Raw genomic sequence first — 104,652 nt, 5'->3', positions numbered from 1 at the left:
GATAGAGCATTCATGGCTGTTTGGCCTCAGTGAAGTTTGGCGATTGATCTGATCACCAAACGTCATGAATGTTCCTATCTTTTTTTATCTCACTGATATCGTTATTTTATTTGTGGGGATACCTCAGGGTCAGTGTACATTTTCGTCTTCAGGGGTTTTTGAGCGATTAAATGTACTCTGACCCCATTATTTGAGGGTTATTGTGTTGCCGCCTTTTTCTTTTGATGCGTAGAGTGCCCGATCGGCGCGCTGAATAAGTGTCTCGAGTGTATCGCTTTGCTGCATGAGAGTGACGCCGAAGCTCGATGATAATGACACTTCTGAAATAACGATTGCGTTTATTCCTTCACGTACTTTCTCCACCAAATTAAGGGCGTTTTGCTCGCTGATATTAGGCAGAAGCAGTACAAATTCGTCGCCGCCGAAACGGGCAAAAACATCCGCTTTACGCACAATATCCTTCGTCACCTGACTTAAGCGGCGCAATGCATTGTCGCCGTCTACATGGCCTAATTCGTCGTTAATACGTTTAAACTTATCTAAATCAAACATAACGAAATAAAGCGAGCTTCCAGATTCACGACTCTGAGCCATTTCAAGTGCGCTGCGCTGGGCCAAATACTCCCGCGTATAAGCTTGGGTTAAGGTATCCACAAAAACACGGTCTTTGAGCAGAGCATTGTCTGCTTGTAACTGAGGAATGGCTATACCAAATAAAGCGTTGGCTGCAATAACGTTGAGTGCAAACTGATACACTTTGACGTAATCCATTAAGGCGAATATATGCACCAGCAAAACAATGCTTAGGCTGCTTATTGCAAGGCTTATAACATTGCGCTTCGTACTTTCAGTACACGCTATCCACATGTGGGTAATGGCGAGAAAAAAGATAGCAAATGCACTGTCACGAGACTGGGTAAGTTTTGCCAGTAACATGACGAATAGTATGAGGGCCAAATTGACTGCCACTTTTTTAAAGTAGCTGTGTAAATCGGATGAAGCGCAGTTAGAAAATGCCAAAAGGTCTATTTTAGAAGCCGCACTTATTTTTACTAACAAGCCAGCAAAAAGAGGTGCAAGCACTACAACACCAGCCATATCCCCTATCCAAAAGGGCAGCATTGCCTCTTTAATATCCGCTGCTGACATCTGATTAGTTAGAACAAGTGAACCAATGACAAGTTGCGTGGCAACTAACGACGAAATACAGCCGATAATTAAGAACGAGACGATTAATTGGGGTGTGGTGACGTCGGGTTTTCTCAATAGATGGCCGAGAACACTGGCTCCTGCATAGTAAGGGAGCATATGTGCAACGCCGAATAACACGCCGCCCCACATCATTTCTACGTTACTTAACGGCAGCAAGTAGTTATGACCATTCCAGACGGTAATCGCAATGGCTGCCACCATAATAGGCACCACCGCGCGCCAACCTAAAACTAAGAAGCATGCAAGGGTGTAACCTGCCGCAGGAAACCAAACACTGGCGTGTTCAGTGTATTCAACAATGCGTCCAATTTGCCATATGGCAATCCAAGACAAGATAATAAATACATCTTGATACAAGCCAGACAGTGGCTTAAACGGCCAAAAAGAACGACCTGTCTCGGCATGTTCATGAACATTCGAGGTTGGCTTATCTACCTTGGACGCTTGTTGCGACCTTGACTTCGAGATAGCAGGTTTTTCCATGAGGACACAAAAACTACGACTTCAGTTTTCAGTGTATAACGAGTGAGCGTTAAAATCTATACGCCCTAAGTGCGGCTCTCTAGACCTTTAAGAATGCGGCTTACTCAAAGGTTAACATCCCGCAAAAGAATGAGTAGTAAAGGTCTGTATTTTCGAGATAAATAGCGCCTAGACAAATTGAATAAGCTCTTCTAATGAATCAAGCTGAACGTGTGGAAGTACTGAAACGGGTTCTAATTTCAACTGCATTGGACGATTACATGCAAACCATGCCGACTGATAGCCTGCATTAATGGCACCGAACACGTCTTTAATAATATTATCGCCCACATGTAAAATGTGCGACGGCGTTACCTTTATCAGTGAGGCCGCTTCATCAAACATGTTTTGAGCAGGCTTCATAGGCCGTTCCACACTGGCGTGTAAGATCGCCGTGAAGTAACGGTCTAACCCTACTTTTTGCGCGTTTACATTGCCGTTAGTAATACCAACGAGCGGTAAGTGCTGGCTAAGTTTATCGAGGGTGTGGTGCACATTACTGACTAACGCAAAATCGCTTCTTGCGTCATAAAAACAATTAAAGCAGCCGTCTACAGCAGCACGTAATGCAGTGTCTTCTGTAGGGACTATTGATAACTGGTTTGCTGGCGTGCCAGATAGTGCAGCGCTTAATACAACGCGACGAAGCTGCCCCATATCAGAAGCCAACCGCGCGTCTTTGGCGATAGCCGCACGTTTAAGCTGTAGCCAATCAAGTGATGTTAGCTTAGCTGCCTGTTGGTGATGTTCAGCAATATGCGCTTGAAGGGCTTGCTCTGCGCGTCGAATAATAGGTTCATTATTGTAAAGGGTGTCATCGAGGTCGAAGGTCATAGCCTCGACACTATTGATAGACCTGAAAAACTGCATTGGGAAACCTTCTAGTAGCGTTATTTCTTATGTGCGCGAGGGTGAGCCGCGTCATAAACCTTAGCGAGATGCTGAAAATCCAGATGGGTATAAACTTGTGTCGTTGACAAGTTAGCATGACCTAATAGCTCTTGCACCGCACGCAAATCTCCGCTGGATTCTAATACGTGGGTAGCAAAGGAATGGCGCAGTTTGTGAGGGCTTACTTTTTGTGACAGAGACTGTTCGCTTGCCATTTTATCGAGGCGATTAGCGACTTGTCGATTGGATATGCGGGTTTTGCGCTTACTCACAAAGACCGCACTTTCGTAAGGTGATGCGTAGGCAGGGCGTACCTTTAACCACGCGTTAAGCGCTTTTTGTGCGTGTCGGCCTAACGGAAGTATTCGCTGTTTACTTCCTTTACCCATGACCTTCACCGTACCGTCCTTTAGACAGTCGGCCAAATTAAGCCCAGTCAGTTCGCTCAAGCGCAGTCCACAGCCATAGAGTAGCTCAAACATAGCCACATCACGTAACTGCATACCCTCATCGTCGTCACTGCTTCGGGGGGAGGCATTAAGAAGCTGCTGCATTTCATCTACGCTTAGTTGCTTAGGCAATGGCTTCCCTTGCTTCGGAGCTTGAATACCTTCTACAGGGTTGCTGAATAGTTGCTGATGATCGATAAGATATTGGCAGAAGGTTCTAAGTGCCGATAGGCGCAATGCTATACTGCGCGGGCTGTGCCCTGACATCTTTGCATCAGCCATTACCCGCTTTATGTCGCTTGGCGTTAGTCCCGACCACTCGTAAAGCCCAAGTAACTTTGCAACTTCGGTAAGCTGGCGCTGGTAGTTTTTGATGGTGTGAAGAGATAGCCCACGCTCCACCTGTAGATGTAGCAGAAACTTATCTAGCCATTGCTGGCAAGGCTCGCTTATCAATGCGTCCGTAGACACTACACCTAATATCCCATCATTTCAGGCAAGATGATATTAAGCACTTGCTGAAGCTGTTGAAGTAACAGGGTGTCCATATCTGGAGTGAAGTGGCTGGCGTCACTGCTGCTAATACCTAAAATACCGAGTTCACGGTTGTCACCAAGCAGCATTAGCGCTACAGACTCCGCAGGGCTTTCTCCGAAAAGAAGCTGGCGTTCGTGCTGAGATAATCGACCAAAGAAAAAGTTGGTATTTTTAAAACGTTTTTCAGTAAATAAACGTTGCTGTAGCTCAGGGATCGCGTGCGGACCTTTAAAGCTTTTAATGACCGCCGACGACAATTGTAAACGCTCTTGAAGCACATCTTCCAAAGTAAACTGAACTTCGGCAACACTTTCACAGCGCAGAAGCTGCACGTTTAAATCGGTGTAAACGCGATATATTTTTTCGTTTTGTTTAGCGATGCTCACCAGCTGATTGAGTTTAAAATTAAGCTGCCTAACTTTCTTTCGAAGCTGATCGCTTTGAATTTCTACCAGTGAAACACTGCCTTTCTGCTCGTGGGGAAGCTTAATTTTTTCAAGAAGGTCGGAGTGCTCGGCAAAGAACTCAGGGTTTTGTAACAAGAACGCGCGCACATCGGCACTCGACAATTCCGTTGTGTCGTTAAATGGCTCAATCAATTGCGTAGCGTTAGACTGCCCTGATAATTCGCTCATAGATTTATATGTCCGTCGTACACGTGCTCAGCAGGCCCTGTCATTTTTAACACGTTATCTGGGCCAGGCCAGCGTATACGTAAACTGCCTCCGGGTAAGTCTACCCGCACATCTTTTCCTAATTTACCCTGAATCTGGCCAATTGCAACCGCCGCACAAGCGCCGCTACCACAGGCCAAGGTTTCACCTGAACCTCGCTCAAATACGCGAAGTTTAATATGTGACTCATTGATTATTTGCATAAAGCCAACGTTTACGCCTTCAGGGAAGCGTTCGTGCTTTTCAACAAGCGGACCAATCTCGGCCACATTAGCAGTATCAACGTCGTCGACTTCCATCACGCAATGTGGGTTACCCATCGATGCCGATCCAATGAATAGCGTGCTTTCGCCGACTCGCAATATGTAGGTGTTTTCTTGCTTATTGGCTTTAAGTGGAATATTCGCAGGTTCGAATTCAGGTTTACCCATGTTCACAGTAACCTGACCGTCTTTCTCAAGATACAGCACCATTTTTCCAGCTTTGGTGCTTACGACAATTTTGTTGCGATTAATGAGACCTTTTTGCTTAACAAAACGTGCGAAGCAGCGCGCGCCATTGCCACACTGTTCTACTTCCGAACCATCCGCATTGAAGATACGATAGTGGAAGTCTTGCTCAGGATCGTAAGGCGGTTCCACCATCAACAGCTGGTCGAAGCCAATGCCGAAGTTTCGGTTAGCCAGTTGCTGAATTTTTTCTTTAGAGAAAAAGACGTTCTGAGTAACGTTATCAATAACCATGAAATCGTTACCCAAACCGTGCATTTTAGAAAATTGAACCTGCATTAAACGCGCATCTATCTTGTTAGTTTGTCTCTAGTTTACGGAAGTTTGTACTCACCTTGCCAGAGATCTTTTTGTTTTTCTCTTTCGCGAACCACAATTGCTTTGTCACCGTCTACCATAATCTCGGCTGGACGACAGCGGCTGTTGTAGTTTGACGCCATAACAAAACCATAGGCACCGGCGCTGCGAACTGCAAGTAAGTCTGTTGGTTCAATGGCTAATTCACGATCTTTTCCTATAAAGTCACCAGTTTCACACACTGGGCCTACTACATCGTAAATACGTGGTGTTGCCGTAGTTTCTTCTTTTACAGGAATAATTTTTTGCCAAGCTGAGTAAAGTGCAGGGCGTAATAAGTCGTTCATTGCAGCGTCGACAATGGCGAAGCTTTTTTCTTCACCTTCTTTAATGAATTCAACTTCGGTAACTAAAATACCAGCGTTTGCTGCAATAGCGCGGCCTGGCTCAAGAATAAGCTTTAGGTTTTCACGGCCTACCATTTTTTCAGCCATGGCTTGTGCATAGGCTTTAGGATGAGGTGGTTGCTCGTTGTTATAAGTAACGCCAAGACCACCGCCCACATCTAAATGTTCAATGATAATGTTACGTTCAGCTAATTCATCAATAAGCAAAAGTAGGCGCTCCAAGGCGTCTACGAATGGGCCGATTTCTGTGAGCTGTGAGCCGATATGGCAGTCCATACCAACAACATTTAAATGAGGTAGCGATGCGGCCAATTCATAGGTAGCAAGCGCTCGCTCACGGGCAATACCGAATTTATTTGCCTTCAAGCCTGTAGAAATATAAGGGTGAGTTTTGGCATCCACATCCGGGTTTATGCGCAGTGAAATAGGGGCTTTCGTGCCCATTTCGCCTGCAACCTGGTTAATTCGATGAAGCTCTGGCTCTGATTCTACGTTGAAACACATGATGCCTTGTTCTAGCGCATAGCGAATTTCATCATGCTTTTTACCAACGCCTGAAAATACTACCTTACTTGCATCGCCACCGGCCTCGATTACGCGAGCGAGTTCACCTGCTGAAACGATATCAAAGCCTGAACCTAATTTGGCTAGAACGCTTAATACACCGATGTTCGAATTCGCTTTTACCGCATAACACACAAGGTGAGGATGCTCACCAATGGCATCATTAAATGCGTGCCAGTGACGCTCTAACGTTGCACGTGAATAGATGTAAACCGGCGTTCCATGCTGGGCTGCAATATCAGAAACAGCCACTTGTTCAGCATGAAGCTGACCTTGGCTGTAGGCGAAATAATCCACTAGTTCAGCTCTCCAGAAGTAGTTACGGGTGAAGTGTTATTGGTGTCAGAGTCGGCGCCGGTTTCTGCATTTTCAGAAGACGCTGGTTCAGCAGACGTGTTTTGTGCAGGCGCCTCAGGAATGTAGAGCGCCCCTTTGTAACCACAGCCACATAATGCTGTGAGTGTTAGCAAGAAAACAACTGACTTTTTAAGCACGAAAAATCCCGCGAAGAATACGACAAATGCCGCTATCATCGCATTGCGGCGTTAAATTGCAAGAGCCAATAATCGTTCTTGTGTTTTATCGCCATATCGAACGTTTTTCCAAAGCGCATCGCACAGGCTTTGCGTATCAGAAAAGTCTTTGTTTTTAAGCCAATCGATAAGAATATTGGGGTTGTCTGGAAAGGCAATTGCTTCGTTGTCAGGAGCTTCTAGCCACTCTTCAACAATGTCGGTATCAAGTTGAAACAGGGTTTGGCATAAATCCAATTTATTTAACGTAAGCACATTCGATAGTTGCTCAAATTGGCCGTGTAAAGGTTTTATAAGCAGCTTCTTGCCCAGTTGAAGTGCCTCACTCGATAGCTCAAACCCCCCATTGGCGATTACGCCACTGGCGTGCTGTAGGGCTTTTTGAAAGTGCTTCTTAGATGTAGGGTGCCAATGAATATGTCCCACTTCTTTCGCTTCATCGATGTTCGGGTGAAAGCATTCGAAAACCTGATCGCTTAGGGGTTCCAACATTTGTTGAACATCTTCAATATCTTCAAAAGGTAAGTAAACCAGAACGTGACCATTTCCCGAAGACACAATCGGCTTTTCTGCAACGAATGGCGGAATAATCGGTTGATTGAAGTGATACCAGTGCACACCTAGTTGAATCTCTGTTGGCGCAAACACTTTCATTAGCAAGGAATCGAAAATCGTGTTGCCACTTTTAGGGACGTCGTAGGCAAATGCAGCCTGATGGCTAATCGAAATAGATGGTAGACCTTGTTGTTTAGCTGCCCACGCCGTGACGGGCTCAAAGTCATTGACCAGCAAATCGTAGTTGCTGGTATCAAAGGCTTTCACGTCTTTAATAAACTGGCTTACATTTGCATCTTTAACGGTCGCCCATTTATCAACCCGGCCTCCTTTGGTGATAAAGCTCAGGCCAGTAAAGGTTCGGTATTCTCCGAATATTTCCATGTCGAAATACTTCTCAGGGGGACGACCGGTAAACACAAAGTCAACGTTAATGTCATCGCGCTGTGCCAGAGCTGCAGCCATTATTCGCGCACGGGCGATGTGTCCGTTACCGGTGCCTTGCACACCATACAGTAATCTCATGCTACCCCAGAATAGAAATGCTCAACGTTGCTATTGTAACGCCTAGAAGCGTCCCTGCGATCACGTCTGACGGGTAATGAACACCCAGTAACACACGTGAAAGACCAATTAACGCGGCCCAGCTGTAAGCCAATACCGCAAACGACGGATAATAATGAGCCACTATGCTCGCCATCAATGTGGCTGCTGCCGTGTGGCCTGAAGGAAGAGAAAATTTATCAGAAGGCGTGACATGTGCTGTTAAATTCATTAGAAAATCGCAAGGGCGAGGGCGCTTGAACATTTTCTTAAGCAGCACATAAATGGGTAATTCCAGCGCATAAGCCATCAGCGCTGTGTAGAGGAAAAGCTCACCGTGTTCAGGCTCAAATGCCCAAAGCAGCGCACCGATAACAAGGTACAGGTAACCATCGCCGGTTTTCGACAGCCAGATAATACTTCTGCAGTCTCTTTTTTGCGTCAGTTTGTACAGGCGATAAAACAAGTCAGTATCGTATTTGGTCAAGGATTTAATCAACATCGCCTTGTCCCCTATCGGTTAATTACTGCACAGGCTAAAGTTCATCTGTGACCAGTGGGTGACGAAAAAAAGAAACTTTTTTGACAGCGAGCTTCGCTTTTACTTTTTCTTTTGTCCTGGCGAACAGATATTGGGAATGGCTGTAAAAGACAAAAAGCTAAGCAAAATATGTGCTCATTTTGGGGAGGGGAGAGCAAGTATTGATGAGTTTTAAAAAAAGTAGAAAATTCGACGAAAGGCGTTAAATCAAACGTTTGCATTGCCACATTTAATGCTATGCTAGTTTTAGAAGCGTAAGCAGCGCTTTGTTTTCACTTAATTTTAGTCTTCTCAATTTTAGTAAGGCAGAACGATGGAATACAACACATCTGAATTATGCGATTTGTTTGCTGATAGCGTAGACGTGGTAGATCCAATTTTCGCGAGCTTTGGTGGCCGGTATTCTTTCGGTGGTGAAATTACCACAATTAAATGCTTTGAAGACAGAGGCCTTATCGACCGAGTACTTGCTCAGCCCGGCGCTGGAAAAGTACTGCTTATTGATGGCGGTGGTTCTAGCCGTCGTGCACTGTTCGATGCATCCTCTGCTCAAGTTGCAATCGACAACGATTGGGAAGGGGTTGTGATATACGGCAGCGTGCGAGAAGTAGATAGCCTTGCCGAATTAGATATCGGTGTTTTGGCGGTAGCCGCCATTCCAGTAAATGCTGAGTGTGAAAGTATTGGTGAGGTAGACGTGCCCGTTAACTTTGGTGGCGTTACGTTTTTACCAGAAGATCATTTGTATGCTGATAGCACGGGCGTTATTCTCTCTCCTGAGCCGTTAGATTTAGACTAAACCTTTTGGGTTAGCCAAACGCTACTGGTAGCGAAATAAATGATTAGTTAAAAAGAAAACGGAGGCCAAAAGCCTCCATTTTTATCTTTTACTGCGCCAGCCAGGTTGAAGCGAGACTATTTATTCGCTTCTTCGAACACGCTGTTCAAATACATGGCAATGCGAATTCCCGCCATCTGCAAACGCTTTTTAGCAGTAGGCAGGTGGTTGTATAAGTAGTCATAGCTCATATTGTTTGCGTCATCAGGATAAATGGTATCGCGAATAGCGGTGCTTTCTTCAATCCACACCATAGGGTCGGTGGTGGCCCAACTGCGAATATCCTTAGCCGTAATAGCTTTTGTTAACCAAGACGTCCACTCTGAGTACGACAGGTCGCGCTGATCTAGCATTTGCGAGTCCCACACGCGATGTAAGTTAGAGTCTTGCCAGAAGAAGCGCACTTTTACATCGTTACCGCCACGATCAGTTCCGTTTCCGGCATGAAGCGGCTGATGAAGGTCGCCAATAATATGCACAATGAACTGAAGGGCCAGACGCTTTTCTTCAATGGTGGCGGTGTCGCTTTTTAACGTTTCAGTAAACTGCTTTAACGCGGTAACCGCATCACCTTGCTTTGGTGCGCCAACTTCTTCGTAGGTCTTTCCTTCAGGTACAGATACATAGTGCCAAGGGCTAGCGGTTTTCTGCCAAAATTCGCTGGGGTCAGAACGCATTTCGTCAGCGTGAGTTGAGGCTTCAGCCAACGAACCGTGTGGTAATAACTCCATTAGTGCAGCTTGTGAAAGAGGGCTAAGATATTGCTCGGCAATAGCGCCAGTCACTCGGTGACCGGTTTGCCCCCATCCGAAAGCGGGTGATGAAATACACAATGTAAATAGCGTGCTCAGCGCAACTGCGCAAATCCTGTTTGCAAACGCGAACATGGTTAATCCTCAGAATGTTTGGAAGACTGGTAGCCCCATCTTGCGACAAGAGACTGCTCAATACCTAGGTGGTCTAGTATGCGCGCCACCACAAAATCTACCAAGTCATCGATAGTTTTAGGATTGTGATAAAAGCCAGGCGCTGCAGGCATAATAGTAGCACCCATTTGCGAAAGCTTGAGCATATTTTCTAGATGAATAGAAGAAAGTGGCATTTCACGAGGCACCAAAATAAGTTGTCCACGCTCTTTTAGAACGACATCAGCTGCGCGCTCAATAAGGTTGTCGCTAGCGCCAATGCTAATGGCAGACAGGGTGCCTGTTGAACACGGGCAAACCACCATTTTTGCGGGGGCCGCTGAGCCTGAAGCTACTGGTGAAAACCACTCTTCTTTGCCAAAAACCTTGATTTGGTCTGGCTTTGCATTGCAATGCTCGGCAAAAAACGCGGCAGCGTCTTCTGGACGCCCGGGGATTTTCACATTCTCTTCAGTGGCAAATACTACTTTTGCTGCTGAAGAGATAAGTACATACACTTGGTAATCGGCGTTAATTAGCGATTTCAATAGTGTAAGCGCATAAGGCGCGCCAGATGCGCCTGTGATAGCAAGCGTGACTTGCTTGTCATGTTTCATTATATAGCCTCTGTAGATGACAAGCGTAATGCGCTTGTCTATCGGGTAACACTTGGTTTTATTCTGTCTATTTACAATTTGGACTTCATTTTTAGGGCGTCGAGTATTCGGCCATGAATGCCTTCAAAACCGCCGTTACTCATTACAAGAATATGATCGCCCGGTTGTGCTACGTTGCAAACGCCTTGAACGATCTTCTCTACATCTCTGAAGCAGTGCGTAGGCGCGTTGCTGTGCGCTACCGAATCGACTAACGACCAGTCCATGCCTTCAGGTTCATAAAGGTAAACCTCATCGGCTTTCTGCCATGAGTTTGCCAGCGTATCTTTGTGCACGCCCATTTTCATCGTGTTAGAGCGCGGCTCTAGCACAGCCAGAATACGGGCATTACCCACTTTCTTGCGCAGTCCATCAAGTGTAGTCGCAATTGCAGTAGGGTGGTGTGCAAAGTCGTCATAAAGGGTGATGTTGTTTACTTCACCCTTTACTTCCATGCGACGCTTAACATTCTTAAAAAATGATAAGGCGTCTATGGCATCAGGTAAGGTAACACCTGCATGGTGGGCGGCAGCTATGGCCATTAAAGCATTGTCCACATTGTGTTGACCAACCAAAGCCCAGGTTACCGTTCCAGCTATAACGCCGTTATGTAATACATTGAATTCACTGCCGTCTTTCTTTAACAGTTCTGCATGCCACTCTTTGCCCAACGATTGGCGAGAAGACCAGCAACCTTTCTTGAGCATATCCTCAATTGCGGGCGTATTGTTAGGTGTAAGAATAAGCCCGTTTTCTGGCACCATGCGAACCAAATGGTGGAACTGGGTTTGAATAGCCCCGAGGTCAGCAAAAATATCTGCATGGTCAAACTCAAGGTTGTTAATTACCAAGGTTTTTGGGCGATAGTGCACGAACTTAGAACGCTTATCGAAAAATGCGCTGTCGTATTCGTCAGCTTCAATGACAAAGAAGGGGCTTTCACCCACGCGAGCCGATACGCCAAAATTCTCTGGTACGCCGCCAATTAAATAACCAGGGTTAAGACCAGCGTGTTCTAAAATCCACGCGACCATACTGCTGGTGGTTGTTTTACCGTGGGTACCTGATAACCCAATTACCCAACGATCTTTTAGTAAGTTATCAAGCAACCATTGTGGGCCGCTAGTGTAAGGCAGGTTTCGGTTTAACACGTATTCAACGGCGGGGTTACCGCGCGACATCGCGTTACCAATCACTACCATATCTGGCGCTGGATCAAACTGGCTTTCGCAATAACCTTCGGTCAACTCGATGCCTAATGCTTCAAGCTGGGTGCTCATGGGTGGATAAACGTTTTTATCAGACCCTGTTACTTTGTGGCCGAGTGATTTAGCAATAGCGGCGATGCCGCCCATAAAACTTCCACAAATGCCTAAAATATGTACATGCATAGCGCATTCTCAATGAATTATCATGTTATTGGGGTACTGTATCAGAACCCCGTGGCCTATAGATAATTCAATTTAAATCATTCAATAAATGCCTTAAGCCGTTGTAATACGCTAAACACCTAAGAATCTATGATGTGCAAACTGGTATGGTGTGTGTATGACATTTTACGGGCGTGTTCCACTTACCCAAGAACACGGTTACAATCTAACCACAGGTTTAAAACCTGTGTGTGCTTCAAACAAACGCCGGTAAGGAAAGCTGAGCGACTGGTAGCACAACACCCTACACACGAAAAAAAGGCTTACATTCAATGAAACGTTTAAATTCCCAATTGCAACAAGACGGTGCACCGCTTGAGTTAATTTTACTCATTCGTACACTGCTAGCGGGCTGTAAAGAAATTTCTTTCCGCGTGAGTCAAGGCGCACTTGCTGGCGTGCTCGGTTCAACCCTTTCAGAAAACGTACAGGGCGAAACACAGAAAAAGCTCGACGTTATCTCTAACCACATTTTAAAAGACACGCTAAGGGAATCTGGCTACGTAAAAGCCATTTCTTCTGAAGAAGAAGATGACGTTGTGCCGTGTAATCCAGACGGTAATTACTTAGTAAGCTTCGACCCGCTAGATGGGTCGTCAAACACTGAAATTAACAGCCTAATCGGTACTATTTTCTCTATTACCCATGCGCCTCAGTGGATGAAACCAGATGATCCGTCTGCTTTCTTACAGCCTGGAACGCAGATGGTAGCAGCAGGCTATGTGCTGTATGGCCCGTCTACTATGCTGGCGTTGACGACGGGTCGCGGCACGCATATTTATACGCTTGATAAAACCCACGGTGGTTTCCTGCTTACTCACCCTAATATTCAAGTACCTGAGCAAACGTCAGAGTTTTCGATTAATGCGTCGAACCAGCGTCATTGGGAACCTGCAATGCAGGCATACATTGCCGACCTTCTAGCAGGTAAAGATGGCCCTAGAGGCAAAAACTTTAATATGCGCTGGGTAGCGGCAATGGTGGGTGATATTCATCGTTTGCTTTGTCGCGGTGGCATCTTTATGTATCCATTCGATAACAGGGACCCGTCTAAGCCAGGTAAATTACGCTTACTTTACGAAGCCAACCCGATGGCGTTCTTAATGGAGCAAGCAGGTGGAAAAGCAGAAACTGGCACTGGTCGAATTCTGGAAGTTATGCCTGAAGAAATTCATCAACGTGTACCGTGCATTATCGGCTCCAAAGAAGAAGTTGAGATGTGCTTGAGCTACAACGACAACGCGAAATAGCGAAAAAGCAGCAAAATTTAACGAAAAATAAAGAGATTAGTACGACATGGGTCGTAAAGCGTTTTTATTTTGCTGCTGTCACCGTATACTTAACCCAAAATTTCTTATACATCATTGAAAGGACCAAAGAATGAGCTTGAGTGCTATTTCTGCTGGTAAAAATGTACCAGACGAAGTAAATGTGATCATCGAAATTCCAGCACACGCTGACCCGGTGAAGTACGAAGTAGACAAAGACACAGGTGCACTATTTGTTGACCGTTTCATGGCAACTTGCATGCACTACCCAACTAACTACGGTTACGTGAACAACACGTTGTCTGAAGATGGCGACCCAGTTGACGTTCTAGTAATGACTCCGTTCCCACTACTTGCAGGTTCTGTCATTAAGTGTCGTCCAGTTGGCGTACTAAACATGACTGACGAGTCTGGTAAAGACGCAAAAGTACTAGCGGTACCAGTAGACAAGCTTTCTACTATCTATCGTGACGTTAAAGAAATTGCAGACGTACCTCCGCTTCTTCTTAAGCAAATTGAGCACTTCTTCGAGCACTATAAAGATCTTGAAGAAGGCAAATGGGTGAAGATTGACGGTTGGGCAGACGCTGCCGCTGCAAAAGAAGAAATTACCGCAAGCATCGCGCGTTTCGAAGCAGAATAATTCACGCTGCTTTAAATTGATGATACAAAGGGCTGGTGTAATACCAGCCCTTTTTGTATGTGGCTAAAAAGTGAAGATTGAAAACGACAAGCAAAAGCCGATACAAAAAAGCGAACAAAATACTCAACGATAGAGAGCAGTATGATCCACCATAAATTATCCATGACTTCATTGTTTGCTGTAATAATGATGGTTGTAACTTTTAACTCTTTGGCAGATGAAACTCCTACTGAAGTATATTGGGAAGACCTAGTGCCCGAGGGCTTTAATGAGCTCGCGCCACCTTCAGTTCAACACAATGGCGAGATGAGTCAGCTTCAGCCTGACGCACCGGTTGTCGATACCTTTGATGGTAAACGGGTGAAAATCCCGGGTTTTGTTGTGCCGCTAGAAGGTACGGCAGAGCTAACCACTGAGTTCTTACTTGTTCCATATTTCGGAGCCTGTATTCACGTACCACCGCCGCCGTCTAATCAAATTGTTTACGTAAAATTTGAAGAAGGTGTGCGCATAGATAATATTTACGATGCAATTTGGGTAACCGGCGAACTGTCGACTGACGGTTGGAAAGGCGATATTGCGTCTGTAGGTTACCGTTTGAAAGGCGAAGCCGTAGAAGGGTTTTAAGCATAAAACGTTTAAAAAGGATATCAGGTGTTTACAGGTTTATCAGCGTTTCCCATTACCCCCTTTAAACAAGAAGCTATTGATTACAAAGCGTTTAAAGGGCTTGTTGATAATTTGGCTTCGGCGAATGTAGATTCAATTTGCGCGATAGGTTCAACTGGGCTGTATCCTTATCTAACGCGAGAGGAAAAGTACGACGTAGCAAAGCTCGCCGTTGACCACGCAAATGGCATTCCTGTTATGGCAGGCGTTGGGGCGCTTCGTACCTATGACGTGCTAAAAAACGTTGAAGCTGTGCAGCAAGCAGGTGTTAATGCTGTGCTGTTAGCACCCGTTTCCTATCAAGTGCTTAACGAAGAAGAAGTGTTTGGCCTATATGAGGCCGTGAGTCACGAGGTATCTGTGCCTATCTGCGTTTACGAAAATCCTCGTGTGACTAATTTTACCTTCAGCGATGATTTATACCGCCGTATTGGAAAATTACCGAATATCGGAGCGATTAAAATACCCGGAACTCCATTTGCCAAAAGCGCAATGGATAATAGTTCGAGCAAGGATATCTCCCCCTCTGAAGTAAGCAGTAGCGAAGGCGCTCGTCGATTAGCATCATTGCGAGAGATAATGCCTGGACACATTGCTATAGGCGTGAGTGGTGATAGTTTTGGCGCAGCAGGATTGAGCGAAGGTTGTGACCTTTGGCTTTCCGTTATAGGGGGGATATTCCCGCGAACTGTAATGCGCATAATCGACGCCGCTCAGTCTGGTAATGCTGTTGATGCACAGGCTCAGTCACAAGCGTTAAGCGGAATATGGAGCATGTTTGCGCGCAATGGCGGCGGCTTACGTGTGGTTGCAGCCGCGGCAGAAATTCTGGGCTATTGTGAAACGCCTAGCTTGCCTGCACCCTTCTTACCTATCGACAAGAAAGAGTACAGCGAGCTGGAACGTATTATCGCGCAGTTGTCGTTAAGCTAGCCCTGCGTATATATCTGCTCAGCGCGGTTAAACAGAAGCCACGACGTTAGAATGTACTTGTCGTTACTTTTTGGAATTTGGCCGCGGTGTGTGTGAGTAAAATAGGCAGGCGCAATCACCATTCTGCCTGCTTTGGGCTTAACCGCGCGGTTTTGATAATAAAATTCCGTCTCGCCGCCTTCTTCCACATCATTTAAGTAGTACATAAACAGCAACACGCGGTGCAGCGCATCGTTATGTTGAAGTTGTGGATAGACTTCTGAATGCCAGTATGGGTAGCCACCATTGCCCGCGGTGTAGCGCTGTGCATTTACATCGCCAATCCGAAACAGGTAATTCACCAAATTAGCCAAATTGGGTTTACCCACTTCATCAAAATTTTCACCTGTTACTTTCACCGGTTCGCCGGTTTTAGGGTGGCGTACGGTTAAGCCAATAGGCCCAACAAGCGCAAAATAGTACTTTTCAATGTAGGAGACCAGCTGCTGCCCAGTGTGCTGCATCACTTGCTGAAATAAGTCTTTAAATTCCGGGTTGCGGCTTATCGACACATCCATGCTGCGCTTTTTATCTAAGTCGACGCCACCACCGGTGCGGCCTTGAGACAAATTAGGGCTGCTTTCAAAGCGTTCCATGAGTTGTTTGCACAGCTCTGGTGGTAACACATCATCAATAACTTCAATTAAATCGCTCATGGATACCTCGTACTGCGCTTTATTACTGAGTTGGTACTTCTTTAAAGTGAGATTGTAGTTCTGATTTCACTTTATCCGGGATAGGCGCAGAGCGCTGTGTTTTATAGTCAAAATGTACCATGGTGGTAATGCCTGTTGAGCACAGCTTATCGTCTTGCCATAACTCTTGAAACACGTCGAATGCACTGTTGCCTAGCCGGCTAATGTAGGTTTTAACCGTCACAGGTTTGCCATAAAAAATTTGAGCTAAAAAATCGACTTTGTAGCTGGCTAAAATTAGCGGCCAATTTTGTAAGTCTAGTTCAGGGGTAAACATTCTGAAAATAGGCTCTCTGGCTGCTTCAAACCAAGCGACTAATGCTGTGTTACTTACATGCTGTAAGGCATCTGTTTCACAAAAACGTACGTCGAATGACGTAACTAATGGTACTGAATGGCTCATATTTTTTTAGTAGGGTTCGTTGTTTATTTAGCTTTCACTCTAGCATTATGCCGCAGCTATTTCAGTCATTTATCAAACAGTAATTGATCCGGTTGGAAAACATTTTAAACACCTAACCAAAACATACACATTCAAAAATAAGTTGATTTATGCAAATGTTTGCGCAAATATTTGCATAAATGAGTTTGAAGAAAAATCACAAGGTGCCTATTTATGATCAGAAGTCCTCAGTTTGGCGCGATACTGTTGCGTGCTAGCGAGCTTATTGCAACTCAAGGCCAAGAGGTATTTGAAGCGCTTAATATTAGTCTGCCTGCAAATCGTATTTCTCTGGTACTGGCGATTCATACTCAAGGGCCTCTTTCGTCAACTGAGCTAGCAAGTCACATTGGTCTTTCACGTCAACTTATTGAAAGTCGATTGAAGCAAAGTGTTGCAGACGGCTTTTTTGTTTCTGTGCCCGATGAGCGAGATTCGCGAAAGCGCGTATACGATATTGCGTCTGCAGCGAAGGCCGAAGCGGCGCAGATAGTGGAGATAATGAAAGAATTTGAAGACGTATATGATGCGCTCTGGGAAGAAATAGAGGTAAATCTTGAGGCATCACTTAAAACTATGGAACAGGCGCTAAAAAAACAATCACTTCTTACGCGCTTAACTGAACAATTTCCCCATCACTCCAATTCATAATAGGGAACATTATGATTTATCGAATTATTTTATTGTTGTCGCTACTTCTTCCACTAAGCAGCTGCGCACAAAGCCAGGGTTTCAATACGAAAGAAAGCTGGCAAGCCTTTGTTCAAACTGTTGAAGATAACTACGCCTACTTAGATACGGCACCTACCGACTGGGAAGCTTTAAAAGCGTACTACCAACCCCTTGCAATAAACGCGACAACGCAAGAGGAGTTTGTCGACGTATTGCAGGTGGTGAAGCAGTTTTTTATCGACCCGCATTTTAACGTATCACCGCTAAACGAAGCGGACTACAGCGTCACGCCAACGGGGTCTGATATTTGGGTGGAAAAGCAAGGCGATGACTTTGTTATAACACGTATTAAAGCGGGCAGTGCTGCTGCCAATAGCCAGTTAGCCTTAGGTGACGTGATTGTGGGTATTGACGGCGAGTCTACTGAAGCCGCAATACATCGCGTTTTTGGAAACACATTGCTACCGCTTACTGACGCACATAAAACGTGGGCGGTTAATGTGGCTTTAGGTGGTCGTCGAAATCAAGAAAGACACATTGAAGTGGCGTCTGATTTTGATGATGCCAAACGCGTGCAATTAGCAGCTAGCTACGACGCTATTAATCTACTTCGAACAAAAGCTCCTCTGGTAGTTAAGCAGAAAGAGGGAATAGGGTACATACGCTTTAATAATAATCTAGGTAATTCTGAAACCGTTCGTGCGTTCAAAGAAGCCCTTGAGTCACTTGAATCAACCCAAGGGTTGGTGATTGACCTGCGCAATACGCCGAGCGGGGGAAACACTGGGGTGGCTGAGCCTATTTTGGGGCACTTTGTAAATGCCAATACCGCATATCAAGGTTACAAAATTCAAAATGCGGGTAAACCCTACCAAGAAGCAGAGCTACACATGGCCCATGTTACCCCTTCATTACCTTATTACAGTAAGCCAGTAGTGGTACTCGTTGGCCATTGGACCGGCAGTATGGGAGAAGGTATGGCTATTGGCTTTGATGCCATTGGTGCAAAGGCGGTAATCGGCACACCCATGGCTGATTTACTTGGCGGGATAAATCAATTTCAACTACCTGATTCGACCATAACTTTAGAGCTGGGTTTTGAACGTCTTTACCATGTGAACGGCTCATATCGAGAGGACTTTGTGCCCCAGGCGGTATCTTGGGACGGGCATACAGCCAGTGACTCAGAATTAAATGCTGCAATAGCTCTGTTAAAAGCAATATAGCTCAATTACATACAAAGCTAGAAAGCACTTTCGTATTTACTTACAATCCGCTTCTAACTTTTTGAGCGAACATACTATGACTGCGATTGGGATTGACTACGGTACATCAAATTCTGAGGTTGTGTATTTTGATGGAACGGCCCATCAGCACATCAAACTCGACCCGTTAGATAAGAAGGGCAATAAAATCCGTTCTTCGGTGTTCATCTATTTTGAAGATGAACTGCCGCCGCCTCCTGATGCCATGGTCGAAGCGAAAGTGGCGCAGTTACAGCGCGTTATCAGTGAGCAAATAGATAAGGCGAAGGACGGCTATTATTCGGCAAAAGATCCAAAAGAACAGGCGATGTATAGCGACCGTATCGACTCGCTGCGCGGTGATTTGCACAACAAGCCTGCATTACAGCGTAAAGCTATTGCACAATTGATGCATGCCATGTCGCTAGACGAAATCCCTTTGCTGCGCTTAGTAGAGCACGGCAAGTTTGCGTTTGGTGAAGAAGGGTTTAGGCGCTTTCTTAAAATGCCTGATAAAGGCCGTCTAATTTATTCACCTAAGAACTTTCTAGGCGCCTCGCTAGACGGTGACCAAAAACAAGCATTCATCGGTATTATTGCTAAGCAGTTGGCGTACTTTAAACAGTGTGCAGAGCAGCAGCTAGGCAAGGTTGTTAATAATGCGGTAATTGGCCGTCCAGTTAAGTTTCACGGTACCCGTGGTGAAGAAGGGAACGCGCAGGCCATTCAAATAATGACTGAAGCGGCGACGAAAGCTGGGTTTTCAGGGGTTAACTTCTTAGATGAACCCATAGCAGCGGCGTATAAAATTGAGCAAACCCTACCAAGGGATACCACTACGCTGATTGTCGATATTGGTGGGGGTACCACGGATATTTGCTGTATTAAGCTTTCTCCCGAGCGTTCCAATCAGCTTGATCGCAAAGAGGATGTTCTGTCGGTAACAGGCAGGCGTTTAGGCGGCATGGATTTCGACAAAAGCTTGGTGCTAAAGGCTATTGCCCCAGAAATGGGAATGGGCCTTAAGATGATTAACGGGCTTCCTGTTCCTCCTACGTACTTCTCTGATATGTGCGCGGTTGATAACATTCCTGCACTCACCCGCTTTTTCTCTGACGATTACGGGTTAGATATTTCTCAAACCATGTCTGTGATTAAAGAGCCAGCCCAATTAGAACGCTTGCTTATTGTTCAGGAGAACAAGTTGTCTGCCCGTGTGGTGAACTCGGCTCGATTAGCCAAGGAGCTACTGTCGAGCAAGCAGAACATCACCTTGCCGCTGCACTATATCGAAGATGATTTTGACGTGGAGATTTCGCAAGACTCGCTCAAAAAGGCGTTAAAACCTTGGCTTGATAAAGTGAAAGCGCTAGTGGTGGAATGCTTGGAAAATAGCAGTGAAAAGCCAGAAGTGGTGATGATCACAGGTGGTATGAGTTTATCGCCAATCGTGGTTGATGCGCTATATGAAAACCTACTTACCGGTTTACCTCGATTAGAGAATGACGCTTTCAACTCGGTGTGCGAAGGATTAGCTATTCAAGCGGCGAAGCACGCTTAACCTTTTCTATTCTTTTTTCGATATGAAAAACACTAAGCCTTAGCGTAGTAGCGTTTACTGCGCTAAGGCTTTTTTGATCAGTGCTTAAGGATATTGTGTTCTTTTAGATAAATCGCGATGGCCTCAGGCGACTCGAAGGCTTTTAACAGCATTTCTTGTGCGCGTGCTTTCACATCATTGTCTTCTGATGATGACAGTAGGTGATACCATGTTTTCACTAAGGCTAATGGCGGCGTTTGGTTCATTAGTTGTCGCTCCAGCAATTCTTACTGCAAAAATACACAAAAATCATCGTAACGTATGATTTGCCAATACAAGCTCTGACCAGCATGGAAAAACGTGTAAATAAACGTCATCGCGCACTTCTTACAAGCTGCTGTGTAAATTACACAGCAACAAAATAGAAAACGAGTGCGCTTTACGCTAACGGATTTACCTCGTTACCGGCTCAAGCTTGTGTGAGCATGGGTTTCAGGAATCGACCTGTATGTGAAACTTCTTGTTGTGCCACATGCTCAGGTGTTCCCTCTGCAATAATCTGGCCACCTCCGGATCCACCTTCGGGTCCAAGGTCAACAATCCAGTCTGCGGTTTTAATTACATCTAGGTTATGCTCAATAACCACAACGGTATTACCGTGATCGCGTAGTCTGTGAAGGACGGCTAATAACTGTTTAATATCGTGGAAATGCAACCCGGTGGTTGGCTCATCCAAGATATAGAGTGTTTGCCCAGTGTCTCTTTTTGACAACTCTTTCGCCAATTTCACGCGCTGTGCTTCACCACCCGATAACGTAGTGGCTGCTTGACCTAGTCGAATATAAGACAAGCCCACGTCCATAAGGGTCTGCAATTTACGTGAAATAGCCGGAATAGCATCGAAGAACTGACGGGCATCCTCCACCGTCATTTCTAATACTTCGTGAATGTTCTTATCTTTGTACTTTATCTCTAGGGTTTCACGGTTATAGCGTTTGCCCTGACACACGTCACAAGGCACATATACGTCTGGCAAAAAGTGCATTTCCACTTTAATTACGCCGTCACCCTGACACGCCTCACAGCGACCGCCTTTCACGTTAAAGCTAAAGCGGCCAGGTTTGTAACCCCGTGAACGCGACTCTTGTGTGCCAGCGAACATTTCACGAATTGGAGTGAAAATGCCAGCGTAAGTCGCTGGGTTAGAGCGCGGTGTTCTGCCGATAGGGCTTTGGTCAATATCGACCACTTTGTCTAGCTGGTCTAATCCTGTCATCGACTTATGCGGCGCTGGTTCAGAAGTAGTCGCCTTGTTCAGCTCGCGCTGCGCTATTTTGTAGAAAGTGTCATTTATCAGCGTTGATTTACCCGAGCCCGATACACCCGTCACACAGGTCATTACACCGGTAGGTATACGTAAATCAACAGACTTCAAGTTGTTACCGGTTGCGCCTAAAAGCTCTAGCCACTTGTCGTCTTTAACCGGTGTGCGTGTTGCAGGAATATCAATCTTCTCTCTACCAGATAGGTATTTTCCAGTAAGTGAGTGTTCACTGTTTTTAATGTCTTCCAGTGAGCCTTCGGCAATAATCTCACCGCCATGCACACCTGCACCTGGGCCAATATCTACAATGTAATCGGCTTCGCGAATGGCATCTTCGTCGTGCTCTACAACTAGTACGGTGTTACCCAGGTCGCGCAAGTGCGTAAGCGTGCCAAGTAAGCGTTCGTTATCCCGTTGATGAAGACCGATAGAGGGCTCATCCAGCACGTACATAACGCCCACTAGGCCTGCGCCAATTTGACTTGCCAGTCGAATGCGCTGAGCTTCACCGCCTGATAGGGTATCGGCGCTGCGCGACATAGAAAGATAGTTAAGACCTACGTTTACCAAGAAGCGCAAGCGGTCCATGATTTCTTTCAAAATCTTTTCGGCTATCTGAGCACGTTGACCTTCAAGTTTCAGTGTCTCGAAGAAGCCGTACGCGTCGGCAATCGACATGTCAGCAATGGCTGGCAGGTTGGTGTCTTGTATAAATACATTACGTGCTTCAACACGCAGACGCGTGCCGTTACAGCTGCTGCAGTGCTGCTGGCTTAAATATTTTGCTAGCTCTTCACGCACCGAATTCGACTCGGTCTCGCGATAGCGACGTTCCATATTAGGGATAATGCCCTCAAATGGATGCTTACGCTCCATCACGTCGCCACGCTCGTTTATGTACTTAAACGACAGCGACTTGCCTTTAGACCCGTAAAGCACAATGTCTTGGTGCTTTTTATCGAGCTCTTCAAATGGCGCGGTAAGGCTAAATTTATAATGGTCTGCTACTGCCTGTAGCATTTGAAAATAGTAATAGCTGCGCTTGTCCCATCCGCGAATAGCGCCGCCAGACAAACTCAATTCGGTATTGCCGACTACGCGTGCGGGGTCAAAGAACTGTCTTGTGCCTAAGCCGTCACAGGTAGGGCAGGCGCCCGCTGGGTTGTTAAATGAAAACAGGCGCGGCTCTAGTTCACTAATGCTGTAACCACAGTGTGGGCAGGCGAAATTAGCAGAAAACACAATTTCTTCTGCGTCTTTATCGTCCATATCAGCCACAACCGCGTTGCCGCCAGCAAGGCTCAGCGCCGTCTCGAACGATTCCGCTAAACGCAGCGCCATATCGTCGCGCACTTTAAAGCGGTCAACCACAACTTCGATGGTGTGCTTCTTGTGCAAATCGAGAGGTGGCGGATCGGATAGATCACACACTTCACCGTCGATACGCGCGCGAATAAAGCCTTGAGCAGAGAGGTTTTGCAGCGTCTTAACGTGCTCGCCTTTACGCTCTTTAACAATAGGTGCTAGCAGCATTAACTTACTGCCCTCAGGCATTGCTAACACTTTATCGACCATTTGGCTGACCGTTTGTGCATCTAGCGGCACATCGTGGTCTGGACAGCGTGGCGTGCCCACTCGTGCGAACATCAAACGCAGGTAGTCGTATATTTCAGTGATGGTACCCACAGTTGAACGAGGGTTATGCGATGTTGATTTCTGCTCAATGGATATTGCTGGTGATAAACCCTCAATATGATCAACATCTGGTTTTTCCATCATAGATAGAAACTGACGGGCATAAGCAGACAAAGATTCAACGTAACGACGCTGACCTTCTGCATATAGCGTGTCGAAAGCAAGAGACGATTTACCCGAGCCTGAAAGGCCGGTTATCACCACCAGTTTGTCTCGTGGCAGTGTTAAATCGATGTTTTTCAAGTTGTGGGTGCGAGCACCGCGAATTTCGATTTTATCCATTGAAGCCTAAATGAGAGAAAAAGAATCAGTATGCCATAGGTGTCAAGTAAAGTGATATGACATTCAAGTTATACTGTAAGCGGAGTAAGCAGATCACCTCACGGACATAAGCTTACGATTGGATCTCGCTTATCGACATTGCAAAGTGGTGATTTTATCCCCACTTTTAAACCCCTAGTAAGAAAAAGGGTAGTGCGAGAGGGCTAAATCTACCTCGCGAGCAGAAGAAAATACCAATTGTATTATGCTACACTTCGCGACCTTATTCTTAATGCAGCAGAAACAGGTGTTCTCTGCGCGCTTTTATGTTTTTTTGATTTTATTTATTGAGGGAAACAGACGCTTTGAACGCTTTGGAATTACGCGCTGCGCTTGCACTCGCCTCCGTTTACGTATTACGCATGATGGGGCTGTTCATGGTTATGCCCGTGTTGGCTGTAGCCGCAATGGACTACCCGGATTACTCGCCGCTGTTGGTAGGACTTGCCGTGGGTGGATATGGCCTAACCCAAGCTGCGCTGCAAATTCCTATGGGTATGATGTCTGACAAGTGGGGGCGTAAACCCGTTATTTTGCTAGGGCTTGCTGTATTTGCATTAGGAAGCTTTGTAGCAGCAAACGCCGACAGTATGGCCATGATGATTGTTGGGCGTATTCTTCAAGGCGCTGGGGCTATTGCCGGTGCGATAATGGCGCTGGCTACCGATGTAAGCCGGGAAAGTCAGCGAGCCAAAGTGTTAGCTATCATAGGCATAGCCATTGGCTTTTCATTCTATTTAGCCGTTATTTTAGGACCTCTTATTGCGAACAGCTGCGGGCTTGCAGGTGTGTTTGGTATTACTGGTATTCTGGCCATTCTTTGCATGCCGCTGGTTAAATGGGTAGTGCCAAACGGTGTGCAGCTGAGCAGTGGCGATACACTCCCACAAAAAGACCAGCTAAAGCGCTTAGTCTTCTCTTCTCAGTTATGGCGTTTAAATATCAGCGTGATGATTCTACACATGATGATAACGCTGTTGTTTGTTCAACTGCCCGTTACGCTACTGAATTTTGATATGACGCTAGACAGTCACTGGACGGTCTACTTACCCGTTTTAGGCGCGTCAATTGTAGGTCTAATTATAATGATGGGAGCAGCAAGAGGCCGTACGCCTAAATCGCTCCTTGTAACCGGCGTTGTATTCATGGGCGGCGCGTTTTTGGCGCTGAGTTTAGAGGACCATAGCTGGTGGTGGGTTACCGCGGCCGTAGTGCTTTTCTTTACCGGCTTTAATTATTTGGAAGCGAATTTCCCTGCATTGGTGTCGAGCATTGCGCCTGCGGGACAAAAAGGAACGGCCATGGGCCTCTACGCCAGTTTTCAATTTTTCGGTGCGTTTTTGGGCGGTGTAATTTCAGGTTTCGTCACCGATATTTGGTCGCAAGAGTTCGCTTATGGCATTGGTGCTGCTAGCACTCTGCTTTGGCTTTTTATTATTCTTGGTGTTAAAGAAGTGAGCCGGGTTAAGCGTGTGATGATGAATGGCGATTTTGATAGCTCAAATGTTTCCAGCATTAAAGCCGAGCTGCTGTTAGTGCCTGGTGTGTTGGAAGTGACATTAAACAGCCAAAATAACGCGGTATACCTGAAAGTTGATCGTGATTTTGATGCGGTAAAAGCGCGAGACGTGTTGTCTGCATAGTTTCTTAGGCTTATACCGCCTCTAGTTCGCTTAGCGCATTTCCGCAGTTGTGTAACAGTGAAGACTTTATACGTTTGGTGGCATCATCAATGGCGGTTTTCATTGCATCGATAGCAATCTGATTGCTCTCTTTTTCACTGACACTGGCGTTCACATTCATGCTTTGCCCTCTGAAGGTGGTGGCGGGTGAATACTCATCGGCATAGTCAGGTTTGTACTTAACATTAAGCACCACGGTGGCAACCATATTACTTCCTAAGCTTTTTATAAACGCGCGGTTTAGTACTACTTTAACGCTGTTGGCTGCTTCAATATCTGGGCTGACATTCATCGCTTCTAAGCTTTGCTGTAACAGTGAATAGAGCGTATCTTCTGTTACATTACTGCTTCCAACGAGCAAGTCTTTACTCGACCGTATGTCGATTAGTTCTGCCAAGTTAATTGGACAAGCTTTCGCTTTAGACATGGTTAGCTGATAGTCTTTTCTCTGCGACGCAGGAATTAATGATGAGTCAAGCTCGGGTGGCGTAGACTCGCAGGCAATAAGTAAGGGTAGGGCACAGCAGGCAACAATAAGTCGAGCTGGTGATGTAGCGTAAGACATGGAAAATGTTCTACTTTTCATTAAATTATTTTTGTTTTATGCAGATAAATTATGCAAGTAATATTGTCTTTAGTATAAGAAAGTTTGTATCGCTAAGAAACAGAACAACTGTTGCAAACTGTTACAGCTTGTTTAGCATAGGTGTGGGACTGTTGATTTTGCTGAGCGAGTTTTTAATCAGCGACACAACCATTACACCTATGTAACCTGAATAAAAATTTCGCCATAACCATTCAACACGGACAGTTCTTTAATGATGAGCTTAAAAAACGCGGTAATTAGTGTAGTTGCAAGTGTGTCACTTATTGGGTGCGCAATTAACGTGTCCCCTTCGGCCTTCTTTTATCAAGACACTCAGCAAAAGCCCCTTGATACTACGAAGCTACACGCGGCAATTCAAAAAGACAAAACCTCAGCGGGCATAACCCGTGTTGAAGTTAAAAATGAAGCTGGGTTAACTTTGAGAGGCGTTGCTGTTTCTTACCCTGACCCTATTGTTAACATTGTTTTCTTTGCAGACAATCGTATGCCTGTAAGCGAAAACAACAGCGTTATTCATAGACTGGGTAAGTTGCCCGCTAATATATTGTGGCTCGATTATCAGGGAGTAGGAGCCAGTGATAAAGCAAAGGACTTAAGTATTAACGCTATTAAACAAGATGCGTTAACCCAGTTTGACTATGTAGCAAGTGCGTTTGACGCCTCAATTCCCACTATCGTTCACGGCCGAGGTATAGGCAGCTATTTCGCAAGCTATGTTGCTGCAAATAGAAAGATAGACGCTTTAGTATTAGACGGCGCTTTCAATAACATCTCTGATTTAATTGCCAACATGGTGCCAGGCTTCTCTAATTCATTCACAAACATGAAGCTTCACGATGAAGTTCATAGTATGCAAATAGCCCCAATCTTGCGTCACTATGAAGGACCGCTGTGGCTAGTGGTGGGTGAGGAAGACAAAATAACGCCTTACCCGATTAGTCAGCAGCTATTAGAAGATGCATCAAGTAGCGAAAAGTATATTTCAGTCATTCCTGGTGCGACGCACAACGCAACGCTAAAAAGTGACTATGCCATACAAGAGTACAAACAGTTTTTAGCAAGATTCACTCAGTAATAGAAACCTTACTCGTTGTGGATAAGTAGTGGAAAACCTTGTTGGTAAGTCTGTTAATAGCCATATAGAACAACAGATCACGATCTTTTCATCACTTTCTGGTCGGATCACGAAATGTCAGTTAAATCAAGCGCTGTAGAGCAACTGTGCTCGATCTTAATCTTTTTTGATCGTAAAGCTGTGCAGGATCAGGCAATTTTGCTCTTTGGGGATAAAAGTTCGAGGCAAAACGATCAAGCGGGTATTTTTGTCAATAGTTTCGTGTCATGAAATTTTTAGAACACAGTTGCTCAACTATACATCGAATTACGATTAATCATCCATCAAACTGGCTTGTAAGTGATTAAATAAAATACCCGCCATAGGCGGGTATTTTTTTGGTCTATTAATTTCTGAAAGGAAAGCGAACAGCTAAACCCTAACCATTGAATCTCGTTTTACTACCGTAGGAGTATATTTAAAGGTAAGTCCATCTTCTGGTTTGCTTCCCGAAGCATACTTCAATGCAAGTTCCGCCGCTTTTGCTGCCATCATTTCTACTGGATAACGCAGAGTCGTTAATTTAGGACGACAGTACTTTGCTAACAGCACATCATCGTATCCCATCACAGAAACTTGTTCTGGAACTGAAATACCATGATCCTGCAGCATGGTCATAGCACCAGATGCCATAGCATCGTTATAAGCCAAAACAGCAGTGAATTTTGCACCAGTAGCAAGCAAGTTTTGCATTGCCAGTTCACCACCTTCCTGATCGGGCGTAGCATACTCAATCATGCTTTCAGGCAAGCTTAAATTAGCATTGTTAACTGCGTTTCTAATCCCTTCGAGGCGATGATTAGGATCGTCTATGCGATACTGACTGCTTATCACCGCGACATGTTCATGGCCTTGGTTGATGGCATATTCCGCCATAAGGCGACCACCGGTTACGTTATCAAGCCATACACAACGATTTGCTATCTCTGGTATATAGCGGTTAATTAATACAAAGCCTGGAACTTGGTTTGCAAAACCGATCAGGGTCTCGTCATCAAGTGCTTTGCTGTGCACTACCATGGCTTCTACTCGATGCTCTAGCAGTGTTTCAATAGCGCGAAGTTCAGTCTCTTTTTCAATAGAGCCGGCACTTAATAAAATTTGAACGTTATTTTTGCGGGTAATGGACTCCACACCGTGGGCTAACATAGCGAAAAATGGGTCGTGGAGCTCAGCAATGACAACGCCTAAAGATGCGCTACGTTTGGTTACAAGTGCCCGCGCATTAGCGTTGGGACGATAACCCATTTCTTCCATGATTTTTTTGACACGCTTGCGAGTATCATTGCCCACTTTAGGACCATTATTAATAACTCTTGATACGGTCGCTAATGAAACGCCAGCGGCTTGGGCGATATCTTTTATTGTTGCCATTTTCTTTCAAACTTCGTTTTATTGCGTGGAGTGTCGATTGACCTGATTGCCATAGCGTACATTATATTTACAAAAAAAGATAAAATTCTAACGCTTAGCTTAAGGTGTCTTTCACGGGGCTGAGATGCATTAGAGAGATGAAGAGCGTTAGATTACCTAAGTGGTTTTACCTTCAATGATTGTTAATCAAACCGCTGTAAAAAAGAATGGAAAACGTATAACCTCCTAGACATTCTGAAAGATTGCATTATTCATTAATGTATAAAAAATGTGTGGTAGGTTGGAACGCGTCAGTTTACTAAGCACGTCTTAAGGTAAAAATTTTGTTATGAAAATAAATGTATCTGCATTTGGTGAAGTTGAAGGCGAAGTTATAAACGCCTTTACGTTAACTAACGACAACGGCATGTCAGTTACCTTGCTTAACTACGGTGGAATTATTAAAGAAATTCACTTCCCGAATGCAGAAGGTGAATCGGTAAGTTGTGTCCAAACTTTCGAGACTCTACAAGACTATATAGATGACCCGAGCTATCGCGGTGCGATCGTAGGACGCTACGCAAACCGAATTGGACATGGCTCGTTTGCGTTAAATGGAACAGATTACACCTTAGATAAAAATGGCGGTGAACATAATCTACACGGCGGCCTAGCTGGATTTCATAAGAAGGTTTGGGCGGCAAGCGTCCAAGAGACGCCAGACAGTGTGGCTGTAACATTTACCTTAACTAGTCCTGATGGGGAAGGTGGCTTTCCCGGAACTGTTAATGTAGAGGCATGCTATTCCCTTGATCAAAACAACGAGTTATCTCTTGTGATCACCGCAAACACAGACAAAGAAACCCCGCTTAGTTTCACGCAACATGCTTACTTCACGTTGAGCAACGACCCGCAAGTGGGTAATACATTGCTACATATAGATGCTGACAAAGTAACGGACGCAGATAGCACCTTGCTGCCAACTGGAAAACTGGTCGAAGTTGCCAATACTCCCTTTGATTTCACGAAACCTACAGCAATAAAAGTAAGGGCAGAGCAATCTAATTCCCATCCATTATTTGATAGGGTGGGAGGCTACGACCACAACTATGTACTCCGTGATACGCCTGAGCATACCCCACAAGCAACCGTAAAAGCACTTGATACAGGTATTGCTATGTCGTTATTTACTAACTTGCCGGGTTTGCAGTTTTATACTGGCGGGTTGAAAACCGACGATCAGCTTGGTGCCTTGTGCTTAGAACCACAGCATTTCCCGGATGCACCCAACAAGCCCGAGTTTCCAAACTGTTTCGTAAAACCCGGGGAAACCTTCAAAGCAAGTATGCGATACAAGTTCAGCGCATAGAAATCGTTATGTAGTGACAAAAGAAAATTATTTGTTATCGATTTAACAATTAATTTTCTTTGTTACGCAATTGATAAACGTAGAAGCTTGCTATATCATTATCAGGGTAAACGTTTAACCCTATTTGATGTTGCGCATTAGAGCGTAGCAGGCTAATTCAGAGAGAGTGATTATGGGAACCCCTTTCGACCCTACCAACGATCCACATCGCCGTTACAACCCTTTGTTGGGTGAGTGGGTGTTAGTGTCGCCTCACAGAGCGAAGCGCCCTTGGCAGGGAGCCTCAGAAGAGCCAAACAACGAACAAAAGCCATCTTACGACTCTACGTGTTATTTATGTCCAACAAACACCCGCGTGAATGGTGAAGTTAACCCTGATTACAAAGGTACGTTTGTTTTTCAAAACGATTTTGCCGCCCTTAAGCAAGATACAGAACAAGCCAGTGAGAAAAAGGGGCTGTTTCAGTTCGAAACTGAGCAAGGCTGCAGTCGTGTTATTTGTTTTTCCCCTGATCACAGCAAAACGTTACCTGAGCTTTCCGATGAAGAACGCGTAGACGTAGTCAACACGTGGAAAGCACAAACCGCTGAACTTGGTGAAACCTATCGCTGGGTACAAGTTTTTGAAAACAAAGGCTCAATGATGGGGTGTTCAAATCCTCACCCTCATGGTCAAGTATGGGCGCAGCAGCATGTGCCTACCGACCCAGCGAAAAAAGTCGTGCAGCTACAGCAATACTTTGGTGAAAACGGCACGCCTATGCTGTTGGACTATGCCGAACAAGAGGTCGCGAAGCAAGAGCGAGTCGTGTGTCAAAATGATGATTGGGTTGTAGTTGTACCATACTGGGCCGCTTGGCCTTTTGAGACGCTACTGTTACCCAGATTTGACGTGCAATCTATGCACATGCTCTCGGATTCTCAGTCGCTATCTCTTGCTAAGATCATTGGCGAAATTACAGCGAAGTACGACAACTTATTTGAAACGTCTTTCCCATACTCTATGGGATGGCACAGTGCCCCATTTGATAGTGAAGCGCACCCTGAATGGACGCTACATGCGCATTTCTTCCCACCACTTCTGCGCTCAGCAAGTGTACGCAAGTTTATGGTTGGGTACGAAATGATGGCAGAGGCACAGCGAGATTTGACCCCTGAACAAGCGGCAAACAGATTAAAAGCACTATCCACAGTGCACTATAAGAAACGTGAGAATGCGAATGGATAATCAAGTACTTTCTTCTAATTTTGAAACGCACTACGGCGAGGCGCCAGCGTTAATCGCACATGCGCCGGGTCGAGTGAACATTATTGGTGAGCACACCGATTATAACGAAGGGTTCGTATTTCCGGCTGCAATCAACTTTGGAACGTGGGTTGCGGCAACAAAGCGCGCAGATAATGACATCGTGGTTACCGCGATGGATTACGAAAATCAGCAAAACCAGTTTTCGTTGTCAGACATTAACTATGACGAAGAACAAGGGTGGGCAAACTATGTTCGCGGCGTAGTGAAAGTACTTAAAGAGGCCATGCCAGATTTTGGCGGCGCTAACTTATTGGTTACGGGCAATGTGCCACAAGGTGCTGGGTTAAGCTCTTCGGCATCTTTTGAAGTGGCTATACTAAAAGCGTTAAGCGCGCTGTATAAGTTGCCCCTCGATGGCGTACAGGCTGCACTGTTAGGCCAGAAAGCAGAGAATACGTTCGTAGGCTGCTCATGCGGAATTATGGATCAGTTAATCTCTGCTATGGGTAATGAAGGCATGGCAATGCTGCTTGATTGCCAGTCGCTAGCCATTGAGCATTCACCACTACCAGACTCGCATCAAATCGTTATCATCAATTCGAATGTTAAACGTGGTTTGGTTGACAGTGAATACAACTTGCGTCGTCAGCAGTGTGAACAAGGCGCGTCGTTATTGGGTGTGTCATCGTTACGCGAAGCAACTATGGAAATGCTAGAAGGCGCTAAAGCACATATGCCAGAGGTGGTTTATCGCCGCGCGAAGCATATTGTTACCGAAAACGCTAGAACACTGGCAGCAAGCCAAGCATTAAAAGCTGGCGACATCGAAACGGTTAGTGAAGCCATGGCGCAATCTCACATCTCTATGCGTGATGACTTTGAAATTACCGTTCGCCCAATCGATTACTTGGTTGAGATCATTGGTGAAGTGCTGGGTAAATCGGGTGGTGTTCGCATGACTGGCGGTGGATTCGGCGGCTGCGTAGTGGCCCTTGTACCTACCGACAAAGTTGAAGCGGTGAAGCAAGTCGTGGCCGACAAGTACTCTGATGAAACAGGGTACAGTGCTGATATTTATGTGTGTACGGCTACACAGGGCGCGTTCGCTGTGTAAAGTTAATGAACGCTCTAAAACTACGGGTAATTGGTCAAGAGTATAACTTTTTTACTTGTCTAATCAAATCTAGTTTCCACCAAACCTTAAAGGTCAGCTTTATGAAAAAAAAGATTTAAATCTAGTTAAAAAAAGTAAACAAAATGTGATACTAATATGGGCTAGAACGGGTGTGGTTATTAGCGGCTTTGAGTTGCTATCAACAATCACTTGTTTGATTTAACGCGTTTTAAAAGACGTGATACTGGTGTGGCAAAAAACAATAGAATAATAAAAACAATTTTTCACCTGTGTACCCTGCATGACAATCGCCGCACCCAAAATAAGAACTTTGGGAAAAACTATGAAATTAGCATCAATAGATATCACGTTGTTCGTGGTATACGTCGTCGCGCTTGTCGGAATTGCGTGGTGGGTTTCTCGCGAAAAGCAGGGTCATCAAAAAGACACAAATGATTACTTTCTAGCGGGCTCAAGCTTGCCATGGTGGGCAATTGGCGCATCACTCATTGCCGCCAATATCTCAGCCGAACAAATCATCGGCATGTCGGGGTCAGGTTACCAGTTAGGGCTTGCCATTGCGTCTTATGAGTGGATGGCCGCCATTACACTGCTTATTGTTGGCAAGTTCTTCTTACCTATCTTTCTTAAGCATAAAATTTACACCATGCCTCAATTTCTTGAGCAGCGATATGATCATCGCGTGCGCAAGGTAATGGCAATATTCTGGCTAGGTGTTTATGTTTTTGTAAACCTAACGGCTGTGCTGTGGTTAGGTGCATTGGCCATCAATACCATCGCGGGTGTTGATATGGTTTACGGCATGATGTTCTTAGGCCTTTTCTCGTTAACCTATTCACTTTACGGCGGTCTGAAAGCGGTAGCACTCACCGACATTATTCAAGTCGTGCTGTTGGTTATTGGTGGTTTGTTCCTGTCGTATACGGCGTTAAACCTAATCAGCGACGGCAATGGTGCCATCCAAGGTTTTGTTGACCTTACTAACAAGCTCCCTGAGAAATTCGACATGATATTGTCAGAAGACAACCCGCACTATATGGACTTGCCGGGCATTTCTGTATTGATTGGCGGTATGTGGATCATGAACCTGTCGTATTGGGGCTTTAACCAGTACATCATTCAGCGCACGTTGGCGGCAAAGAGCGTTCAAGAAGCGCAAAAAGGTATTGCGTTTGCGGCTTTCCTAAAACTGCTAATGCCGCTAATTGTGGTATTGCCAGGGATTGCAGCAGTGCTAATTGTGCCAGGCTTAGCTAAACCGGACCAAGCATACCCAAGCCTAATGACGCTGATGCCTGTTGGCCTTAAAGGTATTATCTTCGCAGCCTTGGTGGCGGCGATTGTGTCCTCGCTAGCGTCGATGACAAATAGCGTTTCTACTATTTTTACCATGGACCTTTATAAAGATAAGCGTCCAAACGAGTCGCAGCAGCATTATGTGAAAGTGGGTCGTATCGTAAGCTTGGTCGCGCTTATCATTGCTATGGTGGTGGCCAAGCCGCTGTTGGGTAATTTTGATCAAGCATTCCAGTATATCCAGGAATTCACGGGCTTCTTTACACCAGGTATCTGCGCATTGTTCGTTTTAGGTATGTTCTGGAAGAAAACCACAGCAAACGGTGGTCTATTGGCCGCATTAGGCTCATTTGTTTTAAGCATTGTGTTTAGACAATTCTGGCCTGAACTGCCGTTTATTGACCGTGTTGGTCTTGTGTTCCTGCTTTGTGTCGCTTTAGCTGTGGTTGTTTCTCTGCTAGAGAAAAAAGGTGTCAGTGAAAACGCTGTCGACCTAAACGAAGTGCAGTTCAAAACCACAAGCGGATTTAATGTAGCATCTATCGCTGTAGTTATCCTTACAGCGGCGTTTTACATTACGTGGTGGTAGCAGACAAGGAAGGGCGTTTTTAATCGCAACGCCCTTGCTAAAATTAGCTAAAAACAACGCGAAAGTTCAGAAGACGCTGACAATAAATTTTGTTAAGTTCTAGAACGTGTTGCAGTTAGTAACGTAAACCTGTGGCGAAAAACTTCAATTTTCCCTCATAAAATACGGTATACTAACCGGCTAATATTCGATGAACTTTCGCGCTTGCTGATGTCTTATTAAGAAGAGTTATACAGCAAGCCACTAAAAACGTTACAGGAGACATCAATGGCAACGAAAGGCGTTAATAAGGTTATTCTTGTTGGAAACCTTGGCAATGATCCTGAAGTTAGATACATGCCTAACGGAAACGCCGTTGCGAACTTAAGCCTAGCAACTAGCGAAAGCTGGAAAGACCAACAGGGTCAGGTTCAAGAGCGCACTGAGTGGCACCGCCTTACAATGTACCGTCGCTTAGCAGAAATTGCCGGAGAGTACCTGAAAAAGGGCTCGCAAATTTATGTTGAAGGTAAATTGCAGACGCGTAAGTGGCAAGATCAACAAGGCCAAGATAGATACACCACTGAAATTATCGTAGACCAAATGCAAATGCTTGGTGGTCGCGGTGGTGAAGGTGGCGGCGGTAACGGTGGTTACCAACGTCCTCAAAACAACCAAGGTGGTTACAACCAGGCGCCTGCACAAGGCGGTTATAACCAAGCGCCACAGCAAGGTGGTGGCCAGCAGGGCGGCTACAACTCAAACCAAGGTGGCGGCTACAATCAAGCGCCTCAAGGTGGCAATCAAGGTCAGCCAAAGAACCCACCAATGGCTGAGCCAGATTTTGACTTCGACGATGACATTCCGTTTTAAGAAAAAACTGTTCACGTGTTGAAAATATTCTAAGAGCCGCTTTAATAGCGGCTCTTTTTTTGAGCTAAGTTCGCCCAATTATGAGATTGGTGCCCGCCATTCTTCCCCCGATTACCTTAAAATAATTTCATCATATTCCCATTGTTGTTTTCCCATAAACGCGATGAGTGAGCTTTAAGAATTACGTGTAAAAGGTTGGGTTTTTGCAGTGTCAGTAGTAGTAACCTTGGTGGCTTTTGTTTTGTTGTGTCTTAAAAGCAGTGTGTTGTTTGCGCAAACAGACGGCGAATGTGAAGGGGAAAGCTGCGCCTCCAAAAAGCCTACAGTAGTATGGTTGCGACCACCCGAGCTTGGAATTGAAGGCAGTGGTGTCAGTATCACTTCAGGGCCAATCTATGACGTCATGGCGTACCTCTCTACACACCTGCATAACTACGAACACCAATTTGAAGCTTATCCGGTTAAACGTGCATGGTCGTTGGTACAGCATCAACAATCCGCGCAAAAAGTGTATTGTTTTTATGGCGCCGCTTACCAAGAAGAACGCGCTGAGTGGGGATATTACTCCCAGCCAACCTCTATAAACTTACCGCTACTCATTGTTGCAAGAAACGCGCTTCAGCCTTCATTGAAAAATGAATTAGATACCGCGCAGCCTCAGCCAACGCAGGAATATTTTGAGTCCATTTCTTTACGCGCTCTGCTTCAGCAAAATTTGAGAACGGTACTCTACAACGATGTGAATAACGTATACGCCGATACTGTTGAGCAATGGGCTACAAAAAACAATGTGGTTCGTTTAAATGGGTTAGGCAAAGACTTAGGCATGCATACCATCGCCCTTCTGGAAAGTGGGAGAATAGATTTTGGCTATGTAGGGCACCGCGAGCTTTCAGCATTACCAGAAGAAGAACTCGATGCGCTTAATGTTTATCAAATCAGTGAACTGTCCCAGCAGCTAAGAGGAACAAAACGCTTACTGTGTTCTAAGAGTGAGCTAGGACAAGCGGTAACGAGTGATCTAGACAGCGCGCTGACTCACATTACATCTACGCCTATGACGAGCCAAACCTTAAGAGACATTAATTTTGTGGCAGATGGATATCCTTTATTTCTTAAACCGCTTTTTGATGAAAGGTGGAGTAAAGTTATGCTCAACGAATCATGTGATAGTGCGACTCATTTGGAGCTATACAAAAATCTATAGTTCAGCGTGACTCACTAATCAGGTGAGTTAAAAAGTTATCCTACGTGACGCCAACCCAATCCGCTTTTCCAGTCATCGCGCCTGAATCATGGGTGTTCCCGTACTCCATTTCCAAACTCATCACTTTAGCAAGAGGTTGGAAATGGAGGAGATACGTACGGTAACTTAGCTTATTCCATCTTCACCAGTGCAATTTCACCCACTTCAATACCACGCCAACTGTTTTTAGGTGCGCGTTTGAGTGGTGGTAATATAAATTGAAGCCCTGTGATCTGGTGAATATCCAAAGGGGATTGCTCTTCAAATGGCCCCATAGTAACTGGCATAAATATAGGATACGCTCGAGTTAATAAGGTCGCAGTGGGTTTTAGGGCCGAAACAGGAAGAATCAAGGTTTTCCATTCGTCACTTACAGTAAAATCAGTGCCGTAAGCCAGCCCATCGTTAGCAATAACGCCAAATTGCAACCTGTCGCTTTTGCCTAATGAACGAACGCGTAGTGCAATAGCATTATATTCCTCTAAGGAACGATCTATCAAAGTGGCATTCTTAGGTAGATCCGTACGAAGTAATGGACCACCAGTCTGTAGGTTATCGTCAAAGACTTTGAGCGTCACTGTTTCGCCTTCCAATATGGCCGAAGAGGCCGGCCAGCTTACAGTGTTTTGCGGAGGTACAAACGTCCCTCTCGCTTCGCTTGGATCAAAGAGAAGTACAGGACTGCCTGCAGGTTGCAATAATGTGTGAAAGTAAGCGCTATTTAGGAAATCCCAATCCTGTGGTTTGCCAGGTTGGTTATCAGGGTAGGTTACTGTGATATCACCATCTGTAACGGTAAAGGCGTATTCCAATTTACCAGACAGTTTCCACATATCGTCATTCTCTAGTGTGACGTGGTAAAGCCCTTTATCTTCTTGTTGCATTGGTAAGGTAACAAAGTCACTATGACCCTCATAACGTATATTTAAGGTAACAGTGGTGTTGGGTGTCACACTTTGTACCGCGGCAGTGAAGGTCAATGCCTCGCCAAGATTGCGCTGACGTTGGGGTTGGTGAGTCACGATGGTTTCACTTGGTTTGATTGGGGGTAAGTAATAGGCCGTGTCGATGTCACCTGAAGGCTTAGCCTCTGACGCAGATACCCAATATACCCCAGGCGCGACAGCGAAATTACCCCCTGAAGCCTGAGTTTGATAGTCGTTGCCTTCATTGATGCCAGTGACGACAAAGCGCTGGCCTAGACCAGGTAGAGAAAGGGTCATACTATTAGCTTTGACTGATAGGCGGCTCACTTCACGGTTCAGACTGGAGTTCTGATGAGGATCTTGCAAACTGATCACATCGGGAAATACCTCTAATCGCCATTGTTTGTCGCCCTGTTTATCTAAAAAGTAGGCGCCAGAGCCTGAGTAATTAACTAACTCAGATGAGCCAACCCCAGCAATGTGAGTGAGGCTATCGATATCTTTAGGGCTGCGAGTGGTGCTGTTTGTGTAATAAAACTGTTTAGTATCATCGAACACGGCCAAGTCAGCGAGGTAGTCCAGTGTTGTATGATGAAATTGGTTACTCTGGGGGTAATCTGGAGCTTGATAGTCTTGGGGTAAAGTACGAAACTCTTCACCGGCAATCATCAGACCTATTGCTTTCGCTGGCGTATACAATAAGTTTAAGTAGTGCGTATTGTAGTCTGAGTTAGTGTCTGCAATTACCGCAGGGTCGTAAGCGAACTGAGTGGCCCATTGAAACCCTGCGTCGCGAAAACTGCGCGCCATCGCTGGATAGGTCACGCTATTAGTAATATCCGCCGCGTCAAATTCGTAAATCATACGCGCTTTATCACTGCACCCGCTGATATCGCTAAATGGGTTGGTATACGTTGAAACCGCAGGCAGTACATTGGTATTCAACGCACTGTATTTTAATAAACCAGTGGGATACCACTGATACGCGATACCATCTATTGACGTGTTACATACCGCTTTGGCAAAGTCTCTCTGGTCACCTTGTTCACTAATGTTATAGAACAAAGGCTTGGTAACACCTGCGTCTTTAACAGTTTTAATTAAGGTTTCGATATACGCCGCACTCTTTTGTGGGGCTAAGCGATGTTTGGGCTCATTAAAAAGCTCAAAGGCGATAATTTCAGGGTCGCTACCAAGGAGTTGCCCAGTGTAACGGTTTTTGTGCGCCATAAACTGAGTCAGATAGCGCTGCTGGGCGGCAATAAGCGCAGGCTTTTCATTCATATCGTTTTTGCTGTAGCCCACTGCAAATCCAGGCTCAGCGGGATCTGGTTCGGGATAGCCCGTTCCCCACCATGCAATGGGAGTGATGATAGCGCGAATGCCATGCTCTTGAAGGCGCATCATCAGATAATCGAATAACTCAAGATATTCATTGTCGATGAGATTGCCTTCTTTATCGCTGATGGCTTTGTCCCATACGTGAATGCGATAGGCATTTAGCTTGAGCCGAGCCATATGGTCGACGTCTATATCGATAGCGACTTTGTGATCGATTCCACGCCGAGCGATAGCGCGATAACCATAGGCAAACGGTGCACTGTAGTTGGCACCAAACAAGTAGACTGGGTCGCCGTTGTCCCATAACAACCGACCGTTTTCTACTGTCACGGGGGTAGGGGGTAACGTGGTATTGGTCAAACTTACTGCGCTACTTGAGCCTGCTGTAGTTAAGCTCATAGTAGCCAAAACGATTGAGGTTGCGAATATTTTTGAGAACATCTTAACTTTCCTACCAGTTAGGCTTCACGATAGCCGTTAGGGTTAGACGACTGCCATCGCCAACTGTCTTTCACCATGTCTTCTAAGGTGCGGGTGGCTTGCCATCCCAACACCGCTTTGGCGTGACTTGAGTTGGCGTAACACTGTGCCACATCGCCAGGGCGACGGGGGGCAATTTGATAAGGGATAGGTCGGTTACTTGCTTTCGCGTAGGCGTCTACCATCTCTAGCACTGAAACACCACTACCTGTACCTAGATTAAAGCAATGACTACCCGGTTTACCATACAATTGCTCCAAAGCGCGAACATGCCCTTCCGCTAAGTCACATACGTGTATATAGTCGCGCACTCCAGTACCATCACTGGTGGGGTAGTCATCGCCAAATACAGCCAAATGGGAGCGCTTGCCCACGGCCACTTGTGCAATAAAAGGCATTAAATTATTTGGGATACCACTTGGGTCCTCTCCAACCCGTCCGCAAGGATGAGCGCCCACTGGGTTAAAGTAGCGCAAAATAATACCGTTAAATTGAGCGGTGGAAGTCGCAAAATCTTGTATGATTTGCTCTACCATGAGTTTACTTCTGCCGTAGGGGTTGGTCGCGCCCACGGGAAAGTCTTCCACAATAGGTACAGTTTGCGGGTCGCCGTAAACTGTCGCTGAAGAGCTAAACACTAACGTTTGTACGCCAGCCTGATGCATAGTTTCTATTAAAGTCTGGCTGGCAATAACGTTGTTTCGGTAATAAAGCATAGGTTTTTCAACAGATTCCCCCACTGCTTTTGAGCCGGCGAAGTGAATGACGCCATCTAAGGTGTGCTCTGAGAAAACACGTCTGAGCAGCTCTTCATCCCCCACGTCACCCTCATAATGAGGGATCTCTGTATCACAAATATCTTCTACCCGCCTTAGTGCTTCGGTGTGGCTGTTTGAGAAGTCGTCAATTACCACAACAGAATGGCCTGCTTCAATTAACGCGATACAGGTATGTGAGCCGATATAGCCAGCACCCCCAGTGACTAATATATGCATGGGTCTTTCCTTACTTTTCAAGTGACAATGTTGCAGGTTTTAGACCTTTGGCAGTAACCGTGATTTCGGCGTTTTTAAGTGTTTCACCGATTTCAATTAATAAAGCACCTTCTCCCCGTGATGTCGTAATGGGGCTCTGATTTAATAATCTAATATCGCCTTCAACTTCAGCATTCAACTCGATATTATTTGTGCGAACAGGATTGCCCTTAGCATCTACCATTTGTGCGTATACAAATACTTTGTCTTTCACGTAGGGAGTAGGAGCAATACCTGAGGTGTCGAGTCGTAGTGTTAACGCAGTAGCTTGCTCAGGTGTGGTGACGCTATGACGGGCGACAATTTTCTCACTAATAAGCGCTTCAGCACGCAATGTACCAGGCTCGAAGTTGTCTATTGTGAAGGTAAAGGGAGGATGCGCTAAGTGCGTACTCAAAGCGTCAGTGTCGGGGCTTTGCGTCGCAATTAAGCGATCGTTGAGGTAAAGTGCGACGCGCTCGGCATTTGAGAAAACGCGCACATTAGTGCTTGACGTTTCATCCCAATTACTTGCGATATACACCATGGGACCGCTTTCAAATTGCGGGGCCTGTTCGTCTGCATTCCTTTGACTTTGGAAAAAGTAATAGCTGAATTTAGGCTGGCGATAAATACTGGCGATACCCGAAGCTTCAATGTCATCGGCGTAGCCGCGGTTATAATCAAACATGACCCAGTAACCGTCTGCAAAGGCGGGTACGGTAAAGTTGTCATTGTGGGCTTCTTGAAGGTTCTTTGCCTGTTGCAGCAGGCGCTTTTCACCACTATTTAGTAATTGACGGCTAGTGCGTTCATCTTCCTGCAAATCTTGCCAGCTATCCTGATTTAAACCCGCGTTTTGCGCGTAATATTCCCAGTCCCCGTACTCAGATACAATGTAAGGGTCTATGGGTGTTTCGTAATGCTGCAGTCGGTGTTGGCGGGCTTGTACAAAAATATCGTAGCCGAGTTCCCATCCTGCGGAATAGGCGCCAGGGTATTCGGCATGTACTGTATCAGATAGTGCTGCGATAAATTCGTCCGGCATATCTGATTCGTTTAACGAGCACTCCCATGCAATGACGCTAGCGTGATTACGGTCTCGGCGTAGTAAATCAGCACACGCTTTTAAGGTATGAGCTTCGAACTCTTTAGTAGGGTTGTAATATTGCCAACCCAATATTGCATCCAGTAACACTAAGCCCAATTCATCCGCCGCCTTCATAAATGCTGTTGAGTGAGGGTAGTGGGACAGTCGAACGTAGTCGAAACCCGCCGATTTGATTTTTACGGCATCGCGGTAATCAGCCTGAGCAGAGGTTGCGTAGCCAACAAACGGATATTCCTGGTGGCGGTTGACACCGCGAAGAAAGGTTTTTTCACCGTTTATCAGTAGCTCATTTTTATCATTGAAGACAAACGAGCGAATACCGATGTTTCGCGATTGATGTTCTATAGTTGTATCGTCATGCGACAATACAGTGTCCAGTGTGTATAAATTGGGGTGCTGAGGAGACCATAAGGCAGGTTCAGTTACTGTAATTAACTGATTAAAATGACGCTTTTCACCTGCCGGCAGAGTGTATTGTTGGCTTACCTTGTGAACGTCACTTCCATCAAATGACAAAGTTTGGGTTAGAGTAAAAGTTTTTTCTTCACCGCTGGTGTTAGCTACATGTGTTTTAATGTTTACTTCAGATTTCACTTTCTCGACTAAAGGGAAGGTGACAAAAACACCGCCACCGGCCACTTCGTTAGCATGCATCTCATCAGTAATCATCAAGGGATTTTTTACCAGAAGATTAACATCGCGATATAAGCCACCGTAGGTATTAAAATCGAGCAATGTAAGTGGCTTCGGGCCTGTAACGTCATTGTCACGGTTATCTAAGCGCACGCGGAGGGTATTCCTTCCTGACACCAGGTAAGGGCTTAAATCGAAAGTGAATGGTAAATATCCACCTAAGTGAGTACCCACTTTCTCATCATTAAGCCAAACCTCTGTAGCATTCATTGCTCCCTCAAAACGAATAAACACCGCTTGCTCAAGCCACTCTGCTGGCACTGAAAACGATTTTTGATACCAGGCAATACCTTGCCACTGGTCATTTACCACTTCAGGCTCTAACTGGGGAGTGTGTGGAAGAGCAATAGTTTCCCATGCTTGAGTTATTTGCTCAGGCGTAATCGCCTCATCCGCCTTCTTAAATTGCCAGTCTTGATTGAAAGGAACTACTTCACTTAGAAAAGGCGATGAAGAATGCGGTGGATTAGAAGAAGACGTGAAGGGCTGGCACGCGCCTAACCACAACAGACAACAGAGTAAAAAGCTAAATCGGGAAATAGAAGTCATTGCTCTAGCCTAGATGAATTTAAAAATAGACAAGCCTAGTTGGCTTAAACGCAAAAAGGCACTGCCCTTATATGAAAGAGCAGTGCCGATACAACGCACTTACATCGCGTATTGGAAGCCTAACAAGTAACGGCGTCCCCATTCAGCGTATTGACGTGGTCGGGTAGGGTCGTTGTCAAAGTATGACGTAGACGCTTCATTCGTTAGGTTCTGACCTTGTAACATTACTTTTAAGTTTTCGGTCACTTCGTAGGCAATGCTGGCATCAACCGTGGCTTCGTCGTCTATAGTGAAAACGGCACCTGGATCCCAGCTACCTACGCTAGTGTATGCACTGCGGTAGTTATATGACACCTTCGCATCAATACCTGCTTTGTAATACCAAAGAGTTAAACTACCTACATTTTTAGATAAGCCACCCATAGTCAATGGGTTGTTTTCAGGCTCAAACTCCGTCACGTTAGTATCTGTATAGCTGTAGTTGGTATAAATGCCCAAGCCATCAAAAGGTTCTGGCAACATGTTAAACGCTTGCTGATACATCACTTCAACGCCGCGAATCTGACCACCATCACCGTTCACAGGGCCGGTAAATTGGTAACTTTCACCATTTATATTAAGTGTATCTGTAGCTGCACCAACATGACTCTTTAGGTCTTTAAAGAAGAGTGACACGGTAAGAGCAGCATCTTCAGCAAAGAAATATTCATAGCCCAGGTCAACTTGATCCGCGATGAATGGATTTAGCTGGGGGTTACCGCCAGAAGCAGTGTTAACCGTAGAAGATGTGTTAAGTTGTAAGCCTGTACGCATTTCAATGAGAGGCGGACGAGATATAGCACGTGAAAGTCCAAAGCGAATTTGCGAATCTTCCGTAATGTCAAAACGTAAGTTTAGCGCAGGCAGCACCTCACTATAGTCATGGTCAATCGATACCGCAGTTAGCTCTCCCCCGTCAGCTTGCTGAAAACCGGATGAAGTAGATTCGGTACTGATGTATCGCACACCTACATTACCCGTGTACGAGATACCGCCAATTTCACCTAACAGATTAAACTGAACATACAATGCTGTATTAGTTTCTTGAACATTCCAGCTATTAAGTATATCGGCATTAGTCTGAGTATGCTGGTTGCGGTTATCTATCCCGCCAAACGCTTCCTGCGCTACTTCTGACCAATTTCGTATGCTGTAAAGCGCAGGGACGTCATAGCCTTCACCAAGCTCGTAAGTAAAGGCGTCTACATTGGCACTACTATTGGCTACACTTTGTTGCCAGCTAACCACATCATTGTCTTTTTCTCTATCTGTCCAACGCCCGCCGAAGCTCATGGCATCAATAATTCCCCACTCGACTGGCCGAGCGAAATCAAGCTTGGCAGTGATCATTTCATCTTCTAACAGGCGGTCGTTGTCCACTTGCATGTAGTTAAGGCCGTAATCTGTAGCATCGCTTATGTCATAACCGGTGCCAATTGATAAGCGGTCAGTGGTAGTGTCCCAGCTATAGTCCATGCCATTTGCATCCGCATCAGCATCCCAATACCACGACTGAATATTTACCCAGCGCGAGGTAATTGACGCTTCTGAGTAGCCGATATCCGCGTTAACTTTCCATACATCGCCAAGCCATTCAGCATTTAAGCCTGTACTGACGAGTTCGTTTTTCTGGAACCAAGTAGAATTATTTGCAGTGTGGCTACCGCCCCACAACATTCCACCTGAAACGATTTGTTCTGAACCATCGGGTTTAGTTATGATTTGCGGCGGGTTGCTGGCATTTGAAACGTTCCAGTTATTTAAGCCGCCCCAGTTACCCCAACCGTCGAACCAGATTTGATCTTCTCGTTCTTCAATATCAAATTTGGAATAGAAGAGGTCATATTTTAGTTCTAAACTTTCATTTGGTAGCCATTGAAGTACTGTCATTGCACCAACTCGTTGGTTGTCACCTCCTTTCGTAGCCGTCTGTGCTCCCCAAGGGGCCGCTTCAGAGATGCCATTACCATTAACATCACCTTGTTCAGCCTGAACATTATTGTATTCCCACGAGGTAATATCTTTTTGTAGAGAGGGTTGGTCTTGAACGGCAACGCCAAACGCAATACCAAATGTATCTGAAATAGGGTCGATATAACTGAAATTAGCGCGATAACCTTGGGAGTCGGCTGTGGGGATATCGTCTGCTAAAGGATAATCCATCAAGTGCCCGCTGATATTTACTGACCTTTGATCTTTGGTCAACGGTTCTACGAATTGCATGTTAACCAAGCCTGAGATACCCCCTTCAATATTACTTGCTAAAGGGCTTTTAAAAACTTCAACTGAGCTAATAAGTTCCGCAGGGAATTGTTCAAAACGAACACTACGGCTTGGTTCACCGCTAACTATTTCTCGGCCATTCATGGTTGCAAGGTTTAGACGCGGCCCCATACCTCGAATAGAAATCTGACTCGCATTTCCGCGATCACGGTCTGCTGCAATACCTGGTAAACGCGCGAGGGCATCAGTGATTGTCACATCGGGGAGTTGTCCCAAGTCATCTGTGGAGATAATTTCTACCGTCGAATCAGCTAACTTCTTGTGCTGTAGTGAACGGGTTAATGTGCTACCGAAACCACGGACAGTGATAACTTCGGTTTCGTCGATATCAGCTTGTTTATCAACATCGGCCGCTTCTTGTGCTGAAGCAATGCTGATATTTAAGCATTGCGCTACCGCAAGTGCAGTCAAACCTAACTTGAATTGTGTCTTCATTCTATTACCCCCAAGGTAAATTTTTTAATAGTGTCTTGAGTCGTGTCGAGTGTGTTTTTAGCGTCCTGGTAGGCGATTGTAGGGATGGCTACCATAAACAGTAACAACTTTATAACATAGTTGGGTAAACGTTTACCATAAAAATATTGAGAGAAATTGAATGTTTTATAGACGGTAATAAATAGTAGGCTGTAAACAAAGGAGGCTGTTGAGGTAAGTTTGAACGCTGTACGCTAGATTTTTAGCGCTCTGTAATGACTTTTTGAATGAAGAGGCTTCACTTCAATACAGAGCTCTCAGGTCGTTTAGAGAACAGTGCGGTATAGGAGGAAGGAAAACGATAATGGCCTAATAAAAAACCAATATTAGGGGTTATCGCTTTCCTTTGTGCCAAATAGGAGAGCCCGATTTGGTTTTCAGGGACGCTCTAACGCGATGTCCGCTACAAATTAACTACAGCGGATACGGTCGACGGCGGCTTTCCAACCATCATAGGCTTGATCACGTTCTTGCTTGGTCAATCTTGGAGTGAAAACGCTATCACTCTTCCAACAATGGGTTAAATCGTCGATTGAATTGAAGACACCAGCCTGTAATCCTGCTAAGAAGGCAGCACCAAGAGCGGTGGTTTCCGTAATTTCAGGGCGCTCTACTTCAGCGCCCAATATGTCTGAAAGAAAGCCCATAACCCAATCATTACGCGACATACCGCCGTCTACACGAATAGTTGTGGGGCGAGCGCCATCGCTTTCCATTGCTTTTTGCAGGTCCTTAGTCTGGTAGCAAACAGACTGAAGTCCCGCAGCAACGATTTCGCTAATGCCTGTGTCGCGGGTTAAACCTAAAATTGCGCCACGAGCATCTGGATCCCAATAAGGTGCGCCTAAACCAGTAAATGCCGGGACAAGGAACACGCCGTTATCTTGTCTTGCTCGCTGTGCAAGTGCCTCCGACTCGGCGGCATCGTCGATAAGCTTCAGGCCATCTCTGAGCCATTGAACGGTTGCGCCGGCCATAAAAATACTGCCTTCAAGCGCATAAGTCGTTTTGCCGTTTAAACGATACCCAACGGTGGTGAGTAATCGGTTTTTCGATTGCAAAGGGGCGTCACCAGTGTTCAATATCATAAAACAGCCGGTACCGTAGGTGCTCTTGGCCATGCCTTTTTCAAAGCACGCTTGGCCTACTAATGCTGCTTGCTGGTCGCCTGCTACGCCTTGGATAGGAATAGCTCTGCCTATGATGTCTTCTTTCGTTACACCAAAGTCAGCCGCACAATCCATCACCTCGGGTAGCATTGAGCGTGGGATATTGAATTTATTAAGTAATTTCTCATCCCAGCATTGGTTATTGATGTCGAACAGCATTGTACGCGAGGCATTGGTGGCATCAGTTTTGTGTGACTCACCACCCGTTAAGCGCCATATAAGGAACGTGTCTACGGTTCCAAACAGCAGCTCTCCGTCCTCGGCTTGCTGTCTTGCACCTTCTACATTGTCTAATATCCAAGCTACTTTTGTGGCAGAGAAATAAGGGTCTAACAGAAGCCCTGTCGATTCAGTAATGTGTGAGACGAGCTCTTCGTCTTCACTTAAATCTCGACAAAGCTGGGCTGTGCGTCTGTCTTGCCAAACGATAGCCGGGTAGACAGGCTCACCAGTGTTTTTATTCCACACTAAGGTTGTTTCGCGCTGGTTAGTGATACCAACGGCTGCGATATCTGATGGTGTTAATGAACATTTATTGAAAACTTCTTTGAGGGTAGAGACAACGCTTTCCCAAATTTCCTCTGGATCATGCTCAACCCAGCCATCTTTCGGATATTTTTGAGAGAATTCCTGCTGTGCAATAGCGTCTATACTGCCCTTTGGAGAAAAAATGATGCTGCGAGAGCTTGTTGTACCTTGGTCAATGGCAAGGATATGTTGTCCCATAAGGTCACTCCTGAAGATAGTTTTCATAGAGTTTGCATCATTTACACAGGATTAACAATGCTATATTTTCGAAAACGAACATTGGCGTTTCGTTTTGTTATGGGAACATTGAAGTTAAGCACGTATAATTGATGTAATTTTCTAATTCTGAGGACTCGTGATGAATCAAACGCAAAGACACGGAAAAATTGTTGGGCTTATAAAGCTACATGGTTTTATGTCTATTGATGATTTGGTCAGTGCTTGCGAAGTTACGCCGCAAACAATCCGCCGAGACCTTAACCAGCTTGCCGAAAATGGTGTGGTGAGCCGCTATCATGGTGGTGCTGGCCTTAACAGAAGTTGGGAAAACACGCCATATCAGGAAAGGAAAACCCAAAACAGCGAAGTCAAAGAGAAAATTGCTGAAGCAGTGGCTGCGATGATCCCCGACGGCGCATCGTTGTTCATTAATATCGGTACGACGACGGAAATGATTGCAACTAAGTTGCTCAACCACAAAAATCTTCACGTGGTAACCAACAATATTCACGTTGCTACCATTCTTTCGGCTAAAGAGGATTTCTCCGTCATAATTGCTGCCGGTGAAGTTCGCTATCGCGATGGCGGAATCATTGGCGAGGCAACCTGCGATTTTATAAGCCAGTTCCGCATGGATTACGGCATAATCGGTATCAGTGGTATTAGTTCGGACGGTGCACTACTTGACTTTGATTTCAGAGAAGTGAAAGTGTCCCAAGCCATTTTGGAACATACTCAACACGTTATATTAGCTGCGGACTACAGTAAGTTTGAACGCCGCGCAATGGTGGAGCAGGGGCACATTTCACAGGTTGATTGCTTGGTTTGTGATAAAACGCCGCCGCCCAGCATAAGCAAGATAATCGAAGAAAATAACATCACCTTTGTCAAAGCGTGACCATCTATTTACCATAGTTTTCCACTACTCTTAAACCTGTTCTCGGTTTTGGTCGCATTCTACTTTGTGGCAGCCTTCTTTAAACATTACGCACTGTTGCCGCAAGCGCTCTTACACACCACGTATTTTTCAATGTAAATCAGTCAAATATTGTAGCGATTGGATTTGTTCATTCCTTTTAATTACGAATTTTAACTTTCTTTAATGTTCGTAAATGTTCGTTTTGTGTTGACATGTTTTCTTTTTGCTTGTCAAATAGACAACCATATGAGGATATCCATATAAATACCACTAGAGGCAATGTATGAGTCAAAGCAATCAAACTGAACAGACAGTCGACGTTTTAGTCGTTGGCGGCGGTGTTAACGGCGTAGGCGTCGCGCTTGACGCTGCGGGACGCGGGCTTTCGGTTGCTTTGTGCGAGAAAGGCGACCTCGCAGGCGCAACGTCTTCTTCTAGCAGCAAATTAATTCATGGTGGACTTAGGTATTTAGAACATTATGAATTTCGCTTAGTGAAGGAAGCGCTGGCAGAACGTGAAGTGTTGTTGAAGAAAGCGCCTCACATCATGTGGCCGCTACGTTTTCGTTTGCCTCACCAAAAGCATTTACGCCCTGCGTGGATGATACGAATTGGTTTATTCCTCTATGACTCGCTGGCTAAGCGCAATATGTTGCCGCGCTCACGTAAGCTAACGACCACCAGTGAAAGCCCGCTGGTTAGCGATATTTCAACGTGTTTTGAATACTCAGATGGTTGGGTAGATGACGCACGCTTAGTGGTACTAAATGCACTAGCTGCCCAAGATCAGGGGGCGAAGATATATACGCGTACTGAATGCGTTAAAGCTGAAAAGTTAGATAATTTGTGGAATGTGGAGCTTAAAACGTCTCAAGGGAAAACGTTTACAGTTAAGGCCAAGTCAATTGTTAATGCGGCTGGACCGTGGGCAGTATCGTTTCTAGATCGCTTGGTAAATATTCACAACCCCAATGCGATGCGCATGGTAAAGGGAAGCCACTTTGTCGTTCCCAAGCTATATAACTCTGACGAAGCGTACATTTTACAAAATAAAGACGGGCGTATTGTATTCGTGATCCCTTACGAAGGTGATTTCTCACTTGTGGGCACGACAGACGAAGACTTTAAAGGTAACCCGTCAGACGCTGCAATTTCAAACGAAGAGACTGATTACTTAATTGACGTCGTAAACAACTACTTCAAGTCCAAGATAACACGCGAAGATATAGTCCATACTTACAGTGGCGTGCGACCACTCTTAGAAGAGAAAAACGCGTCAGCACAAGAACTTACTCGGGACTATAAAGTAGAGCTTAAGGGTGAGGCTGGAAAGCCCGTATTACTTAATATCTTCGGCGGCAAGATTACAACCTATCGAAAGCTTTCAGAGCACGCGGTAGATAAACTTGTCTCATGTTTCCCGAAAGCGAAAAAAGCGTGGACCAAAGAAGTACCGCTACCAGGTGGTGCATTTGAGAGTCAAGAATCGTTAGTTGCTCAACTAACTTCCGAGTTTTCTTGGCTGGACAACGCTATCGCTGAACGCTACGCAAGACAGTATGGTTTGCTATGTTATAAGTTTCTTAAAGGTAAAGCGTCAGTCGATGCTATGGGGACTCATTTCGGGGCTGGTATGTATCAGGCAGAAGTTGATTACCTTATAGAGTGCGAGTGGGCTTGTTGTCTAGAAGACGTGATTTGGCGCAGAACAAAACATGGATTACGCTTGGACAAAGCCCAACAGGAAGTGCTGTCCTCTTATATCTCAACGAAAGTTTCTGGCGCAGTTCAATCGGATGAGTCTGTGGATGCTGTATTGGCAAGCGCCTAACCCGTGAAAAGGTACGCATTAGAAGGAGCCATCTTTGCTTGAAAAGCGATAAGATGGCTCAATCGCCATTGATTAGCTAGCCCAACAGGATAAAGTAGACGACTTAAAATGAACATGGACGTGATAAACAATACTTCCGTCAAGGAAGTCGTACTTATTAGACACGGTAAGCCTCTCTCGGCGCATAATGACAAAGTAAACTCAGCTCAATATGCTCAGTGGGTGCGTAACTATGATAAATCGATACTCGATCCAACAAGTCACCCAAAGCAGAAGACCCATATCGACGACAGCTACATTGTGGTTAGCCCGTTACTAAGGGCTAAATTGTCTGCGGCTTATTACGGCGCGACTCAAATTGATGAAGAGTTGCCCCATCTTAAAGAAATGGATATTCCTTACTACAAACTTCCGTTCACCTTGCGCAGTTGGCACTGGGTCGTCTTAAGCCGTGCATTATGGTTTATAGGATTTAAAGGTCGATTTGAAAGTTTCAAAGCTGCCAAGCAAAGGGTTAATCTTGTTTCCGAGCGTATTGAAAAACTGTGTGAGAAACACGAGCGGATAGTGCTATTCGGGCATGGTATGACTAACTATTACACCCGAAAATCACTCATAAAAAATGGCTGGCAATTAAAGCAAAAAGACGGTGATTTTTGGGGAATTACGATATTGCACAAGCCGTTGCCATAATGCTGAGTCTTCGTTTTTAACCAAAAATTCTTAAGGTTTATTTATACCTACTTCATTTTTTCTTCAAAATGTCGATAAAATAGAACAATGCCTAACAAGCGCTAACGACTTGAACAAAGGCATGGGGAATCGACAATGAATAAAACCAACAAAAAGAAACCTTCCACGTCTAATGTTTTTAAAGCGGCTATTGCAGCTATTTTTGCAATTACCCTTGGCGTTACTATCAACTTTCTTCATACCGACGAGCAAGACACCACAACAATCGCCTTTGCACTAAATCTAGATACGTTTAAGCGTCACGTCGTCTCGTCTCACTGGCAATGGCGAGTACGCCAACCCACTACTATGATAATGCTGATTCACTACAATGAGTCGGGCAAAGAAACGAACCGTACTCCGGTGCGAATGAATCACAACGGATGGCCGACCGCTGAGCTTTCTAGTGAAGGGTGTGAAAAAATATGGACGTCGCTAGTGGCGACACCACTGCGCGTGGACGGCTTTAAGATCCATGCAGACTATTACGCTGAACTTGAAGAGAACGAAAACAACTATTGGTGTCGCTTCAGCTTGAGCAGCGGCGCGTATTTCGACTATTTTCCTGCAAACGGAACAGTAACAAATTTAAGCGATTAAACTGGCCACATAAACGAACACGCACAATATAAGCCTATACTTATGTAGGTATTTGTTCTATTTAGATAATTAGTCTACTTTTGAGTTAATGCCATGTTACTCATTGGCGCCATAAGGTATTGTCGATTATAAGATAATACTCGGCATTAACGAATTAAGTAGATATATGCTTTCACGCTTATTTTCTTCGAAAAGTAACAAAACTAGCGTCACTGTAGGCGTATCGGTCTGTGCTTCTGAGCTACATATTGTGGCCATAGAGCGCAGTGGCGACGCTGTTTCACTTAATTCTGTTTCTTCAATTCCCTATGATCAGCATCAGCCTCTCAAGCAACAGCTATCGGCGGCGTTAAGCCCGTTTGCTAAGTCGACATGTAATGTTTCTATAGTGCTTTCACAGGATATGTACCACATGGTACAGGTTGATAAGCCAGAAATGGCAGAAGAGGACATTACAACGGCGTTGCCGTGGACTCTCGGAGAGCTGGTTCCCTATGAATCAAGTAACATGGTTTTAGACTATGTCGATTACCCGGTTAAAAGTCGAACTGGCGGCCAAAAGATAGATGTGTTCGCTGCCGAAAAGTCCTCACTTGCTGCCGTCGCAGCGAGCATGGCAAAAAAGAAAGACAAGCAGCTTACACATATCCACACCAAAGAAGTGTTAGCAACTGAAATGGTGCCAAATGATGACTATGCGCGACTACTCATCATCCAAGAGCCCAACAGTGAACCGTTTTTAATGATAGTACGCTCTCAGGCTATCTGGTTGGCACGTCGCTTACGTGGATTTGTAAGCAAAGTTAATGAGCAAACAGACCTGTCACAGCTAAGTGATACATTGGGATTAGAAATTCAACGCTCAATGGATTTCTATGAGTCGCAACTTAAGCAGCCGCCTTTAAAAGAAATTCTGTTTAAAACTCAATTTGATTGCGTGCCAGTGATCGAACGGCTGAAGCCGTTCCAGCCCGCTGCCATGAATGTCTTTACTCCACAGCTTAATTTAGCCGATGTAGTTGAACCTACCTGCCACTTTGCGTTAGCAAGTGCACTTGTTGCAGCGAGAGAGGTGGCATGAAAAGAACGATAAACCTCTATCAGGACTCCCTAAAACCAAAGAAAGAGCGGTTACCATTCTCGAAGGTACTTTGGCTGAATGGCGCGGCAATAGGTGTCATGTTGGTAGTGGTAATCGCGCTCAATATTACGTTGGGGGCGAAGCAGAAAAAGTTAAATGAAAAAACAAACGCGATTAGCCAATTGAATAGAGAAATTAAAACCTTAAGCGCTGCACTCGAGAAGAAACGAGACACCCAGTCGCTTCAGCAACAGCTTGAAAAGGTGAACGCCAAAATCGAAAACCGAAAACGTCTGTTGGCGTATCTCGATAGCGGAGAGTTGTCATTTGACGCAACAAAGTACGGCGAGGTGATGGACGACTTGGCTAATTTCCACAATCAGAACCTATGGCTGACGAGTATTGATATCGATACACAAACCATTCGCCTGTCAGGCCAAACCTTGGCGCCTTCATCTATACCTGTGTGGCTTAAAAAGTTGCAGCAGTCTCCGTTTTTCCAAGGTAAGTCATTTTCTTCAGTGCAGTTTGATGAAGTAGACGGCAAAGAAAACGTGAAACAATTCTTGATATCCACAGATTTTGAAGGAGACGCTGATGAATCAGTACCAGCAGCTCTCTGAGAAATTCTCCGCTCTTGAAAGCAGAGAAAAACAGCTAATTACATGGGTGAGTTTTGGTCTCATTATCTATCTATTCTTCTGGTTCGGTGTTTCGCCTGCACTTGATGACTTGTCTGCAACCGATAAAGCAGTCATCAGAAAGGAGAGCGAGCACAAAGTATTGGTCATTCAAAGAGATGCTATTCAAGAAGCGCTAACCATCGATTATACAAAGCGCACGCAGCTAGAACTCGATAAGGCCAGAAAAGACCTACTATCAATTGATGAGGCACTACTTTCACTCAATGAAGGGTTTGTCGCAGCCGATCGAATGCCCGAGCTGCTTATGACGCTTCTAAACGAAGAAGACAACGTACGCTTAGTGAATTTTAAGGTCGAGCCTACCGAAACAGTACGCTTTGGTGACGGTGAGTCTCAAAGCACACCGTTTTACCGTCATAACATGCGCTTAATTATTGAGGGAAGTTACTTTGACCTGCGTAGCTACTTAGCGCGCCTTCAAGCCGCGCCCGAAAAAGTCGTAGTAACAGATTTTGCTTACAACGTTGAAGCTTACCCAAGCGCCACGTTAGCACTGGGGTTAGCAACGGTAAGCAATAATGAAACCTTTATCTCGCTGTAAGGAGAGAGTGTGAAACGGTTAAGAATTGTGGTCACAGCTTTAGCGATAGCAACATGCTTACCTGCAGTTGCGTCTGTCGACCCGACTAGGCCTGCAATCGCCAGTGCATCAGTGTCTAGCAATGATGATGCTGTAGCAGGAGAGCTAGCACTTCAATCTATCTTTAAACGCAGTACAGGTTATAGCGCCATCATATCGGGTAAATCTTACCGCGTGGGCGACACACTTAACGAATACACCGTATCAAAAATTAACCCCAAGAACGTGGTTATCACTGACGGACGTCAGCAGAAAATACTAAGAATGTATGCATATGAAATTAAAAAATAGCCTCATTGTTAACACATTGGTTTTGTCTGCCGCGTTAGTTGTGGCAGGTTGCCAATCTTATGGTGTTGGCGAGGAAGTAAAACCTCATATTCGCGATGAACTAGCACGTTCTCAGAATACGACATCAAGTAAACCAACACCGCCCCCGCAGCTTAATCAAGAACTGCTGGCAGAGGTTGCCCGTTATCAAGCGTTACCTGCGCCAACATCACAGAAAATGTTTGCAGTTTCTGCTAACAATGTAGACGTGCGTCCGTTTTTCGACGCGTTAGTTGAAGACACACCCTACAGTGTCGCCGTTCATCCTGCTGTGTCAGGGCAAATTAGTTTAACGCTCAAAGAAGTGGCGTTAGAAGATGTGTTAACCATTATTTCGAGAATGTATCCGTTAGACGTGTTTTTGGAAGGAAAGGTAATTCAGGTTATGCCTTCTCAACTAAAGACGGAATCTATCCCGGTTAACTTTCTTATGATCAAGCGCTTCGGTGTATCTAACGTAAGCGTTATTGCCGGTGGGGTAAGTGAGCAAGACCAAAACAATGGTGGCAACAACGGTGGAATTAACGGCAATAATAATATTAGCGGGAACGCGCTAGGTGGTCAGGGTGGTTTTGGAGGCCAAGGCGGACTTGGCGGCAATAACATCCAACAGCTCAATGGCTCAAACATTCAGACTACCAGTGAAAACGACTTTTGGAGCGATTTAAAAGAGGCACTAAAAGTACTGGTCTCTCCAACAGAAGGTCGCCAAGTTGTGGTTTCACCCCAAGCAGGCTTAGTGACCGTTCGAGCATTGCCCAGCGAAATCGCAGTGGTGAAAGACTTTTTAAATCAAAGCCAAGAGAGCTTACAGCGACAGGTGGTATTAGAGGCGCGCATTATTGAAGTCACGCTAAACGACGGCTATCAGCAAGGCGTGCGCTGGGATCGTATTGCAAGCGGCTTGACGGGCGGCCTCAATTTCGGACTTAGCGGAGGCGCTGTGGCCGGTAATTATTCGGCAAGTGCACTACAACCCGTATTAGATACAAATGGCCAGCCCGTATTAGATACAAATGGGCAGGTGATTTTTAACAATGTGATTGACTCCCCCATTAATGCGGTTAACGGTATCGGTAATATTATTTCGAGCGCGATTGGCGGTGTATCGTCTTTGCGGATTGCTCGTGGCGATTTTGATGGCGTTATCAATTTGCTGCAAACCCAAGGCGACGTCCAAATGCTTAGTAACCCTCGCGTAACGGTAACTAACAATCAGAAAGCCGTTATAAAAGTAGGGCAAGACGAATACTTTGTCACCGATGTGTCGACCAGTGAAGATCAAAGCGCGACACAAACCGAAAACGAAAATGACATCGAACTTACCCCGTTTTTTTCAGGTATTGCCTTAGATGTTACCCCTCAAATTGACAGAAGCGGCTCGGTTATATTGCACGTTCACCCATCAGTAACGGAAACGGCAGAGCAGACTAAAGTCATTCAGGTGGGCGATCAGCAAATCTTGCTGCCACTGGCACAAAGTAATATCCGAGAGTCAGATACGGTAATTCGTGCCCGCGATGGAGAAATTGTCGTGATTGGCGGTTTGATGGAAACCGTTACCAGTGAGCAAGAATCAAAAACGCCTTTGTTGGGCGACATTCCATTCATTGGTAACGCGTTTAAAAACAAAGCCAAAACGCAGAGTAAGCGCGAGCTGGTGATCTTGATACGCCCATCAGTTGTGCAACCGGACACGTGGGAAAAACAACGTCTTCGCACTCAGTCATTACTTGATCAGTGGTATAGAAACTAATTATGTATCAGGGCTTTTTTCACTTCACAGATATGCCGTTTTCGCTTACCCCGAATACGGATTTCTTTTGTGCGCTTGCGCCACACAATGAAGCGTTAAAAGTCATTTTATCAGCATTAAGTATGTCTGAAGGCTTTATAAAAATAACCGGTGAAGTCGGTACAGGTAAGACATTGTTATGCCGTAAATTAATTAATCATCTGTCTGATAAATTTGTAGCCTGCTATTTACCCAATCCATACCTTTCGCCTGATGAATTACGCCAAGCATTTGCGAGAGAGTTAGGCATTGTTACGGAAGGAAATAGTGATAATCAAGGCTTGCATAATGCAATAGAGACAAAGCTATTAGCCCTTAAAAAAGAGGGACGACAAGCGGTACTAATCATTGACGAAGCGCAGTCGCTGAGTTGGGATGCTCTTGAGATGCTGCGTCTTTTTAGCAATTTGGAAACGGAAAAAAGTAAGCTGCTTCAAATTGTCTTGTTTGGACAGCCTGAACTTGATGACAATCTGGCAAACTCTAAAGTAAGACAAATCCGCCAGCGAATAAGTTTTTCCTACACTTTACGCACAATGACGTCAGCCGAAGTCGATTACTACATTGGTCACCGGTTGACGACAGCAGGTGGTAACGAGCAGTTGATATCTAGAGGGCTGCGCGCATTTATAGCGTTGGTTACTAAGGGCACGCCTCGCTTGGTTAACATAGTTTGTCATAAGATTCTTTTGCGCGCATATGGTCAGGGCAAGGCGTCGGCGACCTGGTCACATACCCTAAGCGCCGTTTTCGATACACATGACTGTAAACGCCGACTTGTCCCAAGGCAGAGTCTTGTTATTTTGTCGCTTGCTGTGGTGGCAGTAGCAAGTGTACTACATGTATACGGCGCAGGTGGCATATGAGTATTTTGAATGACACCTTAAAGTCACTGGATGAACGCAATAAAAGTGAAGACTTTGGTTTGCCGCCAACCGTTGAAGTCAGTCAACGTCCAGTTTGGCCAAAAGCGCTCATGATCATCGCCGTTTTGGTGTTTGTAGTATGGTTAGTAATTACACTTTTATCTGGTACTTCCCATCGCGAAAAAAATGAAGATGGATTAAGCACAACGGCCGTTTCAAGTGCCGCACGTGTTAACAACCCGCCTGCTGAAAGTACAATATCAGAGCGCGTTGCCGATAGCACATCAGATATAAATGCGCCGTCACAAGGAATGCAATCAACCCCGTTATCTGAAAGTGATATGGCGCTACAAAACAGTGCGTCAGATGTGGCTGAGCTGGTTTTTAATACCGTTGATGAGTCATTAGAAGATGATGAAGCTCAATACAGAAAAAGGGTTACAACTACGGCATCAGCAACCAGCACAGCTGATGATGTGAAGGCGTTAAGCGTCAATAACAGCGCAAACGCCAGTAGCCCTCAATCAGAACTGTCTGCGGCAAGCAAGGCACAACCCGCAAGCTCGAAAACAGCAGAGCCTAAACCCACAAATATCATAACCAGAGAGCCTGTAGTTGAGGTAGCACCTAAGTCACCTGAACAACAAAGTGCTGTGCATTTAGAAGCAGGACTTAAAGCGTATAACTTTGGCATTTTTGATGAAGCTCAAAAAAGCTTCACGCTAGCACTGGCAACCTTTCCGCAAAATGACGAGGCGCGCAAGCAGCTGGCTGCACTTTATTTTGGACAAAACAATAATTTACAGGCACTGCAGGTACTTTCAGAGGGCATTGTGATCTCGCCTAGCGAATTAATTTGGCGAGAGCTAATGGCCAAAATTCTGGTGCAGGAAAGTCGCTTCGAAGAAGTATTGAATTTGATGCCTGATAGCTTGGATGCTAAAGCGTTAGCCGAAGGCCGTGCCGACTATCTAATTTTAAAGGGCACCTCTGCTCAAACCATCAATAAGTCAGAGCAAGCGATATCAGCATTCAGCGCTATGACATCGCTACAGCCTAATAATGCGAAATGGTGGTTGGCACTAGGGATGAATTATGACGCATTGGCAGATGAGCGCCTGGCGATATCATCTTATTCCAGGGCACTCGCCATTGGCGGGCTTTCCTCTGCATCTGCACAATATGCAAACTCGCGTCTAACTGATTTACAGGAGCAGCCTTAATGCGACCTCGATTAAAGATGCGCCTTGGCGACTTACTCGTTCACGAAAACATTATCTCCAGTGAGCAGCTTGACAATGCGCTTGCGGCGCAGCGAACGTCAGGCCGCAAACTAGGGGATACACTTATCGATTTGGGCTTTATCGGCGAACCCCAGCTTCTTCGCTTCTTGGCACAGCAGCTAAATATTCCTTTCTTGGATATAACACAGCGCCGTATAGACCCAGAGCAAGCTCAGCTTATCCCAGAGACTTACGCGCGTCGCTACCGTGCCTTGGTGTTAGAGGCGGACGACGATGAAGTGCTGCTGGGCATGAGCGACCCAACGGACTTGGGAGGCTTAGATCAGCTGGGCCCGTTAGTCGCTCCTCGAACCATTGAGCTGGCTATCGTACAAGAGAACCAAATGCTAGAGGCATTTGATTCTGTTTACCGCCGTACCCAGGACATTGCGTCGTTTGCTGAAAAACTAGGTGAAGAGTATGCAGACGAGGCTGATTTTGAGTTGTCAGCCCTTGATGACACCACCTCGGATGCCACGGTCGTTAAGCTACTTCACTCCATATTTGAGGATGCCGTTCAAGTTAGGGCATCAGATATTCACATCGAGCCCGATGAAAAAATCCTGCGCATTCGTCAACGTGTCGACGGCGTTTTGCAAGAAAACACGCTCAACCAAGTGAAAATAGCGTCGGCGCTGGTACTACGACTCAAACTCATGTCTGGCTTGGATATATCTGAAAAGCGTATTCCACAAGACGGGCGATTTAATATTAAAGTAAAAGGACACACCTTAGATGTGCGTGTGTCGACCATGCCAGTGGCCAACGGAGAAGCGGTAGTTATGCGTTTATTAGACCAGTCTGCTGGCCTTCTAACGCTAGACCAAACCGGTATGCCCGATGCTATGGCAGAGAAATTTAGAGCTGCCATTAATCGTCCCCACGGTATGATCCTGGTAACGGGGCCTACGGGTTCCGGTAAAACTACGACTCTGTATGGGGCACTTAGCGAACTCAATAAGCCTGACCTTAAAATCATAACGGCTGAAGACCCCATTGAATACCGTCTACCGCGAATCAACCAAGTTCAGGTTAATGCCAAAATTGGGCTGGACTTTGCCGCCATTCTTCGCACTACGTTACGTCAAGACCCTGACATTATCATGGTGGGGGAAATGCGTGACCAAGAAACCGTAGAGATTGGTCTTCGAGGTGCATTAACCGGCCACTTGGTATTAAGTACGCTTCACACCAACGACTCAGTAACCAGCGCTATTCGCCTTATCGATATGGGCGCGGCGCCGTATTTGGTTGCTACTTCATTACGAGGAGTGCTTGCACAGCGTCTGGTTCGTAGGGTGTGTGAAAACTGTAAAGAAGAAAAGCCTGCAACCGCCCAAGAACAAGCGTGGGTTGGCTTCTTGAAACCTGAATTAGCCGCTGCCACCTTCTACAAAGGGCGCGGGTGCAACAGCTGCAATCACACAGGATACAAAGGCCGGATAGGCGTTTTTGAATTTCTGGAAATGAACGAGGACATGATGGAGGCCTTGCGTGAAGACGATACGCAGGGCTTCGTAGATGCGACTAAGGCGAATAAAGACTTTGTTCCTTTATCTCACATGGCGCTGGACTACGCAGCTCAGGGCAAAACTTCTTTAGATGAAGTGTTCAAAGTCGCTGAATTTGTTCCTGAAGTGGTGAATCACTAATGCCACAGTTCAAGTACGCAGGTAAGTCAACGCAAGGCGGGCCTCAAAAAGGGGTTATTGAAGCCGCGTCAGCGCAAGCCGCAGCACAAGCCTTGCTGTCACAAAACATTGTGCCTCTTACCATTGTTGAATCAAAAAGACGCAGTGCAGAAAATGAAGGAGACGGCTTCGATATCACGCGTTTGTTTCAACAAAAGGTGGGACTGGATGAAATGATCATTTTCTCTCGCCAAATGTACTCATTGCTAAAGGCCGGTATTCCCATTATTCGTGCCATTAAAGGCCTAAGCGAAAATGCATCGCACAAACGCTTTCAAGAGATTTTGAAAGATATTGCAGACCAGTTAGAGCAGGGACGAAGTCTGTCTTCTTCCATGGCTAAATATGAAAAGGTGTTTACGAGACTTACCATATCCGTGGTGGTGGTAGGTGAAAATACCGGTAAATTAGACGACGTATTCCTACAGCTTGCCCTCTATTTCGAACGCGAGCAAGAAACCCGCAAGCGCATCAAATCGGCGCTGCGCTATCCCACTTTTGTGTTAATTGCGCTAGCAATTGCCATGTTTATTTTGAATCTATTTGTTGTGCCAGTGTTCACCCAAATGTTTGAGCGCTTTGACACTGAACTTCCAATTATGACCCGCGTGTTAATTGGTACTTCCAATTTCTTTGTGAACTATTGGTGGCTGCTAATTATTGTGATTGTGGGAGGGATTTTCGCTGTTAAACAATACGTTAATTCGACTAATGGACGACTCAAATGGGACAAATTTAAACTAAAGTTGCCTGTCGTGGGCAGCATTATTGAGCGATCATTACTTTCAAGATATAGCCGAAGTTTTTCAATGATCTTACGTGCAGGCGTGCCGTTAACCGCAGGGCTTTCACTTACTGCCGACGCCGTTGACAACGCGCACATGCAAAAGCGCATTAAAGAAATGCGTCAAGGGATCGAAAAAGGCGAAAGTTTGCTTAGAGTTTCGAAAAATAGCGAACTGTTTTCTACACTTGTACTACAGATGATTGCAGTAGGTGAGGAGACGGGACGACTAGAACCATTGTTAGAAGAAAGTGCTGACTATTACGAACGTGAAGTCGACTTCGACTTGAAAAGTTTAACGGCCAAAATCGAACCTATTTTGATTGGTTTTGTTGCGGTAATGGTATTGATCCTGGCGCTTGGCATATTTACGCCAATGTGGAACATGATGTCGGCGGTGAAAGGCGGCTGATAAAGCGCTTTATAACTGGGGAAAAGCGTGGCAAGCACCAAAACGGGGTTACTTAATTTTGTTGTTATAGGCGTATTGCTTGCTGTTATTGGAACAACATACGTGTTTTACGCGACACCAATTATTGATGAAGCGGAAAAGGTTAACAAAGAGAACGCGGTTGCACAGTTTCAGCGAGTGGTGATGTTAGCCAGGGCACAATGGATAAAGACTAAGCAAGATACTGTGCTTATTTACGAAACTGAGTTTGACGCTGGTGGCAAAGTTAAACAGCACAAAGATGTAGCGGCAGAGCTATACATTAATGAAAAAGGCTGGCCCGAAGGACTTGAAAAAGAACAGGGGAATGCGTGCGAATACATGCTGACACTTGCAACCTTAAGAGAAGGTGAAGCGCTGTCAACAGTGACTGTAAGCGACCAGTATGCAAACGGTTACTTACAATGTGCATTCTTTTGGGAAAAAGAGATTTGGTTTGAATATAACGCTGGTAGCGGCGTTGTCAGGCAAAGAAACAGTTGATTAAACGGCGGCACGATTCGCCTTATCGTCATCAAGGAGATGTTATGAACACCAAGCAACAAGGCTTTACGCTAATCGAGCTGATAATTGTTGTAATCATTCTAGGGTTGCTTGCGGCCACAGCATTACCACGCTTTATTGATGTTACTGATGAAGCTCGTGAAGCAAGTGTTGAAGGCGTTGCTGGCGGTTTTGCCGCAGCGGTAGGTCTTGTAAGAGCGCAGTGGGAAGTTGAAGGCCGCCCGAGCGGAAACAATGGAAATGGGAACGGCACTGTAATCACTTACGATCAAACGCAAGTAGGGGTAGACGGCACCATTGGTTACCCAACGGGAAGCTCTACAGGCAACACACTTGTTTCTACCGTTAACGACACTGAATGCAAAAACGTCTTTGACCTAATTCTTCAGTCAGCACCAACAAACACAACGTCGACGAACGACACCGTTGTTGCTGATTTCAGATATGCCGTTCGTGAGGACGACTCAGGTGCAAATACACTTTGTGTTTACTACTTAGTTGAATCTATGGGTTTACCTAATAGCTCAGCACCGGCAGACGGAACGCCAGACGGTACAACGTACGACGGTTTCACTTACAACCCAGCCACTGGCCAGGTTACTGTTTTTTAATTAATACCTAGGAAGTTTAATTATGCAAAAAGTATCAACACAACAGGGTTTTACCCTAATCGAGTTAATCATTGTTATTGTACTGCTGGGTATTCTAGCGGTGACCGCAGCACCTAAGTTTTTGAACCTTCAAGATGATGCGCGTGATTCTGTATTGGAAGGTATTGCTGGTTCTTTAGAATCTGCTTCATCGGTTGTTTATGGTAAGGCACTTATCAATGACGTAGCCGCTTCAAGCGACGGATCAGAATCTGTAAATATTGGTAACAGCACTACGGTTTCTTTGGTGTATGGTTATCCTGATGCTGCAACTGCTGCGAATTTTACAAATATCCTCGATGCTGACATCAATAACACTGGCGGCGAATATGCGACTGAGTCTGTAGATGAAGACACTATTCTTATCTATTACACGGGCGCTTATGACGGGGCTCCAGATCCTGCAGCGGCCAATAGTGCCTGTTCTGTTGCTTACACTAATTCAACAGCTGAAGGCGCGCGACCTACTATCACAGTAAACACTTGCGTCGAATAATGTGAAGAAAACCGGTTTTACATTAGTAGAACTTATCATAACCATATTGGTTATTGGGGTGCTGGCGGTAACCGCCGCACCTCGCTTTCTTGGTAACGATACGGAAGAAGCTATCGCCCTTCGCGATCGCACACTTCAAGTCGTTCGTAACATGCAGTTTCGTGCTATGCAAAATGTGCAAGACACTAGCTGTGTGAAAATAACCGCCACAATCATTGCCCCTCCCGCTGGCCACGATTGTACAAACGCCCTTTCTACCGCTTTTGATGCCGATCAGGTAGTCGACGCATCAAGCACCGACTTTACTTTTCAAACGGCCGATGAAAATGGCGATAGCTTTTCTCAAATTCAGTTTGACGGGTTTGGCAGGCCGCGAAATATCGCGTGTTCAACGAATTGTAGAATTCAAGTAAGTACCTTTGCCATGTGTTTACAAAGCGAAGGGGCAGTTTATGCGTGCTAGGGTTGTATTGCCTGTACATAAAAAACGCGTGAACGGCTTTACCCTGTTAGAGCTGGTGATTGGCATCGTTGTATTTACGATTAGCCTAACCGTAGTACTGTCGCTTATTGTCCCGCAAGCTGAACAAACCGCAGAGCCATTTCGTCAGGTGAAAGCGGCGAAATTAGGGCAGTCTTTAATGAACGACATACTTAGTCGCTCTTATGATGAAAATAGCGACAGAAGCCCGCCATTTGAAACCTGTAATGCCAAAGGAAATTGCTCAACAACACTTGGTCCAGAAGAAGCCAACGAAGACGACTACGACGACGTGGACGATTACAACGGGTACACAGTTAACGATGTGGGCGGAAACTATAGCAGTTTCGGTTTTACCGTAACGGTAGATTACGACAGTGACCTAAACGACAGTACGCCAACAGACGGCCTAACGTTTAAACGTATTGACATCGCAGTTACGGCACCAGACGGCCAAGTTTACAATTTTAGCGCTTATCGAGGGAGCTATTAATGTCTCCACGACAAGCACAGCGACAACACGGTTTTACATCAATAGAACTTATTTTAGTGATCACTATTTTAGGTGTGATTAGCGTATCTGTAGCACAAGTGATTTCTTTAAGTGCACAAATCTATATAACCGGCGCAGAGCGTACCCGCCTTGTTTCAGATGCGCGCTTTATTATTTTGCGGCTCGAAAAAGAACTGCGTAATGTGGTGCCAAATTCTGTGTCATTCGATTCCAGTTTGGGGTGTCTTTCTTACTACCCTATTAAGGAGAGTGGTACCTATGTGGGCGACGCGTTTAATAATCCTATGCACGTAGTCGTGTTCAATAGTCAGTTGAGTAAGGACGACACTCTTGTCATATACCCAACAAACCCGCAGAGCGTGAATGATAACGGGCGAATAATAGATGCTATTGCCGACGCTGCTTCCGATCCCACTAGCGATAATCAATATGACCTCACACTCAGTGCCCCTAATACACAATCTTCACCGGGAAAACGCTTCTTCATTCCTGAAGCGCAAGTAACCGTTTGTAGAGCATCTTCCGTTCAAGGTGAACGCTTAATTAGGACGCAAGGTGCTACGTCGGGCGTCCTTGGTACTAATGTGGTTTCGTGGAGTGCGAATGTGGTCACTGCAGGGTTACGGCAAAATGGCTTAATCGAACTGCAAATGACATTACAAAGCAGTGACGATGAACAGATATCGGTTGTACACGAGGTGCATTTCCCTAATGTGCCATAGTAAAACACGCCAACAAAAAAAGTATCGTATAGGCCAACGTCCTGTCGGGTTGTCTGGTTCTCCTGCGCGCCAACAAGGCTCAACCACTATAGTAGCAATTATCATTAGTATCGTACTTTTAGGTCTTGGTATTGCGCTGTCTAATCAAATCTCATCGAATATTCGCCAGCAATCCATTGAATATTATGGCGCTCGTGCTTACTTAGCGGCGCAAAGTGGGATGGAAGTCGCTATTTCTAGGCTAATTAACGGCGATAATCCGGCGTGCACAGTCATAACACAGCCGGTAGTTATAAGTGTAGTCAACATGCAGAATTGTACGATTACGCTATCTTGTGAGGTGGAAACTGAAGTCGATGAGCCTGAAGTTGCCGCTGGTGAAATAAGGGTTTATGCGTTAGGGGCCGAAGCGCAGTGCAGTACCGGCCAGCTCGAAACCTCAAAACGCGTTCTTGTTGAAGTAAGGCAGGAAGAATAATGACATACTGTAATTCTGTTGCTCGACTCTTTTTGATTTGTGCCTTGTTTATACAAGCGTTAGCTGTGCAAGCCGTTCCTCAAATCGAAGGCAGGTTCATCGAGCTTCAAAACACCTACAATAAAGCAGAGTGGACAACCATTAGCTTTTCACAGGTATACGACGAGCCGCCAGCGGTGTTTATGCTGTCTACTAATCAGGGGGGCAACCCTGCCATTGTCAAAATTCGCAATGTAACCAGAACCGGGTTTGAAGCGCTGCCCCTTGAGCCTTCCGGAGAAGATGGTCCGCATATCACGATGGGAGGCCATTACTTAGCCATTGCTTACGGCGTTCACGAATTTCCGAATGGGGATATTGTTGAAGTAGGAAAAATGGAGCTGGATGCTACAACCATCCAAGCCTCTACTAGTTCCCCTTGGTACATTCCAATAGGTACATTAGTTCCCGGAACAGAAGATGCTCGATACGCACAGGTGCCTCTGCAAACTAACTTTGGTGAAAAACCTGTATTTTTTCACTCCATTCAAACTGTCAATAACCAAGTGGATGTAAATGGGAAAAAGCCTCCCAATGAGCATTTGCTTCCATTTTTAACTATTGCGGCTAAATACGAAGCGCCGTCATATTACATAGCACTGGAAGCATCAGAAACCGATTTTGAGCCCGTCACACGTCCCGAAACGGTTGCTTATATGGCAACAACTGAAGGGTTCGACCGCAGGTTCTTTGATGACAACGGTGTAGAGGTGGTCTGGGAGGCAGACTTTGCGGACGTGCGCATTCAGGGATGGGACGATGGTTGTTTTCAAAATAGCTTTAAAAATAAATACACACAAACGCCGCTAGTTGCCGCGAGTAAAATTAGCCGCAACGGAGGCGATGGTGGCTGGCTGCGCAGTTGTGGTGTGAGCAAAACAAAATTGGGCCTTCGCGTAGATGAAGACCGAAGTATGGACTCAGAACGTAATCATACCGAAGAAGACGCTAGTATTCTGGCTATGACATCAGAGTTTGTGTTTAGTGGTGAAATTCCTAGCTGCGACGTTGCATTCCCGGGTGCGGTGGCAGCATTTGGTGGTGCGCCTATTAACCTACCCGCTTTCAGTCGCATTATTGATGAAAATGGTGGTGTGCTTAGTGCCACACAACTAGTGGCTGGGGGAACAGCTGGGAATGCGGACTATCCAAAATGTGGAGAACCAGGCGTCGACTGTACAGTGAACAATACAGACTCACTAACCGCATCACAGGCCAGAGCTATACCAACCCTCACAGTTAATGATAGCAGTGAAGACTTAGCCCCTGGTAATTTGGCCGGCGATTATTTTTATAATCGGCTGAATGTGCTTATGGCGGCAGGAAACTATAACGTTGTTGCACCGACTAGAATCTATATTGCCGACCCCGGTACCAATCCACCGGGGCAACCAACACGCTTCGTTATGGCTAATGCTAATGTCACCATTGCAGATGGAGCCTACCTAGCGATTTATGTAGACGGTGATGTGGTTATTGACGGTTCAAACCCGAGGGCGTTGGTTATTGCCAAAGGGAAGGTGACGTTCGCTAATGTGGGTGACGAAACTATCGTCGGCCGCTTCAATGCAGGAGGAGGCGTTGAGTCTGTTTCTTCAACAACGGCAAATCTACCAGCTCCCCTCAGCGTAACAGCTAATGAAGTACCAAATAATATTCCTGGCATATGTGGACGTGAGGTTGTAGAAGTATTAAATCACTACCGGTATGAACTTGCCGACAATAAAGGTAGTAGCTGCGCGGCAAAAGAAGTAACACTGAAAGCCTGCGCAGATGTAAATTGCGACCTCATTTACTCTCAACCCTCTACGGTTAACCTATCCCCGCAAAATAGCAACAATTTCCGATGGACTGGAAGCGATATCGTGTCGTTTACTGGGCAAATCTCTTTAGCTATCGATAGCCTAAAGGGGCAAGACACAAAGCTTGCAACGTTAGGTGAGACGCCATCGTCTCAGCTGCGCTGTTTCATTGGCGGAAAAGAAGTGGGTATAGAAGGCTGCAAGATAAACTTTGAAGATGATGGCCTGGTATTTAAAAACCTTTCTGACAACAACACAACCATCGTCACCCAGCTATCAGGCAAGCCTTCTGACGAAGGTTTCAATAGTAAAAATTATGCCGTTGAGGCCTGTGGTAATTCAGAATTCTTGAAAAACAAAATTGTTGATGTCGACCTCAACTACAATTGCTCAAGCTCTAGCAACTGTTCAAACAACTTAGCCCTGACAAATAACGGTAATACTTATCAGATTGGACTATCACCACAGACATTTTCTCTGCAGTTTGATACTAATTCGCGAGCGGAATTTACGTTGCGGTATCCGGACGCGGGTGAGCTTTCGCTGTCAGGAACAATTACTGATAGAGCCGCACTAACAGGTTCATCAAACATCTTCAAAGTTCGTCCATTCGGTTTCGCAATGGATGTCTTAAATGACGCTGGCACCAGTTTCAACCCAAACGGGTATGCAATCAATCCGAATGGCTCACTGCTAAAGCGTACGGGAGAAAACTTTGTGCTAGGTCTTCGTACTGTGCAATGGGTTGATGGTGAAGACAATAATGACGATGGGATACCAGATAACTTTGCAGACTTAGCAAATAATAATACGGCCGAACATTATTCAGGTAGTGTCAACCTCACTCCTCAGCAATTGCTACCAGTAAGCGGCTCTGCAGGTTCGTTAAGTATCACAAGTGTCAATTTTGAAGACGAGGGTAAAGTTAATCAAGCCTTAAATTATGACGAAGTTGGCATCATATCCATTGTCGCTCAAGGTACCTATTTGACAGACTCTACGGTGTTGGGCCAATTAAATAATGTGGGACGATTTGCGCCATCAAACTTTTCACTAACAGGAAATGTGGTGGCGGCATGTAATACCAGTAATGCGTTCAACTACTTTGGTCAACCTATAAGTGAAGTGAGCTTCTCGCTAACCGCACTTAACCAAAATGGCAGCCGCACCACAAACTACTACGATGGTTTTGATAAGCTAACCAGTCTCGGTTTGCAGGTTGAGCATGACGGCAATTTGCTAAACCGTTTGGAAAATATCAACTCGATAGGCTGGCCTCAAAGCGGAGCGACAGGACAAATTACTTTCTCTGATAATGACATTGCATTTAGCCGCTTAGGTAGCGCAACACTGGACGGGGCATATATCGATGCCTCTGTCGTGCTGGTGGCAGACCAAGCACAAATTGAGGGCGCAAACTTCAATGGACTTTCTTGTTCCGGTCAGTGCGTTGATGATTTTGGTGATTCAATCAGCTTTGCCTACGGTCGCGCAACGTTGATAAATAACTACGGTGCAGCCGACGAAGCGCTTTTGTTACCGCTTCGCACCCAATATTGGGACGGAAATAATTGGCGAATTAATAAGTATGACAGTTGTACCGCTTATGATCACGACAACGTGAATGACGAATCTGGTGAATTGGTTTCTTCGGGGGAAGAGTCATTAAGTGAAGGAGCCTATAGAGATAGTGACGGAATACGCCTGTCATCACCAAACGGTGCTGGCAATTATCCTGTAAGTTATACGCCTGATGCTTGGCTATTGTGGGATTGGGATGGAGATGGCGAAGCTGATAATCCCCCAAACGCAACGCTCACGTATGGTGTGTATCGAGGAAACGACAATATTATTTACAAGCGCGAGCAAATCAATAATTAGCAAAGAAGGTTATCCCGCTTGACCGAAATGCTGGTTGCGTAGCACACCGTAGTGGCGCCAACATAAAGAGATGTAAATTATTAGCAAATTGTTTTTGAACCTTCTAATTTTCACAGGGTCACTATGTGGGTCTAATTTTAAAATTATTTGGAAACGCGTGTGTGGTATCCCTTCATGGGTAAAGCGCTAAAACTACTAAGCAAAAATGCAGTTATTTCGTCACTTAATTACAGCATTACTTGCCCAAAATAGCCCCCATTGTTAAAGTGTGCGAATAAATATCGACTTCACGTTAAAGCGTCGCCATCTCACCTTTGCAAATACGCGTTAACACAGAAACAGGAATACACTCTTCATGTTTAAAAAGCTTCGAGGCATGTTCTCTAACGATCTGTCCATCGACCTCGGAACAGCTAATACGCTGATTTATGTAAAAGACCAAGGTATTGTTCTAAACGAGCCTTCAGTAGTAGCTATTCGTCAAGAGCGCGCAGCAGGACCAAAAAGTGTTGCAGCAGTAGGTGCAGAAGCTAAGCGAATGCTTGGTCGTACGCCGGGTAATATACGTGCAATTCGTCCGATGAAAGACGGTGTTATTGCCGACTTTTACGTCACTGAAAAAATGCTTCAGCACTTTATTAAACAAGTGCATGACAATAATTTCTTGCGCCCAAGTCCTCGTGTATTAGTGTGTGTTCCTTGTGGTTCAACACAAGTAGAGCGCCGCGCAATTAAAGAATCTGCATTGGGTGCAGGTGCCCGCGAAGTTTATCTTATCGACGAGCCAATGGCGGCTGCTATAGGTGCGGGTTTACCTGTATCAGAAGCTACAGGTTCAATGGTGGTCGATATTGGTGGTGGTACAACAGAAGTTGCCATTATCTCACTTAACGGCGTAGTTTATTCATCATCTGTTCGCATTGGTGGTGACAAGTTTGATGAAGCTATCATCAACTACATTCGTCGTAACTTCGGTTCACTAATTGGTGAAGCAACCGCTGAACGCATCAAGCATGAAATAGGTGCTGCCTATCCAGGTGAAGAAGTGCGCGAAATTGAAGTGCGCGGTCGCAACCTAGCAGAAGGCGTACCTCGCGGGTTCACGCTAAACTCAAACGAAATTCTTGAAGCGCTTCAAGAGCCACTAACCGGCATTGTTTCAGCAGTTATGGTGGCGCTAGAACAGTCTCCGCCAGAGCTTGCTTCAGACATTTCTGAGCGCGGTATGGTACTTACCGGTGGTGGCGCGTTACTTAAAGACTTAGATAGATTGCTAATGGAAGAAACGGGCATTCCAGTTGTTATTGCTGATGATCCGCTTACTTGTGTAGCACGCGGCGGTGGTAAGGCATTCGATATGATTGACCTTCACGGTGGCGACCTGTTTAGCTACGAATAAACAGGAAAGGCAACCGTAAGGTTGCCTTATTTGTATCATGGATACTATTTTTACCCGCGGCCCTTCGTTAAATAACAGGCTTACACTGGCGCTTGTGCTGTCGGTGATTCTGATATTTGTCGACCATAAGCTAGACGGTTTCAAATCAACGCGGGTTTATCTCAACTCATTAATGAGCCCACTTCAGTATTTAGCAAACCTTCCCGGTTTAATGCTAAATGAAAGTGCCCAGCGTCTTACCTCTCAAGAGCAATTGCTGGCCGAAAACCAGAAACTTAATAATCAGCTGTTGTTAATGAGCGAAAAGCTCCAGCAGTTCGATGTCATTGCAAAAGAAAATGCACAATTAAGAGAGTTACTGCAGGCACCTATTCGGGTTTCTTCTCGAAAAATGGTTGCTGAGTTAATGGCGGTGGATAAAAACCCGTATAGCCAGCAGGTGGTTATCAACAAGGGTGCGATAGACGGCGTATATCTGTCTCAGCCAGTTATTGATGATAAGGGCATAGTGGGTCAGGTAATGGAAGTTGGGTCTACAAACAGCCGTGTATTGCTGATTGCCGATGTTACCCACGCTATTCCTGTGCGATCTCTTCGAAACGATATTCGCTTTATCGCAACCGGAAGCGGCGCACTAAACGAGCTGTATCTAGAGCATGTTCCTCATAGTGTCGATATTCAAGAAGGTGACACATTAATTTCGTCTGGCTTAGGAAAGGTCTTTCCAGAAGGTTACCCTGTGGCAAGAGTGTCACAAGTCGTCCGAGATGAAAGCCGCCCTTTTGCTCGTGTTATTGTCACACCTTTAGCAAACCTAGACAGGCTTCGACACCTATTGCTGTTATGGCACACGCCTGAGTCTGAGAATGAGTCTGATGCTAACTCAACTGACGACACTGATAAGCCAGCTGTAAACGAGGAAGAATCTTCAGATGCGTAAACGTAACCTCGTTATATGGATTAGTCTGTTAGTTGCTCTGGTACTGCAAATTGTTCCACTGCCCACTCAAGTAGATGTGTACCGCCCTGACTGGGTGCTGGTTGTATTAGCATATTGGAGCATGGCGTTGCCCCACAGAGTGAATGTGGGTGTAGCCTTCTTAACGGGCGTAGCCATGGATGTATTGGTAGGCACGACCTTAGGTATTCATAGCCTTGGGTTGAGTATTTGCGTATACGTATTAGCGGCTAACTACCAACGGTTGCGTAATTATTCTGTATGGCAGCAAGCCATTATTATCGGCCTACTATCGGCGCTATATCACTTACTTACATTTTGGGTGCAGCATCTACTGACTGATATTTATTTCCAAGTCGATTACCTGTGGCCAGTGATAACGTCAATGGTGTTGTGGCCGTGGGTATTTTGGCTGCTTCGACGCACGCGCAGACAGTTTTCAATTTCGTAACCCGAACACGTTCTCGATTAAACCAAAGGTAAGCCAATGACAAAATCGGTAGTGTTAGCGTCAGCCTCTCCACGACGCACCGCTTTGCTCAAGCAAATGAACATAGCCCATACAATACAGCCTGCCGATATTGACGAGTCGCCCCGTGACAACGAGCCACCGATGGAGCTTGTCGCAAGGCTAGCCAGTGAAAAAGCCCAAGCGGTAAAAGCACATCTTGAAGATAAGCAGGCAATGACCGAAGACAAGGTTATTCTTGCCAGCGACACGCTAATATCGTTTAACGGACAAAGTGTTGGCAAGCCAGAAGATAAAGCAGATTCTAAGCGCATCCTCACTATGCTTTCTGGTAAAACTCATGACGTCCTTACCGCTATTTGTGTGCTTGATAACGCTCAGCAACAGACTCAAGTAATTACCACATCTGTGACTTTTGCAGCATTGACGGATGAGCAAATTGACGCATACTGGGAAACAGGAGAACCTGCCGACAAAGCAGGGAGTTACGCTATTCAAGGTATTGGTGGTGAGTTTGTAGTTTCCATTAACGGCAGTGCAAGTGCCGTAATAGGCCTACCACTGTACGAAACCCGCCAATTACTTAATGCATTTGGAGTTGTGTCGTGAGTGCTGAACTGCTTATTAACGTTACCCCGTCAGAGTCACGGGTGGCGCTTATTGAAAACGGAATACTGCAAGAAATTCACGTAGAGCGTCATACCAAACGCGGTTTGGTTGGCAATATCTATCGCGGTAAAGTTAGCCGTGTATTACCGGGAATGCAGGCAGCATTTGTTGATATCGGTTTAGAAAAGGCCGCCTTCTTACATGCATCTGACATTGTCATTCACAATGAAATTGCCGAAGAAGTCTCGGCAAGCCATATTCAAAAGCAAGACATTCGCGAGTTGGTGCGAGACGGTCAAGATATTGTGGTTCAAGTAGTGAAAGATCCTATCGGTACCAAAGGCGCACGCCTTACCACAGACATTACTATCCCCAGCCGTTATCTTGTATTTATGCCTTCGGTGACTCACGTAGGCGTATCTCAACGCATTGAAGAAGAAGCAGAAAGAGAGCGCTTAAAGTCGCTGGTGCAAGAGTTTTGTGATGAAAACGGTGGCTTCATTCTGCGTACTGCGGCTGAAGGCGTGGGCAAAAACGAACTGCAGTCCGACGCAGCATTTTTGCGAAGGCTGTGGGATAAAATTCAGTCGCGTATGAAAAAGCGTAAATCGAACGTGCTTTACGAAGACTTACCGCTAGCACGACGAGTGCTACGCGACTTTGTTGGTACAGAGCTCGACAGAATTCGTATCGACTCGAAACTATCATTCAATGAACTTCACCAGTTCACCAAAGAGTACGTGCCTGAAATGAACGGCAAGCTCGAATACTACCCGGGTGATAGACCTATTTTTGATTTATACGATGTGGAAAATGAGGCGCAGCGAGCCTTGGAACGCCGTGTCGATTTAAAATCTGGCGGCTACTTGATCATTGATCAGACCGAAGCGATGACCACAATCGACATTAATACGGGCGCTTTTGTTGGCCACCGGAACTTAGAAGAAACGATTTTTAACACCAATATTGAGGCGACGCAGGCAATTGCCCGTCAGTTAAGATTGCGCAACTTGGGTGGGATGATCCTTATCGACTTCATCGATATGATTGAACCAGACCACAAACGACGTGTCTTACACTCATTAGAGGTGGCGACGAACAAGGACAGAGCCAAGATAAATATTCACGGTTTTACTGCGCTAGGGCTAATTGAAATGACCCGTAAGCGCACCCGTGAAAGCATTGAGCATATATTGTGCGGAGAATGCCCGGTGTGTAAAGGGCGAGGCACGGTAAAAACCATTGAAACCATTTGCTTTGAAATTATGCGTGAAATTGTACGGGTGAATCGCGCCTACGACGCAGACAAGTTTGTGGTTTACGCTTCACCAAAAGTGGCGGAAGCCTTAATGGGTGAAGAGTCTCATATGCTGGCAGAACTGGAAGTATTTGTGTCTAAACAAATCAAGGTTCAAACAGAAACATTGTACAATCAGGATAAGTACGACGTCGTCATGATGTAATGCATTAACGTATACAAAGGCAAAATGTGACAAATTTTTCGTCGGTAGCCGCTTATCTACTTAAGAAGTTTTGGCTGCTACTCGCCGTATTGCTTGTACTTTTCGCGCTTGTTTTAAGCGCTGCACGCTATGTTCTGCCGCATATTGAGCACAACAAACACCTGTTGGAAAATTATATTAATGAGCAGTATGGCGTAAACCTATCCATCCAAAGTGTGCATGCTGTTTGGCAGCGCAATGGTCCAAGTATTGTGCTCAATTCGGTGTCGTTGGCTAAAAACGATGCTTCCCCTGTTGCATTGGATATCAGGCAAATCTACGTCGAGCTAGATTTTTGGGAATCGCTACGCCACCAACTTATCTCATCTACCCGTTTTGAGCTGCGTGGTCTTAAGCTTGATATTGACGCCGATCGCCTTTCTGGAGGCGACAAGAATAACTTCCCTGTAGTAAATGCGCTAGAGCGTCTGTTTTTAGAGCAGCTTCAAAGCTTTTCGTTAGAAGACGGGGTGGTATCTGTCACTCATCTTAATGAAACCAATTCATTTGATATTGAAAGTTTATCGTGGAACAACCATGAAGAGCGACACCAAGGTTTAGGTCAGCTCAAGGTTGCAGATTTAGCGGCTAACTCGGCGTCGTTTATCATTGATATCACGGGCACGCGGGAAGACTTTGACGGCGTGTTTTACGCCAAAGCAGAAGAGCTCGATATTTCTCCGTGGGTTAGCGATCTCATCAAAACCAAGCGTCCACTAGCGCAAAGCCGCGCAAACTTTGAAGTATGGACTAACTTTTCTCAAAGTGAAGTCACTAGCGTACAAGCCGAGCTTAGTGAAAGCCTTTTAGAGTGGGGAAGTGGCCGCGCGAAAACGGTAACAGGTATCAGCGGAGGTAGTCTTCAGGCGTTGCCTAACGATGAGAGCAGACAGGGAGGCTGGAATGTCCGAGTGGATCAATTGGTGCTTAATTCGAGCAACGAGACCCTTACAACAGACCTAATTGGCAGTATAAGTGCAAATGGTGATGCGCTGATAAACACCGTAAAGCCAGTGCAAATTAACCCCTTTCTGCTGCTGTTACCGCTTTTCATGGATGATACCAGTGAAGAAGAAATACGCGGGCTTAATCCAAAAGGCGAGTTGGCCACGTTGCAGGTTCAATGGCACAACGGCCAGCCTTCTTTAGCGGCTAAAGTGCTAGATTTGCAGTGGGACAAAACAGATAAGGTACCAGGTCTTTCGTCGCTAGATGCAGACTTTTTCTGGTATAAAAATAATGGCGCTATCTACTTAGAGAGTGCGGATAGCTTACTAAGTGCCAACGGCGTAATTAAGAAAGACGTCAATATAAACCTGTTTAAATCTCAGTTTTATATTTACCCAGAGCAGATAGATAGCGAAGACAAGCAGTGGGTAGTAAAAGGCAGCGATATGCTGTTCGATAGTGATGCCGTTACTCTTCGCCCGCAGTTTAAACTGAATACGTCGACAGGGTTTATGTCGCTTTATGTGGATGTAAGCCCATTGGCGTTAAATGAGGTGAGCAGTTTATTTCCCTCTTCTTTAATGGGGACCAATACCGATAAATACCTTACTCGCGCGTTTACAGGAGAAGGTGAAATCGCAAATGCGCGCGTGCTGTGGCACGGTCGCACGAGTGACTTCCCGTTTGACGACAACACGGGCATTTTTCAGGCGTATGTCGATATTGAGCAGGGGGATTTTCTTTTTGCGCCAGACTGGCCGGCACTTAATAACTTAGACCTATCTTTGTATTTTGTGAATAATGCATTAGTGATGGAGAGTCCTAGTGCGACGCTTGCTGGTATGAAAATCAGTGATATGTCGGCTGCCATTCCAAGCTTCAGTCCAGATGCTCGCCTGATTATTTATGCCAATGGTACTGGCACTGGTAATGCGCTAACCGCGTTAATGATGGATTCGTCCCTCAAAAAATCTTTAGGCAAAGTACTTAACGAAGACGTGCAAATTGGCGGGCCTCTATCTGCCGATATAAAGCTTGATATCCCGTTTAAAGGCAAAGATGTGGTGGCATCGGGAACGGCGCACTTGTCGGATAACCCCGTTTTTGTCGCGACCACAAATATGCTATTTGATAAGGCATCGGGAGAGGTGTCATTTGTTAATGGCGATATAGACGCAAGTGGGCTTCAGGCGCAGTTTCTTAAACAGCCGGTGAACTTGTCGCTATCCGGTAGACAGGGCGACACATACGACCTAAATGTAGAGTTAGGTGGGCGATGGCATGTACACCCGCTGGCTAACTATGTGAATACAGACCTCACCGAATACATCGACGGCGAAAGTGATTGGAACACTACAGTTCAACTGTCGCTTTCAAACAGTGGGTTTAACTATACTGCCAATTTAACTGCAGATTTAACGGCGACACAAAGTGTATTGCCTGCTCCCTTCGATACGCCAGCGGGCAGCAGTTTACCGCTGCTTATTACCAGTAAAGGCGATAGCAAAGCATCAAATGTGGAGGCGTCACTTGGTGATAACATTCGTTTTGATGGCGTACTACCGCACAAAGAAATGCAGTTTTCACGTGCGCACTTGGCACTTGGCGAAAGCGATATAGCCAACATTGGTACAGGTTTTAGTATCAGTGCGAATCTAGCTCAAGCTGATGTGCAAGAATGGTTTACCACTATAAATATGTTACTTTCCGGTAAAGGGAAAGACACCAGCACCGCCGTTGCAAAAACAAATGCTCAATCGAGTATCCAATCAAACGAAAGCAAAAAAGCGAATTTGTTTGGTACTCCCTCGCGGATATTCGCCAAAGCCGACAAGCTAAATTTTGCTGGCCACAGTATTAATGATGCGCAGCTCAGTGCAACAGAACGCAATAAAGATTGGATCCTAGACTTAGCGTCGCCTCAGGCAAGAGCCACTATTCGTATTAATAGTGATTTAGACGAGCAGGGCATTGAGATAAATGCCGACTATTTATCACTGGAGAAGCCTGTTGAAACCGGGGGGGCGACAAAAACCGGTTCAGAGAGCGGCGTTGAGTTAGCTACGAATAGTGCTATGCCAAGTGAGGAAGGCGAGTCGCCCTACAATATTGACCCAAATACGCTACCGCCCATTTATTTTTATTGTCAGTCCTGTGGCGTGCACGGCATCGATTTAGGTGAAATAACCTTAGACATCGCGAAGGAAGAGAATGGTTTAGCCATTCGCCAGCTTCTAGTGAAGTCTGATGAAACTAACGTTACCGCGACGGGTTATTGGAAGCACATGGGAGGCGAGATTCAAAGCGCGTTAAACGGAACATTAACGTCTCCCGACGTTGGGCAGATGCTAAAAGAGTACGGTGTTGAATCAGGTATAAAAGATTCTAGCGCAAACGTCGCGTTTGATATCACTTGGCCAAATGCGCCAATGGATTTCGGGTTTGAACAGCTAAACGGTAAAGTTGAGTGGTCGCTCTCAGATGGGTATCTAACTGAGTTGAGTGATAAGGGGTCACGTATCTTTACCCTGTTTAGCTTGAACTCGTTAGTGCGGAAGCTCAGCCTCGACTTTCGAGACGTTTTTGCTAAGGGGTTTTTCTACGACGATATGGGCGGCACGTTAAGTATTGTTGATGGCAAAGCGTATACCGACGATACTGAAATTGACGGCGGCGCTGGTGAAATAGAGATCACGGGTTTCACCGACCTCAATACCGGTGGATTAAATTACAACGTATCGTTCGCACCGAACGTAACCGGGAACTTACCGTTTTTAGTGTATTTCTTGGCTACCCCGCCTACTGCGCTCGCTGCTCTTGCCATAGACCAGGTGCTAACCTCTGCGAAAGTTATTTCGAATGTGAACTATCGCGTTACAGGCACCATAAAAGATCCTAAGTTCGACGAAGTTGAGCGCAACAGCAAAGACATCAGCTTACCTGCGCAGAATGCGCCTGTACCAGCCAACCCGCAAGACAGGCCATTAACGGAAGATGACGTACGCAGGCTTAAAATGGAGGTGATCGATGGTTAATTTAGTTGCATTACAAATGACATCTGCGCCAAGCGTGAAAGAAAATCTCGACACCGTTGCAAACGAAATGGCATCGGCAAAGATTGAGAAAGACAGTTTAGTTGTGCTTCCAGAGTGTTTTGCTTATTTCGGCGGTAAAGATAAAGGGCAACTTGCTGTGGCAGAAACAAAGGGCGAAGGTGAGATTCAGCGACGTTTGTCAGCGCTTGCTGCACAATATCAGTGCTATCTGGTTTCGGGTACGTTTCCAGTGAAAACCAATAGCCCAGAGAAGTTTTCCGCAGCCTGCATGCTGTTTGGCCCCAATGGTGATGTGTTGGCAGACTACCGAAAAATTCACATGTTCGATGTATCAGTTAACGACAACACGGGCAGCTATCGTGAATCGGCGACAACCGAAGCGGGCAGCAAGGTGGTTACTGTTGAAACGCCAATAGGCAACATTGGTCTTGCGGTGTGCTATGATGTACGCTTCCCAGGGTTATTTACTGCAATGGGCGATATCGATATTTTGGTGTTGCCAGCGGCCTTTACCCAGCGCACCGGAGAAGCGCATTGGCATGCGTTGTTGCAAGCCAGAGCCATTGAAAAGCAGTGCTTTGTGGTAGCTGCGAATCAAAGTGGCGTGCATGCAAATGGCCGTGAAACATACGGTCACAGTCTTGTACTGTCGCCTTGGGGGGAGACCCTTGCCGAACGCAAAACCGACGTAGGGTTAGTTTTGGCAAAAGTAGATATTGCAGAAAGAGAAACCATTAAACAGAATATGCCGGTTGCCGAACATAACCGATTCAGGAGTCACTTTGTCTAAATCTGTTGAGCGTCATTTATTATCTGACTCAGGGCTAGATATCTCTAAGCTAGAGCGTGCTTTAGCGACTATTCATCGTCACGATACCGACTATGCCGATTTATATTTTCAGTCAAGCCAGCACGAAAGCTGGGTGTTGGAAGACGGCATTATTAAAGAAGGCAGCTATAACATAGAGCGCGGCGTAGGCGTGCGTGCAATTAGCGGCGAGAAAACAGGGTTCGCTTATTCAGATGAAATAAGCGAAGAAGCGTTGACCAAAGCGTGTAAAGCGGCTCGTGGCATTGCGCCAAGCGGCGGATCACAACAAGTTGCTTCGCTTGGGCAAAAACCAGTGCAAGCGCGATACAGCGAAAATAACCCTATTCTTGCGATGCAAGACGCTGAGAAAATTTCGCTTTTAAAAGCAGTAGATGCCTATATCCGCAAACAAGAGCCGTCTGCCAATCAGGTAGTGGTGAGCTTAAGCGGTGTGTATGAAGAAATTTTAGTTGCTGGCAGTGACGGTACTTTAGCCACTGATATTCGCCCGCTGGTGCGCTTGAACTGCTCGGTATTGCTAGAACAAGGCGATAGACGTGAACGTGGTTCAGCGGGGGCTGGTGGTCGCTATGCCTACTCGTTCTTTAAGCAAGACGAAAACGGAAAACCGTATTACGAAACCTTGGCAGAAGATGCCCTTCACATGGCACGCGTAAACATGCAGGCAGTGGCGTCACCGGCAGGCGCTATGCCTGTAGTATTAGGTAACGGTTGGCCTGGTGTATTACTTCACGAAGCGGTTGGGCACGGTCTTGAAGGCGACTTTAACCGTAAGGGTGCATCAACATTTAGTGGCCGTATTGGTCAGCGCGTTGCTGCAAAAGGCGTGACGGTTGTTGACGATGGCACATTAAACGACCGTCGTGGCTCGTTGTCGGTAGACGATGAAGGCACACCAACAGCGCACAACGTGCTTATTGAAGATGGTATCTTGAAAGGTTATATGCAGGATAAACATAACGCCAAGCTTATGGGCGTTGCGCCTACCGGTAACGGTCGTCGTGAATCCTATGCACACTTGCCTATGCCCCGCATGACGAATACTTATATGTTGGAAGGCCAACACGATCCGCAAGAAATTATCGCGTCTATCGACAAAGGTATTTACGCGCCGAACTTTGCTGGCGGACAAGTAGACATTACGTCAGGAAAATTTGTATTTTCTAGCGCGGAAGCTTACTTAATTGAAAACGGTAAAATTACTGCGCCAGTAAAAGGGGCTACCTTAATTGGTAACGGTCCAGAGGTTATGCAAAAAATCTCAATGATTGGAAATGACACTGCCCTAGATAAGGGCGTGGGTGTATGTGGTAAAGACGGTCAAAGCGTACCGGTGGGTGTAGGTCAGCCTACGCTTAAAATTGACGAGTTGACGGTGGGTGGTACGGCTTAATTCAGCTCAAACCTGTATACTGGAAAATTAAAAAAAGGTTGGGCCTAGGCTCCAACCTTTTTTGTGTGCGAACTGGGATAAGTCGTGGCTAACTTTCAAATCCTTTTTCATTCAACCACTCGATAGCATCTTCCTCGTTGGTAAAAATACCTAGCTCAAGGCCTGCATTGTCGTAAATTCTCTGAAATTGCGCTCTTACGATGGGCTGCACCGTGGTATCGCCGATAACTAGCGCGCCAAGCGCCATTCCGTGCTTCGCACGCCACTCTATTGAACGCTGCAGTTCTGTCTCACCTGCTTTAGTGAGAAGGGCAGAACCATGCAAAAAACCTAAAAATGCCCAGTGCTTCCCACCAAAACTGTTAATCACATCCATCATATCCCGCGCATAGCGTTCAATGGCTGAACCATCGGCAATACCTTCAGCCGACACGCCAACAATGCTACCAAGCACAGCAATTTGATACTGACCGTACTTGCTTTTCAGTGTTGCGTTAGGGTTAGAAAATATTTTCACACTATCCCCCTTTGGCTGGTGAACGAAACTGTGATGTTGAGATTACTTTAATTGCAGACCGTTAATCCTCATGAATAACGTCTTTCAAATACTGAAACAGCTCTCTGAATGCTTTAGGCGGCGCATTTTTTTCACGCTCTTTTTTAACTTGGCGATGAAATTGGCGCAGCTTTTGGCGGTCCAGTTCAGGATGCGCTTCAATCAGCTTTTGAATAGCGGGGTCGCCCTGTTCAATCACGGCTTCACGGGCTTTTTCTAGTGCATGAAAGGCCGCATTGCTCGCCTGATGCTGATGTGTAATTTTAGCCAACGCCTCTTCAATAGGGGCGGTATCTCTATGACGTAAAGCTTTGCCGATAAACTGAAGTTGACGGCGGTAACCGTCTTTTTTCTTATTCACTTTGCGGGCAATAGCTACGGCGTCAGCAAGCTCTTCATCCATTGGAATCGTCGCTATGTGAGCATCGGTCAGGTTAACCAAGGTTTCACCTAGCTTGTGAAGTTCTTTAGCTTGACGCTTCAGCTCAGTTTTACTGATTAATTCTTCCTCTTCGAACTCATCTGCTTGCGCATCTTCGAAGTAAGGATCTTCAGGAGAATTGTATTTCTGATCACTCATTTCAAACTCATTAGTGTTACACTTTAGCTAAATTGTAACTATCACAGTCGAATTAAGACAGCGAAACTTACTATGCAAATTGAGCAGCAGTTAGCCGACATTCAAAATGTCGTAGATGATGTACTGAAATTAGCCCTTTCTAAAGGCGCAACACAAGCCGAAGCCAGCATGTCTAAAGTGCAGGGCATCGCCGTATCTTCACGTATGCAAGAAGTTGAAAACGTTGAATTTACCAACGACGGCGGCTTAGGTATCAGCGTATATGTAGGCAAGCGAAAGGGGAGTGCGTCTACCGCAGATCTGAGCAAAGCGGCGCTAACACTCGCGGTAGAAAAAGCCGTAGATATTGCTCGCTATACCAGTGAAGACCCTTGTACAGGTTTGGCCGATGCCGACCTTATTGCTACCGAGTTCCCTGATTTAGACCTGTATCACCCTGAAGAATTAGATACTGAAAAGGCCATTAAAACTGCTATTGAAGCCGAAACGGCGGCAATGAATTACGACTCGCGCATTACAAATTCAGATGGCGCGTCGTATAACGCAAATCTAGGTATGCGCGTTTACGGCAACACCCATGGAATTAACGCCGGTTATCCTAGCAGCCGTTATTCACTAAGCTGTATGGTTATTGGCGCACAAGATAACGATATGCAGCGCGATTACGCTTACACAGTAAGTCGTAAAGCGTCTTTGCTGCAATCAGCAAGTGCAGTGGGTATTGATGCCGCTAAAGCTACTGTAGACCGTTTGGGGGCTCGTAAAATCAACACGGCAAACGTGCCTGTGCTTTTACACCGTGACATTGCATCTAGTTTATTTGGCCATTACGTTGGAGCTATCAGCGGCGGCAGCCTTTATCGTCGCTCTAGCTTCTTGCTAGATAGCTTGGGTAAACAAGTTTTCCCAGAATGGCTTAATATTGAAGAGCGTCCGTTTATTAAAGGCGGTCTGGCAAGCTCAAGCTTCGATAACGAAGGCGTGGCATGTTCTGACATGACCATTGTCGATGCGGGTAAATTGGCTACATACCTTTATACTACCTACTCGTCGCGTAAGCTAAACACCCGCTCGAATGGCCACGCCGGTGGTATTCATAACTGGCTAGTAGGTGATACGGGTCACAGCGACGCCGACCTGCTTAAAGAAATGGGCACAGGTTTGTTCGTAACCGAACTGATGGGGCAGGGCGTTAACGGTGTGACGGGCGATTACTCGCGCGGCGCAGCGGGGTACTGGGTTGAAAATGGCATCATCCAATACCCAGTTCACGAGGTAACTATTGCTGGCAATCTGAAAGATATGTTTAAAGGCATTGTGGCAATTGGCGCTGAAAAAGATGTGCGAGGTAGTGTACAGACCGGTTCGGTGCTTATTGACCAAATGAAGATAGCAGGCAGCTAGTTTACGCTTTCTCGAAACGCTGAAGGAGACAGCCCGGTCGACTTCTTAAAGCGTTTCGAGAACGTAAATACATTTGCGTAGCCTACATAACTGGCGATATAAGATACGGGCCACTGCGTGCTTAGTAATAAGCTTTTGGCTCGTGTCATACGCAAATGGATAACGTGCTGTTTGGGGCTGCGCCCAAACACTTGTAAGCACAGCCTGTGAAGGTGAGGGGCAGAGTAATGCGCTTTCTCACTTAAGCTTTCCATATCCCAATCAAACTGAAGCTGTTTTTCAACCGCAGAAAAGAGGCTGTGTAGTCTGCTTACTTGGCGTCGTTCTTTCTCATCGTGAGTATGTACGTCACTCAAAGGCGCATCAATAATACGGTACAGGTAGCGAGACACAACTTGCATCGCCGAATTTCGATTCTCGACGTCACGCTCTAAATACAAAAGCTCCATTGCATGATGCAGTCCTTCCAGCATGGCATTATCCACTATCACAGCACCTAGCTTATTAAATGGTGTCCAGCGTTCGGAGTCTGCCAAGTTTACCCAAATTATATCCCATTGCTCACTGACTATTGTGACTTCGAAACTTTGTCCAGCGGGTAAAATAATTAGCTGTCCTTCATCTAATTGCATCTCGCCTGACGGGACACGAAACTTTCCTTGTCCATGAATGCTGTAAAACAAGGTGTGGTTAGGAGGCGAAACGCGACCAACCGTATAGTCACCTGATAAGTTAGAGCATCCTGCTAGTTCAATCTCCAGGTCGCTGATTTCAGGCGCATTACTACTATCAATAAAGCGTTCAAAGCAGTTAGGGCCTATGTCTACAATGTCTCTAAAGCTAAGTTGCATAAATGTGAAATGATAGTTTTGGATAAATATATGAAAGATTAGAGCATAAAGGATTTAATGAAAGTTAGCTATATTGCGCTTAACCAAAAAGTAAAGGATATGACATGCTTAATGTTGCGCAAGTAGTGGCTCAAAACGATTGGCAAAACCCGGTTGTATTTCAGAGGAATCGCATCAATGCCCACAGTCCACATCACGGATACAAAACGCTAAAAGACGCATTGCACAATACCAATGCGCAAAAACGTAGTTTAAACGGTCAGTGGGATTTCCGTTTATTTGAGGCACCAGCAAACGTACCTGAAAGCCTGCTTTCTAAAACATTAAGTGATGATGAATCTGCTAATTGGCAGCCTATTGCGGTACCTTCTAATTGGCAGCTGCAAGGTCACGACAAACCGATTTACTGCAACGTGAAATATCCCTTCGCGGTGAACCCTCCAGTGGTACCTAGCGAGAATCCAACGGGTTGCTACCGAACAACGTTCAACGTTACCAAGGATGAGTTAAAACAGCGCAATCATATCGTCTTTGAAGGGGTAAATAGCGCGTTTCACTTGTGGTGCAACGGCGAGTATGTAGGCTATTCCCAAGACAGCCGACTACCGGCTGAATTCGATTTGTCTGGCTATTTGGTAGAAGGTGAAAACCGACTAGCGGTAATGGTTATCCGATGGTCAGACGGCAGCTACTTAGAAGATCAGGACATGTGGTGGCTTAGCGGTATCTTCCGCGACGTAAATCTAGTCACCAAACCTCAGCATCACATTCAGGACGTGTTTGTTACGCCAAGCCTTGACGCATGCTATCGCGACGCAACAGTAACCGTACGTACCGCCATCAATGCGCCTTCTACTTACAAAGTGGGCATCCAGCTTTTTGATGGCGATAACGCTGTCACCGAGCAAGTCATTACCGGCACTAACAATAAACGTATTGATGAAAAGGGCGGTTGGGATGACGTGGTTTTTCAAACGCTTCATGTGAATGAACCTAATCACTGGACTGCTGAAACACCGAGTCTGTACCGCATCGTAGTCTCGCTTATTGATGAGAATGGCAATGCCGTTGATGTTGAGGCCTATCACGTTGGCTTTAGAAACATTGAAATGAAAAACGGCCAGTTACTGGTAAATGGTAAAGCCGTGCTAATTCGTGGGGTTAACCGTCACGAACACCATCAAACGAAAGGGCATGCCATTAATGAAGATGACATGCTAGAAGACATCAAGTTGTTGAAGCAAAACAACTTCAATGCCGTGCGTACCGCTCATTATCCAAATCACCCTCGTTGGTATGAGCTTTGTGATGAATACGGGCTTTATGTGGTAGATGAAGCCAACATCGAAACCCACGGTATGTTCCCGATGGGAAGGCTTTCTCGCGACCCGCTATGGGCCGGCGCCTACATGGCGCGCTTCACCCAAATGGTCGAGCGCGACAAAAACCACCCCAGCATCATTATTTGGTCGTTAGGGAATGAGTCTGGTCACGGCCCTACCCATGATGCAATGTATGGCTGGGCAAAGTCATTTGACCCATCGCGCCCTGTACAGTACGAAGGCGGCGGCGCTGATACTTCGGCTACCGACATTATTGCGCCAATGTACGCACGGGTTGATACCGACATTAAAGACGATGCAGTGCCTAAGTGGGCCATTAAAAAATGGTTGTCGATGCCGGGGGAAAACCGCCCCGTTATTCTATGCGAATATGCGCATGCTATGGGTAATAGCTTGGGTAGCTTTGATGAATACTGGAAAGCGTTTAAGGCTTATCCTCGCCTTCAAGGTGGCTTTATTTGGGACTGGGTTGATCAAGGGTTAGTAAAGCACACTAATAGCGGCGAAGCATATTGGGCTTACGGCGGAGACTTCGGCGATACTGAAAACGACAGACAATTCTGTATAAACGGTCTGTTATTTCCAGACAGAACGCCACATCCGCACTTATTAGAAGCTAAATATTGTCAGCAGCACTTAAGCTTTTCGTTGGTTGAGAAAGACAACAAGTTTGAGCTTACAGTAAGCAGCGATTACTTATTTAGACGCACAGACAACGAGTTATTACGTTGGCAAGTGTTAGAAAATGGACAACCGATTGCTGAGGCGAAGGGCGAATGCGAAATCGACATAGCGCCACAACAAGCACAAATGCTCAGTCTTAGCCCAGATATTACGTTTAAAGCAGGCGCTGACTACCACTTAAATATTGATGTGGTACTAGCGAATGACTGCTCGTGGGCTAAAGCTGGGCATGTTATGGACACCGCCCAGTTAGCGCTAGTCAACAAGCGTGGAATAGTATCGTTTTCTCTTAATGATAACGACACAACAAGCGGCACAAGTGAGCTATCAATTGAAGCTCAGGATGGGATGTTGCTGGTACATGCGCAAAATAACGTATTTAGCTTTAATAGTGAGAGCGGGCTATTAACCTCGTGGCTTCAAGGCGCGGAGGAAACACTTGCCGCGCCGCTAGAAGATAACTTCTTCAGAGCGCCACTAGATAACGACATTGGGGTAAGCGAAGTTGATAATCCAGACCCAAATGCGTGGGAGTCTCGCTGGCGTCGTGCTGGAATTGGCAAGTGGACACGCACTTGCACGGGTGTAAACGTTGAGCAGGGCGCGCAAGACGTGCGTATAACATCGTTATTTGATTATCACCATTCAGGAAAGCTGGTAGCGGCAACAAAGTGGGTTTACACCATAAATGTAAAGGCCAAGCTATCGGTAGACGTTGAAGTGCTTTTGGATGATGGTTTACCGCCTATGCCGCGTATTGGTATGCAAACGGCGGTACCTGTAGCCGATAAGCCAACGTCGATTACCTGGCAAGGACTAGGGCCATTTGAGAACTATCCTGACAGAAAAGCGGCAGCGCGTTATGGTCGCTACACCTTACCTATAAAAGAGATGCAAACGTGCTACATATTCCCAACGGACAATGGCTTGCGCTGTGGCTGTACACAACTTGAAGTTAGCGGCCTGAAAGCAAAAGGACAGTTCTATTTTAACGTGAGCGAATATGGTCAATCCCAGCTAGACGAGGCAAAACACACCTGTGATTTAACACCTCAAGATTGTGTGTTTGTGTACATTGATCATGCTCACATGGGCGTAGGCGGCGATGATTCATGGAGCCCAAGTACACATAAAGCATTCTTGTTGGAAGAGAAGCAATACCGCTACTCAGTTTGCTTTAGCGCCGCTGACAGCTAATCCTCAGTGTGAAGTCGATCATTTAGCACTCGATATCTCAAATGACAATTCGCGGCATAGCTTAGTTATGCCGTCATTGGGATAAAGTGTTTACATATAAAAAAGCCGCTACACAGTAGCGGCTTTTCATTAATTCAAAACTCGTTCAGGCAACGTCTTAGCCGTCAACCTGACCGCAGAAACGGTAACCTTCACCGTGAATGGTTACAATCAATTCTTCATCTGAAGGATCTGATTCGAAGTGCTTACGAATACGGCGAATCGTTACGTCAACCGTACGGTCATTCGGACGAAGTTCACGCCCCGTCATTTCCATAATTAGCTGCTCACGGGTAAGGATCTTACCTGGATTGCTTAGGAAAAGGTGAAGAGCGCGGAATTCACTGCGTGGTAGACGGAATTCTTTCCCGCTAGGCGAAATCAATGAACGGCTATCACCGTCAAGCGTCCAACCGTTGAAGCTTACACGGCTTGGTAAATCGTCGTCTTCTGAAGAGTTTGTAGTACGAGACAGTAAGTTGCGCGCGCGAATAGTCAATTCACGAGGGTTGAATGGCTTAGTCAGATAATCGTCTGCGCCAATTTCAAGACCTAGAATACGGTCAACGTCGTTATCACGACCCGTTAGGAAGATAAGCCCAACGTTTTTACGGTCACGTACTTCACGTGCCAAAATAAGGCCATTTTTACCCGGTAGGTTAATGTCCATGATAACCAAATTGATAGCGTGATTCTCGAAGAAATCATGCATTTGATCACCGTTCTCGGCCTCAAACACATTATACCCTTCCGCTTCAAACAAACTCTTAAGCGTGGTACGGGTTACCACCTCATCTTCAACAATTAACACATTTGGCGTCTGCATGGTGTTCTACACTCTTTCTAAAATACGATTTAAGCAACTAACTGGTTAAATTTTAATATTCATGTACTTGATTGCAAGCAACTTGTGAATATTCTTACTGTTAAGGTATTGGGGTTAGCCAATAAAAATCAAGAAAAGTTCATACTTTATACAACTATTCTGACGTTTTCGCATTAACAACGGGGAAGATAATTACAAATTCTACGCCGTTGCCTTCCTCACTGGTAATCGATATTGAACCATTAAGGGCTTGCGTTACTAAGTTGTATACCAAGTGCATTCCCAATCCGGAACCACCTTGCCCACGCTTCGTGGTGACAAAGGGGTCAAATATCCGTTTGCGAATTTCTGGGGAAATGCCTTTTCCGTTATCGGTATAAACAAGCTTGAGCTTATTGCTACTCACCATTTCGGCACGAATATCAATTGTGCCTTCATCCATGGTTTCAAACCCATGAATAACCGAATTCATGATTAAATTAATCAAGATTTGATTTATTGGGCCAGCCTTCGTTTCAACGCTAAGGGTAGGGTCGCAATCTACGTTGATGTTGTGTTTTAATTTTTTGAGTCGAGGCTGCAATGACAATAGTATCTCATTAACTAGCTGTACAACGCAAAAACTTCGACTAGATTCTGAGGTTTGATCTACAGCAACCTGCTTAAAACTGCTAATAAGTTCGGCAGCTCTGTTCAAATTGCGGTAAATAATGTTGAGGTTTTCGTTACTTTCATCCAAAAAGCGTTTCATTGCACTGGCTTTCAGCGTTTTATTTTCAAAGTCTTTTTGAATAACCGCTAACCTGTCTAACATCATTGTCGACGCAGTAACGCCTAGACCTATCGGAGTATTTACCTCGTGCGCAACGCCCGCAACCATATCACCGAGCGAGGCCATCTTTTCATTCTGTACAATTTGACGCTGAAATTGATGTAGCTTTTCTAGCGTTTGAATAAGTTCCTGGTTTGCATCCTTAAGGGCAGTGGTTCGGTGACTTACCATATCTTCTAGGCTGGCATTGAGCTTTCTATGTTGCTCCTCCGCCTGTCGTTGCTTTTGCATGTACTCTTGCATGCGAAACAGCATCACATTCACGGCGTCAGCCAAGATATCGAGTTCTCTAATGGTGGAGCCGCTGGCACGGGCTGAGTAATCACGTTGTCGTGAAGTACGCTGCAAGAAGTTGGCAATGTCCTCAACGGGACCAGTTACAATACGCTGCATACGCACTGCAAAGTAAAAGCTAATAGCCAATAGCGCCAAGGCTACTGCCAAATTAAGCCAAATCGACTTTCCAACAAGCTCGTTAAAATTCTCTGAGGAAATTCGTAAATATATCCAGCCCAACTGAATGTTCGTCTCAGTGTCGAAGACTTTTGCACTTAATTCAAGGTATTGACCATTGTCGGCCAATTGAGGTGTCATAAACATGGACGCCAGTTGATTTTCCTTGCCTCCTAACAATAACTGGCCTTCCTTGTTATAAGAGGCGAAAATCTGGGGCTCTAGGTTACCGCTTTGCGCTTTGTAAACATGGGCATTTAAAACATGGTCGGCGGCAGCAAGGTTACTTAGGGCAAGTTCAATGCGCTCTGGCGTTTCGTCATAAAGATACATAGCTGAACTGCTTGCGACCAACTTGGCTAACATGAGTGCGTTAGACTCAAGTTCATGACGGTAGGTTTTAATTTGCGTGTAGACGGCAAGACTGGATAACACTGCAAGCGAAAACGTAGTAATTGACATTACCACCCAAATGAAAAGGCTTTTAATCGTAAGCTTGACTACTTTATCCGTCATATCCGTTTTGCGTATTGTCCATTCGCGTCTTCCATATATTCATAGTGGCGCAAAAATGCGCAAAAAGGAAGACGCCCATAAACAATAATTAATGTACGCAAAGCCCTTTAGTTGAGGGTTGAAACGTATAGTTGCTGGTAATTCTTCGCCGCTGCTTCCCATGTGAATCGCGTTCGCATTCCACGTTGCTGCATCGCCCTGAATTTTCCGGCATCTTCGTAGAACGCCAGCAGAGCTCGACGAATGCAAGATAGCAGTGCATATGGCGTAGGATCATCAAACACAAAACCCGTACCTTCGCTATCGTTGCTGTAATCGATAACCGTGTCTTTAAGTCCTCCTACAGAGCGAACGATAGGTATGGTCCCATAAGCTAAACTGTACATTTGGTTTAATCCGCACGGCTCAAACTGAGAAGGCATTAGGAAAAAATCAGCGCCGGCTTCTACCAGATGGGCATGCTCGGAACTAAAACCGTTTATAAACGCGAATTGGTCAGGGTGTTGTTGAGCGAATTCGCCAAGGTCCATACATACTTTAGGATCGCCCGTGCCCACTATTACTATTTGAATATTGTGCTTAATAAGGTCATCCAAGATTGGCAGTATGTAACCGAAGCCTTTTTGTTCAGTCAGCCGGCACACCATTCCAATAAGTGGTACGTTGCCATTCTCAGGTAATCCTGACTTCTCTTGTAATGCTCGTTTACATGTAGTCTTCGGATGAAGATTCTCTACACCGTAGTTCTCAGGGAGAAATGTATCTGTCTCGGGATTCCACTGAGTGTAGTCACATCCATTTAGAATACCGCTTAAATCGGCTTGACGATTTACAAGCCGCTCGTGCAGGCCGTGACTGCCCAAGTCTGTGAGTAACTCGCTTGCATAATTAGGGCTTACCGTTGTCACTTTCGTGGCAAACTCAATTCCACTCTGAAGCATATTGATGTAACCGCCGTGCACTTGCGCCAGAATGTTAGGATGATGGCGAAGAAAGGGAATGCACTCAAGCTTATGCACGCCTTGAAAAGCGGCATTATGAATAGTAAATATGGTTTTAGTACCGTCAAAATACCCAGATTTGTCGTGGGTAAGCAAAAACGGCAGCATGGCCGCATGCCAGTCGTGGCAGTGAATAATGTCAGGCTTTTTATCGATAGCTTTCAGCGTTTGGAGTACAGCGCCACTGAAAAAGCTAAAGCGCTCACCATTGTCTTCATAGGCCTCAAATGCGTTGGCGTATAGCCCTTCACGCATAAAGTATTCAGATGAGTCTACAAAGTAAATAGGAATACCGTGCCATTGCATGTAGCGAATATCAAAATGGTACACCTGACCTTCAGTAAACAGGGTTTGTTGCTCGGTTATCGTGGGCAGTTCAAATTGCTCTGCCAGTACTTGGTAATAAGGCATAACAATTGTAACGCTTTCGCCCAAACCATCTAGTGCGAGAGGCAGTGCTTTACCAACATCTGCAAGACCGCCGGTTTTTACCAACTCTTCAACTTCTGAAATAGCAAATACAATATTCACAGGTGATCTCCCAGAGCGTAACGTGCAGTGCACTTGTAATGCTTAAATATAGTGTACGGAAAAAGCGCCAAATGCCATTGTGTAGAGTACGCAATGGCATGAGCAACAGATAGAAAAGCTAAATTAGCACAAGCTAATGGTTTTTTTAATTATAAAGCCGCTTGATAAACAGAAAATTGCGACGTTTGTGCTGTGGTATAGACCGTTTGGAAGTGCTCAGCGAGTAAACCCGGGTAAGGTAAGAATCGGTTTGCCACCATTTGCATAGTGCCGCCGCGACTTAAGCTTGCCTTGGCATCTGAAATAAAGCGTTTAGTGATGGTGTAGTCAGTTTTAATACCCGTGTGAAACGGAGGGTTGGTGACGATGTGCTGTACTTTTTGGGTAAAACCGTGCAAACCGTCGGCGGCATATAAGGTCGCCGCTAACCCATTTTCCGCTAAGGTTAAGGCGCTACAGTAAACTGCAAGCGCGCTGACATCGGTAAGGTGCAGCTTCAAATGTGGATATTTCAGCATTATATAGCTGGCTATTACGCCAGCGCCGCATGCGAAATCCAATATTTCACCACTCAGTGAGGTAGAGAGTTTTTCTAGTAACAACTCTGTTCCTGCATCTAATTCTTTGTGGCTGAATACGCCAGGCATAGAGGCTACTTGCCAAGCCGTGCCTTCAACGTGATACGTATTCATATCAAGCCATGCATCGGGTTCAAAGGCAAGATGTGGCTCTTCAACCAAAACGGTGATAAGGCTGCAATGGCGGGCTGAGTCAACTTTTTGGGTTGGACCGTATTGCTCCATCAACTTAGCCGCACTCTTAATACCGCCTTTGTTTTCACCCACCACGTGAATGCGACCATTTTGACCCACCATACTTGCCGCCATTCGCAATAGCATTTGAAAATGGGTTTTCGCTTTGGGTAAGAAAACCATCACGTCAGTGTGGGATTTTTCTAAGGTCACGAAAGGCGTAAAGATATGGGTATGGTTGCCGACCTTTTGTGTCACCTCAAAACCTGTGCGTGTAATATCTCGACTATCAAACGAAACCGAAGGTACGACTCTTACGCACTCTGAAAAAATATCGAAATACTGGTGAATTACCGTGACTTCTTGCGATTTAAGACCGTCTAAGAAATACGCATCAGAAGGGTTGATAAATGCCCACTGACCTTCGTCGAAAAGCGCGATATTACGTTCTAACAGTTGGCTTTGAGGAGATAAAATCATTACTTAGTACGCTCGAAAATTAAATCCCAAACGCCATGACCTAATTTTTGGCCGCGGGTTTCAAACTTGGTAATAGGGCGATAGTCCGGACGAGGTACATAGTCACCATCAGTGGCTGTATTGGTGTAACCGTCGGCATTGCTCATAACGTCTAACATGTGCTCAGCATATTGCTCCCAATCCGTCGCCATATGAAAACAACCGCCAATAGCTAATTTGGTGCGAACCAGCTCAACAAATTCAGGTTGAACAATACGGCGTTTGTGGTGACGCTTCTTGTGCCAAGGGTCTGGGAAAAATAGCTGTAGGCGAGACAACGAACCGTCTGGGATCATATTTTTAAGCACTTCTACCGCATCATGGTCCATTACACGCAAGTTCTCGACGCCTTGTTCGCTTGCTTCAGCTAAGCATGCGCCAACGCCTGGACGGTGAACTTCAATGCCGAGAAAGTCTTTCTCAGGAGCATTTGCGGCCATTTCCACCAATGACTTGCCCATACCAAAGCCAATTTCTACAACAACAGGCGCACTTCGGCCAAAAATTTCTGAAAGCGATAACGGTGCTTCAGCGTAGTCAATACCCTTGGTTGGCCAATGATCTTCTAACGCTTTTTCTTGTGCTTTGGTAAGTCTACCTTCGCGTTTCACGAAGCTTTTTACCTTGCTTACGTATACTCCAGCGGCTTCTGCTTCCGCCTGACTTTTGAATTGCCTCATTTGCAATGCCTTTCTTACCCAATTTTATGGTGGCGCATTATCCACTTACCCACGGCTTATGCAACGCTATCGTGGCAAAAATGCTGTAATTTTATACGCCAATTTGTTTAGCAATAATAGACGCTACGGCGTCAGTTTTCTCAAGTACTACCATATGCCCGGCGTCACTAATGGAGTGGAACGTCGCTTTGGGTAGTACATTTTTTAGCTGCTTAATTGTTTCTGCTGGTGCGATGGCGTCTTGCTGGGCAGTAATAAACGTTACTGACGCGTTGATCTTTGCGAGCGCTTTAACGGTACTTTCTCGTGGTGTGGTTGCTAGCGTGTGGTTGAGTAACGTCGTTTTACCTAAATCCTGCGCCATCGATTTTACAACGCCAGCCACGTTTTCATCCGCTAAGCGGGAAGGGTGTATAAATCGCGAGAGATAAGCGTCGTTGTCGGGCTTAAAGTTACCTTGCTTAAGCATAGTAGTAAGCTGCTTGCGCTTTGCAATTTCTTCTTTTGATAACCCTTCTGGGTTGTAACCGATTAAGGTTATCGAAGCAATATTGGCAGGATTGCGCTGTGCTACTAATGCAGCTATAAACCCGCCCATCGAATAACCCACAAGGTGCACTTTTTCGTTATCAAGAATGCGATCTTCACTTAATGCCAGCATTTCTTCTAGCGATGCTGCCCATTGAAGCGGTACATAACGACGTTGTGCAATATTTAGTTCGCGCCAAAGCGGTAGAAATACGCGCTCGTCGCAGAGCGTACCGGGAAAAAATAAAACAGGGTTCTGCACAGACACGTGTGTTCCTTAACAATAAACTGGCTAGTTACATGCTACCATAGCGCGCTTTTTAATGAATGGTCGCTAAGTAGAAAACGACCAAGCGGTAGTAACTGCCCATACAGACGATTATGACAGAACAACAATATACAGGGAGCTTTGCAGAGCGAGTGCTCGCATGGTTTGATAAACACGGGCGAAAGCATTTGCCTTGGCAACAAGACGTTACGCCATACAAAGTGTGGGTGTCTGAAATAATGCTGCAGCAAACCCAAGTCACTACGGTAATTCCCTATTTTAAACGCTTTATGGCGTCTTTTCCTACCGTGCACGACTTGGCTAAGGCATCTCAAGACGACGTGCTTCATCATTGGACTGGGCTTGGCTACTACGCAAGAGCAAGGAATCTTCACAAAGCTGCGAATATGCTGGTAGATAATTACAATGGCGAGTTTCCCTATAGTCTGGAAGAAGTCATGGATTTGCCCGGCATAGGGCGCTCAACCGCAGGGGCGATACTTTCGCTATCTCGCAATATGCGCTTTCCTATATTAGATGGCAATGTGAAGCGTGTGCTGGCACGATACTATGCAATTGGCGGGTGGCCGGGACAGAAAAAGGTAGAGAATCTGCTTTGGGAAGTGGCCGAGAAAAACACGCCCTCCAATTCAGAAGGCGGACGTTGTGCCAACTATACGCAGGTGATGATGGACTTGGGCGCGATGATCTGTACGCGAAGCAAGCCAAAGTGTGATGAGTGCCCGCTTCAAGCCGACTGTATTGCCTACGCCCAAGGCGCGCAAACCGACTACCCGGGTAAAAAACCAAAAAAGACGCTGCCCGAGAAATCCACCTTTATGATGGTGGCACAGTTCAACAGCCAAGTATATCTAGAGCAGCGCCCTTCAACAGGGCTGTGGGGTGGCCTATATGGTTTTATTGAGGTGTCTTCAATAGAAGAGGGGATAGAGCAGTTGGCCAAGCGAGGTATCAGTGTTGACGAAACCCGAACGCTTGAAGGGTTCCGTCATACATTTAGCCATTTTCATTTAGATATCACCCCGGTGGTGGCCGTGGTAAACTCTGCTCCAACAAAGCGCGTAGCCGAAATGGCATTTCGTTGGTTTTCGTTGAACGAGCCTATTGAAGTTGGTTTAGCGGCACCTACAACCAAGATTATTCAGCAGTTAATGCGTTAGGCGTTCTAAGCCCAACGTAATATTTATTGCTAAGCAGATAGCGAACGAAAGGAAATAACATGGCAAGAACGGTATTTTGTCGCAAGCTTCAAAAAGAAGCTGACGGCTTAGATTTCCAACTTTATCCAGGTGAGCTGGGTAAACGTATTTTCGACAACATTTCTAAAGAAGCATGGGCTGAATGGCAGAAAAAGCAAACCATGCTAATTAACGAACATAAGTTGAATATGATGGAACCGAATGCCCGTAAGTTTTTGGAAGAAAAAATGTCGGCATACTTGTTTGATGACGTAGAGCCTACGATTGAAGGCTACGTTCCGCCTGAAAAATAAGCAAAAAAGCCTTTTTTGAGCAAACAATGCGCAAACAGTAATAAAAGCGCAAAAAAAGCGAGAAAAACGGTTGACTTGTGAAGGCGAAAACCGTTTAATACGCACCCACAGCAGGACAGGCAGTAAACGCCTAGAACGCTAACAAGTTTCAGCCTCGATAGCTCAGTTGGTAGAGCAGCGGATTGAAAATCCGCGTGTCCCTGGTTCGATCCCGGGTCGAGGCACCATTATTTAGAAAGCCCTGCATGAAAATGCGGGGCTTTTTTGATCTCGGCGGTTGAAAAACACAGGCACACGCTAACGTGCCCCTGCGGCTGCGCCGCGCGTTGTAATCCCGGAGCGAGGCACCATTATTCAGAAAGCCCTGCATGAAAATGCGGGGCTTTTTGTTTTAGCAGTCTAACTTTATTTTACTGTGAGTAAGTTTGAAGTTTCGGTAATTGAATATGTGTATAAAATCTTCAGAGAATTTATACAAAGTAGATTTAGGGTCTTTGATATTGTTATTAGGATAATATCCTTTCCCAAAGAATTTGCTTAATATAATTTTGACAGTCTTATGTAGGCGGCCGAGAATGGAAAGGATGATCTGCGTGGACTATTCCAATGTTGTCAAAGTTCGTTTCAATAGATATCGAAAGAGGTAACTTGTTAGCTAAGTTAAAATATTTATTCTTAAGCTCATTGTCTAAGTATTGCCACCATTTACCTTCATTCTGATACCAAAGCTCAGATTGGTATAGCTTGCTCAAATTGATTTCTAATATTAGTTTTTCATGATTCCCTAATACAGAAAAGAATCATTTCTCATCTAATAAATTCAAACACCTCTCAGAATTTAGGTTTCTGTCAATAAGGTCGCCGACATCAAAAACTCTATCTGTCAGAGCGCGAGTTCCTCAAGCATTTATTTGTCAGCCTCCTCAATTTTTTGTGTAAGTCCGGGTACCTCCTGTTATAACGTTAATGGAACTGGACAAAGAGAAAGCATTGTGGCAACTACTTAGAGCGTTCAAGTTCTATCGCAGTATCTGAATTACGGATTTAGTGGCGCGGCTAAAAATTTGCATGGTTGTAGGCTATTTCTCTCATCATGACTATTTCTAAAACTCTGCCGATGAATGGGCTATTCTGATTACAAATTAGTCTCGACTGTTTACCAATTCGAAAAAATCCATTATTCTCCGTATAGGTTATGTTCAATGCTTAAAAAATGTCTAAATCCCTATCAAAATTAATACTAGTATTTACAGTGCTATCTGCCCTCGTTGGGCAAGCTATGGCTATAGATACTATGAGTTTTGAAATGGCTATTGACAACAAACACTACAATAGCAATTCTGAATCGAATTGCTCTATGAACATGAGCCATGGTATGAGAGTAGATTCTAGCAGTTCCGAGAACGCTAGTATTAAAGATTGTTGCAACACTTCGGAATGCACATGCCCACCAGGTGGTTGTACTCATGCTCCCGTCCTTATAGCTTCCATGATGATTGTTCAACACCCAGTGGTGCCGGACGCTTCATTTGGCTTGTTCTTCCAACAGCCAGTTTCAGTAACTTCCTCACTTTTTCGCCCACCGATATTTGCCTAACACAGGGTCAGTGCGTCCAAATTTAACGCACAATTTGTTTCAGTTCCTGTTTATTATCTAGGTGCTAGCGTACCTATATGTGCCAGCTTTGTCTGGAGGCAAAAATGTTAAAAAAAATCATCTATCAAGCTGCGGTATTACTGCTAATTCTACCTAGCATTGCCATGGCAAATATCCACCATGGCGCAAACGACGTCTTCGAATTATTAGTTTATAAATCACCATCGTGTGGATGTTGCAAAAAGTGGATAACCCATCTAGAAAACCAAGGGTTTCAACTACGTACAAAGGACTTTCATAACTTGAGCGACATCAAGAACGAATACGGAATTTCGCCAAATCTTCGCTCTTGCCATACCGCTGTTACAGAAAGTGGCTTTGTATTTGAAGGCCATGTCCCTTCTAAGTTTATAAAACGATTTTTGTTAGAAGAACATCCAAAGGCTATCGGGTTATCTGTTCCGGCTATGCCAGTAGGTTCACCCGGAATGGAAGTAGCAGAGCAATTTATGCCTTATACCGTTTTCATTATATATCAAGATGGGAGCTACGAACCTTACGCGAAAGTAGATAGCTACGACAGTCAATTCGATTGAAGTTAAAGTTAAACAAATAAATGCGCACTTTTGACAATCAAAGTAATTTTAATTTTTAAAAACCGAATATTAACCAAAGATAGAGGTAATCATGAAAGCACTTGTTAAATCATTTGCAATATTTAGTGTACTGCTAAGCAGCATGGCATTCGCTACTCTCAGAAGGTGCAAACATGTATGAAGATAGTTTATTTTGGAAGTGACTTATTCTCGAATTGTTTGTCACTTCTAATCAAAATTAGATTGAACATTGAGCTCGTTTTCATAAACGATGTTCAGGAAAATGCGAGCTTTATCAAACGAATTTGTCGTACACACAATATTGTTTATTCCACCGAACGCCCAAGTGTCGTGACTCTTAAAGAATATTTAAATGACGAGCAGACAGTCTTTGTTGTAGCAGATTACGGATACAAACTACCCATAAACGAAATAAAATATGCGATTAATATCCACCCATCTTTACTACCCAAAAGTAGAGGCCCAACCCCACTAACCTACATTATCGACAACCCTGAGAACGCGGGTGTTAGCATTCATAAACTTACTGAGAAACTTGATGCAGGTAGCATCCTAATCCAAGAGAAATTTGAGGTCGAAGACAATGAAACGATATCATCATTGATGGTCAAGTCTCAGTTACTCGCAGAAACTCTGTTAGAAGAATTACTCAATAACTTTAATGAGCTTTATAATAACGCCACACCTCAATTGGAAAAGCTAGCGTCATTCCAAAGTCTACCTCCAGTAAAAAGAAGGTTTGTAAATTGGGATCAAAACACCACTCAATTTAGTCATGCTCTTCGACAATACGGGCACTTTGGGATTCTTATTTCGTTAGATAACGCGTTATATATCGCAAATGATGTCGAAGTCACAACTTTCAGTCACGATTTCACGTGCGGTAGCGTAATCTTTGAGGATGCACTAATTAAAAGCATTGCTATAAATGATGGCTATGTTGTACTTTCTAAGCGTAGTTTAAGGCTATATGAATCAAGAGTACTAAACTAGTTGATTACGGCTTTAATATTTAAAGGCCCTACGCACTTTTTTGTGTTGTGTTGATCTGCGTCAAAGTAAGAATAACGGAATACCGCTACTATTTCCTTACTCACTGATGGAGTTTATTTGTGTCAGGCATTTATAAATGGTTTAAATTAGTACTAATAGCTGCGCTGCTTTCACAGCATGGCTTTGCTATGACGAACCCAATTATATGTGATGGTCACGACACATCAGAATCTCATATATCCTCAAATGATTCCTTATCAAACGTAGAACATACTAATTTAAATAATCACACACTTCATTCAGAAAAAGAACCAAGATGCACAGCACTGCGAAGGAAATGATCAATCGATATGCGCGTGCTGCATAGGTGCTTACTGTGCAACTTCTTTAACCCAATTTTTTGCTCCTGCGCAATCCGTTTTTTCGAAAAATAGCATTTTGGCTTTTTATAAACATACACAATAGCACTGATATTTGTGGCGTCACCGTCCGAGCGTGTGGGAAAATTTCAAACGATGCGAATGAAATAGTCCTAAGTGTGATTGGCCACAATGAGTCAATGATGACGACTATTATAGCAGCTGAAACAACACGACAGATGTGCGTTTTCCATCTGGCTCCAGGTGTTTTTCACAGTGAGCAGGTTATCATTCTTTATCCAATAATTGAGGAACTGAAAAATGAGTTTCCCAATTTGGTAGTGAGGCTCTAGGCTTGGTTTTTTCCGAAGGTATTAATCAACTTATTCCGAACTGTTAGATCAATCGTTGATACACACAAGTAAAGCCTATACCAGCAACTGTATTAAGATTAATGATGAAATGTCCAGTTTTATGAAGCAGGTGTTGGAAAGTGCAAACATGACAAATGAGGGGAAGTGGCCGATACATCAGCTTCAGAAAGTGACCACCTGTTTAGAGTCCAGGACGAAGTTTGATTGATTATTTGTGGAATGAAACAACAAATACGGTTAAGTTGTCATCTGAGCTAACCGTTAGTTTAGCTCCGTTCATGTGAAGCAATGAACGAGCGATAGTCAATCCTAAACCAACGCCTTGACCATGATTTTTTCGTGAAGGGTCTGCTCTAAAAAAGCGATCAAAAAGTCTCTGAAGATGGTCATCAGAGATTTTCGGGCCTGGATTTGAAACGGTAATTTTTGTATGTTCTTCGTTGGTAGATACTGCTACCTTAACAATCGCGTTTTCGAAGGAATATCGAATTGCGTTTGATAATAGATTACTCATAGCTTGTCGAAACATGGACTTATCGCAATCAATTGTGGCATCGGCTCCTCGGATGCGAATTTGAATTTGTCTTTCTTCTGCCAGTGGTTCAAAATACTCAACTAATTCTTGAAGCTCTGCCCGGCAATTTAGTCGCTCTAACTGTGGCTTGACGAGTCCATGTTCCGTTTTGGCTAGAAGTAACATGTCACTGACCATCTTGGTCATACGTTCGTATTCTTCCAAATTAGAATATAAAATTTCAACATATTCACTTTCAGTGCGCGGTTGATTCAGAATAACCTGCGTTTGAGTTGTCAGATTTGTGACCGGTGTTCTCAATTCATGCGCAATGTCCGCAGAAAAATATGAAAGTTGCTCAAAGCCAGCTTCGAGTCGTTCAATCATAGCATTAAACGACCCCACTAATCCTGCGAGCTCGACCGGTACCTCTAAAGGATTTAGTCGGATATCGAGCTTGTCAGCAGTAATAGAACCTATTTTTCTACTCAGTTTTCGTAGCGGCGAGTGGCCTCGATACACAGCAAAACGTGCCACTATTACCGTGATCAAACCAGACACGAAAATAATGCCCCATAACGTCTTTTCAAAGTCTTCCATGTAATTCATGTGAAATTCCATGTTTGAGGCTACCACAACACGGTATGTAGACTTATTCTGACCAGTGCTGACGGTCACGAGAGCTTCAGTTGCTCGCAACATATGGGATCCATCAAAAAAAAGTGTCAACATATCAGGCGTTATGAGATCGTTGTCAAACAATTGACCGGGGTATTTGTGCAAGTCAACGCCTTTACTCGAAAATACGGATTCTCCATCTTCATTTTGCACAAGGTAATAGACTCCATGATGACCAGACACTGCTTCAACGAGGATACTCGAAGGTGCCACCTTTTCAGTGTATGCTTCGCTAAGCTTTCGTTTTACAGCATGGAATACCTCATTTAATTCATCAGCATCCTGTTCAGCAAAATGCGTTGCAATTGATTGTTGAACGATTAAGCTGATTATTGTAAGGCACAAAAATACGGTAATGCCAACAAGTATAGTGACTCTAAACGCAAGAGAGTTTGGCCGTTTTAGTTTATTCGTTACTATCATCTACACTCATTTTATAGCCCATCCCCCTGACAGTTTGAATTAGCTTTACAGGAAAGTCATCATCAATTTTTGCACGCAATCTTCGGATAGCGACATCAATGACATTCGTGTCACTGTCAAAATTCATGTCCCATACCTGAGAGGCGATCAAAGAACGGGGCAATACTTCACCTTGACGTCTGACCATTAGTTCAAGCAATGCAAACTCTTTAGTCGTCAGATTGATTACTTTGCCACCGCGCTTCGCAACGCGAGAAGGGATATCAAGCTCCAAATCTGCAATGTGTAACGTGTTGTTAGGGACAGAAGTCCCTCTCCTGATCAAGGTGCGCACTCTTGCGAGGAGTTCCGCGAAAGCAAACGGTTTAACCAAATAATCGTCTGCGCCTAACTCAAGTCCTTTGACTCTGTCATTAACGTGATCGCGAGCGGTTAAAAAAAGAACGGGTGTAAATTTACCAGACTCTCTCAATGAAGACAGGATTTTCCAACCTTCTATGTCGGGCAGCATTACATCGAGTACGATTAATTCATAATCACCAATCATCGATTTGTGGTGACCATCCAGGCCAGTCCTTACTAATTCTACAACAAAGCCGGATTCAATTAGCCCTTGTTTGATGTAATCGCCCGTTTTTACTTCGTCTTCGACTACAAGTATTTTCATGGTATGTGATTAACCTGCTGCATAGCTTTAATTCAATGGAGTAAGCCTGTTGAATACACCGCAATCGTAAAATGCTATTAGTATACTAATAATAAAACGTATGCCAGCCACCAACAGAGTATTCAATATACTAATGAGCGCACCACATCGTAGCTCGAAGTCGCAAATATTCAACTAAAAATACACTTTCGCTATCAATATCGCTCATGATTACAAAATTGTAATGTCAAGGTAATCTGTCTGTCAGGGCCATTTGATATTCTCATTGCCGTAGCTAATCCGTGAAAACGCGTTTCATTAAAGGAGTCAGGTTTAAGTGAAACTTTCATTCGTCAAATACCTCGTTGTTATCGCTTTGTTGAGCGTGCAAGTAAGCGGGTCTTTCGCGAGTGTAGCTGTGCCATGTGCAAGCGATATGGTGCATGAAATAGATAACAGAATCGGTCATCACATGGACCACTCAACACATGATGTATCAGAGAATTGTTGCAATCAAGATTGCTGTTGTCCCATGGCTGCCTTTCAGCTCGGCATGTTGGCTGGGGCGAATCTCGAAACATCAAAACTGTTGAACACCCCAGTCCTAACCAGACAAGCAAGGCTGCATAAAGTCTTTATCGCTATACATTTACGCCCCCCAAAATACTCTCTCGTGTAATCAGGTTAGTCGATGTAAAGACTAACAGTTACTGCACGTGATGTTTCCATCGTGAAGCGTGCGAAATTCAATATATGTGAGAGTTGTTTATGAAAAAAAATATACCGTTTTGGGCTCTGGTTTCTGTAGTCCTCTTTTTAACGGCGTGCAGTGATGTACTGCAGGCAAAGAATGATGCAAAGTCTGCAACACAGGCCCCGAAAATTACATTGGATGTCTACAAAAGTAGAACATGTAGATGTTGTCAAAAATGGGTACGACATATTGAAGAACATGGTTTTGAAACAGATGTGACAAATGTCGCGCTAATGTCCAGAGTTAAAGATAAACATGGCATCGAACCCCAGTATCGCTCCTGCCATACTGCTCTTTCTCAGGACGGGTTTGTATTTGAGGGGCACATACCCGCAAAATACATCCAACAATTTTTAGAAAACCCTCCTGAAGGGGTTTTAGGGTTGAGCGTTCCAGCCATGCCAATTGGATCGCCGGGCATGGAAGTTGACGAACGATTCCAACCTTACCTTGTATTGCAACTCAATGTAGATGGTTCAGTTACGACCTTTGCTGAAGTCAACACCTATGAGGAGCAATTCTAATGAACCGGTTTTGTCTTTTTGTTTCTATTTGGGGAGCGTTCTCGTTCTCGATGGTCTCTCCCGCTATCGCGAATGAAAAATTAACGCTCAAACGTGCAGTAGAAATAGCGGTAGAAAATGATCCATGGCTCGTTAGCAGTGCACATCGTGAACGTGCCACATTGTCCAGTAGTGTCGTCGCCTCGAGCCTACCAGACCCCGTTGTCAACATCGGTTTAGCAAATGTACCCACTGATGGTTTTGCGTTTGATCAAGAGCCCATGACTCAGCTAAAAGTAGGTGTGTCACAGATGTTTCCTCGTGGTGATTCGTTAGCCATAAGGTCTCGTCAATTGCGGGAGCAAGCAGCAGAGCATCCCCTGATGAGAGCCGACCGAGTGGCCAAAGCACGCGTTCAAGTATCAAACTTATGGTTAGAAATATATCGGGCGCAGCAAAGTGTAAAGCTAATTGATGAAGATAAAGCGTTATTTGAACAGCTCAGCGATATCGCAAAGGCAAATTATTCAACTGCCTTTGGACGCGTAAATCAGCAAGATATCGTTCGTGCAAAGTTGGAATTAACAAGGTTGGAAGACCGACTTACTAAACTACGAGCATTAGAAGAAAGAGCCACAGGGAAGCTTCTAGAGTGGCTAGTTAGAGATCAAAATTATCCAAGTCAATCGGGATTTGAGTCCTTTTCTCGATTAACGTTGCCGCATGCCCTACCTGAGATCAAAAACATGGGGCAGAATATGAGAACAATACTTGAGCGCAGAGATCAACAATCGCTTGCAATGGTTCTCAATCAACACCCTTTGATCCTCTCGATAGAGCAAAGAATTCGCGCCAGCCAAACCGGTATTGACCTTGCCAAAGAAAAATACAAGCCACAATGGGGGGTTAACGCTAGTTACGCCTACAGAGACGACACGCCCGACGGTACAAGTCGAGCAGATTTTTTATCGATGGGTGTAAGTTTCGATGTACCTCTTTTTACAGAAAACCGCCAAGACCAAGAGGTTTCGGCTGCCGTAAGCCTATCTGAAGCCATTAAAACCGACAAGCGCTTAGTCCTCAGAGAAATGATGTCATACATCCAGTCTTTATATGCGGAAAATGAGCGATTAATGGAGCGACAAGCGCTGTACGAGCTCGAATTGTTAGAGCAAATGCAAGAGCAAGCTGAGGCATCGCTCAATGCTTATACCAACGACGAAGGAGACTTTGCTGAGGTAGTGCGTGCTCGTATTGCGGATCTTAATGCCAGAATTGACGCACTGGATATCAGTGTGGATTTGGTCAAAACAAAAATTCAACTCAATTATTACTTTGATACCAACGCAGGTATTCCTTTGTCTCAAATCGGAGAACAACAATGAGCACAATTAAAGCACTCGTCATAGGCGGGGTAGCAGGCGGTATTATGACTGCGTTGGCATTCACGTTTCTGATACCATCTTCATCATCCACCGCGAATAATGAGCAAAACGAAGAGAAGCAACCGTTGTATTGGGTTGCGCCGATGGACCCAAATTACCGCAGAGACGAACCAGGAAAGTCTCCGATGGGCATGGATCTCATTCCTGTCTACGAAGAAAGTTCAAGTGGTGATGCGGGCCCAGGAACAATTACTATAGCGCCAAATGTGGAGAACAATCTTGGTGTTCGAACTGCGAAAGTGCAGCGCCGCGCGCTGCATGTCCCTATTAGAACTGTCGGGTACGTTCAATACAACGAAGAAACATTAATCCATGTGCATCCTCGCGTTGAAGGCTGGATAGAAACACTGCATGTAAAAGCATCTGGAGAATATGTTAAAAAAGGGGAACCACTTTACTCTCTATACTCGCCTGAGTTAGTGAATGCACAAGAAGAATTGCTGCTTGCTATGCGCAGAAACAACAAAGATCTGATCGTAGCTGCTCGTTCTCGCTTAAATGCATTGCAAGTGCCTGAAGACGTCGTGGAGACGTTAACAAAAACAAAAAATGTTCAGCAAACCGTTACCTTTTCCGCGCCCCAAACCGGATTCGTAGATAATTTAAACATTCGAGAAGGTTTCTTTATAAAACCTGGCGTTACAGTCATGTCGATTGGTGCATTGGATGAGGTTTGGGTTGATGCAGAGGTATTTGAGCGACAAACCGCCCAAATAGTGGAAGGGCTGCCTGTTACTATGAAATTAGATTTCCTCCCCGGAAAGACGTGGCAAGGCGTTGTAGACTACGTCTACCCAACCCTTGAACAGAGTACCCGCACACTGCGTGTGCGTCTTCGCTTTGCTAATCAAGATTATACGTTAAAGCCGAACATGTTCGCTCAAGTGACTATCCACTCTGATATGGATTCGACCAACTTGATCGTGCCAACCGAAGCGGTTATTCGAACAGGCAATCAAAATCGCGTTGTATTGGCATTGGGAGATGGAAAATTTAAATCAGTTGCAATCAAAATTGGGCGAGTGGTTGACGAGTTTACAGAAGTACTTGAAGGACTGATCGATGGTGACAGCATTGTCACCTCCGCTCAATTTATGCTTGATTCAGAGAGCAGTATTAGCTCTGACTTTAAGCGAATGGAACCCCCTGAAGAAAGTCCAACATCGGTCTTCACAGAGGTGATGATCACAGACGTGATGCCTTCTCACAACATGATAACTGCAAAACATGGTCCAATTCCAGAATGGGATTGGCCGCCGATGACCATGGATTTTGTGGTAGCGGAGCATATCAATTTAGCAACGGTCAAAGGTGGTTCATCGGCACATATCGAGATCAGTAAGCAAACTGATGGTCAATATGTGGTGACAACCGTGCACATTATCGATTCAGCACAAAGTACACAGGCGACTATGTCTGAAAGCGTTTGGA

The 104,652-nt window shown here is 45.2% G+C and carries 88 protein-coding genes and 1 tRNA gene (1 of these 89 cut by a window edge); 55 read left to right on the top strand and 34 right to left on the bottom strand.

Annotated features, from left to right (window positions below; all coding sequences use genetic code 11):
* Positions 1–186: 186 nt before the first annotated feature.
* The 9 genes from MHM87_RS13065 to MHM87_RS13025 form a co-directional block, all read right to left on the bottom strand.
* Positions 187–1,695 carry a diguanylate cyclase gene (locus tag MHM87_RS13065; RefSeq protein WP_168533121.1) on the bottom strand — a complete coding sequence of 503 codons (1,509 nt, stop codon included), beginning with the start codon at positions 1,693–1,695 and terminating at the stop codon, positions 187–189.
* A gap of 168 nt (positions 1,696–1,863) precedes the next feature.
* Positions 1,864–2,604: an HAD-IA family hydrolase gene (locus tag MHM87_RS13060; RefSeq protein WP_239259447.1), complete on the bottom strand. Its 741-nt coding sequence runs from the start codon at positions 2,602–2,604 to the stop codon at positions 1,864–1,866.
* Positions 2,605–2,624: 20 nt separating this feature from the next.
* Positions 2,625–3,545 (bottom strand): tyrosine recombinase XerC, encoded by a 921-nt coding sequence (xerC, locus tag MHM87_RS13055; protein WP_014947848.1) that lies wholly within the window; start codon positions 3,543–3,545, stop codon positions 2,625–2,627.
* A gap of 5 nt (positions 3,546–3,550) precedes the next feature.
* Entirely contained in the window at positions 3,551–4,246 is a 696-nt protein-coding gene (locus MHM87_RS13050) for a DUF484 family protein (RefSeq protein ID WP_014975351.1), read from the bottom strand.
* Positions 4,243–5,073: a diaminopimelate epimerase gene (gene dapF / locus MHM87_RS13045; protein WP_014947850.1), complete on the bottom strand. Its 831-nt coding sequence runs from the start codon at positions 5,071–5,073 to the stop codon at positions 4,243–4,245. Before dapF ends, MHM87_RS13050 begins: the two co-directional genes overlap by 4 nt.
* Before the next feature lie 35 nt (positions 5,074–5,108).
* The gene (gene lysA / locus MHM87_RS13040) at positions 5,109–6,359 is read right to left on the bottom strand and encodes a diaminopimelate decarboxylase (RefSeq protein WP_039226879.1); all 1,251 of its coding nucleotides are present in this window, start codon (positions 6,357–6,359) and stop codon (positions 5,109–5,111) included.
* On the bottom strand, positions 6,359–6,595 hold the full coding sequence (locus tag MHM87_RS13035) for a lipoprotein (protein WP_039226877.1): 237 nt from the start codon (positions 6,593–6,595) through the stop codon (positions 6,359–6,361). The genes lysA and MHM87_RS13035 overlap by 1 nt, the downstream gene beginning before the upstream one ends.
* Before the next feature lie 12 nt (positions 6,596–6,607).
* Positions 6,608–7,675, bottom strand: coding sequence for an MJ1255/VC2487 family glycosyltransferase (locus tag MHM87_RS13030; protein WP_049587089.1), 1,068 nt, complete (start codon positions 7,673–7,675; stop codon positions 6,608–6,610).
* 1 nt (position 7,676) lies between these two features.
* Positions 7,677–8,195, bottom strand: coding sequence for a phosphatase PAP2 family protein (locus tag MHM87_RS13025; protein ID WP_014947854.1), 519 nt, complete (start codon positions 8,193–8,195; stop codon positions 7,677–7,679).
* Between the two features lie 352 nt (positions 8,196–8,547).
* Between MHM87_RS13025 and rraA the strand changes: the two genes are divergently transcribed.
* Positions 8,548–9,033 (top strand): ribonuclease E activity regulator RraA, encoded by a 486-nt coding sequence (gene rraA / locus MHM87_RS13020; protein ID WP_014947855.1) that lies wholly within the window; start codon positions 8,548–8,550, stop codon positions 9,031–9,033.
* Between the two features lie 116 nt (positions 9,034–9,149).
* Here rraA and MHM87_RS13015 read toward each other — a convergent pair whose 3' ends face one another.
* The 3 genes from MHM87_RS13015 to mpl all read right to left on the bottom strand — a co-directional run bounded on the left by MHM87_RS13015 (position 9,150) and on the right by mpl (position 12,024).
* The gene (locus MHM87_RS13015; RefSeq protein WP_239241650.1) at positions 9,150–9,959 is read right to left on the bottom strand and encodes a S1/P1 nuclease; all 810 of its coding nucleotides are present in this window, start codon (positions 9,957–9,959) and stop codon (positions 9,150–9,152) included.
* 2 nt (positions 9,960–9,961) lie between these two features.
* Positions 9,962–10,594 carry a flavin prenyltransferase UbiX gene (locus MHM87_RS13010; RefSeq protein ID WP_239259445.1) on the bottom strand — a complete coding sequence of 211 codons (633 nt, stop codon included), beginning with the start codon at positions 10,592–10,594 and terminating at the stop codon, positions 9,962–9,964.
* 71 nt (positions 10,595–10,665) lie between these two features.
* Positions 10,666–12,024 (bottom strand): UDP-N-acetylmuramate:L-alanyl-gamma-D-glutamyl-meso-diaminopimelate ligase, encoded by a 1,359-nt coding sequence (mpl, locus tag MHM87_RS13005; RefSeq protein ID WP_014947859.1) that lies wholly within the window; start codon positions 12,022–12,024, stop codon positions 10,666–10,668.
* A gap of 311 nt (positions 12,025–12,335) precedes the next feature.
* Between mpl and MHM87_RS13000 the strand changes: the two genes are divergently transcribed.
* The 4 genes from MHM87_RS13000 (at position 12,336) to MHM87_RS12985 (ending at position 15,576) form a co-directional block, all read left to right on the top strand.
* Positions 12,336–13,313 (top strand): class 1 fructose-bisphosphatase, encoded by a 978-nt coding sequence (locus MHM87_RS13000; protein ID WP_014947860.1) that lies wholly within the window; start codon positions 12,336–12,338, stop codon positions 13,311–13,313.
* A gap of 130 nt (positions 13,314–13,443) precedes the next feature.
* The gene (ppa, locus tag MHM87_RS12995) at positions 13,444–13,974 is read left to right on the top strand and encodes an inorganic diphosphatase (RefSeq protein WP_014947861.1); all 531 of its coding nucleotides are present in this window, start codon (positions 13,444–13,446) and stop codon (positions 13,972–13,974) included.
* A gap of 141 nt (positions 13,975–14,115) precedes the next feature.
* On the top strand, positions 14,116–14,601 hold the full coding sequence (locus tag MHM87_RS12990; RefSeq protein ID WP_014947862.1) for a DUF3299 domain-containing protein: 486 nt from the start codon (positions 14,116–14,118) through the stop codon (positions 14,599–14,601).
* Between the two features lie 27 nt (positions 14,602–14,628).
* Positions 14,629–15,576, top strand: coding sequence for a dihydrodipicolinate synthase family protein (locus MHM87_RS12985; RefSeq protein WP_239259443.1), 948 nt, complete (start codon positions 14,629–14,631; stop codon positions 15,574–15,576).
* Here the strand turns inward: MHM87_RS12985 and MHM87_RS12980 are convergent.
* Positions 15,573–16,271 (bottom strand): 2OG-Fe(II) oxygenase, encoded by a 699-nt coding sequence (locus tag MHM87_RS12980; RefSeq protein ID WP_159118225.1) that lies wholly within the window; start codon positions 16,269–16,271, stop codon positions 15,573–15,575. The genes MHM87_RS12985 and MHM87_RS12980 overlap by 4 nt on opposite strands.
* Positions 16,272–16,293: 22 nt before the next feature.
* Positions 16,294–16,713, bottom strand: coding sequence for a thioesterase family protein (locus tag MHM87_RS12975; protein ID WP_014977975.1), 420 nt, complete (start codon positions 16,711–16,713; stop codon positions 16,294–16,296).
* A 213-nt stretch (positions 16,714–16,926) separates the two neighbouring features.
* Here MHM87_RS12975 and MHM87_RS12970 point away from each other — a divergent pair, with 213 nt between their 5' ends.
* The 3 genes from MHM87_RS12970 (at position 16,927) to MHM87_RS12960 (ending at position 20,229) form a co-directional block, all read left to right on the top strand.
* Complete coding sequence (locus tag MHM87_RS12970; protein WP_239259441.1) at positions 16,927–17,403, top strand: hypothetical protein; 477 nt, start codon at positions 16,927–16,929, stop codon at positions 17,401–17,403.
* Positions 17,404–17,414: 11 nt separating this feature from the next.
* Entirely contained in the window at positions 17,415–18,650 is a 1,236-nt protein-coding gene (locus tag MHM87_RS12965) for a S41 family peptidase (RefSeq protein WP_239259439.1), read from the top strand.
* Positions 18,651–18,726: 76 nt separating this feature from the next.
* A complete protein-coding gene (locus MHM87_RS12960; protein ID WP_239259437.1) occupies positions 18,727–20,229 on the top strand; it encodes an Hsp70 family protein in 1,503 nt (500 codons plus the stop codon).
* A gap of 77 nt (positions 20,230–20,306) precedes the next feature.
* On the opposite strand, the gene MHM87_RS12955 is transcribed toward MHM87_RS12960, so the two are convergent.
* Both MHM87_RS12955 and uvrA read right to left on the bottom strand, forming a co-directional pair.
* Positions 20,307–20,474, bottom strand: coding sequence for a hypothetical protein (locus MHM87_RS12955; RefSeq protein ID WP_012516741.1), 168 nt, complete (start codon positions 20,472–20,474; stop codon positions 20,307–20,309).
* 203 nt (positions 20,475–20,677) lie between these two features.
* The gene (uvrA, locus tag MHM87_RS12950) at positions 20,678–23,509 is read right to left on the bottom strand and encodes an excinuclease ABC subunit UvrA (protein WP_014975365.1); all 2,832 of its coding nucleotides are present in this window, start codon (positions 23,507–23,509) and stop codon (positions 20,678–20,680) included.
* Between the two features lie 344 nt (positions 23,510–23,853).
* Here uvrA and MHM87_RS12945 point away from each other — a divergent pair, with 344 nt between their 5' ends.
* A complete protein-coding gene (locus tag MHM87_RS12945) occupies positions 23,854–25,191 on the top strand; it encodes an MFS transporter (protein ID WP_239259435.1) in 1,338 nt (445 codons plus the stop codon).
* 10 nt (positions 25,192–25,201) lie between these two features.
* Here the strand turns inward: MHM87_RS12945 and MHM87_RS12940 are convergent, their stop codons facing one another.
* Entirely contained in the window at positions 25,202–25,795 is a 594-nt protein-coding gene (locus MHM87_RS12940; RefSeq protein ID WP_014947873.1) for a hypothetical protein, read from the bottom strand.
* Between the two features lie 253 nt (positions 25,796–26,048).
* On the opposite strand from MHM87_RS12940, the gene MHM87_RS12935 reads away from it, so the two are divergent.
* On the top strand, positions 26,049–26,912 hold the full coding sequence (locus MHM87_RS12935; protein ID WP_039226852.1) for an alpha/beta hydrolase: 864 nt from the start codon (positions 26,049–26,051) through the stop codon (positions 26,910–26,912).
* Positions 26,913–27,323: 411 nt separating this feature from the next.
* On the opposite strand, the gene MHM87_RS12930 is transcribed toward MHM87_RS12935, so the two are convergent.
* Complete coding sequence (locus tag MHM87_RS12930; protein ID WP_014947876.1) at positions 27,324–28,325, bottom strand: LacI family DNA-binding transcriptional regulator; 1,002 nt, start codon at positions 28,323–28,325, stop codon at positions 27,324–27,326.
* A 328-nt stretch (positions 28,326–28,653) separates the two neighbouring features.
* Here MHM87_RS12930 and MHM87_RS12925 point away from each other — a divergent pair, with 328 nt between their 5' ends.
* From MHM87_RS12925 to MHM87_RS12900, 6 genes are all read left to right on the top strand, one after another.
* Positions 28,654–29,673, top strand: a complete 1,020-nt coding sequence (locus MHM87_RS12925) for an aldose epimerase family protein (protein WP_239259433.1) — start codon at positions 28,654–28,656, stop codon at positions 29,671–29,673.
* Between the two features lie 172 nt (positions 29,674–29,845).
* Positions 29,846–30,901 carry a UDP-glucose--hexose-1-phosphate uridylyltransferase gene (locus tag MHM87_RS12920; RefSeq protein WP_239259431.1) on the top strand — a complete coding sequence of 352 codons (1,056 nt, stop codon included), beginning with the start codon at positions 29,846–29,848 and terminating at the stop codon, positions 30,899–30,901.
* Positions 30,894–32,036 (top strand): galactokinase, encoded by a 1,143-nt coding sequence (gene galK, locus MHM87_RS12915; RefSeq protein WP_239259430.1) that lies wholly within the window; start codon positions 30,894–30,896, stop codon positions 32,034–32,036. The genes MHM87_RS12920 and galK overlap by 8 nt, the downstream gene beginning before the upstream one ends.
* A 343-nt stretch (positions 32,037–32,379) precedes the next feature.
* Complete coding sequence (locus tag MHM87_RS12910) at positions 32,380–33,942, top strand: sodium/sugar symporter (protein WP_239259429.1); 1,563 nt, start codon at positions 32,380–32,382, stop codon at positions 33,940–33,942.
* 267 nt (positions 33,943–34,209) lie between these two features.
* A complete protein-coding gene (locus MHM87_RS12905) occupies positions 34,210–34,794 on the top strand; it encodes a single-stranded DNA-binding protein (RefSeq protein ID WP_039217393.1) in 585 nt (194 codons plus the stop codon).
* A 208-nt stretch (positions 34,795–35,002) separates the two neighbouring features.
* Entirely contained in the window at positions 35,003–36,001 is a 999-nt protein-coding gene (locus MHM87_RS12900; protein WP_239259427.1) for a hypothetical protein, read from the top strand.
* A gap of 170 nt (positions 36,002–36,171) precedes the next feature.
* Here MHM87_RS12900 and MHM87_RS12895 read toward each other — a convergent pair whose 3' ends face one another.
* The 5 genes from MHM87_RS12895 to glpK form a co-directional block, all read right to left on the bottom strand.
* Entirely contained in the window at positions 36,172–38,748 is a 2,577-nt protein-coding gene (locus MHM87_RS12895) for a CIA30 family protein (protein ID WP_239259425.1), read from the bottom strand.
* Between the two features lie 17 nt (positions 38,749–38,765).
* Positions 38,766–39,782, bottom strand: a complete 1,017-nt coding sequence (galE, locus tag MHM87_RS12890; protein ID WP_239259423.1) for a UDP-glucose 4-epimerase GalE — start codon at positions 39,780–39,782, stop codon at positions 38,766–38,768.
* Between the two features lie 10 nt (positions 39,783–39,792).
* Positions 39,793–42,153, bottom strand: coding sequence for a sugar-binding domain-containing protein (locus MHM87_RS12885; RefSeq protein ID WP_239259421.1), 2,361 nt, complete (start codon positions 42,151–42,153; stop codon positions 39,793–39,795).
* Positions 42,154–42,252: 99 nt separating this feature from the next.
* A complete protein-coding gene (locus tag MHM87_RS12880) occupies positions 42,253–44,910 on the bottom strand; it encodes a TonB-dependent receptor (protein ID WP_239259419.1) in 2,658 nt (885 codons plus the stop codon).
* Between the two features lie 449 nt (positions 44,911–45,359).
* The gene (glpK, locus tag MHM87_RS12875) at positions 45,360–46,844 is read right to left on the bottom strand and encodes a glycerol kinase GlpK (protein ID WP_014947887.1); all 1,485 of its coding nucleotides are present in this window, start codon (positions 46,842–46,844) and stop codon (positions 45,360–45,362) included.
* A gap of 160 nt (positions 46,845–47,004) precedes the next feature.
* Between glpK and MHM87_RS12870 the strand changes: the two genes are divergently transcribed.
* The 29 genes from MHM87_RS12870 to tldD all read left to right on the top strand — a co-directional run bounded on the left by MHM87_RS12870 (position 47,005) and on the right by tldD (position 79,245).
* Positions 47,005–47,763 (top strand): DeoR/GlpR family transcriptional regulator, encoded by a 759-nt coding sequence (locus MHM87_RS12870; protein WP_239259416.1) that lies wholly within the window; start codon positions 47,005–47,007, stop codon positions 47,761–47,763.
* A 304-nt stretch (positions 47,764–48,067) separates the two neighbouring features.
* The gene (glpD, locus tag MHM87_RS12865; protein ID WP_156077746.1) at positions 48,068–49,615 is read left to right on the top strand and encodes a glycerol-3-phosphate dehydrogenase; all 1,548 of its coding nucleotides are present in this window, start codon (positions 48,068–48,070) and stop codon (positions 49,613–49,615) included.
* A 114-nt stretch (positions 49,616–49,729) separates the two neighbouring features.
* A complete protein-coding gene (locus MHM87_RS12860) occupies positions 49,730–50,308 on the top strand; it encodes a phosphoglycerate mutase family protein (protein ID WP_239259449.1) in 579 nt (192 codons plus the stop codon).
* A 135-nt stretch (positions 50,309–50,443) separates the two neighbouring features.
* A complete protein-coding gene (locus tag MHM87_RS12855) occupies positions 50,444–50,947 on the top strand; it encodes a hypothetical protein (protein WP_239259413.1) in 504 nt (167 codons plus the stop codon).
* A gap of 166 nt (positions 50,948–51,113) precedes the next feature.
* Positions 51,114–52,028, top strand: a complete 915-nt coding sequence (locus tag MHM87_RS12850; protein ID WP_239259410.1) for an agglutinin biogenesis protein MshI — start codon at positions 51,114–51,116, stop codon at positions 52,026–52,028.
* Positions 52,025–52,651 carry a PilN domain-containing protein gene (locus MHM87_RS12845; RefSeq protein WP_239259408.1) on the top strand — a complete coding sequence of 209 codons (627 nt, stop codon included), beginning with the start codon at positions 52,025–52,027 and terminating at the stop codon, positions 52,649–52,651. Before MHM87_RS12850 ends, MHM87_RS12845 begins: the two co-directional genes overlap by 4 nt.
* Entirely contained in the window at positions 52,626–53,273 is a 648-nt protein-coding gene (locus tag MHM87_RS12840; protein ID WP_239259406.1) for an agglutinin biogenesis protein MshJ, read from the top strand. The genes MHM87_RS12845 and MHM87_RS12840 overlap by 26 nt, the downstream gene beginning before the upstream one ends.
* Positions 53,274–53,282: 9 nt before the next feature.
* Positions 53,283–53,603 (top strand): agglutinin biogenesis protein MshK, encoded by a 321-nt coding sequence (locus MHM87_RS12835; protein ID WP_239259404.1) that lies wholly within the window; start codon positions 53,283–53,285, stop codon positions 53,601–53,603.
* The gene (gene mshL, locus MHM87_RS12830) at positions 53,587–55,398 is read left to right on the top strand and encodes a pilus (MSHA type) biogenesis protein MshL (RefSeq protein WP_131137490.1); all 1,812 of its coding nucleotides are present in this window, start codon (positions 53,587–53,589) and stop codon (positions 55,396–55,398) included. Before MHM87_RS12835 ends, mshL begins: the two co-directional genes overlap by 17 nt.
* Positions 55,399–55,400: 2 nt before the next feature.
* Positions 55,401–56,303: an AAA family ATPase gene (locus MHM87_RS12825; protein ID WP_239259402.1), complete on the top strand. Its 903-nt coding sequence runs from the start codon at positions 55,401–55,403 to the stop codon at positions 56,301–56,303.
* Entirely contained in the window at positions 56,300–57,526 is a 1,227-nt protein-coding gene (locus MHM87_RS12820; protein WP_239259400.1) for a tetratricopeptide repeat protein, read from the top strand. The genes MHM87_RS12825 and MHM87_RS12820 overlap by 4 nt, the downstream gene beginning before the upstream one ends.
* Positions 57,526–59,238, top strand: coding sequence for a GspE/PulE family protein (locus tag MHM87_RS12815; RefSeq protein ID WP_101563275.1), 1,713 nt, complete (start codon positions 57,526–57,528; stop codon positions 59,236–59,238). The genes MHM87_RS12820 and MHM87_RS12815 overlap by 1 nt, the downstream gene beginning before the upstream one ends.
* Positions 59,238–60,473, top strand: coding sequence for a type II secretion system F family protein (locus MHM87_RS12810; protein ID WP_239259398.1), 1,236 nt, complete (start codon positions 59,238–59,240; stop codon positions 60,471–60,473). Before MHM87_RS12815 ends, MHM87_RS12810 begins: the two co-directional genes overlap by 1 nt.
* A gap of 27 nt (positions 60,474–60,500) precedes the next feature.
* Complete coding sequence (locus MHM87_RS12805) at positions 60,501–60,995, top strand: hypothetical protein (RefSeq protein ID WP_039225871.1); 495 nt, start codon at positions 60,501–60,503, stop codon at positions 60,993–60,995.
* A 44-nt stretch (positions 60,996–61,039) separates the two neighbouring features.
* Complete coding sequence (locus MHM87_RS12800) at positions 61,040–61,627, top strand: prepilin-type N-terminal cleavage/methylation domain-containing protein (protein WP_239259396.1); 588 nt, start codon at positions 61,040–61,042, stop codon at positions 61,625–61,627.
* Between the two features lie 22 nt (positions 61,628–61,649).
* Positions 61,650–62,162 (top strand): type II secretion system protein, encoded by a 513-nt coding sequence (locus MHM87_RS12795; RefSeq protein ID WP_039225868.1) that lies wholly within the window; start codon positions 61,650–61,652, stop codon positions 62,160–62,162.
* A 1-nt stretch (position 62,163) separates the two neighbouring features.
* Positions 62,164–62,625 (top strand): type II secretion system protein, encoded by a 462-nt coding sequence (locus MHM87_RS12790; RefSeq protein WP_239259394.1) that lies wholly within the window; start codon positions 62,164–62,166, stop codon positions 62,623–62,625.
* On the top strand, positions 62,615–63,136 hold the full coding sequence (locus MHM87_RS12785) for a prepilin-type N-terminal cleavage/methylation domain-containing protein (RefSeq protein ID WP_239259392.1): 522 nt from the start codon (positions 62,615–62,617) through the stop codon (positions 63,134–63,136). The genes MHM87_RS12790 and MHM87_RS12785 overlap by 11 nt, the downstream gene beginning before the upstream one ends.
* Complete coding sequence (locus tag MHM87_RS12780) at positions 63,136–63,879, top strand: type II secretion system protein (RefSeq protein WP_239259390.1); 744 nt, start codon at positions 63,136–63,138, stop codon at positions 63,877–63,879. The genes MHM87_RS12785 and MHM87_RS12780 overlap by 1 nt, the downstream gene beginning before the upstream one ends.
* Positions 63,869–64,357, top strand: coding sequence for a hypothetical protein (locus tag MHM87_RS12775; RefSeq protein ID WP_014947907.1), 489 nt, complete (start codon positions 63,869–63,871; stop codon positions 64,355–64,357). The genes MHM87_RS12780 and MHM87_RS12775 overlap by 11 nt, the downstream gene beginning before the upstream one ends.
* Positions 64,357–68,079, top strand: coding sequence for an H-type lectin domain-containing protein (locus MHM87_RS12770; protein ID WP_239259388.1), 3,723 nt, complete (start codon positions 64,357–64,359; stop codon positions 68,077–68,079). The genes MHM87_RS12775 and MHM87_RS12770 overlap by 1 nt, the downstream gene beginning before the upstream one ends.
* A gap of 355 nt (positions 68,080–68,434) precedes the next feature.
* On the top strand, positions 68,435–69,478 hold the full coding sequence (locus MHM87_RS12765; RefSeq protein WP_014947909.1) for a rod shape-determining protein: 1,044 nt from the start codon (positions 68,435–68,437) through the stop codon (positions 69,476–69,478).
* 37 nt (positions 69,479–69,515) lie between these two features.
* Positions 69,516–70,418: a rod shape-determining protein MreC gene (gene mreC, locus MHM87_RS12760; RefSeq protein WP_014978010.1), complete on the top strand. Its 903-nt coding sequence runs from the start codon at positions 69,516–69,518 to the stop codon at positions 70,416–70,418.
* Positions 70,411–70,887 (top strand): rod shape-determining protein MreD, encoded by a 477-nt coding sequence (gene mreD, locus MHM87_RS12755; RefSeq protein WP_014978011.1) that lies wholly within the window; start codon positions 70,411–70,413, stop codon positions 70,885–70,887. The genes mreC and mreD overlap by 8 nt, the downstream gene beginning before the upstream one ends.
* Before the next feature lie 36 nt (positions 70,888–70,923).
* Positions 70,924–71,514, top strand: coding sequence for a Maf family protein (locus tag MHM87_RS12750; RefSeq protein WP_239259386.1), 591 nt, complete (start codon positions 70,924–70,926; stop codon positions 71,512–71,514).
* Positions 71,511–72,977 carry a ribonuclease G gene (gene rng, locus MHM87_RS12745; protein ID WP_014947913.1) on the top strand — a complete coding sequence of 489 codons (1,467 nt, stop codon included), beginning with the start codon at positions 71,511–71,513 and terminating at the stop codon, positions 72,975–72,977. Before MHM87_RS12750 ends, rng begins: the two co-directional genes overlap by 4 nt.
* Before the next feature lie 26 nt (positions 72,978–73,003).
* A complete protein-coding gene (locus MHM87_RS12740; RefSeq protein WP_239259384.1) occupies positions 73,004–76,999 on the top strand; it encodes a YhdP family protein in 3,996 nt (1,331 codons plus the stop codon).
* On the top strand, positions 76,992–77,810 hold the full coding sequence (locus MHM87_RS12735; protein ID WP_239259382.1) for a carbon-nitrogen hydrolase family protein: 819 nt from the start codon (positions 76,992–76,994) through the stop codon (positions 77,808–77,810). The genes MHM87_RS12740 and MHM87_RS12735 overlap by 8 nt, the downstream gene beginning before the upstream one ends.
* Entirely contained in the window at positions 77,803–79,245 is a 1,443-nt protein-coding gene (gene tldD, locus MHM87_RS12730) for a metalloprotease TldD (protein ID WP_039217280.1), read from the top strand. The genes MHM87_RS12735 and tldD overlap by 8 nt, the downstream gene beginning before the upstream one ends.
* A gap of 88 nt (positions 79,246–79,333) precedes the next feature.
* Here tldD and MHM87_RS12725 read toward each other — a convergent pair whose 3' ends face one another.
* Positions 79,334–79,762, bottom strand: a complete 429-nt coding sequence (locus MHM87_RS12725) for a hypothetical protein (protein ID WP_039225852.1) — start codon at positions 79,760–79,762, stop codon at positions 79,334–79,336.
* Positions 79,763–79,823: 61 nt separating this feature from the next.
* On the bottom strand, positions 79,824–80,381 hold the full coding sequence (gene yjgA / locus MHM87_RS12720) for a ribosome biogenesis factor YjgA (RefSeq protein WP_014975398.1): 558 nt from the start codon (positions 80,379–80,381) through the stop codon (positions 79,824–79,826).
* A gap of 72 nt (positions 80,382–80,453) precedes the next feature.
* Here yjgA and pmbA point away from each other — a divergent pair, with 72 nt between their 5' ends.
* Positions 80,454–81,785, top strand: a complete 1,332-nt coding sequence (pmbA, locus tag MHM87_RS12715) for a metalloprotease PmbA (protein WP_039236933.1) — start codon at positions 80,454–80,456, stop codon at positions 81,783–81,785.
* On the opposite strand, the gene MHM87_RS12710 is transcribed toward pmbA, so the two are convergent.
* Entirely contained in the window at positions 81,782–82,636 is an 855-nt protein-coding gene (locus tag MHM87_RS12710; RefSeq protein WP_239259380.1) for an AraC family transcriptional regulator, read from the bottom strand. The genes pmbA and MHM87_RS12710 overlap by 4 nt on opposite strands.
* Positions 82,637–82,740: 104 nt before the next feature.
* On the opposite strand from MHM87_RS12710, the gene MHM87_RS12705 reads away from it, so the two are divergent.
* A complete protein-coding gene (locus MHM87_RS12705; RefSeq protein ID WP_239259377.1) occupies positions 82,741–85,860 on the top strand; it encodes a beta-galactosidase in 3,120 nt (1,039 codons plus the stop codon).
* A gap of 157 nt (positions 85,861–86,017) precedes the next feature.
* On the opposite strand, the gene arcA is transcribed toward MHM87_RS12705, so the two are convergent.
* From arcA to MHM87_RS12675, 6 genes are all read right to left on the bottom strand, one after another.
* A complete protein-coding gene (arcA, locus tag MHM87_RS12700) occupies positions 86,018–86,725 on the bottom strand; it encodes a two-component system response regulator ArcA (protein ID WP_014947922.1) in 708 nt (235 codons plus the stop codon).
* Between the two features lie 154 nt (positions 86,726–86,879).
* On the bottom strand, positions 86,880–88,526 hold the full coding sequence (locus MHM87_RS12695; RefSeq protein ID WP_239259374.1) for a HAMP domain-containing sensor histidine kinase: 1,647 nt from the start codon (positions 88,524–88,526) through the stop codon (positions 86,880–86,882).
* A 107-nt stretch (positions 88,527–88,633) separates the two neighbouring features.
* Positions 88,634–90,058, bottom strand: a complete 1,425-nt coding sequence (gene glgA / locus MHM87_RS12690) for a glycogen synthase GlgA (RefSeq protein WP_239259371.1) — start codon at positions 90,056–90,058, stop codon at positions 88,634–88,636.
* A gap of 149 nt (positions 90,059–90,207) precedes the next feature.
* The gene (locus tag MHM87_RS12685) at positions 90,208–91,290 is read right to left on the bottom strand and encodes a methyltransferase (protein WP_076011012.1); all 1,083 of its coding nucleotides are present in this window, start codon (positions 91,288–91,290) and stop codon (positions 90,208–90,210) included.
* On the bottom strand, positions 91,290–92,009 hold the full coding sequence (gene trmB, locus MHM87_RS12680; RefSeq protein ID WP_039217255.1) for a tRNA (guanosine(46)-N7)-methyltransferase TrmB: 720 nt from the start codon (positions 92,007–92,009) through the stop codon (positions 91,290–91,292). The genes MHM87_RS12685 and trmB overlap by 1 nt, the downstream gene beginning before the upstream one ends.
* A gap of 91 nt (positions 92,010–92,100) precedes the next feature.
* On the bottom strand, positions 92,101–92,805 hold the full coding sequence (locus MHM87_RS12675) for an alpha/beta fold hydrolase (RefSeq protein ID WP_239259368.1): 705 nt from the start codon (positions 92,803–92,805) through the stop codon (positions 92,101–92,103).
* 113 nt (positions 92,806–92,918) lie between these two features.
* Here MHM87_RS12675 and mutY point away from each other — a divergent pair, with 113 nt between their 5' ends.
* The 5 genes from mutY (at position 92,919) to MHM87_RS12650 (ending at position 97,525) form a co-directional block, all read left to right on the top strand.
* The gene (gene mutY / locus MHM87_RS12670; protein ID WP_044556705.1) at positions 92,919–93,986 is read left to right on the top strand and encodes an A/G-specific adenine glycosylase; all 1,068 of its coding nucleotides are present in this window, start codon (positions 92,919–92,921) and stop codon (positions 93,984–93,986) included.
* Positions 93,987–94,045: 59 nt separating this feature from the next.
* Complete coding sequence (locus tag MHM87_RS12665; protein WP_014947929.1) at positions 94,046–94,318, top strand: oxidative damage protection protein; 273 nt, start codon at positions 94,046–94,048, stop codon at positions 94,316–94,318.
* 151 nt (positions 94,319–94,469) lie between these two features.
* Positions 94,470–94,545, top strand: a tRNA-Phe gene (locus tag MHM87_RS12660).
* Between the two features lie 1,474 nt (positions 94,546–96,019).
* Positions 96,020–96,511 (top strand): DUF411 domain-containing protein, encoded by a 492-nt coding sequence (locus MHM87_RS12655; RefSeq protein ID WP_014996981.1) that lies wholly within the window; start codon positions 96,020–96,022, stop codon positions 96,509–96,511.
* A gap of 177 nt (positions 96,512–96,688) precedes the next feature.
* Positions 96,689–97,525: a formyltransferase family protein gene (locus tag MHM87_RS12650; protein ID WP_012516828.1), complete on the top strand. Its 837-nt coding sequence runs from the start codon at positions 96,689–96,691 to the stop codon at positions 97,523–97,525.
* Positions 97,526–98,466: 941 nt separating this feature from the next.
* On the opposite strand, the gene MHM87_RS12645 is transcribed toward MHM87_RS12650, so the two are convergent.
* Together MHM87_RS12645 and MHM87_RS12640 are read right to left on the bottom strand one after the other, a co-directional pair.
* On the bottom strand, positions 98,467–99,873 hold the full coding sequence (locus tag MHM87_RS12645; RefSeq protein ID WP_014996982.1) for a heavy metal sensor histidine kinase: 1,407 nt from the start codon (positions 99,871–99,873) through the stop codon (positions 98,467–98,469).
* On the bottom strand, positions 99,857–100,540 hold the full coding sequence (locus MHM87_RS12640; protein ID WP_014996983.1) for a heavy metal response regulator transcription factor: 684 nt from the start codon (positions 100,538–100,540) through the stop codon (positions 99,857–99,859). The genes MHM87_RS12645 and MHM87_RS12640 overlap by 17 nt, the downstream gene beginning before the upstream one ends.
* A 747-nt stretch (positions 100,541–101,287) precedes the next feature.
* Here MHM87_RS12640 and MHM87_RS12635 point away from each other — a divergent pair.
* The 3 genes in view from MHM87_RS12635 to MHM87_RS12625 are tightly spaced (each overlapping or abutting the next) and all read left to right on the top strand, a layout consistent with a single transcriptional unit that may run on beyond the window.
* Positions 101,288–101,797: a DUF411 domain-containing protein gene (locus MHM87_RS12635; RefSeq protein ID WP_014996985.1), complete on the top strand. Its 510-nt coding sequence runs from the start codon at positions 101,288–101,290 to the stop codon at positions 101,795–101,797.
* Positions 101,797–103,161: a TolC family protein gene (locus MHM87_RS12630; RefSeq protein ID WP_239259365.1), complete on the top strand. Its 1,365-nt coding sequence runs from the start codon at positions 101,797–101,799 to the stop codon at positions 103,159–103,161. The genes MHM87_RS12635 and MHM87_RS12630 overlap by 1 nt, the downstream gene beginning before the upstream one ends.
* Positions 103,158–104,652, top strand: partial view of an efflux RND transporter periplasmic adaptor subunit gene (locus tag MHM87_RS12625; protein ID WP_014996987.1) — the 5' portion only. The gene runs 524 nt beyond the window's last position; the window shows 1,495 of its 2,019 coding nt (coding positions 1–1,495); it begins with the start codon at positions 103,158–103,160; its stop codon lies beyond the right edge, outside the window. Before MHM87_RS12630 ends, MHM87_RS12625 begins: the two co-directional genes overlap by 4 nt.

The organism is Alteromonas sp. Cnat3-28 (assembly GCF_022348265.1).
Taxonomy (GTDB): Bacteria; Pseudomonadota; Gammaproteobacteria; order Enterobacterales; family Alteromonadaceae; genus Alteromonas; species Alteromonas macleodii.
The sequence above is the reverse complement of the archived record's forward strand: the minus strand, read 5'-3'. Positions and strand labels throughout refer to the sequence as shown.

Excerpts from the sequence above, each read along its gene's own strand:
- MHM87_RS13065 (WP_168533121.1), bottom strand. The coding sequence starts at position 1,695 with ATGGAAAAACCTGCTATCTCGAAGTCAAGGTCGCAACAAGCGTCCAAG.
- MHM87_RS13060 (WP_239259447.1), bottom strand. The coding sequence starts at position 2,604 with ATGCAGTTTTTCAGGTCTATCAATAGTGTCGAGGCTATGACCTTCGAC.
- MHM87_RS13050 (WP_014975351.1), bottom strand. The coding sequence starts at position 4,246 with ATGAGCGAATTATCAGGGCAGTCTAACGCTACGCAATTGATTGAGCCA.
- dapF (WP_014947850.1), bottom strand. The coding sequence starts at position 5,073 with ATGCAGGTTCAATTTTCTAAAATGCACGGTTTGGGTAACGATTTCATG.
- MHM87_RS13035 (WP_039226877.1), bottom strand. The coding sequence starts at position 6,595 with ATGATAGCGGCATTTGTCGTATTCTTCGCGGGATTTTTCGTGCTTAAA.
- MHM87_RS13030 (WP_049587089.1), bottom strand. The coding sequence starts at position 7,675 with ATGAGATTACTGTATGGTGTGCAAGGCACCGGTAACGGACACATCGCC.
- MHM87_RS13025 (WP_014947854.1), bottom strand. The coding sequence starts at position 8,195 with ATGTTGATTAAATCCTTGACCAAATACGATACTGACTTGTTTTATCGC.
- rraA (WP_014947855.1), top strand. The coding sequence starts at position 8,548 with ATGGAATACAACACATCTGAATTATGCGATTTGTTTGCTGATAGCGTA.
- MHM87_RS13015 (WP_239241650.1), bottom strand. The coding sequence starts at position 9,959 with ATGTTCGCGTTTGCAAACAGGATTTGCGCAGTTGCGCTGAGCACGCTA.
- MHM87_RS13010 (WP_239259445.1), bottom strand. The coding sequence starts at position 10,594 with ATGAAACATGACAAGCAAGTCACGCTTGCTATCACAGGCGCATCTGGC.
- mpl (WP_014947859.1), bottom strand. The coding sequence starts at position 12,024 with ATGCATGTACATATTTTAGGCATTTGTGGAAGTTTTATGGGCGGCATC.
- MHM87_RS13000 (WP_014947860.1), top strand. The coding sequence starts at position 12,336 with ATGAAACGTTTAAATTCCCAATTGCAACAAGACGGTGCACCGCTTGAG.
- ppa (WP_014947861.1), top strand. The coding sequence starts at position 13,444 with ATGAGCTTGAGTGCTATTTCTGCTGGTAAAAATGTACCAGACGAAGTA.
- MHM87_RS12990 (WP_014947862.1), top strand. The coding sequence starts at position 14,116 with ATGATCCACCATAAATTATCCATGACTTCATTGTTTGCTGTAATAATG.
- MHM87_RS12980 (WP_159118225.1), bottom strand. The coding sequence starts at position 16,271 with ATGAGCGATTTAATTGAAGTTATTGATGATGTGTTACCACCAGAGCTG.
- MHM87_RS12975 (WP_014977975.1), bottom strand. The coding sequence starts at position 16,713 with ATGAGCCATTCAGTACCATTAGTTACGTCATTCGACGTACGTTTTTGT.
- MHM87_RS12970 (WP_239259441.1), top strand. The coding sequence starts at position 16,927 with ATGATCAGAAGTCCTCAGTTTGGCGCGATACTGTTGCGTGCTAGCGAG.
- MHM87_RS12965 (WP_239259439.1), top strand. The coding sequence starts at position 17,415 with ATGATTTATCGAATTATTTTATTGTTGTCGCTACTTCTTCCACTAAGC.
- MHM87_RS12960 (WP_239259437.1), top strand. The coding sequence starts at position 18,727 with ATGACTGCGATTGGGATTGACTACGGTACATCAAATTCTGAGGTTGTG.
- MHM87_RS12955 (WP_012516741.1), bottom strand. The coding sequence starts at position 20,474 with ATGAACCAAACGCCGCCATTAGCCTTAGTGAAAACATGGTATCACCTA.
- uvrA (WP_014975365.1), bottom strand. The coding sequence starts at position 23,509 with ATGGATAAAATCGAAATTCGCGGTGCTCGCACCCACAACTTGAAAAAC.
- MHM87_RS12940 (WP_014947873.1), bottom strand. The coding sequence starts at position 25,795 with ATGTCTTACGCTACATCACCAGCTCGACTTATTGTTGCCTGCTGTGCC.
- MHM87_RS12935 (WP_039226852.1), top strand. The coding sequence starts at position 26,049 with ATGATGAGCTTAAAAAACGCGGTAATTAGTGTAGTTGCAAGTGTGTCA.
- MHM87_RS12930 (WP_014947876.1), bottom strand. The coding sequence starts at position 28,325 with ATGGCAACAATAAAAGATATCGCCCAAGCCGCTGGCGTTTCATTAGCG.
- MHM87_RS12925 (WP_239259433.1), top strand. The coding sequence starts at position 28,654 with ATGAAAATAAATGTATCTGCATTTGGTGAAGTTGAAGGCGAAGTTATA.
- MHM87_RS12920 (WP_239259431.1), top strand. The coding sequence starts at position 29,846 with ATGGGAACCCCTTTCGACCCTACCAACGATCCACATCGCCGTTACAAC.
- galK (WP_239259430.1), top strand. The coding sequence starts at position 30,894 with ATGGATAATCAAGTACTTTCTTCTAATTTTGAAACGCACTACGGCGAG.
- MHM87_RS12910 (WP_239259429.1), top strand. The coding sequence starts at position 32,380 with ATGAAATTAGCATCAATAGATATCACGTTGTTCGTGGTATACGTCGTC.
- MHM87_RS12905 (WP_039217393.1), top strand. The coding sequence starts at position 34,210 with ATGGCAACGAAAGGCGTTAATAAGGTTATTCTTGTTGGAAACCTTGGC.
- MHM87_RS12895 (WP_239259425.1), bottom strand. The coding sequence starts at position 38,748 with ATGTTCTCAAAAATATTCGCAACCTCAATCGTTTTGGCTACTATGAGC.
- galE (WP_239259423.1), bottom strand. The coding sequence starts at position 39,782 with ATGCATATATTAGTCACTGGGGGTGCTGGCTATATCGGCTCACATACC.
- MHM87_RS12885 (WP_239259421.1), bottom strand. The coding sequence starts at position 42,153 with ATGACTTCTATTTCCCGATTTAGCTTTTTACTCTGTTGTCTGTTGTGG.
- MHM87_RS12880 (WP_239259419.1), bottom strand. The coding sequence starts at position 44,910 with ATGAAGACACAATTCAAGTTAGGTTTGACTGCACTTGCGGTAGCGCAA.
- glpK (WP_014947887.1), bottom strand. The coding sequence starts at position 46,844 with ATGGGACAACATATCCTTGCCATTGACCAAGGTACAACAAGCTCTCGC.
- MHM87_RS12870 (WP_239259416.1), top strand. The coding sequence starts at position 47,005 with ATGAATCAAACGCAAAGACACGGAAAAATTGTTGGGCTTATAAAGCTA.
- glpD (WP_156077746.1), top strand. The coding sequence starts at position 48,068 with ATGAGTCAAAGCAATCAAACTGAACAGACAGTCGACGTTTTAGTCGTT.
- MHM87_RS12860 (WP_239259449.1), top strand. The coding sequence starts at position 49,730 with ATGGACGTGATAAACAATACTTCCGTCAAGGAAGTCGTACTTATTAGA.
- MHM87_RS12855 (WP_239259413.1), top strand. The coding sequence starts at position 50,444 with ATGAATAAAACCAACAAAAAGAAACCTTCCACGTCTAATGTTTTTAAA.
- MHM87_RS12850 (WP_239259410.1), top strand. The coding sequence starts at position 51,114 with ATGCTTTCACGCTTATTTTCTTCGAAAAGTAACAAAACTAGCGTCACT.
- MHM87_RS12845 (WP_239259408.1), top strand. The coding sequence starts at position 52,025 with ATGAAAAGAACGATAAACCTCTATCAGGACTCCCTAAAACCAAAGAAA.
- MHM87_RS12840 (WP_239259406.1), top strand. The coding sequence starts at position 52,626 with ATGAATCAGTACCAGCAGCTCTCTGAGAAATTCTCCGCTCTTGAAAGC.
- mshL (WP_131137490.1), top strand. The coding sequence starts at position 53,587 with ATGAAATTAAAAAATAGCCTCATTGTTAACACATTGGTTTTGTCTGCC.
- MHM87_RS12825 (WP_239259402.1), top strand. The coding sequence starts at position 55,401 with ATGTATCAGGGCTTTTTTCACTTCACAGATATGCCGTTTTCGCTTACC.
- MHM87_RS12820 (WP_239259400.1), top strand. The coding sequence starts at position 56,300 with ATGAGTATTTTGAATGACACCTTAAAGTCACTGGATGAACGCAATAAA.
- MHM87_RS12815 (WP_101563275.1), top strand. The coding sequence starts at position 57,526 with ATGCGACCTCGATTAAAGATGCGCCTTGGCGACTTACTCGTTCACGAA.
- MHM87_RS12810 (WP_239259398.1), top strand. The coding sequence starts at position 59,238 with ATGCCACAGTTCAAGTACGCAGGTAAGTCAACGCAAGGCGGGCCTCAA.
- MHM87_RS12800 (WP_239259396.1), top strand. The coding sequence starts at position 61,040 with ATGAACACCAAGCAACAAGGCTTTACGCTAATCGAGCTGATAATTGTT.
- MHM87_RS12795 (WP_039225868.1), top strand. The coding sequence starts at position 61,650 with ATGCAAAAAGTATCAACACAACAGGGTTTTACCCTAATCGAGTTAATC.
- MHM87_RS12785 (WP_239259392.1), top strand. The coding sequence starts at position 62,615 with ATGCGTGCTAGGGTTGTATTGCCTGTACATAAAAAACGCGTGAACGGC.
- MHM87_RS12780 (WP_239259390.1), top strand. The coding sequence starts at position 63,136 with ATGTCTCCACGACAAGCACAGCGACAACACGGTTTTACATCAATAGAA.
- MHM87_RS12775 (WP_014947907.1), top strand. The coding sequence starts at position 63,869 with ATGTGCCATAGTAAAACACGCCAACAAAAAAAGTATCGTATAGGCCAA.
- MHM87_RS12770 (WP_239259388.1), top strand. The coding sequence starts at position 64,357 with ATGACATACTGTAATTCTGTTGCTCGACTCTTTTTGATTTGTGCCTTG.
- MHM87_RS12765 (WP_014947909.1), top strand. The coding sequence starts at position 68,435 with ATGTTTAAAAAGCTTCGAGGCATGTTCTCTAACGATCTGTCCATCGAC.
- mreC (WP_014978010.1), top strand. The coding sequence starts at position 69,516 with ATGGATACTATTTTTACCCGCGGCCCTTCGTTAAATAACAGGCTTACA.
- mreD (WP_014978011.1), top strand. The coding sequence starts at position 70,411 with ATGCGTAAACGTAACCTCGTTATATGGATTAGTCTGTTAGTTGCTCTG.
- MHM87_RS12750 (WP_239259386.1), top strand. The coding sequence starts at position 70,924 with ATGACAAAATCGGTAGTGTTAGCGTCAGCCTCTCCACGACGCACCGCT.
- MHM87_RS12735 (WP_239259382.1), top strand. The coding sequence starts at position 76,992 with ATGGTTAATTTAGTTGCATTACAAATGACATCTGCGCCAAGCGTGAAA.
- yjgA (WP_014975398.1), bottom strand. The coding sequence starts at position 80,381 with ATGAGTGATCAGAAATACAATTCTCCTGAAGATCCTTACTTCGAAGAT.
- pmbA (WP_039236933.1), top strand. The coding sequence starts at position 80,454 with ATGCAAATTGAGCAGCAGTTAGCCGACATTCAAAATGTCGTAGATGAT.
- MHM87_RS12710 (WP_239259380.1), bottom strand. The coding sequence starts at position 82,636 with ATGCAACTTAGCTTTAGAGACATTGTAGACATAGGCCCTAACTGCTTT.
- MHM87_RS12705 (WP_239259377.1), top strand. The coding sequence starts at position 82,741 with ATGCTTAATGTTGCGCAAGTAGTGGCTCAAAACGATTGGCAAAACCCG.
- arcA (WP_014947922.1), bottom strand. The coding sequence starts at position 86,725 with ATGCAGACGCCAAATGTGTTAATTGTTGAAGATGAGGTGGTAACCCGT.
- MHM87_RS12695 (WP_239259374.1), bottom strand. The coding sequence starts at position 88,526 with ATGACGGATAAAGTAGTCAAGCTTACGATTAAAAGCCTTTTCATTTGG.
- MHM87_RS12685 (WP_076011012.1), bottom strand. The coding sequence starts at position 91,290 with ATGATTTTATCTCCTCAAAGCCAACTGTTAGAACGTAATATCGCGCTT.
- trmB (WP_039217255.1), bottom strand. The coding sequence starts at position 92,009 with ATGAGGCAATTCAAAAGTCAGGCGGAAGCAGAAGCCGCTGGAGTATAC.
- mutY (WP_044556705.1), top strand. The coding sequence starts at position 92,919 with ATGACAGAACAACAATATACAGGGAGCTTTGCAGAGCGAGTGCTCGCA.
- MHM87_RS12665 (WP_014947929.1), top strand. The coding sequence starts at position 94,046 with ATGGCAAGAACGGTATTTTGTCGCAAGCTTCAAAAAGAAGCTGACGGC.
- MHM87_RS12655 (WP_014996981.1), top strand. The coding sequence starts at position 96,020 with ATGTTAAAAAAAATCATCTATCAAGCTGCGGTATTACTGCTAATTCTA.
- MHM87_RS12650 (WP_012516828.1), top strand. The coding sequence starts at position 96,689 with ATGAAGATAGTTTATTTTGGAAGTGACTTATTCTCGAATTGTTTGTCA.
- MHM87_RS12645 (WP_014996982.1), bottom strand. The coding sequence starts at position 99,873 with ATGATAGTAACGAATAAACTAAAACGGCCAAACTCTCTTGCGTTTAGA.
- MHM87_RS12640 (WP_014996983.1), bottom strand. The coding sequence starts at position 100,540 with ATGAAAATACTTGTAGTCGAAGACGAAGTAAAAACGGGCGATTACATC.
- MHM87_RS12635 (WP_014996985.1), top strand. The coding sequence starts at position 101,288 with ATGAAAAAAAATATACCGTTTTGGGCTCTGGTTTCTGTAGTCCTCTTT.
- MHM87_RS12630 (WP_239259365.1), top strand. The coding sequence starts at position 101,797 with ATGAACCGGTTTTGTCTTTTTGTTTCTATTTGGGGAGCGTTCTCGTTC.